The sequence below is a fragment of the Nonomuraea terrae genome, assembly GCF_044465245.1.
GTDB classification, from domain to species: Bacteria; Actinomycetota; Actinomycetes; order Streptosporangiales; family Streptosporangiaceae; genus Nonomuraea; species Nonomuraea terrae.
The window spans coordinates 711,165-825,898 of sequence record NZ_JBITLL010000005.1 but is presented as its reverse complement, the minus strand read 5'-3'; the positions used below and the strand labels follow the sequence as shown (position 1 = coordinate 825,898).

General features: G+C 71.3%; 100 protein-coding genes and 1 other RNA gene (2 of these 101 cut by a window edge). 65 read left to right on the top strand and 36 right to left on the bottom strand.

Features of this window, described 5'->3' with window-relative positions:
• The 3 genes from ACIBP6_RS27580 to ACIBP6_RS27570 form a co-directional block, all read left to right on the top strand.
• Positions 1-1,118 carry the 3' portion of a bifunctional RNase H/acid phosphatase gene (locus ACIBP6_RS27580; RefSeq protein WP_397056658.1) on the top strand. The gene continues 139 nt to the left of window position 1, outside the view, so 1,118 of the gene's 1,257 nt are visible here — the last part of the coding sequence; the start codon falls outside the window, past its left edge; the stop codon is at positions 1,116-1,118.
• 112 nt (positions 1,119-1,230) lie between these two features.
• Positions 1,231-1,619: RNase P RNA component class A (gene rnpB / locus ACIBP6_RS27575), an RNA gene on the top strand.
• 228 nt (positions 1,620-1,847) lie between these two features.
• On the top strand, positions 1,848-2,609 hold the full coding sequence (locus ACIBP6_RS27570; protein WP_397056656.1) for a DUF6928 family protein: 762 nt from the start codon (positions 1,848-1,850) through the stop codon (positions 2,607-2,609).
• A gap of 81 nt (positions 2,610-2,690) precedes the next feature.
• On the opposite strand, the gene ACIBP6_RS27565 is transcribed toward ACIBP6_RS27570, so the two are convergent.
• Complete coding sequence (locus ACIBP6_RS27565; RefSeq protein WP_397056654.1) at positions 2,691-3,422, bottom strand: LysR family substrate-binding domain-containing protein; 732 nt, start codon at positions 3,420-3,422, stop codon at positions 2,691-2,693.
• Positions 3,423-3,476: 54 nt separating this feature from the next.
• Between ACIBP6_RS27565 and ACIBP6_RS27560 the strand changes: the two genes are divergently transcribed.
• Positions 3,477-3,848, top strand: a complete 372-nt coding sequence (locus ACIBP6_RS27560) for a DUF5997 family protein (protein ID WP_397056652.1) — start codon at positions 3,477-3,479, stop codon at positions 3,846-3,848.
• A 70-nt stretch (positions 3,849-3,918) separates the two neighbouring features.
• Here the strand turns inward: ACIBP6_RS27560 and ACIBP6_RS27555 are convergent, their stop codons facing one another.
• The 6 genes from ACIBP6_RS27555 to ACIBP6_RS27530 form a co-directional block, all read right to left on the bottom strand.
• Positions 3,919-4,905 (bottom strand): sensor histidine kinase, encoded by a 987-nt coding sequence (locus ACIBP6_RS27555; RefSeq protein WP_397056650.1) that lies wholly within the window; start codon positions 4,903-4,905, stop codon positions 3,919-3,921.
• A gap of 51 nt (positions 4,906-4,956) precedes the next feature.
• Complete coding sequence (locus tag ACIBP6_RS27550) at positions 4,957-6,174, bottom strand: MFS transporter (protein ID WP_397056648.1); 1,218 nt, start codon at positions 6,172-6,174, stop codon at positions 4,957-4,959.
• Between the two features lie 45 nt (positions 6,175-6,219).
• The gene (locus tag ACIBP6_RS27545) at positions 6,220-6,690 is read right to left on the bottom strand and encodes an RrF2 family transcriptional regulator (RefSeq protein ID WP_397056646.1); all 471 of its coding nucleotides are present in this window, start codon (positions 6,688-6,690) and stop codon (positions 6,220-6,222) included.
• 73 nt (positions 6,691-6,763) lie between these two features.
• On the bottom strand, positions 6,764-8,992 hold the full coding sequence (locus tag ACIBP6_RS27540; RefSeq protein ID WP_397056644.1) for a SulP family inorganic anion transporter: 2,229 nt from the start codon (positions 8,990-8,992) through the stop codon (positions 6,764-6,766).
• Between the two features lie 105 nt (positions 8,993-9,097).
• The gene (locus ACIBP6_RS27535) at positions 9,098-10,642 is read right to left on the bottom strand and encodes a hypothetical protein (RefSeq protein ID WP_397056642.1); all 1,545 of its coding nucleotides are present in this window, start codon (positions 10,640-10,642) and stop codon (positions 9,098-9,100) included.
• Positions 10,643-10,826: 184 nt separating this feature from the next.
• Complete coding sequence (locus ACIBP6_RS27530) at positions 10,827-11,345, bottom strand: YbhB/YbcL family Raf kinase inhibitor-like protein (RefSeq protein WP_397056641.1); 519 nt, start codon at positions 11,343-11,345, stop codon at positions 10,827-10,829.
• 398 nt (positions 11,346-11,743) lie between these two features.
• Between ACIBP6_RS27530 and ACIBP6_RS27525 the strand changes: the two genes are divergently transcribed.
• Positions 11,744-12,265, top strand: a complete 522-nt coding sequence (locus ACIBP6_RS27525; RefSeq protein ID WP_397056639.1) for a PH domain-containing protein — start codon at positions 11,744-11,746, stop codon at positions 12,263-12,265.
• A gap of 647 nt (positions 12,266-12,912) precedes the next feature.
• Positions 12,913-14,355, top strand: coding sequence for a PH domain-containing protein (locus ACIBP6_RS27520; protein ID WP_397056637.1), 1,443 nt, complete (start codon positions 12,913-12,915; stop codon positions 14,353-14,355).
• A gap of 740 nt (positions 14,356-15,095) precedes the next feature.
• Here ACIBP6_RS27520 and sepH read toward each other — a convergent pair.
• Positions 15,096-18,272 carry a septation protein SepH gene (gene sepH, locus ACIBP6_RS27515; RefSeq protein WP_397056635.1) on the bottom strand — a complete coding sequence of 1,059 codons (3,177 nt, stop codon included), beginning with the start codon at positions 18,270-18,272 and terminating at the stop codon, positions 15,096-15,098.
• Positions 18,273-18,432: 160 nt separating this feature from the next.
• Positions 18,433-19,380 (bottom strand): protease inhibitor I9 family protein, encoded by a 948-nt coding sequence (locus ACIBP6_RS27510; RefSeq protein WP_397056633.1) that lies wholly within the window; start codon positions 19,378-19,380, stop codon positions 18,433-18,435.
• Between the two features lie 113 nt (positions 19,381-19,493).
• Here ACIBP6_RS27510 and ACIBP6_RS27505 point away from each other — a divergent pair, with 113 nt between their 5' ends.
• Complete coding sequence (locus tag ACIBP6_RS27505) at positions 19,494-20,339, top strand: hypothetical protein (protein ID WP_397056631.1); 846 nt, start codon at positions 19,494-19,496, stop codon at positions 20,337-20,339.
• Here ACIBP6_RS27505 and ACIBP6_RS27500 read toward each other — a convergent pair.
• From ACIBP6_RS27500 to ACIBP6_RS27490, 3 genes are read right to left on the bottom strand one after another with little or no spacing between them, the layout of a single operon-like run.
• Complete coding sequence (locus ACIBP6_RS27500; protein WP_397056629.1) at positions 20,336-21,613, bottom strand: D-arabinono-1,4-lactone oxidase; 1,278 nt, start codon at positions 21,611-21,613, stop codon at positions 20,336-20,338. The two genes, ACIBP6_RS27505 and ACIBP6_RS27500, sit on opposite strands and share 4 nt — an antisense overlap.
• Positions 21,614-21,654: 41 nt before the next feature.
• Complete coding sequence (locus ACIBP6_RS27495; protein WP_397056627.1) at positions 21,655-22,377, bottom strand: polysaccharide deacetylase family protein; 723 nt, start codon at positions 22,375-22,377, stop codon at positions 21,655-21,657.
• Between the two features lie 54 nt (positions 22,378-22,431).
• Positions 22,432-23,634 carry an MFS transporter gene (locus ACIBP6_RS27490; protein WP_132616598.1) on the bottom strand — a complete coding sequence of 401 codons (1,203 nt, stop codon included), beginning with the start codon at positions 23,632-23,634 and terminating at the stop codon, positions 22,432-22,434.
• A 93-nt stretch (positions 23,635-23,727) separates the two neighbouring features.
• On the opposite strand from ACIBP6_RS27490, the gene ACIBP6_RS27485 reads away from it, so the two are divergent.
• Entirely contained in the window at positions 23,728-24,909 is a 1,182-nt protein-coding gene (locus tag ACIBP6_RS27485; protein ID WP_397056625.1) for a lytic transglycosylase domain-containing protein, read from the top strand.
• Here ACIBP6_RS27485 and ACIBP6_RS27480 read toward each other — a convergent pair.
• Positions 24,900-25,850, bottom strand: coding sequence for a ferrochelatase (locus tag ACIBP6_RS27480; RefSeq protein WP_397056623.1), 951 nt, complete (start codon positions 25,848-25,850; stop codon positions 24,900-24,902). The genes ACIBP6_RS27485 and ACIBP6_RS27480 overlap by 10 nt on opposite strands.
• Positions 25,851-25,942: 92 nt before the next feature.
• On the opposite strand from ACIBP6_RS27480, the gene ACIBP6_RS27475 reads away from it, so the two are divergent.
• Both ACIBP6_RS27475 and ACIBP6_RS27470 read left to right on the top strand, forming a co-directional pair.
• Positions 25,943-27,922: a S9 family peptidase gene (locus ACIBP6_RS27475; RefSeq protein ID WP_397056622.1), complete on the top strand. Its 1,980-nt coding sequence runs from the start codon at positions 25,943-25,945 to the stop codon at positions 27,920-27,922.
• On the top strand, positions 27,922-28,710 hold the full coding sequence (locus ACIBP6_RS27470; protein WP_397056620.1) for an inositol monophosphatase family protein: 789 nt from the start codon (positions 27,922-27,924) through the stop codon (positions 28,708-28,710). Before ACIBP6_RS27475 ends, ACIBP6_RS27470 begins: the two co-directional genes overlap by 1 nt.
• 59 nt (positions 28,711-28,769) lie before the next feature.
• Here the strand turns inward: ACIBP6_RS27470 and ACIBP6_RS27465 are convergent, their stop codons facing one another.
• Positions 28,770-28,934, bottom strand: a complete 165-nt coding sequence (locus ACIBP6_RS27465) for a hypothetical protein (RefSeq protein ID WP_165969927.1) — start codon at positions 28,932-28,934, stop codon at positions 28,770-28,772.
• Between the two features lie 234 nt (positions 28,935-29,168).
• Between ACIBP6_RS27465 and ACIBP6_RS27460 the strand changes: the two genes are divergently transcribed.
• The 4 genes from ACIBP6_RS27460 (at position 29,169) to ACIBP6_RS27445 (ending at position 32,611) form a co-directional block, all read left to right on the top strand.
• Positions 29,169-29,822: a response regulator transcription factor gene (locus ACIBP6_RS27460; protein ID WP_132616588.1), complete on the top strand. Its 654-nt coding sequence runs from the start codon at positions 29,169-29,171 to the stop codon at positions 29,820-29,822.
• A gap of 49 nt (positions 29,823-29,871) precedes the next feature.
• Entirely contained in the window at positions 29,872-31,137 is a 1,266-nt protein-coding gene (locus ACIBP6_RS27455) for a sensor histidine kinase (RefSeq protein ID WP_397056617.1), read from the top strand.
• A gap of 306 nt (positions 31,138-31,443) precedes the next feature.
• Positions 31,444-31,743, top strand: a complete 300-nt coding sequence (locus tag ACIBP6_RS27450; RefSeq protein WP_049570503.1) for a DUF4193 domain-containing protein — start codon at positions 31,444-31,446, stop codon at positions 31,741-31,743.
• A 67-nt stretch (positions 31,744-31,810) separates the two neighbouring features.
• A complete protein-coding gene (locus tag ACIBP6_RS27445) occupies positions 31,811-32,611 on the top strand; it encodes a hypothetical protein (protein ID WP_246075179.1) in 801 nt (266 codons plus the stop codon).
• On the opposite strand, the gene ACIBP6_RS27440 is transcribed toward ACIBP6_RS27445, so the two are convergent.
• The gene (locus ACIBP6_RS27440; protein WP_397056614.1) at positions 32,608-33,204 is read right to left on the bottom strand and encodes a TetR/AcrR family transcriptional regulator; all 597 of its coding nucleotides are present in this window, start codon (positions 33,202-33,204) and stop codon (positions 32,608-32,610) included. The two genes, ACIBP6_RS27445 and ACIBP6_RS27440, sit on opposite strands and share 4 nt — an antisense overlap.
• Positions 33,205-33,208: 4 nt before the next feature.
• Entirely contained in the window at positions 33,209-34,507 is a 1,299-nt protein-coding gene (gene paaK / locus ACIBP6_RS27435; protein WP_397056612.1) for a phenylacetate--CoA ligase PaaK, read from the bottom strand.
• A 135-nt stretch (positions 34,508-34,642) separates the two neighbouring features.
• Between paaK and paaN the strand changes: the two genes are divergently transcribed.
• From paaN to ACIBP6_RS27410, 5 genes are read left to right on the top strand one after another with little or no spacing between them, the layout of a single operon-like run.
• Complete coding sequence (paaN, locus tag ACIBP6_RS27430) at positions 34,643-36,289, top strand: phenylacetic acid degradation protein PaaN (protein WP_397056610.1); 1,647 nt, start codon at positions 34,643-34,645, stop codon at positions 36,287-36,289.
• Positions 36,290-36,302: 13 nt separating this feature from the next.
• Entirely contained in the window at positions 36,303-37,112 is an 810-nt protein-coding gene (locus ACIBP6_RS27425; RefSeq protein WP_397056608.1) for a 3-hydroxyacyl-CoA dehydrogenase family protein, read from the top strand.
• A gap of 34 nt (positions 37,113-37,146) precedes the next feature.
• Positions 37,147-38,094, top strand: a complete 948-nt coding sequence (locus tag ACIBP6_RS27420; protein ID WP_397056607.1) for an MBL fold metallo-hydrolase — start codon at positions 37,147-37,149, stop codon at positions 38,092-38,094.
• Positions 38,091-39,635, top strand: a complete 1,545-nt coding sequence (locus ACIBP6_RS27415; RefSeq protein ID WP_397056605.1) for an FAD-dependent monooxygenase — start codon at positions 38,091-38,093, stop codon at positions 39,633-39,635. Before ACIBP6_RS27420 ends, ACIBP6_RS27415 begins: the two co-directional genes overlap by 4 nt.
• A 17-nt stretch (positions 39,636-39,652) precedes the next feature.
• A complete protein-coding gene (locus tag ACIBP6_RS27410) occupies positions 39,653-41,086 on the top strand; it encodes a trehalose-6-phosphate synthase (protein WP_397056603.1) in 1,434 nt (477 codons plus the stop codon).
• Here ACIBP6_RS27410 and ACIBP6_RS27405 read toward each other — a convergent pair.
• Positions 41,019-41,303: a DUF4235 domain-containing protein gene (locus ACIBP6_RS27405; protein ID WP_397056601.1), complete on the bottom strand. Its 285-nt coding sequence runs from the start codon at positions 41,301-41,303 to the stop codon at positions 41,019-41,021. The two genes, ACIBP6_RS27410 and ACIBP6_RS27405, sit on opposite strands and share 68 nt — an antisense overlap.
• 106 nt (positions 41,304-41,409) lie before the next feature.
• Between ACIBP6_RS27405 and valS the strand changes: the two genes are divergently transcribed.
• Positions 41,410-43,887, top strand: a complete 2,478-nt coding sequence (gene valS / locus ACIBP6_RS27400) for a valine--tRNA ligase (RefSeq protein ID WP_397056599.1) — start codon at positions 41,410-41,412, stop codon at positions 43,885-43,887.
• 9 nt (positions 43,888-43,896) lie between these two features.
• Here the strand turns inward: valS and ACIBP6_RS27395 are convergent, their stop codons facing one another.
• Positions 43,897-44,409, bottom strand: a complete 513-nt coding sequence (locus tag ACIBP6_RS27395) for an ArsR/SmtB family transcription factor (protein WP_397056597.1) — start codon at positions 44,407-44,409, stop codon at positions 43,897-43,899.
• Between the two features lie 56 nt (positions 44,410-44,465).
• On the opposite strand from ACIBP6_RS27395, the gene ACIBP6_RS27390 reads away from it, so the two are divergent.
• The gene (locus tag ACIBP6_RS27390) at positions 44,466-45,695 is read left to right on the top strand and encodes an MFS transporter (RefSeq protein WP_397056595.1); all 1,230 of its coding nucleotides are present in this window, start codon (positions 44,466-44,468) and stop codon (positions 45,693-45,695) included.
• On the opposite strand, the gene ACIBP6_RS27385 is transcribed toward ACIBP6_RS27390, so the two are convergent.
• Positions 45,689-47,839, bottom strand: a complete 2,151-nt coding sequence (locus tag ACIBP6_RS27385) for a DUF6351 family protein (RefSeq protein WP_397056593.1) — start codon at positions 47,837-47,839, stop codon at positions 45,689-45,691. The two genes, ACIBP6_RS27390 and ACIBP6_RS27385, sit on opposite strands and share 7 nt — an antisense overlap.
• A gap of 337 nt (positions 47,840-48,176) precedes the next feature.
• Between ACIBP6_RS27385 and ACIBP6_RS27380 the strand changes: the two genes are divergently transcribed.
• The 6 genes from ACIBP6_RS27380 (at position 48,177) to ACIBP6_RS27355 (ending at position 52,516) form a co-directional block, all read left to right on the top strand.
• Positions 48,177-49,490, top strand: coding sequence for an AI-2E family transporter (locus ACIBP6_RS27380; RefSeq protein ID WP_397056591.1), 1,314 nt, complete (start codon positions 48,177-48,179; stop codon positions 49,488-49,490).
• Between the two features lie 220 nt (positions 49,491-49,710).
• Positions 49,711-50,265 carry a PaaI family thioesterase gene (locus ACIBP6_RS27375; protein ID WP_397056589.1) on the top strand — a complete coding sequence of 185 codons (555 nt, stop codon included), beginning with the start codon at positions 49,711-49,713 and terminating at the stop codon, positions 50,263-50,265.
• The gene (gene dut / locus ACIBP6_RS27370; protein ID WP_397056587.1) at positions 50,262-50,702 is read left to right on the top strand and encodes a dUTP diphosphatase; all 441 of its coding nucleotides are present in this window, start codon (positions 50,262-50,264) and stop codon (positions 50,700-50,702) included. Before ACIBP6_RS27375 ends, dut begins: the two co-directional genes overlap by 4 nt.
• A gap of 83 nt (positions 50,703-50,785) precedes the next feature.
• Positions 50,786-51,424 (top strand): DUF3710 domain-containing protein, encoded by a 639-nt coding sequence (locus ACIBP6_RS27365; protein ID WP_397056585.1) that lies wholly within the window; start codon positions 50,786-50,788, stop codon positions 51,422-51,424.
• 209 nt (positions 51,425-51,633) lie between these two features.
• Positions 51,634-51,840 (top strand): OB-fold nucleic acid binding domain-containing protein, encoded by a 207-nt coding sequence (locus tag ACIBP6_RS46840; protein ID WP_449595185.1) that lies wholly within the window; start codon positions 51,634-51,636, stop codon positions 51,838-51,840.
• A gap of 4 nt (positions 51,841-51,844) precedes the next feature.
• A complete protein-coding gene (locus tag ACIBP6_RS27355) occupies positions 51,845-52,516 on the top strand; it encodes a DUF3159 domain-containing protein (RefSeq protein WP_397056583.1) in 672 nt (223 codons plus the stop codon).
• A 121-nt stretch (positions 52,517-52,637) separates the two neighbouring features.
• Here ACIBP6_RS27355 and ACIBP6_RS27350 read toward each other — a convergent pair whose 3' ends face one another.
• Positions 52,638-54,368, bottom strand: coding sequence for an HAD-IIB family hydrolase (locus ACIBP6_RS27350; RefSeq protein ID WP_397056581.1), 1,731 nt, complete (start codon positions 54,366-54,368; stop codon positions 52,638-52,640).
• Positions 54,369-54,440: 72 nt separating this feature from the next.
• Between ACIBP6_RS27350 and ACIBP6_RS27345 the strand changes: the two genes are divergently transcribed.
• Together ACIBP6_RS27345 and ACIBP6_RS27340 are read left to right on the top strand one after the other, a co-directional pair.
• On the top strand, positions 54,441-54,851 hold the full coding sequence (locus ACIBP6_RS27345) for a PadR family transcriptional regulator (protein ID WP_397056579.1): 411 nt from the start codon (positions 54,441-54,443) through the stop codon (positions 54,849-54,851).
• 357 nt (positions 54,852-55,208) lie between these two features.
• Positions 55,209-55,394, top strand: a complete 186-nt coding sequence (locus ACIBP6_RS27340) for a hypothetical protein (RefSeq protein WP_132621542.1) — start codon at positions 55,209-55,211, stop codon at positions 55,392-55,394.
• A gap of 242 nt (positions 55,395-55,636) precedes the next feature.
• Here ACIBP6_RS27340 and ACIBP6_RS27335 read toward each other — a convergent pair whose 3' ends face one another.
• Both ACIBP6_RS27335 and ACIBP6_RS27330 read right to left on the bottom strand, forming a co-directional pair.
• Positions 55,637-56,296, bottom strand: coding sequence for a potassium channel family protein (locus ACIBP6_RS27335; RefSeq protein ID WP_132621544.1), 660 nt, complete (start codon positions 56,294-56,296; stop codon positions 55,637-55,639).
• A complete protein-coding gene (locus ACIBP6_RS27330; RefSeq protein ID WP_397056577.1) occupies positions 56,296-56,961 on the bottom strand; it encodes a potassium channel family protein in 666 nt (221 codons plus the stop codon). The genes ACIBP6_RS27335 and ACIBP6_RS27330 overlap by 1 nt, the downstream gene beginning before the upstream one ends.
• A gap of 102 nt (positions 56,962-57,063) precedes the next feature.
• On the opposite strand from ACIBP6_RS27330, the gene ACIBP6_RS27325 reads away from it, so the two are divergent.
• Positions 57,064-59,115 (top strand): APC family permease, encoded by a 2,052-nt coding sequence (locus ACIBP6_RS27325; protein ID WP_397056575.1) that lies wholly within the window; start codon positions 57,064-57,066, stop codon positions 59,113-59,115.
• Here ACIBP6_RS27325 and ACIBP6_RS27320 read toward each other — a convergent pair.
• Positions 59,102-60,739 carry an alpha/beta hydrolase gene (locus tag ACIBP6_RS27320; RefSeq protein WP_397056573.1) on the bottom strand — a complete coding sequence of 546 codons (1,638 nt, stop codon included), beginning with the start codon at positions 60,737-60,739 and terminating at the stop codon, positions 59,102-59,104. The two genes, ACIBP6_RS27325 and ACIBP6_RS27320, sit on opposite strands and share 14 nt — an antisense overlap.
• 66 nt (positions 60,740-60,805) lie before the next feature.
• Here ACIBP6_RS27320 and ACIBP6_RS27315 point away from each other — a divergent pair, with 66 nt between their 5' ends.
• Positions 60,806-62,056, top strand: coding sequence for a class I SAM-dependent RNA methyltransferase (locus ACIBP6_RS27315; RefSeq protein ID WP_397056571.1), 1,251 nt, complete (start codon positions 60,806-60,808; stop codon positions 62,054-62,056).
• A 141-nt stretch (positions 62,057-62,197) separates the two neighbouring features.
• Positions 62,198-63,124, top strand: a complete 927-nt coding sequence (locus ACIBP6_RS27310) for a CAP domain-containing protein (protein WP_397056569.1) — start codon at positions 62,198-62,200, stop codon at positions 63,122-63,124.
• On the opposite strand, the gene mug is transcribed toward ACIBP6_RS27310, so the two are convergent.
• From mug to ACIBP6_RS27285, 5 genes are read right to left on the bottom strand one after another with little or no spacing between them, the layout of a single operon-like run.
• Positions 63,121-63,618 (bottom strand): G/U mismatch-specific DNA glycosylase, encoded by a 498-nt coding sequence (gene mug, locus ACIBP6_RS27305; protein ID WP_397056567.1) that lies wholly within the window; start codon positions 63,616-63,618, stop codon positions 63,121-63,123. The genes ACIBP6_RS27310 and mug overlap by 4 nt on opposite strands.
• A gap of 10 nt (positions 63,619-63,628) precedes the next feature.
• Positions 63,629-65,029 carry a sugar porter family MFS transporter gene (locus ACIBP6_RS27300; protein ID WP_397056565.1) on the bottom strand — a complete coding sequence of 467 codons (1,401 nt, stop codon included), beginning with the start codon at positions 65,027-65,029 and terminating at the stop codon, positions 63,629-63,631.
• Positions 65,030-65,075: 46 nt separating this feature from the next.
• Complete coding sequence (locus ACIBP6_RS27295) at positions 65,076-67,532, bottom strand: polynucleotide kinase-phosphatase (RefSeq protein WP_397056563.1); 2,457 nt, start codon at positions 67,530-67,532, stop codon at positions 65,076-65,078.
• Positions 67,516-69,198: a 3' terminal RNA ribose 2'-O-methyltransferase Hen1 gene (locus ACIBP6_RS27290; protein WP_397056562.1), complete on the bottom strand. Its 1,683-nt coding sequence runs from the start codon at positions 69,196-69,198 to the stop codon at positions 67,516-67,518. The genes ACIBP6_RS27295 and ACIBP6_RS27290 overlap by 17 nt, the downstream gene beginning before the upstream one ends.
• A gap of 41 nt (positions 69,199-69,239) precedes the next feature.
• Entirely contained in the window at positions 69,240-70,145 is a 906-nt protein-coding gene (locus ACIBP6_RS27285; protein WP_397056560.1) for an LLM class F420-dependent oxidoreductase, read from the bottom strand.
• A gap of 119 nt (positions 70,146-70,264) precedes the next feature.
• On the opposite strand from ACIBP6_RS27285, the gene ACIBP6_RS27280 reads away from it, so the two are divergent.
• From ACIBP6_RS27280 to ACIBP6_RS27235, 10 genes are all read left to right on the top strand, one after another.
• Positions 70,265-71,263: a hypothetical protein gene (locus ACIBP6_RS27280; RefSeq protein WP_397056558.1), complete on the top strand. Its 999-nt coding sequence runs from the start codon at positions 70,265-70,267 to the stop codon at positions 71,261-71,263.
• Between the two features lie 51 nt (positions 71,264-71,314).
• A complete protein-coding gene (locus tag ACIBP6_RS27275) occupies positions 71,315-72,433 on the top strand; it encodes a sensor histidine kinase (RefSeq protein ID WP_397056556.1) in 1,119 nt (372 codons plus the stop codon).
• A complete protein-coding gene (locus tag ACIBP6_RS27270) occupies positions 72,430-73,521 on the top strand; it encodes a sensor histidine kinase (RefSeq protein WP_397056554.1) in 1,092 nt (363 codons plus the stop codon). Before ACIBP6_RS27275 ends, ACIBP6_RS27270 begins: the two co-directional genes overlap by 4 nt.
• Positions 73,518-74,117 (top strand): response regulator transcription factor, encoded by a 600-nt coding sequence (locus tag ACIBP6_RS27265; protein WP_397056552.1) that lies wholly within the window; start codon positions 73,518-73,520, stop codon positions 74,115-74,117. The genes ACIBP6_RS27270 and ACIBP6_RS27265 overlap by 4 nt, the downstream gene beginning before the upstream one ends.
• 340 nt (positions 74,118-74,457) lie before the next feature.
• Positions 74,458-76,212 (top strand): ABC transporter substrate-binding protein, encoded by a 1,755-nt coding sequence (locus tag ACIBP6_RS27260; protein ID WP_397056550.1) that lies wholly within the window; start codon positions 74,458-74,460, stop codon positions 76,210-76,212.
• 66 nt (positions 76,213-76,278) lie between these two features.
• Positions 76,279-77,274, top strand: a complete 996-nt coding sequence (locus tag ACIBP6_RS27255; protein ID WP_132611891.1) for an ABC transporter permease — start codon at positions 76,279-76,281, stop codon at positions 77,272-77,274.
• Positions 77,271-78,155: an ABC transporter permease gene (locus ACIBP6_RS27250; RefSeq protein ID WP_397056548.1), complete on the top strand. Its 885-nt coding sequence runs from the start codon at positions 77,271-77,273 to the stop codon at positions 78,153-78,155. Before ACIBP6_RS27255 ends, ACIBP6_RS27250 begins: the two co-directional genes overlap by 4 nt.
• Complete coding sequence (locus tag ACIBP6_RS27245) at positions 78,152-79,093, top strand: ABC transporter ATP-binding protein (protein WP_397056546.1); 942 nt, start codon at positions 78,152-78,154, stop codon at positions 79,091-79,093. The genes ACIBP6_RS27250 and ACIBP6_RS27245 overlap by 4 nt, the downstream gene beginning before the upstream one ends.
• A complete protein-coding gene (locus ACIBP6_RS27240; protein WP_397056544.1) occupies positions 79,093-79,971 on the top strand; it encodes an ABC transporter ATP-binding protein in 879 nt (292 codons plus the stop codon). Before ACIBP6_RS27245 ends, ACIBP6_RS27240 begins: the two co-directional genes overlap by 1 nt.
• Before the next feature lie 9 nt (positions 79,972-79,980).
• Positions 79,981-82,359: a glycoside hydrolase family 2 protein gene (locus tag ACIBP6_RS27235; protein WP_397056543.1), complete on the top strand. Its 2,379-nt coding sequence runs from the start codon at positions 79,981-79,983 to the stop codon at positions 82,357-82,359.
• On the opposite strand, the gene ACIBP6_RS27230 is transcribed toward ACIBP6_RS27235, so the two are convergent.
• Positions 82,322-82,873, bottom strand: a complete 552-nt coding sequence (locus ACIBP6_RS27230) for a DUF1707 domain-containing protein (RefSeq protein WP_397056541.1) — start codon at positions 82,871-82,873, stop codon at positions 82,322-82,324. The genes ACIBP6_RS27235 and ACIBP6_RS27230 overlap by 38 nt on opposite strands.
• 137 nt (positions 82,874-83,010) lie before the next feature.
• Entirely contained in the window at positions 83,011-83,730 is a 720-nt protein-coding gene (locus ACIBP6_RS27225; protein ID WP_397056540.1) for a PadR family transcriptional regulator, read from the bottom strand.
• Between the two features lie 368 nt (positions 83,731-84,098).
• Between ACIBP6_RS27225 and ACIBP6_RS27220 the strand changes: the two genes are divergently transcribed.
• From ACIBP6_RS27220 to ACIBP6_RS27200, 5 genes are all read left to right on the top strand, one after another.
• Positions 84,099-84,830, top strand: a complete 732-nt coding sequence (locus ACIBP6_RS27220; RefSeq protein ID WP_397056538.1) for a metal-dependent hydrolase — start codon at positions 84,099-84,101, stop codon at positions 84,828-84,830.
• A gap of 143 nt (positions 84,831-84,973) precedes the next feature.
• Complete coding sequence (acnA, locus tag ACIBP6_RS27215; protein ID WP_397056536.1) at positions 84,974-87,715, top strand: aconitate hydratase AcnA; 2,742 nt, start codon at positions 84,974-84,976, stop codon at positions 87,713-87,715.
• Between the two features lie 195 nt (positions 87,716-87,910).
• On the top strand, positions 87,911-88,576 hold the full coding sequence (cseB, locus tag ACIBP6_RS27210; protein WP_397056534.1) for a two-component system response regulator CseB: 666 nt from the start codon (positions 87,911-87,913) through the stop codon (positions 88,574-88,576).
• The gene (locus ACIBP6_RS27205; RefSeq protein ID WP_397056532.1) at positions 88,573-89,796 is read left to right on the top strand and encodes a sensor histidine kinase; all 1,224 of its coding nucleotides are present in this window, start codon (positions 88,573-88,575) and stop codon (positions 89,794-89,796) included. Before cseB ends, ACIBP6_RS27205 begins: the two co-directional genes overlap by 4 nt.
• A gap of 81 nt (positions 89,797-89,877) precedes the next feature.
• Positions 89,878-90,750 (top strand): D-alanyl-D-alanine carboxypeptidase family protein, encoded by an 873-nt coding sequence (locus ACIBP6_RS27200; RefSeq protein ID WP_397056530.1) that lies wholly within the window; start codon positions 89,878-89,880, stop codon positions 90,748-90,750.
• A gap of 14 nt (positions 90,751-90,764) precedes the next feature.
• On the opposite strand, the gene ACIBP6_RS27195 is transcribed toward ACIBP6_RS27200, so the two are convergent.
• Positions 90,765-91,529, bottom strand: coding sequence for a neutral zinc metallopeptidase (locus ACIBP6_RS27195; RefSeq protein ID WP_397056528.1), 765 nt, complete (start codon positions 91,527-91,529; stop codon positions 90,765-90,767).
• 82 nt (positions 91,530-91,611) lie between these two features.
• On the opposite strand from ACIBP6_RS27195, the gene ACIBP6_RS27190 reads away from it, so the two are divergent.
• Positions 91,612-92,562, top strand: coding sequence for an AraC-like ligand-binding domain-containing protein (locus ACIBP6_RS27190; RefSeq protein ID WP_397056526.1), 951 nt, complete (start codon positions 91,612-91,614; stop codon positions 92,560-92,562).
• Here the strand turns inward: ACIBP6_RS27190 and ACIBP6_RS27185 are convergent.
• Complete coding sequence (locus tag ACIBP6_RS27185) at positions 92,535-93,122, bottom strand: flavoprotein (RefSeq protein WP_397056524.1); 588 nt, start codon at positions 93,120-93,122, stop codon at positions 92,535-92,537. The genes ACIBP6_RS27190 and ACIBP6_RS27185 overlap by 28 nt on opposite strands.
• Before the next feature lie 138 nt (positions 93,123-93,260).
• Here ACIBP6_RS27185 and ACIBP6_RS27180 point away from each other — a divergent pair, with 138 nt between their 5' ends.
• On the top strand, positions 93,261-94,001 hold the full coding sequence (locus tag ACIBP6_RS27180) for a sulfite exporter TauE/SafE family protein (RefSeq protein ID WP_397056523.1): 741 nt from the start codon (positions 93,261-93,263) through the stop codon (positions 93,999-94,001).
• Positions 94,002-94,004: 3 nt separating this feature from the next.
• Here the strand turns inward: ACIBP6_RS27180 and ACIBP6_RS27175 are convergent, their stop codons facing one another.
• Entirely contained in the window at positions 94,005-94,172 is a 168-nt protein-coding gene (locus ACIBP6_RS27175; RefSeq protein WP_397056522.1) for a hypothetical protein, read from the bottom strand.
• A 98-nt stretch (positions 94,173-94,270) separates the two neighbouring features.
• Complete coding sequence (locus tag ACIBP6_RS27170; protein WP_397056520.1) at positions 94,271-95,269, bottom strand: sugar-binding transcriptional regulator; 999 nt, start codon at positions 95,267-95,269, stop codon at positions 94,271-94,273.
• 224 nt (positions 95,270-95,493) lie between these two features.
• Here ACIBP6_RS27170 and ACIBP6_RS27165 point away from each other — a divergent pair, with 224 nt between their 5' ends.
• The 4 genes from ACIBP6_RS27165 to ACIBP6_RS27150 all read left to right on the top strand — a co-directional run bounded on the left by ACIBP6_RS27165 (position 95,494) and on the right by ACIBP6_RS27150 (position 99,521).
• The gene (locus ACIBP6_RS27165; protein WP_397056518.1) at positions 95,494-96,375 is read left to right on the top strand and encodes a nucleoside hydrolase; all 882 of its coding nucleotides are present in this window, start codon (positions 95,494-95,496) and stop codon (positions 96,373-96,375) included.
• Positions 96,376-96,425: 50 nt separating this feature from the next.
• Complete coding sequence (locus ACIBP6_RS27160) at positions 96,426-97,721, top strand: ABC transporter substrate-binding protein (RefSeq protein WP_397056516.1); 1,296 nt, start codon at positions 96,426-96,428, stop codon at positions 97,719-97,721.
• A gap of 79 nt (positions 97,722-97,800) precedes the next feature.
• Positions 97,801-98,628, top strand: coding sequence for a carbohydrate ABC transporter permease (locus ACIBP6_RS27155; RefSeq protein WP_397056514.1), 828 nt, complete (start codon positions 97,801-97,803; stop codon positions 98,626-98,628).
• Positions 98,625-99,521 (top strand): carbohydrate ABC transporter permease, encoded by an 897-nt coding sequence (locus ACIBP6_RS27150; RefSeq protein ID WP_397056512.1) that lies wholly within the window; start codon positions 98,625-98,627, stop codon positions 99,519-99,521. The genes ACIBP6_RS27155 and ACIBP6_RS27150 overlap by 4 nt, the downstream gene beginning before the upstream one ends.
• Positions 99,522-99,533: 12 nt before the next feature.
• On the opposite strand, the gene ACIBP6_RS27145 is transcribed toward ACIBP6_RS27150, so the two are convergent.
• The gene (locus tag ACIBP6_RS27145; RefSeq protein ID WP_397056510.1) at positions 99,534-100,529 is read right to left on the bottom strand and encodes an aldo/keto reductase; all 996 of its coding nucleotides are present in this window, start codon (positions 100,527-100,529) and stop codon (positions 99,534-99,536) included.
• 123 nt (positions 100,530-100,652) lie between these two features.
• The gene (locus tag ACIBP6_RS27140) at positions 100,653-102,140 is read right to left on the bottom strand and encodes a DUF1593 domain-containing protein (protein ID WP_397056508.1); all 1,488 of its coding nucleotides are present in this window, start codon (positions 102,138-102,140) and stop codon (positions 100,653-100,655) included.
• Between the two features lie 300 nt (positions 102,141-102,440).
• Between ACIBP6_RS27140 and ACIBP6_RS27135 the strand changes: the two genes are divergently transcribed.
• The 12 genes from ACIBP6_RS27135 to ACIBP6_RS27080 form a co-directional block, all read left to right on the top strand.
• Positions 102,441-103,472, top strand: coding sequence for a sugar phosphate isomerase/epimerase family protein (locus ACIBP6_RS27135; protein ID WP_187368153.1), 1,032 nt, complete (start codon positions 102,441-102,443; stop codon positions 103,470-103,472).
• Complete coding sequence (locus ACIBP6_RS27130; RefSeq protein WP_397056506.1) at positions 103,469-104,377, top strand: transketolase; 909 nt, start codon at positions 103,469-103,471, stop codon at positions 104,375-104,377. The genes ACIBP6_RS27135 and ACIBP6_RS27130 overlap by 4 nt, the downstream gene beginning before the upstream one ends.
• Positions 104,374-105,327: a transketolase family protein gene (locus tag ACIBP6_RS27125; protein WP_397056504.1), complete on the top strand. Its 954-nt coding sequence runs from the start codon at positions 104,374-104,376 to the stop codon at positions 105,325-105,327. Before ACIBP6_RS27130 ends, ACIBP6_RS27125 begins: the two co-directional genes overlap by 4 nt.
• Positions 105,327-106,790, top strand: a complete 1,464-nt coding sequence (locus ACIBP6_RS27120; RefSeq protein WP_397056502.1) for an FGGY family carbohydrate kinase — start codon at positions 105,327-105,329, stop codon at positions 106,788-106,790. The genes ACIBP6_RS27125 and ACIBP6_RS27120 overlap by 1 nt, the downstream gene beginning before the upstream one ends.
• A gap of 12 nt (positions 106,791-106,802) precedes the next feature.
• Positions 106,803-107,480, top strand: coding sequence for a DUF2291 domain-containing protein (locus ACIBP6_RS27115; RefSeq protein ID WP_132611935.1), 678 nt, complete (start codon positions 106,803-106,805; stop codon positions 107,478-107,480).
• On the top strand, positions 107,477-109,018 hold the full coding sequence (locus ACIBP6_RS27110) for a sugar ABC transporter ATP-binding protein (protein ID WP_397056500.1): 1,542 nt from the start codon (positions 107,477-107,479) through the stop codon (positions 109,016-109,018). The genes ACIBP6_RS27115 and ACIBP6_RS27110 overlap by 4 nt, the downstream gene beginning before the upstream one ends.
• Positions 109,011-110,150 carry an ABC transporter permease gene (locus ACIBP6_RS27105; RefSeq protein ID WP_397056498.1) on the top strand — a complete coding sequence of 380 codons (1,140 nt, stop codon included), beginning with the start codon at positions 109,011-109,013 and terminating at the stop codon, positions 110,148-110,150. The genes ACIBP6_RS27110 and ACIBP6_RS27105 overlap by 8 nt, the downstream gene beginning before the upstream one ends.
• 75 nt (positions 110,151-110,225) lie before the next feature.
• Complete coding sequence (locus tag ACIBP6_RS27100) at positions 110,226-111,227, top strand: D-ribose ABC transporter substrate-binding protein (RefSeq protein WP_397056496.1); 1,002 nt, start codon at positions 110,226-110,228, stop codon at positions 111,225-111,227.
• A gap of 133 nt (positions 111,228-111,360) precedes the next feature.
• Positions 111,361-112,341: a sugar-binding transcriptional regulator gene (locus ACIBP6_RS27095; protein ID WP_397056494.1), complete on the top strand. Its 981-nt coding sequence runs from the start codon at positions 111,361-111,363 to the stop codon at positions 112,339-112,341.
• A 280-nt stretch (positions 112,342-112,621) separates the two neighbouring features.
• A complete protein-coding gene (locus tag ACIBP6_RS27090) occupies positions 112,622-113,014 on the top strand; it encodes a VOC family protein (RefSeq protein WP_397056492.1) in 393 nt (130 codons plus the stop codon).
• On the top strand, positions 113,011-113,886 hold the full coding sequence (locus ACIBP6_RS27085) for a sigma-70 family RNA polymerase sigma factor (RefSeq protein WP_397056490.1): 876 nt from the start codon (positions 113,011-113,013) through the stop codon (positions 113,884-113,886). Before ACIBP6_RS27090 ends, ACIBP6_RS27085 begins: the two co-directional genes overlap by 4 nt.
• Positions 113,887-114,244: 358 nt before the next feature.
• On the top strand, positions 114,245-114,734 hold the 5' end (the start) of the coding sequence (locus ACIBP6_RS27080) for a sugar ABC transporter substrate-binding protein (protein WP_397056488.1). It continues 620 nt past the right edge of the window; 490 of the gene's 1,110 nt are visible here — the first part of the coding sequence; its start codon is at positions 114,245-114,247; its stop codon lies off the right edge, out of view.

Sequence of the window (114,734 nt, the reverse complement as noted above, 5' to 3'; positions counted from 1 at the left end):
TCGCCGAATACCGCGGCCTCATCGCCGGCCTGCGGGCCGTGCTGGAGCTGGCCGGCGACGGGGCGGCGGTGGCCGTACGGATGGACTCCAAGCTCGTCATCGAGCAGATGGCGGGCCGCTGGAAGGTCAAGCACGAGGGCCTGCGCCCGCTGGCGGCGGAGGCGGGCTCGCTGGTGCGGCGGCTGCGGGTGACGGAGTGGACCTGGATCCCCCGCGAACGCAACAAACACGCCGACCGCCTGGCCAACGAGGCCATGGACGCCGCCGCCCAGGGCCTCACCTGGAAAGCCGGCGGCACCGCGCCCGCTCCCGAGGCTCCCGGCGGCACGGCACCGTCCGGCGGCGCGGCCGGGGGGCTGCGCGGTGGCAGGCAGACCGACCTGCTCGACGCGGGCGCCATCGCCGAGTTGTCCGCCCCCACCGCCTCGGTCGCCTCCGCCCAGCAGCGCACCGCCACGGGCACGGGCCCCCGCACCGGCACGGGCTGGGCCCCGCCCACGCGGGTGGCCACGTCGCTGCTCCTGCTGCGCCACGGCGAGACCGAGCTGTCACTCGAACGCCGCTTCTCCGGCCGCGGCGAGGCCGAGCTCACCGCGAACGGCCTGGCCCAGGCGTCGGCGGCGGCCGAACGGCTGTCGCGGGAGCCGTACCGGCTGGACGTGATCGTCACCTCCCCGCTCAAGCGCGCCCGGCAGACCGCGGAGGCGGTCGCCGCGCGCACGGGCCTCGACGTCGAGGTCGAGGACGACCTCAGGGAGACCGACTTCGGTGACTGGGAGGGTCACACGTTCACCGAGGTGCAGCGCCGCTGGCCCGCCGAGCTCACCGCCTGGCTCGCCGACCCCGACGTGGCCCCGCCGGGCGGGGAGAGCTTCGCCCAGGCCGCGCTCCGCGTCGACGCGGCGGGGGAGCGGCTGGTGGAGCGGTACGCGGGCAAGACGGTGCTGGCGGTCTCCCATGTCACCCCGATCAAGCTGCTGCTGCGCAACGCCCTGCTGGCGCCCCTGCAGTCGCTGTACCGGATGCACCTCGACCTGGCCTGCCTGTCGCTGGTCGAGTACTACGCCGACGGCCCCGCCGTGGTGAAGTCGTTCAACGACACCTCACACCTGCGCTGAGCCGGCGAGGCCGTGCCGGGTGCCTTGGCGGTCCCGGCACCACCGCCTCTTCCAGTAGGACGATCTTGTGTCCGGGCGGGGAACGGCTTGGCATTTGATACTCTGCCTCAGACGAGTCGGCCGGGCGACCGCGTCGGGCCTGCGGGCCCGCCGAGGAAGGTCCGGGCTCCACAGGGCAGGGTGGTCGGTAACACCGACCCGGGGTGACCCGCGGGACAGTGCCACAGAAAGCAGACCGCCTCCCGGTCCGCCGGGGGGTAAGGGTGAAAGGGTGGTGTAAGAGACCACCAGCGCCCACGGTGACGTGGGCGGCTAGGTAAACCCCACCCGGAGCAAGGTCAAGAAGGGACGCTCCCCGGAGCGTCCCGCGCGCGACGTCTGAGGGCTGCCCGCCCGAGTCGCGCGGGTAGACCGCTCGAGGCCGCCGGCAACGACGGCCCTAGATGGATGGTCGCCCCTTCGCACGAAGGACAGAACCCGGCCTACAGGCCGACTCGTCACCCTCTCAACCTCTTGACCTGCACCGCGACCCTTCTCAAGATCCGCCAGGGCAGCGCCGGCTCGAACACCTTGGTGAGCGCATCACGAGCGCGGCCGGTCGCCGCCGGAACCGGTGGCCGTACAGGTCCGCGGTGGTGATGGGCAGACAGCAGGTGCTCGCAAGATCGACTCGTGTCGTCCTCGGCGGGTACGATGCAGGCCCTCGCTGATCGGGTTCTGGAGGGCGGGATGGGCGCGAAGACAGCATTGTTGGCATTCGCCGAGGGCGACATCCGACTCGCGTTGTCGGGAGCGGCGCGCTCGGAGGGCTCCGATACCGAGGCACTGGTCCGTCAGGTTCACCCCGGTCATGCGGTCGTGCCCGCCCAGGACGGCACCTTGTGGGACTGCGTCTACCCGCCGGACGACGTCACGTACGCCACCGCACTGGCCGGCGCCGAGCTGTTCTGCGATCGCAGGCTCGTGCTCGAACGTCCGTCTGAGTTGCCTGAGCATCTGCTCAAGGCCGGTGCGGGCAGGCGGATCATCATGCATGGCATGCACTCGGTGGTGGACTGGCTCGCCTTCGCCGTCTGGGAGGACGGGGTGCTGGTACGCTCGCTCAGCCTGTCGCCCGACAGCGGTATCCAGGAGAACATCGGCGAGCCGTACGACTTCGAGCTGCCGTACTGGGCGGGCGAGCATCCTGTCGAGCCCGTGCCGGGCTGGCCGGACCAGAATCCCTACCCGCTGCCGTTCCATCCCCTTGAGCTGGGTGAGGACGCGTTGCACGCCTTGTTCGGCTTCGTGATAGAAGGCGCTCCCGATTCCGGCGACATCGATACAACCGGTGTTCACCTGCGGGGGTTCCGGGTGACCGACCCGTCGGGCAGGGAACAGGCCGAACGAGAAGCCATGTACGCCGAGGTGCGGCGGACCATGGGGCCGCCGCGGACATTCCGGATGGGACCGGACGGGACGATGCAGGAAGTCGGTCTCGACGGTCTCTGACCACCCGTGCCTGGCGAGCGCCGCAAGGAACCCCGGCCTGCAGGCCGGCTCGTCACACCAGCGAACGACAGCGGCCTCAGGTCACCGAGGCCGGGGGCCCTTCTTTTTGCGGCCGGTTGGCACGGCCCGGCGACGCGAGCCGGTCTGTGCGGGTTTCTGTGCCTGCCGCTGTGCCGGTTTTTTCTCCGCAGGGGAGGCGGGGGCGCGGCCCCGCGAGCTGTTCACCGTCCGGCCGCGGACGACGCCGATGAAATCCTCCACCAGGTCGGTGGTCGCGTCCGTGGGCCAGGTCAGCGCGACCTGGGACTGCGGCGCGTCCAGCACCGGCCGGTAGGTGAGATCCCTGCGGTGGTGGAGGCGCGCCAGCGACTGCGGAACCAGGAGCAGCCCGGCGCCGGCCGCTACCAGCTCGACCGCGTGCGCCGTCGTGGCCGGGCGGCTGAACGCGGGCAGCCCCGGCCGGGCCGTCCACTCGATGGTGTCGTCCAGAGGATGGAACACCTCGTCGTCGGCCAGGTCGGCGAGGGCCACCTCCTCGACGGCGGCCACCGCGTGGTCCTTGGGCACCACGACCACCGTGGTCTCCACGTAGAGGGGGATCACGCTGAGCCCGTCCCGGTCGATCGGCAGCCTGGCGAACGCGGCGTCGGCGCCGCCGTCCCGCAGGAGCCCCACCACTTCGGCGGCGGGAACCGTGACCAGGGAGACCGGTATGTCGGGCATCCTCTCGGTCCAGACGTTGACCCATTTCGCGGGTGTCACCCCGGGCACGTACGCCAGCCGGAACACCCTGCCGGTCTCTCCATCAGTCACTTCCTCAGGGTACCGATGTCACGGGAACTCGTTCCGACTGACTACTCTTGCGCCATGACCGCGTCCAAACAGAAGAGCGTCCAGACGATGAAGCCCGAGACCGCGGCCAAGAAGCTGGGCGTCCTCTTCTCGGCCACTCCCGCCGAGTTCCAAGCGGGTGTCGTCTCCAGGGACGAGCTGAACGAGTTGCAGTCGAAGCCACCCGCCTGGCTGACTGACCTGCGCCGCAACGGCCCGCACCCCAAGCAGGTCATCGCCGCGAAGCTCGGGGTGTCCATCTCCGGCCTGATCAGAGGCGGGATCACCGGACCGCTCACCACCGCCGAGATCGAAGCGCTGAAGGCGGACAACCCCGAGTGGCTGGAGCGCGAGCGGTCCATCCAGGCCGAAACCCGCAAAGAGGCAGTCCGCCTCAAGCAACGCTAGACAGCCGGGTTCCCCCGAGGTCTCCGCGTCCGCGGATCGAACAGGCCGGCCCTCCGACCCCTTTCAGGCCTCAGGTCTCGGGCCCCGAGGCGGCCGCGAGTGGCAGCTGAACGGTGAAGCAAGCGCCGCCGCTGGGGGCGGATTCGACCCATACGCTTCCGTGGTGGGCTCTGACGATCTCCCAGGTGATGGCCAGGCCGAGGCCGGTGCTGGTACTGCCGGGCTCGGGGATGGTGGTGAGCCGGTACAGCCGGTCGAAGACGCGTTTCCGGTCTTCTTCCGGTACGCCGGGGCCGTCATCGCAGACCGACAGGCGGGCCATGCTGCCGTTGCGGTCGACGTGGATCTGCACCTGCTGTCTGGCGTAGCGCTGGGCGTTGTCCAGCAGGTTGGTCACGATCTCGCCGATCTGCGTGGGCATGGCCTTGACCAGCACACCGGGAGCGCAGATCACCTCGACCGGGATGGGGTCGGCCCGGGCAGCGACCTCCCGCCTGACCAGCTCGCACAGGTCGATCCGTGCCCACTCGATCTCGGTGGCGCGGCTGCGAGCGATCAACAGCAGATCGGTGGCCAGCGCCTCCACCCGGTCCACCCCGCGTAGCACCCTTGCGAACACGGTGGAGTAGTCGACCTGGTCAGGATCGGAAAGTGCCTCTTCGACCGTGACACGTATCCCGGCCAGTGGGGAGCGGATCTCGTGGGCGATGGTGGAGGCGAACCGCCGCTCACGGTCCAGCATGTCGAGGCTCACGTTGATGTTCCCGACCAGCTGCGCTATCTCTGCCAGATCACGCTGCCGGACGATCTGGCCGTACTCGTCGCTGATGTTGATCTTGGCGAGGTCGCCGGAGATGCTGCCGACCCGCTGCAGCTCCCGGACCGTTATCCGGCCGGCTGCCATGGCGGCCACCAACCTCGCCCGGTCCCGCGCCCGCCTCCAAAGACCGGTGCCCCATGAGCGCGTCCGGTCCAGCCTCCGACGCAGTGTCGACATATGCACCGACTGTCCGGAAAAAGCCTTGCTAATCAGGCCGGCTGCGGCGCTGTACGGCAACCCGCACCGCTAGGCGCCAACGGCTCGGGTTCGCGCGGTTGCGGCCTGCCGTCAGCGGTGGCGGCGGGTGAGCATGAGGTAGGCCAGGCTGAGTACGGCCAGGCCGGCGCAGGCCGTCAGGGCCATGGGTACGCCGACCGGCAGGAGCGCTCCGCCGAGCCCGGTGCCCAGGGCGATGCCGAGATAGAGAGCCGACGCGTTGAGGCCGACGACCACGGCCGTCTCCTGGGGAGCGGCCGAGATCAGCCGCACCTGCTGGGCGGGGGTCTGGAACCAGGTGGCGGCCCCCCAGGCCACCATCAGCAGGCCGGCCAGCGGCAGCCGGCGGACGTCCGCGCCCGACGCCCAGGCGGCCGCCGCGAGCGTCACCCCGAGCGACACATACCCGGCCGCCAGGACGCGGACGGGTCCGTGCCGGTCGACCGCGGCGCCGGCCAGCAGGTTGCCGCCGACCGCGCCCACGCCGTACAGGAACAGCATCCACATCTCCGCAGGCCCTTCGGCGCCGAGCGCGTGCAGGATGGGGACGGCGTAGGCGTACAGCCCGTAACTGGCGGCCAGGCCGAGCACGGTCAGCGGCAGCACCGCCACCACGCCGGGATGGCGCAGGGCGTCGAGCCGGCGGCGCAAGGGGACCCGCGGGCTGCCGGGAAGGACCGGCATGACGGCGAACACGCCTGTCGCGCAGAGCGCGCACAACACCGCGACCAGGCCGAGCGCGGCGCGCCAGTCAAGGAGCCTGTCGGCGAGGTTGCCCAGCGGCACCCCCAGCGCCGTCGCGACGGTCAGGCCGCCGACCACCACCGCGAGCGCGCGCCCGCGTTGCGCCGGCGCCACCAGTGAGGCGGCCACGGCGCCGGCGGCGGGAGTGAAGGCGGCAGCGCCCAGCGCGGCCACGACGCGGGTGGCCATCAACACCGGGTAGTCCGGCGCCAGCGCCGAGCCCGCGTTGGCCAGGGCGAGCACCAGCAGGGCGCCGACCAGCAGCGCCCGGCGCGGCAGCCGGGCGGTGACCGTGGCCATGACCGGCGAGAACACCGCGTAGGCGATCGCGAAGACGGTCGCGGACTGACCGGCCGCCGCTTCGGACACCCGCAGCGAGCCCGCCATGGCCGGCAGGAAACCGGCCACCACGTACGCGTCGGTGCCGACCGCGAACGTGCCGAGCGCCAGGACGAGCGTCGACCCGAGCCCGCGCGCCTCGGAGGCGGCGGGCACCCCTGGCGGACCGCCGCCCGCCTCGTTCGCCTTGACCGGGACATCAGACATCCCCTTTTTGCTCCTTGTTCGATCCCGCCCGTGGGCCGTCATGGGTCAGCCGCGCATGCGGGCGTAGTTCCGGCGGGTGCGTTCGGCCGACGCCGGGGCCTCGGCCATCAGATCGGCGATGGTCTGCCCGGCGAGCTCCCGCCGCCACGCCATCTCGGCACGGCGCATCGCGGCGGCGATCCCGCACGGCCCGGAGAACCGGGCACCCTCGGCCCCCGAGCCACGCTGCCGGATCTCCTCGCAGCGGAAAAGCTCGGCGGCCCCCTCCAGGGCGGCCACGACGTCCATCAGCGTGATCCGCTCCGGCGGCCGCGCCAGGGCGAAGCCGCCCCGCACACCGGGCGTGGAGGTCAGGATCCCGGCCCTGGTCAGCGCCTGCAGGCGCTTCTTCAGGTACTCCGGCGGCAGGTCGAACCAGGCGGCGAGCCTGCCGATCGGCACCGGGCCCTCGTCCCGGAGCCAGCCGAGCGTGACGCAGCAGTGCAGCCCCCACTCGACCCCTTCGCCCAGACGCATAAAGGGGATACTAGACATCCCTTTTAGCTCGCGCAAGGCGGGTTCGCCGCGGGAGCGGCGAACCCGAGGCGCCTCAGTCGGTCATCAGCCGTTGATCCTCCCGGCCCGCCGGGACCATCGGCCGCAGCGGCGGCACCATGTGCACCCTGGCCGAGCCGATGTCGAAGAACAACCCGACCAGCTCCAGCTTCCCGGCCCTGACCTGCTCCTCGACCTTCCGGTACGTCAGCAGGTTCTCCAGCTGCTGCTGCACGTTGACCCGGCACAGCACGTCGAGCGCCCCGCTGTGCAGCCGGTCGCCCTCGGTCTCGATGAACCTGGCCAGGCTGTGGTCGCCGTGCCGCAGCCACTTGCGCAGCCCCGGCAGGCTGCCCGCCTGCACGCCGCCGCTCAGCACCCCGGCCATCGCGCCGCATCCGGAATGGCCGCACACGGTGATCGTGTGCACGCCCAGCACCTGCGTCGCGTACTCGATCGCCGCCACCACCGAGTCGTCGTGCGGCTCAGAGCCCCTGCGCGGCACCAGGTTGCCGATGTTGCGCACGGTGAACAGGTCACCGGGACCGCTCGACGTGATCAGGCTCGGCATGATCCGGGAGTCGGCGCACGTGATGAACAGGTGCGACGGCTGTTGCTTCCTGGCCAGGGCCGTGAAGATGGGCTTCACCAGCGGCGCCGTACGGCTGTGGTACTCGCGTGCGCCCGCCGTGAGCAGGCACTCCGCCTGCCCCGCGGCCGAGGCGCCGTCGGAGCCTGCCTCCACGGGCGCGGGATGCGGCTCCTCGTGACGGCGCCGGTGCGCCCACGGCAGCCACCAGCGGTCCGGCGCCTTCGGCAGAGACTTCACCGGCGACGTACGCGCCCCGCTGGCCGCCAGCGCGTACCACTCGTCGTGCAACTCGTCGATGTGCACGGTGCCGCCCATGCGCTCGTGGTCGAGCCGCCAGGAGTGGATGGCCTCGAAGGCGCCGTTGTCCATGAAGTCGATGTTCAGGTCGAGGTCGACGTCGGCGCCCGCCGGGATCGTGCGCAGCTCGTGCGTCAGCCTGGGCACGCCCAGGAACGTCAGCGACCCCGAGATCGTCACGTGCAGCGGCCCGTCGCGGTCCTCGCGCTTCAGCACGGTCACCTGGGTCAGGCGGCGCAGCGCCAGCAGCGCGGCCAGCGCCAGGCCCGCCAGCACGCCCTCGGCCAGCCCGAGCAGGATCACACCGGCCATGGTCATCGCGTACACCGGCACTTCGCCGTGCCCGTGCACCTTCTTGACGTGGCCCAGGTTGACCATCTGCACGCCGATGAACACCAGCAGGGCCGCCAGCGCCTCCAGCGGGATCAGCTTGATCAGCCAGCCGAACCCCAGCGCGAACACCAGCACCCAGAACCCGTGCAGGATCGCCGACATGCGCGTACGCGCCCCGGCCTTCACGTTCGCGGTGCTGCGCACGATCACCCCGGCCACCGGCAGTCCGCCGAGCGCGCCCGTCGCCATGTTGGCCACGCCCTGGCCGGTCAGCTCCTGGTCGAGGTCGGCGCGGCGCCCGCCGTGCATGCCGTCGACGGCCACGCAGCACAGCAGCGACTCGCAGCCGGCCAGCAGCGCCACCAGCAGCACCGACGAGACGATCATGTGCCAGTCGCCCGCCGGCCAGACCGGGAACGCCCACTCACCGACGCTCTCCGACAGGTCGACGCGGGTGACGTCCCAGCCGAACGCCCAGGCCGTCACCGCCGCCACGAACAGCGCCGCCAGCGGGGCCGGGACCGCCTTGACCCTTTGCGGCAGCCGCGTCCACAGCGCCAGGACCACGATCGTGAGCACGCCGACGGCGACCTTGTGCCCGTGCATGTCGGCGACCTGCCCGGGGAGCTCGATGAGGTTGGCGATGGCGGAGTGCTGCGAACTGCCGCCCAGCACGATGTGCAACTGGGAGAGTGCGATGATCACGCCGACGGCCGCCAGCATGCCATGGATGACGGCCGGCGACACCGCGAGCGCGGCCCTGGCCGCCTTGAACACCCCCAGCAGGAGCTGGACGGCTCCGGCCAGCAGGGTGATCATGCAGGTGGCCCGCCACCCGTACGTGTGGACGAGGTCCACCACTACCAGCGAGAGTCCGGCCGCGGGCCCGCTCACCTGCACTGCGGACCCGCCCAGGGCGCCTGCCACGATGCCGCCCACCACGGCGGCGATGAGTCCGGCCACCAGTGGCGCTCCCGAGGCCATCGCGATGCCCAGGGAGAGGGGCACCGCGACGAGGAAGACCACGAGCGAGGCTGGCACGTCGTGCCGGAGGGTGCTCATCCAGCTACTCTGCGTGTCGCGGAACATGGAGCAAACCCTATTGCTCCGCCGTCCCTTGTTTGAGGGGACGTCACGCAGGTTTTGCGGATTAATAGGCGCTAAAGATCATCTGTAGTAGTCGTGCGGATGGTCCTGCTCCGGGGTGCGCCGGCGACCGCGGCGCTCGGTGCCCTGGGTCTCCGGCTGAGGCCCGTAGCCGGGCTGGGCGCCCGGAGCCGCGGCGCCCGGCGCGGGCGGCGGAGCGGGCCAGGCCGCGGGGTTGCTGATGTCGCCCGTCTCGTACGCGCCCGCCGTGAACGGCGACTGCGTCGGCGTCGGGGCCGACAACACGTCGTCGTACGCCGAGACCGCCCGGTTCGGCGCGGTCGGGGTGCCGGCGGCGGGAGTGGGCCCGGTGAGCGGCTCGGAGTCGTCGGCCACCGCCCATCCGGCGCGCACCTCGTACGAGGGGCGCGAGGTGGGCTGCTCGAACGCCGGCCAGGATCCCGGCGAGGCGTAAGGGCTGGCGGGCGGCGGGACGGGGGCGGGAGTGGGGTCGTCGAAGATGTCGGGCGAGGCGGGCCACGAGCCGGACGTGGTCGCCGCCGGAGTGGCTGACCAGGTCGCGGTCGCGTCGAGCGAGTCTCCGGCTCCGCCGTAGGCGGGGAACGGGTCGCTCGTCGGGGCGCCGTGGATGGGCGCGGCGGCCACCGGGAAGCTGCCGCTCGAGGTAGGGCCGGCGGCCGGGAACGAGCCCGCCACGGGCGCGGCGGGGAAGGAGCCGCTGCCTGGAGAGGCGGGGAAGGAGCCGCTGCCTGGGGAGGCGCTCGCCTCGCCGCCGTACGAGCCGGTCGCGGGGAAGGACCCGCTGCTGGTCGCGGCTGGGTAGGCGCTGTTGGAGGACACGCCGTTGGAGGAGACCGAGGCGGGCCGCGGCGCGCGAGCCGGCTCGGACGGAGTGGGGGCGGGCACCGGCTGCGCGCCCGCGCCGAGGATGCTCAGCACGTCGGGCGTCGGCGCCGCGAACGTCACGGTGCGCTGGTCGGCGAGCTCGGCCTGCGAGGGAACGGGGCGCGGGGACGGCTCGACCAGGTCGGCGAGGCCGCCCGCGGCGGCGGGCTGGCGCTGCGGCAGGGGAGCCTGGACGGTCGTCGCGTCGGGATCGGCCGCGGCCGACGCCGGCTGCGGCTGCGGCTGCGGCTTGGGCTTGCGTTCGGAACGCCTGGCCGGACGCTCGGGCAGCGGGTCGCCGGACCGTTCCCGCTCCACCGGACGAGAGGTGGCCTTCCTGGCCGCCACGGTGCCGTCGGCGCCGAAACCGCCCTCTTCTGCATCGCTGCGGATGCTGGCCCAGAACTCCTCGTCGTCCTCGTCGTTGCTCGGGTTGCCCCACTCGTCGACACCCCGCCGGCCGCGCTGGCCGGTGCGCACCGGCTTCTGCTTCGGCGCGTCAATGGGGCTGAAGTCGGGGCTGAAATTGTTCATCCGGGGTTCGTGGGCTGCGAACTCATCCGTGGAACGCGCATGGGTCAGCTCCTCCTTCTCGGCCATCTCTTTCAGCCGTTCCGGAGGAAGCGAGCTCTCTCTGCGACTCATCGAACGCATGCCCAGTGCCACGACGACGAGCACGAGGAGCACGACAGCGACCAAGCTCACTACGACCGCGATCATTGCACCACCCTCAAAGCCATGGCCTCCCTCTGGCACCGATGAGATCGCGCGGCCATCGACGCGATCTGCCCCCTTTGATCACCAGTGCCTAACAATTCGATCTGATTGTGTCGGACCACTAAGAGAGTTGTCACACCCTAAGCGAAGAATTGGTACACCTGCACTACATGTCGTGTTCGACTACTCACTCGATGTTCACCGCCGTGAGCCGGCCGCGGGCGATGGTCAGATCCGCGATCTTCTTCAGGATCTTGGGAAGCTCGTCTTCCGGAGACAGATCTACCTTCCCGCTCAACGTGTAGACCGAGAAGCGGTAGCTCGCCCGGTCTTGGCAGGGGGGCTCGTAGCCCGTCTTCCCACTGGTCACCTTCGCCTGACGCGAGCCCTCGGGGGGCTCGGCGGCGGCGTTGGGGCCCAGCTCGGTCGTGGTGGCCGGGATGTCGTACATCACCCAGTGCACGGCCGACTCCGACGCCGTGTGACTGTCGACCACGATGGCGATCGACTCGGCATCGGGCAACGGCCGGCTCGACCAGCGCAGCGGTGGGCTGCCCTGGTCGCCTTGACAGGAGTATTCGCGCGGGAGCGGCTTGCCGTCATGCAGCTCAGGGCTGGAGACGTTGACCTGCGCGATGTCCTTGGCCTGGGATCTACCGACGAAGCTGAAGCTGCCACAACCGGACGACGCCAACGTTACGGCCACCGCCGTCACACTGACGGCGATGCGTCGCACGCGTGATGCCGTGTTACACAGCCCCATGCCGGACGATGCTACGCGCGTCTCGGCGGTGCGCAGACCGTTTCCCGATGGTCCGTGCTTGGTAAAGGATCCGAAACCAGCCAGAATGCGGTCATCTGCGCAGTGACGTTGGCCACAGCGCTGCGGCCCCTGGTGCGCTCCGTGTCCGGATTGCGGCGTACCGTGCGGGCATCGCGCGCCGCCGTTTCGCCGACGGCGGATGGACCCGCCGCCGGGCGCGGCGACAGGGGCACGGGTTCCGGGCGCGCCCCGGCGGCACAAACCCGTGCGTACGGGCCGGTGGGGATCTTTCCGTCGCGCTGTCAGATCGTCCGGGAGGTTCGCCCCCTAAGCTGGGGTTTGTGACGACAACAGGGCCGCTGCGCGATCCGGCGAACCGCGTTTCGCCCAAGGCCATCCGGCTGTGGCTGCTGGAGTCCCTGATCGCGTTCGCCTTCTGGCTGGGCGGATCGCTGCTGGTGTCGCGCTGGGTCGTCGGCAGCGGGTGGTCGTGGGTGCCCGCGTGGCTGGCGGCCGACCCCTGGTTGCTGCCGGTCGCCGTCGTGGTGCTGACGCTGCCGGTCCTGGTGGCAGAGCCGTTCGTCCGGTACGCCGTGCATCGCTGGGAGCTCTCAGGGGACGTCGTCTATGCCAGGTCGGGCTACCTGACCAGGGAGTGGGTGTTCGTGCCTGTGAGCCGCATCCAGACGGTCGACAAGGGGCAAGGATGGTTCGAGCGGATGCTCGGACTGGCGACCCTGGAGATCCGGACGGCCTCCCACGCCGGCTCCTCCACGATCAAGGGCCTCGACTTCCAGGTGGCCGCCCGCCTCGCCGAGCAACTGGCCCATCGCGCCGAAGAGCTCAGGGACGACGCGACATGACGGACTCCCACCCGAACCGCCACGAGCACGCCGCCCCCTCCTCGGAGACGGCCGCCTCGGACGACCGCGTTCCGCCTGTCCCGCATCCGCCGAGTGACGGACAACGCTCCCCTCACGACGGCACTCCCTCGGACCACCACACCGCGCCTGACGCGGGCCCGCCGCCGCCCGAACGGCCCTCCTCCGACGACGACGCCGCCCGTGGCGCGCCACCGCGCCAGGATCCGCGCCCCGCCGCCGACGGCGCCGAACCGGACGACCGGATTCCGTCCGCCGAGGGCCCGCGCCCCACACCGCCGCCCGCCCCCAGCGCCTCGCCCGGCCAGGAGCAACCGCCGGGTCACGAGTGGGCGCCACCTGGGGGAGACCACCCCGACCAGCGCCCGCCGCTCCATCACGGCCGGCCACCCGCTCCCGCCCCAGGGCACCCGTACGGGCACGCCCCGGCTCCGGGCCAGCCGCCTGGGCAGCCGTACGGGCCTGGCCCAGCGCCTGGACAACCGTACGGGCCTGGCCCGGCGTCCGGGCAGCCGTACGGGCCTGGGCCCGGGCCGGGGGAGCCGCCGTGGGGTGGGTATCCGCCGCCGCCCGGTGGGATGCCGCCTTATCCGGGACCCGGGCGGGCACCGCGGCGGTTCAGCCCCAAGGTGCTGCTCATCGACCCCGTACGCATGCTGCCCTCCCTCCTCCTGCCCCTCATCGGCGTCCTGTTCGTGGGCGGCTTCTCGCCGAGGTCGTACGCCTGGGCCGCGGCCGGTGTCGTGGGCGCCGTGGTGGTCGCGTTCGTCCGCTGGGCCACCTTCACGTACGAGATCATCGGCGACAGCCTGGAGACCAAACGGTCGCTGATCAGCCGTTCCATCCGCACCATCCCCCTGGAGCGCATCCGCGGCGTCGACGTCTCCACGCCTCCGATGCACCGCCTGCTCGGCCTGGCCGTACTGAAGATCGACACGGGAGCGAGCGGCGGCGACGAGGAGGCCAAGCTCGACGGCGTCACACTCGCCGAGGCCGAACGGCTCAAGTCGCTCCTCCTGCGCCGCGCCGGCCGCCCCGAGGCGCACGCCCAGGAGACCGCCGCACCCGCCGGGCCCCGCGAACAGCCCATCATCTCCGTGCCCCGCAAGTGGCTGCTGTACGGGCCGTTGTCGGGTGCGTACCTGCTCACCCCGTTCGCGTTCATCGGCGGCGCCGTGGGCCTGGCGTTCCAATGGGGTGACGAGCTCGGCTTCCGCCAGGACACCGCCTGGAGCGCGGGGGAGTGGCTCTGGGAACACCCGTACCTGCTGCTGGCCGTGGCCCTGCTGCTCGTGCTCGCGATGCCGGTCACGGGCGGCCTGATGTACGCGATCTTCAACTGGAACTTCCAGCTCAAACGCCGCGACGGCTACCTCGTCGCCGAACGCGGGCTGATCAACCGGCGCAGCGTGTCGCTGGAGTCCCAGCGCGTACGCGGCTACGAGATCGTGGACGGCCTGGCCGAACGCTGGGCCGGCGTCGTACGCGTCTGGGCCATCGTGACCGGGCTGGGCGACTCGGAGACCCGCGGTCAGCTGCTGCCGGACGTGCCGCGCGGGGTCGCGTACCAGGTGGCCGCCGACGCCATCGGACCCTACCGGTCCGAACTCCGTCGCCACCCGCCCGTGGCGCGCAGGCGCCGCCTGTTCCGCGCCGTCTTCCCGTGGCTCGTGGTGGCGTCGGCGAGCGCCGCGGCGGCCTGGGCGACGGGGGCGACGCTGTGGTGGGTCCTGCTCGTCCTGACGCTGTTCCTGGCCGCACTGGGCGTCCCCTTGGGCCTCGACCGGTACGCCTCCCTGGGACACGGCTACGACGGCGTACGCGTGTCGGTGCGGTCGGGCTCGCTCCGGCGCGCGCAGGCCGTCATCGAACGCCGTGCCGTGGTGGGCTGGCGTCTCCGGCAGACGTGGTTCCAGCGCCGCGCCGGGGTGCTGACGCTGATCGCCGGCGTCGGCGCCGGCAAGGGCGGCTACTCGGCCATCGACGTCTCAGAAGCTCAGGCCGCGGACTTCCCGGCAGAGGTCACCCCGGAATGGCTGACCCCCTTCCTCGCCCGACCCCCCAACCAGTAACCTCCGTCACCATCCTTGCCACACCGGGCCCGAAAGCGGGTAGCCCGAACCTCGACGACCAGATGCGTGGGGATGCCCAGGGGCCGCGTGCCGCCGAGCCGGCAAGAGCCGATGCCGCCGCAGGGAACCGCGCCGACCCGCCACAGCCCCCGTCTCCTGACATGACATCGCCGGCCCCGAAGCGCCGTCCCGAAGAAGAGGCGCTGCCGGGACGTCGCCCCGTGGGAGTAGGGCCTTACCAGCGGAAGCGGCGGCGCCTCAGCCGGATGAAGGGGCCCAACCGGTGATGCGCTGGTAGGTGGCGGTCGATCCCGTGGTGTGCCGGTCCTGAATTCAAGGTGGCCGAACTGCGGGCACGCTGATCGCCGGGCTGAGCGGCATCCGCAGCTCAAGAGGTGCTTTGTCCGCCAGGTCTCGGACTGAAGGCGGCCAAGTCGGCGGTCAGTGGTGGAAGTGGTGGTGTGCCGGCCGGTAGGTGCTGTGCGGAAGGCGGCCGAACCGGAGCCGCGCCGGCTGGGGCCTCGGTGGATGGGGGTGGCGGGTGGGTGCCGGCCGGTAGGTGCCGGGTTGAAGGCCGGTGAGCCGGACCGCGCTGATCCGTGGGTCCGCGGTGGATGGCGGTCGGGTCGGAGGCGTGATGGCCGGCAAGGGGCTGGGGTGTGCTGGTCGGCCAGGACTTCACCGGAGCAGAGCATCGGTGGAGTCCTGGCCGGCCAGGCTGCGAGGTGTTCGGCGTGTCCTCAGTCCTGGCGGCGGGCGCCGAACATGATCTCGTCCCACGTCGGGACCGAAGCGCGACGGCCTCGCGACTTGCGCGGCCGGGCGGCGGGGGCGGGCGGCGGGGACGGCACCGGCACGGGCTTGTCCTCCTTGCCCTCGTCCTTGCCCGCCCGCGCCGCCGGGACCGACGGCGCCGGCTTCGGCTTGGGCGTCGGAGGCTTGCTCTGCTGCGCGTCCTGCTCGGGCGCGGCGTCCGCCTCCGGCTGCGCTTCCTTCGTGTCCGGTACGGTCGCGTCCGCCGAGGACGCCTCCGCCTCGGCCGGAGCGCTCTTGCCGGCCTCGCCGTCCTTGGCGGTCCCCTCCGTCTTGGTGGGCTCGTCCGTCTTGGTCTCGGCCGTTGCAGCAGAGGCGTTGGCGGTGTCCGCAGGGGCCGGAGTGGTGGCCTCGGCCTTGGACTCCGCGGGCACGCCGGTCTCCGGTGTCGTGCTGCTGGTCGCGGTCGTGGTGGTGTCCACCGTCGCTGTACCTTCCGCCGTGGCGGGCGTCGTGGCGGCGCCCGGCCGATCCGTGGAGCTGCCCTCCTGAGCAGCCGCTTCCGGGGCGGGGGGATTCGTGGTGGTGGCTTCCGCGATGCCGGTCGGCTCGGCGGACCCCTCGACGGGCGTCTTCGCGTCGGCGGCATCCCCGCCGGTCGAAGCGGCGTCCACTGAGGTGGCACCTGCCGAGGCAGCTTCCGTGGAAGCGGAGACTGCCGAGGCCGCGTCTGCCGAGGCGTCTGCCGAAGCTGCGTCCGCGGACGCGGGGCCTTGCTGAACAGCAGCAGCCGTAGCGCCCGCCGGCGCAGGACCCGCGGGAACGGCGTCCGCGGGGGCGGCGTCCGCGGGGGCGGGATCCGCCGGTGCCGCGGTGGTTGCTGCGGTGGTTGCTGCGGTGGCGGCTGCCGCCGCCGGGGCTGCCGGAGCCTCGCTGGTCGCGGAGGTGGTCCCGAGGGAGGCGTCCGCTTGTGCGGTGTCCTTCTCGGCGGTGTCCGTCCGCGGTGCGCCGGTTGCGGCCGCAGGGCTCTGCGGTGTCGCCTCGGGCGTGGTGGCCGTCGGGGAAGTGGCGTCCGACTCAGGGGAGGCGCTCGCCTCGGCGGCCGGTGTGGTGGTCGATGCGATCTGACCGCTGAGTCCGGTCTCAGCAGCGCCGGGCTGACCACCCTCCGCAGCAGCCTGCACAGCGGCGCCGTCAGCCTGCACGGCAGGGCCGTCAGCCCGCACGTCGGCACCTTCGGCCCGCACGTCGGCAGCACCGGCCTGATCAGCCGAGCCGTTCTGCAGGCCGACACCGTCGGCCTGCTCGACCGCGCCGGCCTGCTTCGCCGAATTGGCCTGTGCGGGAGCACTGTCGACCTGGTCGGTCGAGTCGGTCTGCTCGGCCGCGGCGTCGGTCGGCGCGCCGGTACCGCCGACTTGCGTGGCGGAGGCGGTCTGCGCAACCTCCGACGTGGGCTGCGCGGCGGCGGACGGCTGAGCCGGTGTGGTCCCGGAAGGCTGGGTCTGCGCGACGGACGGAGACGTCGGCGGCTGGGCGGCTGTGATGGGCTGGGCTTGAGGGGCCTGGGCCGCGGCGGACTGCTCGGCCTGGGCGGTGGTGGGTTCCTGGCGCTGGACGGAGGCCGGGGTGTCGGTGTCGGTGTCGGTGTCGGTGTCGGAGCGGTGAGCGGCGAGTGCAGCCGGAGTCGCCGCGGTCGGAGCGGTCTCGCCTGTCTGAGGCGCGGTGACGGGCTGGTCTGTCTGAGGCGCGGTGACGGGCTGGTCCCGGACGGGCGACGACACACCCGCCGACGCCTCTACCGGTGGGGAGGCCTCTGCCGGTCCGTCGGACGGCTGCCACGCATCCGCCGGCCCCGAAGACGGGCGCGACTGCTCAGCCGGTGCGGACCCATGGGCGTCGTGCGGCGGTCGTTCCTGCGCGGACGGCTCCTCTGCCGCGAATCGCTCCCCGGCGTACGGCTCCTGCGTCGGCGACGAGTCCTGGGCCGGCCTGGGCGCGGGCGGCTGTTCGGACACCGGGCGGGACGAAGGCGAGGTGCCGGGAGCGTAGATGGAATCGCTTTCGCGCCCCGAGCCGAAGTCGGGCAGCCACGGCGAAGACCCGCCGCGGCGGGACGTGGTGTCGCCGGGGCGGGTGTAGCCGGTCTCGCGGGCCGGAGGTTCGGGGCGGAAGGACTCCCGCGACCCGCCCTCGGCCCCGGAGCCGGACCGCAGGGCCGACTCCCTGCCCGGGTCGGACCGCTGGTCAGGCCGCAGGGCCGACTCCCTGCCCGGGTCGGGCCGGAGAGCGGACTCCCTGCCCGGGTCGGGCCGGAGGGCCGATTCTCTGCCGGGGTCCGGCCGGAGGGCCGATTCGCGGCCCGGGTCGGGGCGGCGGTCGCGGTCGAACGGGGTGTCGCGCGGCGCGGAGTCGGGAGCCCGGCCGGGCGGCGGAGTGTAGCCGACGGCCGGTTCCTCCGGCTCGCGGCGCGCCACCGGCGGGAACTGCACCGTCTCGGAGGCCAGCGGCGGCACCGGCTGCAACTTGGCGACCCGTGGCGCGAACGGCGTCACCGTGGTGTCCTCCACCACGGCGGGCTCGGGGTCGAAGTCGGCGGACGACAGGCGCAGCGCCTCGTCGTCGTGCGGCGTCACGTGACGCTTGCGCGGGTCGAAGAGCCACTCGGCGTGGCGGGTGTGACCGTTCCAGACGTAGCCGAGCTTGACCCGCCACAGGCCGTCGTCACGCTTGGCGGAGTCCCAGTCGATCTCGTCGGTGGGCACGCCGCGCCGGGTGAGCCGGTCGGCCACGAGGTCGCCGAGGGTCGGCCCGGGCGCGGACTCGCCGGGCATGCGTACGGAGACGCGTTGTGCCTGCTGGGCGACGTACTCCCGCTCCTGCAGCACCGGCCCCTCGAACCAGCGGACACGCTCGACCGGGATCCCGGCGGTCGCGGCGATCTCCTCCGCCGTCTCTCCCGCGCGGATGCGGGCCTGGATCTCCTTGGGGCGCAACGGACTCTCCACTTCGATCTCGTACTGGCCGAGACGGGAGAAGTTGCCGCGGACGGCAGCACGGAGCCGGTCGTCCACGGGAAGTGTGAAGCGCGTCCCCCGCCCGGCCGTAGCCAGGACGAGATAGGTGCCGTCCTCACTCACCGCGACGAGTCGGAGCTCCTGCATGCGAGTCCCTTCGTCAGCGTCGCCATTCTTCCCCCGGACCCTTGAGTCTCTCGCGTGTGCCGGTTGCCTGCCAGCACCGTACCCGGCATGTCCGAACATCGCCTTCCTGGGATAGCCCCGGGGCGATGTGACGCCGGTCACATTTGAGGAGTCCATCCCGTCAGAGCCCGCCATCGCGCACGTGGAGGGTAGAGGCCCTCGACGGATTCTGGCGAATCACGGGCCGCGCCGCTGTGCACTTCAGCGAAGTGGCGAGGGCGGACGGCCCTGCGGCCGGATGGAGCTCCAGGAGCCGGGCGGCGGCTCCGGCCAATTCCGGCGCGTACGCCGAGAAAGTCCGGCCTGCGGGGGTGGCCCGGCAGGCGACGGAGCGGGACGACGCGGCGACGAACACGCCCGAGCGTGACAACGACCGCGCGGCCGTGGCGAGAGCGGCGGAGCCGGCGCCGTCGAGGGGCAGCGCGGCGACGGAGGGCCGGCGGGCGTGGCGGTGGATCCAGTCGATCCCGGCCAGCAGGTCCGACAGCGTTCCGGAGCCGTCGCAGCCGAGCACGCGGACGGAGGCGACCCGGGCGCCGGGGGCCGCGGCGTGGACGCGGCGGGCCACCTGGGTGCCGTGGCCGGCGCAGTCGCGTCCGGTGCCGCCGGTGGCGTCGAAGGCGCGCCAGGCCTGGTCGCCGAACTCGTCGCGGGCGGCGTCCAGGCCACCGGCGACGACGTACACGGTGGTGCCCGCGCCGGACGGCCGCCCGGCGGGCAGGGCCGGCGACCGGCCCAGCGGCATGGGACGGATCTCCAGGTCGGGCTCGACCGCGCGCACGCGGTGGTCGGCCCGCAGCTCGGCCAGCTCTCCGGCGGTGAGGAACGTGGCGAAGCCGGGCAGGGCGGCGGTGTAGTAACGCCGTACCCGCCAGCGCAGCTCGCCGACGAGGGCGCGGGCGGCTGGCCGGCCGCGGGTCAGGACGATGTACGGGCGCGTGGGCTCGGACGGGGCGGGGCGCAGCGCGAGTCCCGAGGCGGGCGACATGGCGAGTGGGACGGCCGTCGTGGCGGCCGTCGCCATGGCCGCGGCGAAGTACAGGGAGGGTAGGCCGAGACGTCGGGGCACGAGGTGCAAGGGTGGCTGTCGCACAGCTCACAGGAACAACGGGACACGCCCTCGCGTCTATTCACGAGACCACTCTTTACCCAACGCATGACGAGAGAGGACTGATCCGGGGGATGAGCGGCGAGCCGCGGAAGTTCGAGCTGAGCATCCCGCAGATCGTGGGCAGCGCCCTGGCGGCGGTGACCGCCGCCGTGGCCGCCTCCTACCTCGGCGTGGCCGGCACGTTGATCGGCGCCGCGGTGGTCAGCATCGCGAGCACCGTCGCCACCGCGGTGTACACGCACTACCTCAAGCGCACCGAAGAACGGGTCAAGCAGCGCACGCTGGTCATCCGCTGGCAGCCCCACGAGCCGGCGCCCGGCGAGCAGAAACCCGACGCCGCGACGCCCGACGCCGGAACGCCGGACGCCGCGACGCCCGACGCCACGACGGAGAGCGGTAGCAGGGAGACGACGCTCGTGATGCCGGTCGCCGAGCAGCCGCGGCGCAGGGTCTCGTGGGTGAAGGTGGCGGGCGCCGCGGTGATCGTGTTCGCGGTCAGCATGGGCGGCATCCTCGCCTACCAGGGCATCACCCGGCAGACCCTGCACGAGCAGGTCACCGGCGAGGTCCCGCACCAGGCGCGGGTGCAGCACGAGCCGCCGTCCCGGCAGGAGGTTCCCGTGCCGTCGCACGACACACCGCAGCCGACCGTCACGTACGGGCCGTCGAAGCCGTCACCCACGCCGACGCCCACTCCCAGCGGCAGCGCGGACGCGGGGGAGACCCCGCCGCCGAGCGGCCGGCCCACGGAGGAGCCGGAGCCGCAGCGGAGCGACGACGTGGTGGAGCCGTCGCACGAGGCCACGAGCCCGCCGCCGCTGGAAGAACGGCCCGGCGACATGGAAGAGGCGCCGACGCCCACCGCGCCCTCCGTGCCGCAGGAGGAGCAGACCGGCCCCGGCACACCCCAGCGCTAACCGAGCACCGCCTCCAGGTACGCGTTCCCGAACAGGCGGTCAGGGTCGAGGCGGTCGCGCAGGGTGGTGAAGTCGGCGAAGCGGGGATACACCCCGGCCAGGTACGCGGCGTCCCGGGTGTGCAGCTTGCCCCAGTGCGGGCGGCCGTCCAGCCGGGTCATGATCTCCTCGACGCCCGCGAAGTACGCCGGATGGGGCGTCGGCCGGTAGACGTGGCAGGCGACGTACGCCGACGGCCGCCCGTACGCGGTGGACAGCCAGGCGCCGGAGGGCGGCGTGACGCGGACCTCCACCGGGAAGCTGATCCTCCAGTCCATCCGGTCGATCAGGTCGCGGGTCTCGCGCAGGGCCTGGCCGAGGTGTTCACGCGGGATGGCGTACTCCATCTCCAGGAAGCGCACGTCGCGCCGGGAGGTGAAGACCTTGTACGAGGCGTCCGCCCACGCGGAGTCGCCGAGCGCGGCGGCGCTGACGGCGTTGATGCGGGGGATCAGGCCCGGTAATCGGGCGCCGAGGGCGCAGGCGGCGCCGAAGACGGTGTTCTCCAGGAAGACGGTGTCGCGCCAGTGCGCGAACGCCCCCGGCGTCCGGGCCGGCCCCGGGTGCCGGTCGGCGGTCTTGACCAGGCACGCGTCGGTGTGCGGCAGCCAGAAGAAGTCGAGGTGCTCGTGGGTGGAGGTCAGCTCGTCCAGCGAGGCGAGGATCTCGCCGAGGGCCATCCTGCGCCGCCGGTGCCGCAGCAGGAACGCGGGCTCCACCCGGAAGGTCACGGCCGTCAGCACACCCAGCGCGCCCAGCCCCACGCGGGCGGCGTCGAAGAGGTGGTCGCCCGGCGCGGCGGTCGCCACGGAGCCGTCGGCGAGCACCAACTCCAGCTCGGCCACCTGGTCGGCGAGGCCGCCGCTGTCGCGACCGGTGCCGTGGGTGCCCGTCTGGATGGCGCCGGCGACGGTCTGCTCGGCGATGTCGCCCATGTTCGCCAGGGCCAGGCCGCGTTCGGCGAGCAGGTCGTTCAGCATCCGCAGCGGCGTGCCGGCCGGCACGGTGACGCGGTCGTCCGCGCACGACCTGAGGCCGGTCAGCGCGTCGGGGCGGAGCATGATGCCGTCGGTGAGGGCCACCCCGGTGAAGGAGTGGCCCGTGCCGACCATGCGGACCCGCCGCCCGGAGGCGGCGGCGTCGCGTACGGCGCGTACGACGTCCTCGACGGAGGACGGCGTGCGCACCTCGGCGGGAGTGCCCGACTGGTTGCGCGACCAGTTCACGAACGCCACGGGCACCTCCAGAGCATCGTTCGGTCAGGGACCGACGATACTCACTGCTCCCAGCCCTCCGGGAGGGGGAAGGCGTCGCCGGGCTCGAGTTTCTCGTCCTTGATCACGTCGGAGACGGTCACGAGGTGGTAGCCCTTGTTCTGCAGGGTCTTGATGAGCGCGGGCATGCCGTCGACCGTCTGCTTCACCCAGTCGTGCATGAGGATGATGCCGTTCGGCTCGGCGACGGCCAGCGTCTGCTTCTGGATGGCGTCGACGTTCTTGAGGCTCCAGTCCTTGGAGCCGGCGGTCCACAGGATCTGCGGCATGTCGAACTGCTCGGCGATCTCCGAGACCCTGACGTCCGTCATGCCGTACGGCGGCCGCAGCAGCTTGGGCTCGACGCCCGCCGCCGCCTTCACCGCGTCCTGGGTCTTCTGGATCTCGTCCTTGATCGTCGCTTCACTGCTCTTGGTGAAGTCGGGGTGCTTGTAGCTGTGGTTGCCGAGCTCGTGCCCCTCGGCCGCCATACGCTTGACGAACTGCGGGCGGCTCTTCGCGTACTGGCCCTCGAGGAAGAACGTCGCCTTGGCGTCGTACTTCTTCAGCGTGTCGAGCAGCGTCCCGGCATACTGGCCGGGGCCGTCGTCGAACGTCAGGGCGAGGCACTTGACCTGGCTGCAGTCGACCGGCTCCTTCTTGGATGCCTGGGCGAAGGCGGGCGCCGGCGCAAGGGTGACGCAAACAGCCGCAATAGCTAGAAGTGAACTGATTTGTCGGGACATAACTAGTGCTTCCAGTGTGATGGGTGTTGCGAGGGATGTCCCGACGGTAGCGGATCAGCTCTTCGCCGGTGAAGAAGCCTCGGGAAGTCTCAGCAAACTCGAACCTCCGATGCCCACGACCACCGCGAGCAGCGCCGCGCCCAGCGAGAAGGCGAAGGCGTCGGACGCGCCGACGGCCTCGGTGAGCCGGCCGCCCGCCCACGCGCCGATCGCCACGCCGAACCCGATCGCCGTCGAGATCCACGCCATGCCCTCGGTGAGCAGCGACGGCGGCACCAGGCGCTCGGTGAGCGAGAAGCCGGTGATGAGGGTGGGTGAGATGGCGAAACCGGCCAGGAACAGCGCGCCCGCCATGATCTTGAGGTCGCTGATGAACACGAGCGGCGCCAGCCCCGCGGCGAACACGCCGAGCGCCCGGACGAACCGGCCGCGCAGCGAGATCTTCCAGTGCCGCGAGCCGAACCACAGCCCCGACACCATCGACCCGCCCGCGAACGCCGCCACCAGGAACCCGGCGGCCGACTTCGCCCCCTCCTCCTCGGCGAAGGCCACGGTGATGAGGTCGACCGACCCGAACACCGCGCCGAGCCCCAGGTAGACGCAGGCCAGCAGGGCGATGCCGGGGATGAGGATGGGCGTGCCGGAGACGGACCTGACGCCCCGGGCGGGCGGCTGCGTACTGCGCTGCGCCGCCAGCGCCAGCGAGCCGATGAACATCGAGACGGTCGCGACCGCCAGCCCCGCGTACGGGTTCACGCCGGTGGCCAGCACCGTGACCAGCGCGGGCCCGGTGACGAAGATGACCTCGTCGATCACCGACTCGAACGCGAACGCGGTGTGCAGCTTGGCCGAGCCGCTGTGGATGTGCGTCCAGCGGGCGCGCACCATCGAGCCGAGCGACAGCGAGCTGGCGCCGACCAGCAGGCCGGTGACGTACAACGTCCAGCCGGGCGCGCCGAGACCGGCGCACAGCATGAGGGAGACCAGCGACAGCGCGTTGACCACGGCGAAGGGCGGGATCACCCGGCTCTGCCCGAACCGGTCCACGAGCCTGCCGGTGAGGGGGCCGGCCACGGCGAAGGCCACGTTGGTGACGGCGGCGACCGCGCCCGCGGCGGCGTACGAACCCGTCAGCGTCGAGATCAGCAGAATGATGCCGATGCCCTGCATGGACATCGGCATGCGGCCGAAGAAGCCGGCCAGCACGAAGCCCTTGATGCCGGGCCCGTCGAACAACCCCCGGTAAGGCCCGACCACCCAAGTTCCTCCTTACTTCAGCGACCCAACCTTGGCGCACCGCATGTCCGGAAGGCAAGTCGATAAGCAGGGCTGTGGGTTAACGTGTCCCGAGTGTCCGGTCTTCCCTCGTTCCGAGCGGTCATGCTCATGGTCGTCGCGGTGCTCGCGGTCACGGCGGCGGCGGGAGGCGTGGTCGTCCTCCTGGGCGACGACATGGTCAACACCGCCCAGGAGAACGTGCGCAGGCAACCCCGCGCCCAGCAGCCGGCGTCCCCCAGGCTCGACCAGATCGTGCCGACCGCCCAGCCCGTGCAGGACTTCGGTCAGGGCGGTCCCGGGGTCACCGTGACGCCGCCGCGCGTGCTCGCCGTCGCCGGCGGCACGGTGCCCGAGCAGACCAGGCACCGGCTCGCGCAGCTGACGCACGTGCAGAAGGCGGTCGTGGTGGACGCGGGCGCGGTCAAGATGTCGGGTACGGCCCTGAACCTGCTGGCCGTCGACCCGGCCGAGTTCCGCTCCTGGACGCCGCAGCCGGTCGCCGACGAGCCCGCCGTGTGGAGCGCGCTGGCCCGGGGCGAGCTGGTGACCGACACCTCCGCGATGCGCAGGTTCGGGCTGATCCTCGGCGCGATGTACCAGGTGGACGGCGGCCCCCGGCTGCGCGCCGCCGCCTCGGCGCCGCTCGGGCTGCCCGGCGTGGACGGCGTGATCAGCGCCGACCTCGGCAGGTCGCTCGGGTTCGCGCCGGACGTCGCGGTGCTGCTGCACGGCAAGCCCGGCGCGATCAGCGAGGCCAAGGTGCGCAAGCTGCTCGGCAAGGGCGCCCAGGTCGTCATGCTGGACGCTGCCGAGCGCGCCGCCAAGCAGCGGCAGGCCCAGCGGCAACCTCAGCAGCCTCAGGTCAGCGTGGGCCGCCCGTCCAGTTACCTGGACCTGTACAAGGCCGCCGCCACCCGCTGCCCCGGCCTGTCATGGACGGTGCTGGCCGCGATCGGGCAGGTCGAGAGCAGCCACGGGCGCAACAACGGCCCGTCGAGCGCGGGCGCGCTCGGGCCGATGCAGTTCATGCCCGCCACCTGGAAGCACTACGGCGTCGACGGTGACGGGGACGGCAAGAAGGACATCTGGAGCCCGTACGACGCCGTGCCCGGCGCCGCCAACTACCTGTGCGCCAACAAGGCGGGCGAGGGCGGCGAGCGCCTGCGCAAGGCGATCTGGTTCTACAACCACTCATGGGACTACGTGAACAAGGTGATGGGCATCGCCGACGCGTACGCGCGTACCTACGCCTGAGGGCGGCGGCGGGGCGGCGGGCAGCAGGTGAGGGGACACGGCACCGGCTCCGGCTCGTCCATCAGCTCGCGCACCATCTGGACGAACCGCGGGTGCGTACCGGCCGTCGCCGCGCGCTCCATCGGCAGGCCGAGCTCGGCGGCCACCGCCCTGGCCTCGGTGTCGAGGTCGTAGACGACCTCCATGTGGTCGGAGACGAAGCCGATCGGCACCAGCACCACGGACTGAGCGCTGACCTTGCGCAGATGGTCGCAGACGTCGGGCTCCAGCCACGGCACCTGCGGCGGGCCGCTGCGCGACTGCCACACCAGGTCCCACGGCTCGGTGCGGCCGAGCGCCTGGTTGATCAGCTCGCAGCTCCTGCGCAGCTGCGCTTCGTACAGGCCGCCGGACGGGCCGGCGGTCTCGGCCATGGAGACGGGGATGCTGTGGGCGGTGAACACCAGCCGGGCGTCGTCGCGGCCGAGCCGCTCCAGCGCGGCGCGGGTGTGGTCGGCCATCGCGGCCACGAAGCCGGGGTGGTCGCCGTAGTGGCGCATCTTGACCAGCTCGGGACCGCCCTCGACGGAGATCCGCGCGATGTCCTCGTAGTACTGGCGGCAGCTGGAGTAGCCGGCGAACGCCGAGGTGGCGAAGACCGCGGCCTTCCTGACACCGTCGGCCTTCATCCGGCGGACGGTGTCCTCCCCGAAGGGATGCCAGTTGCGGTTGCCCCAGTAGACCGGGACGCCGGCCACCGGGCGCAGCGCCTCCACGAGGTCGCGGTTCTGCTGGTTGATCGGGCTGATCCCGCCGAAGCCCAGGTAGTGCTCGGCCACGTCGAGCAGCCGCTCGCGCGGCACGCCGCGCCCGCGCACGACGTTCTCCAGGAAGGGCATCACGTCGTCGGGGCCCTCGGGGCCGCCGAACGACAGGACCAGCAAGGCGTCGTAATTTCCCACGTGACCACCCTATTCGCGCGAGAGCGGTGTCCCGCAGCGAGGAGGAGGCCAGGCGATGCGGCCGGTCTGTAGCGCGCGGTAGGTTCGGTCGAGTGAGCGCATTCAACGACATTCGTGACTACGTGGCCATCCCCCGGGTCCTCTCACTGCGGCTCTCGCCCGATGGCTCCAGGCTGATCTCGACCGTCCAGTCCCTGAACCCCGACGGCAAGTCGTACGGGACCGCCCTGTGGGCCGTGCCCGTCGACGGCGAGCCGTACCGGCTGACGCGCTCCGCGAAGGGCGAGTCGGCGGCCGTGTTCACCGCCGCCGGTGACGTGCTGTTCACCTCGGCGCGCCCCGACCCCACCGCCAAGGACTCCTCCGACGAGGTGCCCTCCCTGTGGTTGCTGCCGCGCGCCGGCGGTGAGGCCCGCCAGGTGGCGACCAGGCCCGGCGGCATCGGGGCCGTGCGCACCGCCGGTGACGTGGTGGTGTTCGTCTCGGATGTGCTCGACGGCGAGGAGGCGGCCGAGGCGGACAAGCGCAAGGCCCGCAAGGACGCCGGGATCAGCGCGATCCTGCACGAGGGTTACCCGGTGCGCTACTGGGACCACGACCTCGGGCCCGGTCGGCCCCGGTTGTTCGCCGCCCGCCTCGGCGACGACCGGCTGGAGGACGTGCGCGACCTGACGCCCGACGCGGGAGACGCGCTGCGCGAGGGCTCGTTCGAGCTGACGCCCGACGGCTCCACCGTGATCGCCACGTGGCGCACGTACCTGCCGAAGGGTGAGTGGCGTACCGACCTGGTGCTCATCGACGTGGCCACCGGCGAGCGGCGGGTGCTGCTCACCGACGACGCCCACGACTTCGAGGGCCCGCTGGCCGTCTCGCCCGACGGGGCCAGGCTCGCCTGCGCCCGTGACCGCCGTACCGGCCTGGAGGTCTCCACGCGCAGCGAGCTGTGGATCGCCGACCTCGCCACCGGGGAGGGCGCCGGGTACGCGCCCGACCTGTTCCCGTCGGACGTCACGTGGGCGCCCGACTCCTCGTCCGTCTACCTCGCGGCCGACCATCAGGGCCGCCGCCCCGTCTTCCACGTGCCGCTGGACGGCGGCGAGGTGCGCAGGCTCACCGGCGACCACGGCGCCTACCTCGGCCTCGGCGCCTCTCCCGACGGCCGCTTCGTCTACGCCCTGCGCAGCGCCGTCGACCTGGCCCCCGGCCCGGCCCGCATCGACGTGGCCGACGGCGAGATCACCGACCTGCCCTCGCCCGCGCCGCGCCCGCAGGTGCCCGGCACGCTCACCGAGATCTCCGTCACGACCGACGACGGCGCCACCGTGCGCGGCTGGCTCGCCCTGCCGGAGGGCGCCTCGGCCGCCGACCCGGCGCCGTTCGTGCTGTTCATCCACGGCGGCCCGATCGGCTCGTGGAACGACTGGCAGTGGCGCTGGCAGTCGTGGATCCTGGCTCAGCACGGGTACGCCGTCCTGCTGCCCGATCCGTGCCTGTCCACCGGCTACGGCCAGGAGATGATCGACCGCGGCTGGGGAAACTGGGGCCCGCGCACCCAGGCCGATCTCGACGCGATCGTCGACGCGGCCCTGGCCAGGGACGACATCGACAGCGAGCGCATCGCCGCGATGGGCGGCTCGTTCGGCGGCTACATGGCCAACTGGCTCGCCGGCCACACCGACCGCTACAAGTGCATCGTCACCCACGCCTCGCTGTGGAACCTCGACCAGTTCGCCGGCACCACCGACGCCGCGATGTTCTGGCAGCGCGAGTTCGGCGCGCCAGGCTCGGAGCGGTACGCGCTGCTGTCCCCGCACCAGTCGCTCGACAAGATCACCACCCCGCTGCTCGTCATCCACGGTGACAAGGACTACCGCGTGCCGATCGGCGAGGCGCTGCGGTTGTGGTGGGACCTGCGGCGCACCGAGGTCGACGCGAAGTTCCTCTACTTCCCCGACGAGAACCACTGGATCCTCAAGCCCGGCAACATCGTCGCCTGGTACGAGACCGTTCTCGCCTTCCTCGGCCGGCACGTGCTCGGCCAGGAATGGAAGCGCCCGGACTCGGTGGCCTGATGACGGATTTCCTGAGCCTGGCCGAGGACATCGCCCGTGAGGCGGGAGACATGCTGCTCGCCAAGCGGCCCACGATGTCCCGGGAGATCGAGACCAAGTCCAGCCCGACCGACGTCGTCACCGCGCTGGACAAGGCCTCGGAAGAGCTCATCCGCGAACGCGTCCTGGCCGCCCGCCCCGGCGACCGTATCCTCGGCGAGGAAGGGGGCGAGGACCCCGGCGACTCCGACGTCCGCTGGGTCGTCGACCCCATCGACGGCACCGTCAACTTCCTGTACGGCCTGCCCGAATGGGCGGTGTCGATCGCCGTCGAGGTGAAGGGCGAGGTCGTCGCCGGAGTCGTCAACGTGCCGGCCCGCGGCGAGGTCTACACCGCGGCGCTCGGCCGGGGGGCCTGGCTCGGCGACACCCGGCTGCGCTGCAACACCGGGGTGCCGCTCGACCGCGCGCTGGTCGCGACCGGGTTCGGTTACTCCGCGACCCGGCGCGCGGTGCAGGGCGAGGTGGTGGCGAAGGTGCTGACCCGCGTGCGCGACATCAGGCGCGGCGGCTCGTGCGCCATCGACCTGTGCTCGCTCGCGGCCGGCCGGGTGGACGCCTATTACGAGCGCGGCATCAACCCGTGGGACTACGCCGCGGCCGGCCTGGTTGCCACCGAGGCGGGGGCCCGGCTCGGCGGGTTGCACGGCAGGCCGGTCAGCCCGTCGTTCGCGGTGTGCGCCGCCCCCGGGTTGTTCGAGCAGCTGCACGACCTGCTGGCCTCGCTCGATCCAGAACGCGACGCCTGACCCGCGCGGACAGCGCAAACGGCCGGAGCCGAGGAAGGCTCCGGCCGTTTGCCGTGTGGTCAGCGGGGCAACGGAATACCGTGATCGTCGGCCAGCCGTCGCAGGTCCTCGATCTCGGCGGTGAGCGTGTCGGCGAGATAGTCGTCGCCGGTGCTACGGGCCTCTCGGAGGCCCTTGTAAGCCTGGTCGAGGCGGTGTTCGATCGTGGTCGTGAACTCGCCCATCTCACCTACTCTCTCCGGGTCGTTCCGTATGGGGGCGAAGTCATCCCCATTGCCGGATCATGCCCGGCCGATGGGTGTTCCGCAGGCATACCCCGGGTGCTCGCCCCCCGAAACATGAATTTCCGCGCCGTCTGCCTCACCGTCGCGTCACCCACCCGTGGACATGCCTTACCGTGCGCTTATCGGCGCTGTGGCCACAATGAGTCACCAGAATCGGAGAGAGGTGTTCCAGGCGTGCGCGTGCTGGTGGTGGAGGATGAGCGGGTGCTCGCCGACGCGATCGCGACGGGTCTGCGGCGTGAGGCCATGGCGGTCGACGTGGCGTACGACGGCGGGGGCGCCCTTGAGCGGACCTCGTACATCGACTACGACGTGATCGTGCTGGACCGCGACCTGCCGGTGGTGCACGGCGACGAGGTGTGCCGGCGGCTGGTGGAGCAGCGCTCCGCCTCGCGGATCCTCATGCTGACCGCCTCCGGCGACGTGGACGACAAGGTGGAGGGGCTCGGCCTGGGGGCCGACGACTACCTGGCCAAGCCGTTCGTGTTCATCGAGCTGGTCGCGCGGATCCGGGCGCTCGGCCGCCGCTCCGCGCCCCCGCTGCCGCCCGTCCTGGAGCGGGCCGGGATCCGGCTCGACCCGGGCAAGCGGCTCGTGGAGCGCGACGGCAAGGAGATCGTGCTCACCAAGAAGGAGTTCGCGGTCCTGGAGGAGCTGATGCGCGCGGAAGGCGCCGTCGTCAGCCAGGAGGACCTGCTCGACAAGGCATGGGACGAGAACATCGACCCCTTCACCAACGTGGTGCGGGTGACGATGATGACGTTGCGGAAGAAGCTGGGCGAACCTCAGGTGATCGAGACGGTGCCCGGCGTGGGATACAAGTTGTGAGTCAGTTGTGAGTCAGGGGCCAGAACGACAGGCCGGGCCGACCCATCCGATGATCAGCCCGCATTCGGCCAGGAAGGCGACCCGCGTGCAGGAACCGCCGCCGCCCAGCGGCCCGCCCGCCTGGGACGGTCCGCCCCCGCCGGGCAGCCCGCCGGTCCAGCGCACGACGATGGAGCGGATGAAGGCACTGCCGGCGAAGGTCAGCATCCGCTGGCGGCTGACGCTGACGTACGGCGCCCTGGTGTTCGCCGCCGCCGCGGTGCTGCTGTTCTCGGTCTACGCGATCGTCGGCACGGCCATCAGCGAGGCGTGGCCCGGCCTCGACCTAGGGCTGGATCCCCTGCAGGACGCCCGGCTGCAGGTCGCCTGGCGTGACTTCCAGGCGCAGGCGGTGGAGAACGCCAGGGACGCCGTGCTCAAAAGCGCCTTCATGGCGCTGCTCGGGGTCGGCATCCTGGCGCTCATCATCGGCTACTTCGTGGCCGACCGGGCGATGCGGCCGGTGGCGAAGATGACCGGCACGGCGCGCAAGCTCTCCGAGAGCACGCTCGCCCACCAGCGCATCGCCTTGGAAGGCCCCAACGACGAGCTGAAGGAGCTGGCCGACACCTTCGACGCCATGCTCACCCGGCTCAACGTCGCCTTCGACACCCAGCGCAGGTTCGTGGCCAACGCCTCCCACGAGCTGCGCACCCCGCTCACCATCAACCGGACGGTGCTGGAGATCGCGCTGTCCGATCCGCAGGCGTCGGAGGACCTCAAGGCGCTCGGCCGTACCCTGCTCGAGGTCAACGCGCGCAACGAGAAGCTCATCGAGGGTCTGCTGCTGCTCGCCAGGAGCGAACGCGAGCTCGCCGTGCGCAAGCCGCTCGACGTCCGCGAGGTCGCCCAGACGGCGGTGGAACAGGTGCTGCCCTTCGCCGAGGAACACGGTGTCACGCTGACCACCGATCTGGTCAGCGCGCCTACCATAGGCGATCCGGTGCTCTTGGAGCGCTCCGTCAGCAACCTCCTTGAGAACGCGGTGAAGTACAACATTCCCGAAAACGGAAAAGTCTGGATCCGTACGGGAATGGCGGACGGTGCCTTGGTTGTTCAGGTGGCCAACACGGGACAGCACGTTCCGGCGTACGAGGTGAACAGCCTCTTCGAGCCGTTCAGGAGGCTCCATGCGGACCGCGTGGATTCTGCCAAGGGATCGGGGCTGGGGTTGTCCATCGTCCGTGCGGTGGTGCAGGCACACGGCGGAAATGTGGCCGCGGTGCCGCGTGACGGGGGAGGGCTCGTCGTGACCATGAGGCTGCCGAGCCGCTGACATGGATACCGCTGGTGCTTCGTCTGCGTGTTGATGTACGGGGGGCGTCTCGTTCTCGCCGCACATGTGGTTGGATGTGCCGTCGAACACGGTGGAGCATGACGCCAAGGCTGTGGGTTTCGCCATATTTGGCTAACCATTGCCGTCGGCGGCACGCGCTGACGTGTTGGGAGGTTCGTTGTCCGTTCCCGCGGGGTACCGATGGGAAATCTCCGTGGCGGAACGGGCACAAGACGGGTCTCCCGGACGTTAGAAGACGCGCGACGAGCGCGACGACATATAGATGAGGGGGATGGAGTAAGCACAATGGCTACCGACTACGACAGCCCGCGCAAGACAGACGACGACCTGGGTGAGGACAGCCTGCAGGAGCTGCAGGCGCGGCGCACCGACAAGTCGTCCGGCAGCATCGACATCGACGAGACCGACCTGGCCGAGTCGCTGGAGCTGCCCGGTGCGGATCTGTCGAACGAAGAGCTCTCCCTGCGGGTGATCCCCCGTCAGGCCGACGAGTTCACCTGCGCGCGCTGCTTCCTGGTGCATCACCGGAGCCAGCTGGCCTCCGAGAAGAACGGTCAGCAGGTCTGCCGGGAGTGCGCCGCCTGACGATGGGGCGAAGGAGCTCGGGGCCGCAAAGCCCTGAGCGATCGCGACCACAGGACGGAGGCATCGCGTGGCGGAACCAGGCAAAGACCACCAGACGGGCAATGAGATCGCCGACCCCGATCGCGAGGTCGGCGAGCTCGTAGGCAGGCTTGCCGAGCCCGGCGAGCTCGAGCCGGCCGAGCGGCGCAGGCTGCTCGGCCGACTAGCCCAGACGTTGTCCGAGGGCGCGAAGAGGGCCCGGCAGAACGGCGCCGGACGCGGACGCTGGCTGGCCGACGTCTTCCTCAACATCGCGCCGCGCATCCCCATCAGAGACTTGCACACGCTCTCCGAGCACCACCACGGGCTCACCGGCGAGCAACTCGCCGACGACCTGGTGCGCACCGCCCAGAGAGGCACGATGACCGTCGGCGCCCTCGGCGGAGCGCTGGCCGCGGCCGAGTTCGCGGCGCCACCCCTCCTGCTCTCCGCCCCCGCCCAGCTCGTCGCCGAGACCATCGTCGTCGCCGCCATCGAGGTCAAGCTCCTGGCCGAGCTGCACGAGGTCTACGGTGTCCGCGTCGACGGCACCGGCACCCAGCGCGCGATCGTCTTCGCCTCCGCCTGGGCCAAGCAGCGCGGCATCGACCCGCTCGCTCCCGCGTCCGTCTCCCTCGCCCTCGGCGCCGCCACCAAGACCGCCGTGCGCAACCGCCTCATGCGGACGCTGGGCCGCCACCTGACCACGTTCGGCCCGTTCCTCACCGGCGCCGTCGCCGGCGGCGCGCTCAACCGCATGGCCACCAAGAAACTGGCGCAGGCGGTCCGCGACGACCTGCGCGTCAAGCTGCCGCCGGCGGCGAGCCGCCCCGAGGTCGAGCCCGGTTAGACCCGCAGCCCGCCGAAGGCCATCTTCAGCAGCGCGTCGGCCAGGTCGTCGGCGGAGGCCCCGCGCGCCGGCTGGTACCACTCGCTGATCGAGGTGACGGCGCCGAACAGCAGCCGCGTCACCAGCGCCGGATCCACGTCAGGCCGGATGCCGCCCTCCGCCGCCGCCTCGATGACCAGGCGGCCGATGAACCGGTCGAACTCCCAACGCCGCTCCAGCGCCGCCTGCTCGGTGCCGCTGTTGCCGCGCACCCGCAGCAGCAGCGTGACGTACGGCAGCCGGTCGACGAGGATGCGCACGCTCTGCCGGACCACCCACTCCAGGCGTTCGATGGCCGGGCCCGAGGCCGCGCGCTCGTCGGCCATCAGCTCGAACAGCCCGTCCAGCGCCCGGTCGAGGGCCCGCGCGAGCAGCTGCTCCTTGCCCGGCACGTGGTAGTAGATCGCCGACTTGGTCACGCCGAGCGCCCTGGCCAGGTCCTCCATGCTCGTCCCGTCGTAGCCGCGCTCGTTGAAGACGCCCACGGCGATGGAGAGCACCGACTCCGGGTCGTGCCCCCGCTTGCGGTGACGGGTGGGGGTTGGGGTGGCCATGTCGTCAATTATCCCGCTTGTCGATGACTCGTTTGAGCTTGCCCACCGACCGCTCCAGCGTCTCCGGGTCCACCACCTCGACCTCGACGCTCACACCGACGCTCTCCTTGACCGTCCGGCGCAGCGCCTCGCCCGCCGCGATCCGGTCGCCGCGGAAGCCGGGGCGCGCCTCCACGCGTACCGTCATCACGTCGAGCCGCCCCGGGCGCGTCAGGTGGAGCTGGAAGTGCGGCGACAGCCCCTCCGTGCGCAGCACCAGCTCCTCGACCTGCGTCGGGAACACGTTCACGCCGCGCAGAATGATCATGTCGTCGGTACGCCCGGTCACCCGCGCCATGCGCCGGAACGCCGGCCGGGCGGTGCCGGGCAGCAACCGGGTCAGGTCGCGCGTGCGGTAGCGGATGACCGGCATCGCCTCCTTGGTGAGGCTCGTCAGCACCAGTTCCCCTCCGTCCGCGGGCTCCCCGGTGAACGGGTCGACGGTCTCCGGGTAGAAGTGGTCCTCCCAGACGTGCAGGCCGTCCTTGGTCTCCACGCACTCGCTCGCCACGCCGGGGCCCATCACCTCCGACAGGCCGTAGATGTCGACGGCGTGCAGGTCGAAGCTCTCCTCGATCTCCGCGCGCATCTCCTCCGTCCACGGCTCGGCCCCGAAGATCCCGATGCGCGGGGACGACTCCCGGGGGTCGAGCCCCTGCGCGGCGAACTCCTCCAGCAGGGCCAGCAGGTACGACGGCGTCATCATCACGATGTCGGGCCGCAGGTCGGCGATGAGGCGCACCTGCCGGGGCGTCATGCCGCCCGAGACCGGCACCACCGTGCAGTCCAGCCGCTCGGCCCCGTAGTGCGCGCCGAGCCCCCCGGTGAACAGCCCGTAGCCGTAGGCCACGTGCACGATGTCGCCGGGCCGCCCGCCGGAGGCGCGGATCGAGCGGGCCACCAGGTCAGCCCAGACGTCGATGTCCCGCTTCGTGTAGCCGACCACGGTGGGGGTGCCGGTGGTGCCGCTGGAGGCGTGGATGCGCATCACCCGCTCCCGAGGCACGGCGAACATCCCGTACGGGTAGCAGCCGCGTAAGTCCTCCTTCGTGGTGAACGGGAACGACGCCAGGTCGCCGAGCGACCGGCAGTCCGACGGGTGCACGCCCGCCTCGTCGAACGTGCGCCGGTAGAGCGGCACGTTGGCGTAGGCGTGCGCGAGCGTGCGCCGGAGGCGTTCGAGCTGCAGCGCCGTGAGCTCGTCGCGGGACACGCGCTCGACCGGGTCGAGCTCCTGCGGCGCGGGGGGATCGCCGAGTCTCATCTCCACCCTCGTCCCGGTTCCCTGCGACCGCGAGATGCGACGCGCGCTCCGCGGCGCAGGTCTCCCTTGTCTACTGACCGAATGTTCGGTAAACACTTCAACGTCCGGACGATCCCTGTCAAGAGGGTGAAGATGATGTTCGAGCAGCACCGCGAGACCCTGGAGAAGGCGCTGGCGGCCATCGCCGAGCGCGGCCACTGGAGCGCCTTCCCCGAGTCGCCGAGCCCGCGGGTCTACGGCGAGGGGGCCGCCGAGCGGGGCAGGGAGGCGTTCGAGGCGCTGCTCGGCAGGCGGTTCCCGCTCGACCAGCCGGGCACGGGCGCGTGGATCGGGGCCGAGCGCTCGCCGTACGGGATGGACCTGGGCGTCACCTATCCCGAGCCGGCGGTGGAGGAGCTGGTCGCGGCGGCGCGGGCGGCGATGCCGGCCTGGCGCGACGCCGGGCCGCGGGCCCGCGCGCTCACCTGCGTCGAGATCGTCCAGCGGATCAACCGGCGCAGCTTCGAGCTGGCCGACGCGGTGCGGCACACGACCGGGCAGGCGTTCGTCATGGCCTTCCAGGCCGGCGGGCCGCACGCGCAGGACCGCGCCCTGGAGGCCGTCGCGTACGGCTACGCCGCCATGACCGCCTCGGCCGAGGCCGCCCGCTGGGAGAAGCCGGCCAAGGGCGAGCCGCTGGTCATGGACAAACGCTTCACGGTGGTGCCGCGCGGGGTCGCGCTGGTGGTCGGCTGCAACACGTTCCCGACCTGGAACGCCTACCCGGGACTGTTCGCCTCCCTGGTCACCGGCAACCCGGTGATCGTCAAACCGCATCCGCGGGCCGTGCTGCCGCTCGCCATCACCGTCCAGGTCGCCCGCGAGACGCTGGCGGAGGCCGGATTCGACCCCTCGCTCGTGTCGCTGGCCGCCGAGGAGGGGCAGGGCCTGGCCACCGCGCTCGCCACCCATCCCGCCGTCCGCGTCGTCGACTTCACCGGCTCCACCGAGTACGGCGAGTGGCTGGAGCGCCACGCCCACCAGGCCCTGGTGCACACCGAGAAGGCCGGGGTGAACACGGTCGTCATCGACTCCACCGACTCCTGGCGGGGCATGCTCGGCAATCTGGCGTTCTCGCTGTCGCTCTACAGCGGCCAGATGTGCACCGCGCCACAGAACGTCCTCGTCCCCGCCGGCGGCATCGAGACCGACGAGGGGCACAAGAGCTTCGACGAGGTGGCCTCCGGGCTCGCCGCCGCGGTCGGCCGGCTGCTCGGCGACGACACCCGCGCGGTCGAGCTGACCGGCGCCCTGGTCAATCCCGGCGTGCTCGCCCGGGTGGAGGGCGCGCCGTCGCTGGGCGAGGTGGTGCTGGAGTCGCGGGCGGTCAAGCACCCGGAGTTCCCGGACGCGGTGATCCGGACACCGCTGATCGTGCGGGTGGATCAAGAAAAATCCGATATTTACGGACGCGAGCATTTCGGGCCGATCTCGTTCCTCATCCCCACCGGATCGACCCAGGAGAGCCTCGACGTGCTCCGCCGCACGATCACCGCCCGCGGCGCGCTCACCGCCTCCGTCTACTCGACCTCCGCCGACGTGCTCGACGAGGCCGAACGCGCCGCGCTCGACGCGGGCGTCAACCTGTCGTGCAATCTCACCGGCGGCGTCTACGTCAACCAGTCGGCCGCGTTCAGCGACTACCACGGCACGGGCGCGAACCCCGCAGCCACGGCCTCGCTCACCGACCCCGGCTACGTCGCGGGCCGTTTCCACGTGGTGCAGTCCCGGCGACCGGCCTGAGGAGGAGGCGCTCATGAAGGTAGCGGTCATCGGCGGGGGCCGCATGGGCTCCGGGATCGCGCAGGTCTTCCTCGTCAGGGGCGACCACGTCACCGTCCAGGAGCCGCTCGCGGAGCAGACGCGGCGGCGCATCGCCGACGGGCTGGCCATCGCCGCGTCCAAGGGCCTCGTCGACCGTGACGAGGCCCTGGCCAGGCTCACCATGGACGCCGTGCCGGCCGACGCCGAGCTGGTGGTCGAAGCGGTGCCCGAGGACGCCGCGCTCAAGATCCGCATCCTGGCCGAGGCCGAAACGCGCCTCTCCCGTGACGCCCTGCTGGCCAGCAACACCAGCTCGCTGTCCATCGCCGAGCTGGCCGCCGCGCTCGACCGCCCGGAACGCCTCATCGGGCTGCACTTCTTCAACCCGGTGCCCGTCCAGCGCCTGGTGGAGATCGTCGTCACCGCCGCCACGCCGCCCGACGTGCTGGAACGGGCGCGGCGGGTCGTGGCCGGCCTCGGCAAGACGGGCGTCGTGGTCAACGACTCGCCAGGGTTCGCCACCAGCCGGCTCGGCGTGCTGCTCGGCCTGGAGGCGATCCGCATGGTGGAGGAGGGCGTGGCCTCCGCCGAGGACATCGACACGGCCATGACCCTCGGCTACGGCCACCCGATGGGCCCGCTCAGGCTCGGCGACCTGGTCGGGCTGGACGTCCGGCTGGCCATCGCCGAATACCTGCACGCCAAGCTCGGGCCCCGGTTCGAGCCGCCCCGGCTGCTGCGCGAGAAGGTGGCCGCCGGCGAGCTGGGGCGGAAGAGCGGCAAGGGGTTCTACGCATGGTGAGCACGTTCTGATCATCGGGCAGAGAGGAGGAGCGATGGCCAAGCCGTTCGCCTCGTCGGCGGATCTCGGCGAGAAGCGGCAGTCCCTGGAGGTGCTCGCCGACGGCGTCTACGCGCTCACGGCCGAGGGCGACCCCAACGTGGGCGCGATCGAGGGCGAGGACTTCCTCGTCTGCTTCGAGGCGCTCGCCACACCGGTGGCCGCACGGGCGTGGCTGGCCAGGCTGCGCGAGCACACCGGCAAGCCGGTCCGCTACCTGGTGCTGTCGCACTACCACGCGGTCAGGGTGCTCGGCGCCTCGGCGTTCGGCGCCGACGTGATCGTGGCGCACGAGAAGACCCGTGAGCTGATCGCCGAGCGCGGCGAGCAGGACTGGGCCAGCGAGTACGCCCGCATGCCACGCCTGTTCAAGGAGCCCGGGTCGATCCCCGGGCTGACGTGGCCGACGGCGACGTTCAGCGACCGGTTCACCATCGACCTGGGCGGCGGCCGCGGCGACCTGGTTCTGCAGTACTGCGGCCGCGGCCACACCGAGGGCGACCTGGTCGCCTGGCTGCCGGAGCGGCGCGTCCTGTTCGCCGGCGACCTGGTCGAGTCGCAGGCCGCCCTCTACACCGGCGACGCCTTCCACCGCGACTGGGCCTCAGCGACGCTCGACCGGGTGGCGTCGTTCGGGGCCGAGACGCTGGTCGGCGGCAGGGGAGCGGTGGCCAGGGGGAAGGACGGCGTGGCGGCGGCCATCGGGCAGACGCGCGACTTCCTGACGGTGATGCTGCGCGAGGCCGGCGCGGCCGATTCGCTGAAGGAGGCGTTCGCGCGCACGCACCGGGCCCTGGCGCCCCGTTACGGCTCCTGGCCGATCTTCGAGCACTGCCTGCCGTTCAACGTCTCCCGCCTCTGGGACGAGCTGCACGGGATCGAACGTCCGCGCGTGTGGACCGCCGAACGCGACCGCCAGGTCTGGAACGAGCTGCAGTCATGAGGCGCGAGACCGACGCCCAGGTCATCGTGATCGGGGCCGGGCCCGTGGGGCAGAGCGCCGCGCTGCTGCTGGCCCGGTGGGGGATCCAGGTGCTGGTGCTGGACCAGCGGCCGGCCCGCGGCCGGGGCGGGTCGAAGTCGATCTGCCAGCAGCGCGACGTGCTCGACATCTGGGCCGCCGCGGGCGCGGGCAAGATCGCCGAGGAGGGCCTGGCGTGGACCACCGCCCGCACCTACTACCGCGACCGCGAGCTGTCGTCCTGGTCGTTCGAGGACGACGGCACACTGCCGGCGTGCGTGAACATCTCGCAGAGCCGTACGGAGCAGATCCTCGACGAGATCATCGCCGGACAGCCGCTCATCGAGGTCCGCTGGGACCACGAGGTGACCGGGCTGACACAGGACTCCTCCGGGGTCAGCCTGCGCTGCGGCCAGCGGGTGTTGCGGGCGCCGTACGTGCTGGCCTGCGCCGGGGCGCGGGCGCAGGGGGTGCGCTCGGCGGCCGGGGTGGCCTTCGCGGGGGAGTCGTTCGACGACCAGTTCCTCATCTGCGACATCAAGGCGGAGCTGCCCGGCTGGGAGGACGAGCGGCGCTTCTACTTCGATCCGGTGTGGAACCCGGGCCGGCAGGTGCTCATCCATCCGTGCCCGGGGGGCACGTACCGGATCGACTGGCAGATCGCGCCCGACTTTATCCCGACAAAGGATGACATCGCGCGGAAGCTCCGGCAGATCATCGGAGACCGGCCGTACGAGCTGCTCTGGCACAGCACCTACCGCTTCCACGCGCGCCTGGCCTCGCGGATGCGCGCCGGGCGGGTGCTGCTGGCGGGCGACTGCGCCCACCTGCTGGCGCCGTTCGGGGCGCGGGGCCTCAACTCCGGCGTGGCCGACGCCGAGAACGCGGCCTGGAAGCTGGCGTTCGTGCTCAACGGCTGGGCGGGGGAGGGGCTGCTGGAGTCGTACCACGCCGAGCGGCACGCGGCGGCGCGCGAGAACCTCGAGGTCACCGCTGCCACCATGCGCTTCCTGGTGCCGCGCACCGTCGAGGAGCGGATGCGCCGGCGGGCCGTGCTGGAGGGCGGCCGGATCGCCGAGGTCGACTCCGGCCGCTTCGCCGAGCCGTTCTGGTACGTCGACTCGCCGCTGACCACACCCGAGCCGTCACGCCCGTTCCGCGGCCGGCCGCCCAAGGGGGCGTCGTGCGAGCCCGCGCCGGGCGTGATCCTCCCGGACGTGGCGCTTCCCGGGGGCAGATTGCGCGAGTCGTGCCGGGACGGATTCCTCGTTCTCCTGGGCGATATGTGCGATTCGAGTTTGTTTGTGCAGGTCTTGGGCAAGGTCATTACGGCGCCGCTCGCCGTTCGCGGGCTCGCGGAGATAGATGGGACTGGCTCGCTCGCTGAGAGGCTCGGCGCCGGTCCGGATGAGGCATGGCTCATCAGGCCCGACTCCCACGTCGCCGCGATCCTCCCCCATGCGGGGCCTGAGTCGGTGGCGGCCGCTGTGAGCCGTGCTCTCGGCGGCTCTCCTGACACATGACCCCATAGGAGGACTGCGTGACTGGCCGTAGCTCGTTTCTGATCGTCGCCAACCGGTTGCCGGTGGACAGGACGATCGAACCCGACGGAACGGCCTCGTGGCGCAGGAGTCCTGGCGGGCTCGTCACGGCGATAGCTCCCGTGATGCAGCGCCGCCACGGAGCCTGGGCCGGCTGGCACGGAGCACCCGACGAGAAGCTGCAGCCGTTCGAGCAGGACGGGATGAACCTCATCCCCATCCCGTTGTCGGCTCGCGAGGTTGAGCTCTACTACGAGGGTTTCTCCAACGCCACCCTGTGGCCGCTCTTCCACGACGTGGTGGCGACGCCGGTGTTCGACAGGGAGATGTGGGAGACCTACCGGAGCGTCAACATGCGCTTCGCCGAGGCCGCCGCGGACGCGGCCGAGCAGGGTGCGGTGGTGTGGGTCCAGGACTACCAGCTGCAGCTCGTGCCCGCGATGCTGCGCAGGATCCGGCCCGACCTGCGCATCGGTTTCTTCCTGCACATCCCGTTCCCGCCCACCGAGCTGTTCTGGCGGCTGCCGTGGCGCAAGGAACTCGTCGAAGGGCTGCTCGGCGCCGACCTGGTGGGCTTCCAGCTGCCCGGTGGCGCCTCCAACTTCCGCCGGCTGTGCCGGCGGCTGCTCGGCCTGCCGTACAAGGGGAACGAGATCTTCCTGGACGACCGGGTGGTCACCACGCAGGCGTTCCCCATCTCCGTCGACTTCGCGCACCTCGACTCCCTCGTCCGCGAGCCGCACATCGTGAGCCGGGCCAAGGAGATCAGGATGGACCTGGGCGACCCCGAGCACGTGCTGCTCGGCGTCGACCGGCTCGACTACACCAAGGGGATCGGCCAGCGGCTGGAGGCGTTCGGCGAGCTGCTGAAGGACGGCCGGCTGCGGCCCAACGAGGCGGTGTTCGTGCAGATCGCCACCCCGAGCCGGGAGCGGGTGGACGAGTACCGCAGGCTGCGCGACGACATCGAGCTGCAGGTGGGGCGGATCAACGGCGAGCACGCCCAGCTCGGCTACCAGCCGGTGCAGTACTTCCACCAGTCGTACGGCCAGGAGGAGCTCGCGGCGCTCTATCTCGCCGCCGACGTGATGATCGTGACCCCGCTGCGCGACGGGATGAACCTGGTGGCCAAGGAGTACATCTCCTGCCACCACGACCTGCAGGGCGCGCTGGTGCTCAGTGAGTTCGCCGGGGCGGCCGACGAGCTGCGGCAGGCCTATCTGGTCAATCCGTACGACGTGGAGGACGTCAAGCGGCAGATGCTGGCGGCGATGCGGGCCACGCCGCACGAGCTGGCCCGGCGGATGCGCACCATGCGCCGCCGGGTCGCCACCTACGACGTGGACCGCTGGGCGAACGAGTTTCTCAACGCCCTGGAGTCACCTGCTTCACAGCCTTCCACGCGTCGTAGCGCTTCTTGGCGGTCCGGTTGACCACGATCTGCGCCACGGACATGCCGACCCCCATGAGCACGGCGTAGCCGATCGCCTCGCCCATGCTCACCTCGGGCGAGTCGGTGTCGATGGGCGGCTCCTTGCCGGTCGCCTTCACCCAGGCGAACCCCAGGATCTTCCTCGCCGCCCAGGCGGTCACCAGGCCGACGAGCCCGCCGATGACCCGCCAGGCGACATCGGGCTTGTCCTCCGCCATGACGATCTCCTTCCCCTTCGTAAGGAACACTAGTCTGCACCGCCGGGCGGGCGGCGAAGCCGTACCATAAGGAGGCATGACTCAACAGCGACTACGCCGCCCATCCATGCCCCAAAAGCCCTCGCTCGATGGCTTGGAGCAGGTATGGGTAGGTCGCTGGGAAGACGAAGGCGTCTACCGCTTCGACCGCTCCGCGCCGCGCGAGCGGGTCTACGCCATCGACACGCCCCCGCCCACGGTGTCCGGCTCGCTGCACGTCGGTCACGTCTTCTCCTACACCCACACCGACATCATGGCCCGCTACCAGCGGATGATCGGCAAGTCGGTCTTCTACCCCCTCGGCTGGGACGACAACGGCCTGCCCACGGAGCGCCGGGTGCAGAACGTCTACGGCGTCCGCTGCGATCCGTCGCTGCCCTACGACCCCGATTTCGTTCCACCGGAGAAGCCGGGCAAACGTGAGATCCCGATCTCCCGGCGCAACTTCGTGGAGCTGTGCCACCAGCTGACCGCGATCGACGAGCAGGCGTTCGAGGACATGTGGCGGCGGATCGGGCTGTCGGTCGACTGGTCGCTGCTCTACACCACGATCAGTGACGAGTCGCGGGCGGTGTCGCAGCGGGCGTTCCTGCGCAACCTGCTGCGCGGCGAGGCCTACCTCGCCGAGGCGCCGACGCTGTGGGACGTCACCTTCCGCACCGCCGTGGCCCAGGCCGAGCTGGAGGACCGCGAGTGGCCCGGCGCGTTCCACAAGATCTCCTTCTACGGCGAGAAGGGGACGGTCTGGATCGAGACGACCAGGCCCGAGCTGATCCCGGCGTGCGTGGCGCTGGTCGCCCACCCCGACGACGAGCGCTACCAGGGCCTGTTCGGCACGTCGGTGCTGACGCCGCTGTTCGGCGTCGAGGTGCCGGTGCTCGCCCACCGCCTGGCCGAGCCCGACAAGGGCACCGGCATCGCGATGATCTGCACGTTCGGCGACGTCACCGACGTCACCTGGTGGCGGGAGCTCGACCTGCCGACCCGGCCGGTCATCGGCTGGGACGGCCGGCTGCTGCCCGAGCCGCCGCAGGGCGTGGAGGAGGAGCCGTACAAAGAGCTGGCCGGCAAGACCGTGCACAGCGCCCGCGAGCGCATCGTGGAGCTGCTGCGCGAGTCCGGCGACCTCGACGGCGAGCCGCGGGCGGTCTCGCGGCCGGTGAAGTTCTACGAGAAGGGCGACAGGCCGCTCGAGATCGTCACCACCCGGCAGTGGTACATCCGCAACGGCGGGCGTGACGAGGAGCTGCGGCGCCGGCTGCTCGATCGGGGCGCCGAGCTGGCCTGGCACCCGCCGCACATGCGGGTGCGCTACGACAACTGGGTCGAGGGCCTGGCCGGCGACTGGCTGATCTCGCGTCAGCGCTTCTTCGGGGTGCCGTTCCCGGTGTGGTATCCGATCGACGAGTCGGGGCAGCCCGTGCACGACGCGCCGATCCTGCCGACCGAGGACATGCTGCCGGTCGACCCGTCCTCCGACGTGCCGCCCGGCTACACCGAGGAGCAGCGGGGCGTGCCCGGCGGCTTCATGGCCGACCCCGACGTCATGGACACCTGGGCCACCTCGTCACTGACCCCGCAGATCGCCGGCCGCTGGGGCACCGACGACGACCTGTTCGGGCGCGTCTTCCCGGCCCACCTGAGGCCGCAGTCCCACGAGATCATCCGCACCTGGCTGTTCTCGACCGTGGTGCGCTCCCACTACGAGTTCGGCACGCCGCCGTGGAGCGACGTGGCGATCTCGGGCTGGATCCTCGACCCCGACCGCAAGAAGATGTCGAAGTCGAAGGGCAACGTCGTCACCCCGGTCGACCTGCTGGAGCAGCACGGCTCCGACGCCGTGCGCTACTGGGCGGCCAACGGCCGCTACGGCGTCGACACCGCCTTCGACGCGGGCCAGCTCAAGGTCGGGCGGCGGCTGGCCATCAAGATCCTCAACGCGTCCAAGTTCGTGCTGAGCCTGGCCGAGAGCGACGGCGAGGTTACCGAGCCGCTCGACCTGTCCATGCTGGCCGCGCTGTCCGACGCCGTACGCGAGGCAGGCGAGGCGCTGGCGGCCTACGACCACACCAGGGCGCTGGAGGCCGTCGAGCGCTTCTTCTGGGCGTTCTGCGACGACTACCTGGAGCTGGTCAAGGCGCGCGCGTACGACGCGGACGGGGCCTCGGCGTCGGCGCACGCGGCGCTGCGGCAGGCGCTCGACGTGCTGCTGCGGCTGTTCGCGCCGTTCCTGCCGTTCGTGACCGAGGAGGTGTGGTCGTGGTGGCGTGAGGGGTCGGTCCACCGCGCCGCCTGGCCCGAGCCCGAGCGCGGCACGGGCGACCCGGCGGTGCTGGCCGTCGCCTCCGAGGTGCTCAGGCAGGTGCGCAAGGCGAAGTCCGAGGCCAAGCAGTCGATGCGGGCCGAGGTCTCCCGGCTCACCGTCTGGACGCCCGACGTCGGGCTCGTCCGCAAGGCGCAGGATGACGTGTGCGCGGCCGGCAACGTCGAGGAGTTCGTGCTGGACCGCGGCGAGGACTTGAAGGTCGAGGTCGAGCTGGGCTGACCGGGCGTCTCAGCTTTCCCGGGTGACGTCGTGGTGCAGGGCGACGAAGAGCGAATAGGCCTCTCCGTCGCCCTGCGACCGGTAGCGGAAGTCGTCGAGCAGCTCCTGCAGCCGCCGGAACAGCTCGGCGTGTCCCTCGGCGGTGAGCCTCAGCCCCAGCCGCATGTACTCCCCGCGCTCGACGCCGGCCAGCCGCACCTCCTGCAGGAAGGCGTCGACCATGGCCGCGCCGCCGCCCGTCACGCCGCTGTCGCGGACGTTGACCTCCCACGACTTGCCGGTGGCGCGGTAGGGGATCTCGGTGGAGCCGCGCGGCCCGGGACGGCTCGGCTCGGCGGCCAGGAAGCCGGTGGCGACCAGTTTGCGCACGTGGTGCAGTGTGGTGGCCGGGTTGGCGTCGAGCCGGCCGGCGATCTCCTTGTTGGTGAGCGCCTGGTCGAGGCAGAGCCGCAGGATGCGCAGGCGTACGGAGGAGGCCAGGGCGCGGGCCTCGGCTTCGGTCGCGGGGCGGCGGCTTTCCATGAACCGCCACCCTATAACCGGTTGATTAATCCCAATCGGTAGTGGAAGGTATGGGCGTGAGCGTCTTACGCGACCATGACTTCCGCCGCCTGTTCCTCGCCGACACCGCCAGCCAGGTCGGCACCCAGGTCCTCATGCTGGCCCTGCCCCTGGTGGCGGTGATGGCGCTGAACGCCTCGCCGTTCGAGGTCGGGCTGCTCGCCGCGTGCCAGACGCTGGCGTTCGTGCTGATCGGGCTGCCCGCGGGCGCGATCGTGGACAGGATGCGCAAACGCGTCGTCATGGTCGTCGCCGACTGGGCGCGGGCGGCGGCCCTCGTGTCCGTGCCGCTGGCGTGGTGGCTGGACGTGCTCACGGTCTACCAGCTGTACGCCGTGGCGCTCGTGCTCGGGGTGTTCACCGTCTTCTTCGACGTGGCGTACCAGAGCTACCTGCCGCATCTGGTCGGGCGGGAGCGGCTCGTGGAGGGCAACTCCGCGCTGGAGATCGTGCGCACGGTGGCGCAGCTCGGCGGGCCGGGCGCGGGCGGCTACCTGATCCAGCTCCTCACGGCGCCGTTCGCGCTGGCCGCCACCGTGGCCGGATTCGCCTGGTCGGCGCTGTGCCTGGGGACGATCCGCAAACGCGAGCCGCGCCAGGAGGCGCACGGCCGCCACCTCGGCAGGGAGATCGCCGAAGGGCTCAGGTTCGTCTTCGGGCACCGGCTGCTGCGCCGCATCGCGGGCTGCACCGCCACCGCGAACCTCTTCACCGCGATGGCCCAGCCGATGGTCCTGCTCCTGCTGGCCAGGGACCTCGGGCTGGCCGCGGGCGCCATCGGGCTGCTCACGGCCGCGGGCGGCGTCGGCGGCCTGGCCGGCGCGCTGGTCAACGCCAGGATCGCCCGGTGGCTCGGGCAGGGCCCGACGATGTGGCTGGCCATCCTGGTGCCCGCGCCGCTGATGTTCGCCCTGCCGTGGCTGGAGGCCGACTGGCGGCTGGCGCTGTTCGTGCTGGCGGAGTTCTGCCTGGGCGCGGGAGTGGTGATCTACAACGTCACCCAGCTCAGCTTCCGCCAGGCGATCACCCCCGAGTCGCTGCTCGGCCGGATGAACGCCACCATGCGGTTCGTCGTCTGGGGCACGATGCCGCTCGGCGGCGTGATCGGCGGCGTGCTGGGCGAGGTGATCGGGGTCAGGAACACGCTGCTGATCGCCGCGGTCGGTGGCTGCGTGGCGTTCCTGTGGGTGTTCGCCTCGCCCCTGCGGACGATGCGCGAGCTGCCGGTCACCGAGGCCTCTCAGTAGTCGCAGACCCCCGTGGGGAAGATCTGCTTCAGCCTGGCGCGCTCCTCGCGGGTGGGCTGCCAGGAGCCGTACAGGCCCTTGGCGATGGCGCGCTCGACCGGCTGCAGGCGGCAGGCGTACACGCCGCCCTCGATGGGCCCGCCGGCCACGATGCGGGAGGTCGAGTAGAGCGGGAAGTGGCGGGTGCAGGCGCCGGGGGCGCGCTCGTCGAGGATGCCGCTCCAGACGTGGGGGCCGGCGGCGATCTCGGTGCCGTCGGTGGCGAAGCAGCGGTCGACCGCCTGCGGGGGCTTGTTGCCCACAACGCCGCGTTGTGGATATTTCCGGATGTTGGCCATCCAGGCGTCGATCACCCGCAGTGCCTCGGGCGTCTGGTCGAACTCCTCCCCGGCGGGACGGGCGTCGGTGAACCAGATGACCTGGTTGCCCGCCTGCCCGTCGTGGTCGAGCATGCGCCGGCGCGTCGCGAACGACTGGTGCGCGTTGTGCATGTCGAGCTGCTCCTCCAGATAGTGACGCCAGTCGATGACCGGGATGTCGATGTCGCCGCGGAACACCAGGCCGCTGCGCTGCACGTTCCTGATCGCGACCGGGTCGGGCGCGCGCCTCGGCGCCGGGTCGCCCAGGTCGGCGTTGCGGGCGCTCCACGGGTCGAAGTCCGCCGGGCACGCCGTCCGGACGAACGGGCAGCCCTCCCGCACCATGTCGGCCGGGGCCTTCCAGGAGCCCACCTTGGCGTTGACGTCGAGGAACTCCGCCGGCGTGAGCACGCCCTCCCGCAGCGCCTTCAGGCCGTACTGGACGCCCACGTTGCCCCACGTCGAGCGGGCGTAGCCGTTCTCGTCCTCGCCGTAGACCTTGCGCAGGTCGTCCCAGTGCGTCCACTCGACGGTGTCCTTGACGCCCGGCGGGTCCATGCGCTCCCACTCCGGGTCGTCGTTGGACGTCCAGAGCGGGTTCATGGTCAGCGGGGTCAGGCCGCGCCAGCCGTTCACGCACTCGTCGGAGCCCTGTTCGCCGGTGTAGGGATTCGGCACGGTGTCGCTGGCATTCATGCCGATCAGCGCCGTACGGTCCTCCCAGCGGGCCCAGCGCGGGTTGTGGTCCATGTAGCGCTCGAGCAGCTCGCAGTCGCCCACATGGATGGTCTGGGTGACCATGTCGGGATACGAGTACTGCGGGATGGCGGCGTCGATCACCCTGTTCCCGTGGTTCTGGCCGTAGATGTACTGCTGGATGCCGCCGCCCGAGCCGCCCAGGCCGACCGTGTAGAGCGGCACGCCGTACCGTTCGACGAAGCGCTCCTTGACCATGAGCGCGGTCTCCCCGCCCAGGATCAGGTTGTAGTGGGTGGAGGTGCGGGTGCCCGACGAGTACAGGATCGCGTAGCCCTTGCCCAGCCCGTACGGGTCCAGGGCGCCGCCGCCGAGCGTGCCCTGGTCGTGGCCGATGGCCACGCCGCCGTCGAACCGGTAGATCGCCCTGCCGTTCCAGCCGTCCTCGACCATGGCGATCGAGTAGAGGAAGCGGTTGACGACGCCGCGCTCGCGCCGTACCACGAAGTCGACCGTACGGCCGTCCAGCAGCGTGGTCGTGGACATGTCGGCGGGACGCCGCGCGGGCATGGGCTTGAACGTGCCGTCCGTCGAGCGGTAGAGGCGGTCGGTCACCGTCGGGGCGAAGCAGTTCCTGCTCCAGCCGCCCTCCACGCGCATGCCCTGCCCGTCCTGGTTGTCCGCGACGGGCGCGCCGAGGCCGCCACGCTCGGTCTTGCACACGAACGGCTGCTGGTGCGCGCCCGAGAAGATCGGGCCCTCGATCGGGTGGTTGCGCACCCTGAGACTCTTCCGGTACGGCCCCGCCACCGCCGTGATCGTGTTGTCGCCGACGTCCAGGCCGGTCACCAGGCCCTGGAGGCCGTCGTCCGTCCGGTGGAAGGCCGAGGTGACGTCCTCGCCGTTGCGCGACACCTTCACCCGGTGGCCCCGGGGTTGCCGGACCTCGATCAGCGCGTCGCCGCCGCTGACCTGGTCGGGACGGCTGGAGAGCACCTCGACCGCCAGGTCGGCGCGGGAGGCGTACGCGGGGGCGGGGGCGACGACGAGCGACGCCAGCACGACGAGGACTGCTGCTGCGGCCTTCATGACCTTGACGGTGACATGGGTTCCCCCTGTTGCACAGACCCGATCTTCCGGATGTGAACCACCACGCCCACCGCGCCCATCACGCGAGCCACCGGCCGCGCGCTGGTCGAGCCTGCTTCTTGCCGGAACGCGCGTACGCGTAGTGAGGGAGTACGACCGTGATCGAGGCCGCGGCCTGGATCCTGAGGAGCACCGGTGACCGCGCACCGCGTCGCGGCGCGGAGCCCGAGCACGTGCACGGCTGCTGAGCTGTGGGTGAGGGTCCCAGCTTGACGCTGTGAGATGAGCGTCGATTATCCGCGCGCATCCTGGGCGCGGACGTGCCAGTCTTGAACACGTGCTGACCGACCGCCCCACCAAGCTCGTGCCGCCTGTGCTGGCCAAGATGGCCGCGTGGAGCGGGTGCCTGATCCTGCTCGGCGTGGTCGTCAACTACTTCGTCCAGGTGGTCGCCCGGCTCGCGTTCGTGGTGCTGCCCGTGGCGATCGCGCTGCTGCTCACCGCCCTGCTGTTCCCCCTGACGAGGAGCCTGCGCAACGCGGGCATGCGCCCGATCTACGCGACCTGGCTCACCATGCTGGTGGCTCTCGCCGTGCTCACCGGCACCGGCTGGCTCGTCGGCGCCCGGGCCAGCGAGGAGTTCCCCAACCTGGTCAGCCAGGTCCAGGAGACCGCCAGGTCCGTGCAGGAGTGGCTGATCACCGGCCCGCTGCATCTGCAGGAAGCGCAGATCACCGGCTACGTCGACGAGATCGTCGCCTTGGTCAACGCCCAGCGCACGGCCATCACCGGCACCGTCCTGTCCGCCGGGGCGGTGGCCGTCGAGGTGCTGGCGTCCATCGTGCTGCTGCTGTTCGTCACGTTCTTCCTGCTCAAGGACGGCGACCGGATCTGGTCGTGGTTCCTGAAGGCGTTCGGCGGGGTGGCGCCGCGCGTCGACCGGGCGGGGCGGGCCGCGTGGACCACACTCTCCCACTACGTCCAGGGCACGGTCGCGGTGGCCGCCGTGCACGGCCTGGTCATGGGCATCGTGCTGGCCGGGATGGGGGTGCCGCTGTGGGCGCCGCTGGCCGTGCTCATCTTCTTCGCCAGCTTCATCCCCATCGTCGGCATCTTCTTCGCCGGCACGGTCGCGACCCTGGTCACGCTGGGCGCCAAGGGCTTCGTCTACGCGCTGATCTTCCTGGCCATCCTGGTCGTGGAGCAGCAGCTGGAGAACCACGTGCTCCAGCCTCTGATCGTCGGCCGGGCGCTGCACTTCCACCCGCTGGCGATCATCCTCGTGCTGGCCGTCGGCGGCATCCTGGCCGGCATCGCGGGCGCGGCCGTGGCCGTCCCGGTGGCGGCGGTTCTTTATCGGGCGCTCCAGGAGTTCCGTCACAAACCTCCTGAGCTGCCTCCAGGCCGCGACGAGCCCCCGGCGGGCACCACCCGCCCACCTTCCGGCGACACCCCCGACGCACCTTCCGGCGACACCCCCGACGCAGCCTCCGGCACTCCGCGCGGCGACGACCCCGGCCACCCGGGCACGCCGTCCGGCCCGCTTGGCGGCGACCTCGATCACCCCGACGCGCCTTCCACTCCGCGCGCCGACGCCGTCGGCGGCCCGTCCGCGCCTTCCGGTCCGCCTGGCGGCGACACCGGTCGTTAGGACGGGCCTCCTGTCGGCCCGTACGCGTCTCCCGGTCCGCGTGGCCGCGGTTGGGCCTTCGTCGTGGGGCGACGTCGGTCGTACGGGGGCGCTGACCGGACGAGCGGGGTTGGCAGGGCCGTGGCTCCGCGGTGGCGCGGAGGCCGACAGGGGGAGAACGCTGGGGGTGGGGGAGAGGGAAGGCGTGGGGGAGGGGGAACACGGAGTAACCTCGTCACCCGTGACGCGTTCCTCCCTGACCACTCCGCCGGCCGGTGCGCCCTTGCCAGGGCCGCAGCCAGGCGCTCCTGAGCCGGGCGCCACCCTGGGGGCCCATTACAGCCGATGCTTCGGGTGCGGCACCGAGCACCCGACCGGGCTGCATCTCGCGGCCAGGACTCCCGATGGCGCCACGGTGGAGGCCGAGTTCACGGTGGGGGAGGCGCACCAGGGCGCGCCCCGGCTGGCGCACGGCGGTGTGCTGGCCGCCGCGATGGACGAGGTCATCGGAATGTCCGTCTACCTCTTCCGCAAGCCGTATGTGACGGGACGTCTGGAGACCGACTACCTCCTCCCCGTTCCCGTCGGCACGACACTCCACCTGCGCGCCTGGTGCAACGGCATCGTGGGCAGGAAGGCGTACCTTGAGGCTGAAGGGCGCGTCGGCGCACCCGACGGGCCTGTCGCCGTCCGCGCGGCAGCGCTGTTCATCGAGGTGAACATGGCGCACTTCGCCGAGCACGGCGACGTGGCCGCCATCGCCGCCGAACACCACGACTACGAGGTGAATCCTTGAGCGACGTAGAGGTGCTGATCCAGCCGCTCGACCCTGGGCTGCCGATGCCGTCGTACGCCCACCCGGGTGACGCGGGCGCCGACCTCCACGCGGCCGAGGACGTCGAGCTGATGCCGGGCGAACGCGCGGTCATCGGCACCGGGGTGGCGATCGCGCTGCCCGAGGGGTACGCCGCGTTCGTGCACCCGCGTTCCGGGCTGGCCGCACGCCACGGCGTCACCCTGGTCAACGCCCCCGGCACGGTCGACGCCGGCTACCGGGGCGAGATCAAGGTGACGCTGATCAACACCGACGCCAAGGAGCCGTTCCGGCTGCGGCGCGGGGATCGGGTGGCGCAGCTGGTGGTCCAGCGGGTCGAGCGCGCGCTCTTCACGCCGGTCGAGCGTTTGCCCGAGTCCGTACGCGGCACGGGTGGGTTCGGGTCGACCGGACGCTGACCGGTGGGCAGCAAGGGGCCGGTCAACGGCCCGACGAGGCAACGGGGCCGGCAACAGGCCCATGACCAGGGAGAGTGAGGAACGTGTTTCGACGTCGCCGTCGTGAAGAGCCGGACCAGGTGGCCAAGCAGGAGCAGGCCGCCCCCACCCGCGAGTCCGGTCCATGGGACGCCGACGAGCCCCACCCCGACACCGACAGGATCGACCTGGGCGGTCTGCGCCTGCCGCACAACCCCGACTTCGACGTACGCCTGGCCTCGGTGGGTGACCAGCACGTCGGCGTGGTCGTCCTGTACGAGGAGAGCTCGCTGCAGCTGCAGGCCCTGGCCGCGCCGCGCAGCTCGGGGCTGTGGGACGAGGTCAAGACCAAGATCCGGGCCCAGGCCAAGCACCTGGAGGAACGGGAAGGCCCGTTCGGCAGCGAGCTGGCGGGCGAGATGAGGGTCGACGGCGACAGCCGCCAGGCCCGCTATCTCGGCATCGACGGCCCTCGCTGGTTCCTGCTCGCGGTGATCTCCGGCAAGGCGGCGCTCGACGAGAGCGTGGCCGCGGCGTTCGTCGACTTCATCAAGGACGTCGTGGTCGTGCGCGGCGACGAGCCGATGGCGCGTGAGGAGCCCATCCCGCTGAGCCGCCCCAGCGACCAGCCGGCCGCCCAGCCGGAAGAGCGGCAGGGCGGTAACCCGTTCAAACGAGGGCCGGAAATCAGCGAGATTCGCTGAAGGCCGACATTCACATAGGCTGATTCATCATGAGTACGGCAGAGCCCCCGAAACGCGGGGGATGGCGTGGGTTCTTCAGTCGGCTGGCATCCCCCCAGTCCGAGATCGAGGCCCAGGAATTGCGCGAGGACGCCGACGAGATCGGAGCGACCCCGATCGTGTCGTGCGGCGGGCGCCGGCGCTTCTGCGTGGCCGGTACGCTACGTACGGTGACTCTGCGTCCGAGGGGCGGCGCCCCCGCCCTCGAGGCCGAGCTCTATGACGGATCCGACGTGATCGATCTGGTCTGGCTCGGCCGCCGCAAGATCGTGGGCATCGAGCCCGGCCGTACGGTCAAGGCCGAGGGCCTGGTGAGCGAGCAGGACGGCCGCAAGGTGATGTTCAATCCGCGTTACGAGCTGCGACCCGGGAGTTGATCAGGTGAGTGCTGAGGCCGAAGAGGTCGCCCACGACACCGTCGAGGCGGCGGTGCGAGCCCAGCTCGCCAAGGCCTTCGGCGGCGTGCGAGGCATCATCGAGGCGGCGGTTCCGACGATCGCGTTCACGCTCTCGTGGATCGCGACCGAAGACCTGAAGACGTCGCTCATCATCAGCGTCTCGCTGTCGGTGGTGCTGCTGCTGGTGCGGGTGCTGCAGCGGTCGACGCCACAGTTCGTGATCAACAGCCTGATCGGCATCGCGATCGGTGCGTTCTTCGCCAGCCGTACGGGCGACGCGAAAGACTACTTCCTGCCCGGCATCCTGTACAATGCCGGCTACATGGTGGCGATGCTGCTGTCGATCGTCACCCGGTGGCCGGTGGTGGGTTTCCTGATCGGCTCCGTCACCGGCGATCCCACGGCGTGGCACAAGGATCCGGGTGTGGTGAAGCTGTGCACCCGGCTGACCTGGCTGCTGATGCTGCCCTGCGCGGTCCGGGTGGCCGTGCAGGGGCCGGTCTACCTGTTCGGCGGCGGTGACGAGGCGGTGGCGGCACTCGGGCTCGCCAAGATCGTCATGGGGTGGCCGCTCCAGGTGGCCGCGCTGGCGGCCATGCTGTGGGTGCTCGGCCGCGGCCGCACCCCGATCAAGCCTCCGGTCGCCCCGGCCTGACGTCGGCCTGACCCTGGTCGAAGCGGCTGGTCGAAGCGGCCGGTCCAAGTGTCCGGCGGGAAGGGCCTGATCGATGGGCTCGGTTGATGAGCCTGACGGAGGGCCCGGTCGATGAGGCCGGTCAGCGGTCCTTGTGGTCGGGGTCGTGGTCGGTCGGTTCGGCCGGGAGTGTGTAGCGTTCGCCGATGAGGTCCGCCAGGCGGCGTCTGCTCTCCTCCGGTGAGAGTCCGTCCTCGCGCTCCACCGCCTCCACCTCGCCGGCCAGCTCGGCGTCGCCGAGCTTGTCGCGGATCCAGCCGGAGTAGTCGCCCTGCCGCAGATGGTGCAGCCAGGTGTCGTCGTCCACGCCTTCGGCCAGTTCGACGAACGTGTGCAGGTTGCGGGCGCGCAGGCGCAGCCGCTCCTCCGGGCCGGTGAAGTAGAAGCTCTTGTCCTTCGCCATGGTGCCGGCCGCGTACTTGCGGCGGTGCCGGGTGCGTTGGACCCGGGCGGGGGTGAGGCGCAGCTGCCGGGCGGTGTCGTCGCCGGTGTGCCAGAGCGCGATGTCGCCGTCCTGCGAGGTCAGCAGCTCGGGCGGTTCCTGCCCGAGGGCGGTGGCGAAGGCGGCCAGCGTGACCTCCGGCTCCTTGCCCACCGCGATCGTGCTGTTCACCAGGCGCAGCGCGGACGGGCTCATCGCCTCCGGATGCACGGTGATCATCAGGAGTGAGCCGAGGTCGCCCGCCTCACGCACCGGCACCTGCCGTACCTCTGTGGGCATGAGGTGGTGGGCCTCGTCGATGATCAGCCAGTGCGGGTGGCCGTGCGTGGCGCGCAGGCCGGTCAGCCGGGGCAGCAGCTCGGCGAAGTACTCGGGGCGGTCGCGTAGCTGCTGGCCGATCAGGTTCACCACGACGCTGTGACCGGGCTGCTCCAGCACGCGCAGCACCTCGTCCACGCCGGGCACGCGGTCGGGGTCACCGAGCACCGTGACCCCGGGATACTCGGCGTAGTCGCCCTCCGGGTCCACGATGACGCACTGGTAGCCGTCGCCGACGAGCCGTTCGAGCAGGGCGGTCGTGACGGTGGACTTGCCGCTGCCCGAGGGGCCCGCCACCAGCAGGCCGGCGCCGTACGGGGGCAGGCGTACGTCCTGACCGTCGGTGTGGCCGAGCAGGACGCCGTGGCGCGGCACCTCCACCGCGTCGAGCTCGCCGCCCAGCAGCATCCCGGCCAGCTCCGCCACACCGCTCCCGGCCTCCTGCGACAGGCACAGGTCGCAGGCGTCCTTGAGCGCGGGCAGCGCGTTGGCGACCGTGGCGCCGAGCTCGGCGGCCGTCAGGAACGCGTGGTCGTTCTCCCCGTCGCCGACCGCGACCACGCTGTGCGGCGACAGCGACAGCCGGTCGAGGGCGGCGGCCAGCCCGGTCGCCTTGTTCACGCCCGGCGGCAGCACCATGACCGCGCCCTTGTTGTAGATCACCTGCAGCTCCAGGCCCAGGTCGCGGATCGCGGCGAGGACCTGCACGTCGTACGGCTCCCGCGTGGCGACGAGGACCTGCCCGACGCCCAGCGGCTCGACCCCTTCGGCGCGGAGCCGGTCGGTCAGCTCGGGCGGCGGGGGAGCGGCCAGGACGTCGCAGGTGCGCTGGCGCGGGTCGTAGAGCAGGCCGCCGTTCTCGGCCACCACGAGGTCGAACAGGGCGGGGTGCGGGAAGACGGACAGCAGGTCGTCGAGCTCGCGCCCGGTGACGAGCAGCAGCTTGACCCCGGCACGGGACAGCCGCTCCAGGGCCTCGATCGTCTCCTCGTCCACCTGGCCGTGGCTGGCCACGGTGCCGTCGTAGTCACAGGCGAGCACGTTGTAACGCACGCCCCCTCACTACCCGGAGAAAGCGCGGCAATCGTGGGAGTTGCGTGCAGATCATCGGTATATGTCGTCCGCATGACTGCACGATCGATGCAGGAGCCGACGTTCCTGATCCGGACGGCCCTGATGGCCCTGACGGCCCTGGCGGCCCTGGCGGCCCTGACGGCCCTGACGGCCGGGCCGCAGCAGGGCTACGGCATCATCACCGACGTCCTGCGCATCTCCGTGGAGCGCGTACGGCTGCGCGCCGGCACGCTGTACGCGGCGCTCGACCGGCTGGAGCGGGAGGGCCTGGTCGAGGCCGGCCAGGAGGAGGTCGTGGACAGCCGGGCGCGGCGCGGCTACCGGCTGACCTCCGAGGGGGAGTCCCGGCTGGCCGAGGAGGTAGAGCGGCTGCGACGCACCGCCGAGACCGCCGCGTCGTGGCTGCGGGCCCGGCACCCGCGTCCCGCCCTCAGCGCGGCCCTGCGCGGGGGTGTCGTATGACGACCGAGCTGGAACGGCACTACCGCAGGTTGCCGGCCTGCCACCGCGGTGCTGGGCGTCACCGGATGGCTGACCTGTACCGGCCGGGTGAAGGCGGCGGGCGAGTGAAGAGTCGGGCGAGTGAAGAGTCGGACGAGTGAACATTTGGGCGGTGAAGCGGCGGGGTTGAAAGGGGGCGGTTGAAGAGTCCGGTGGTTGGAGCCGGCGGTTGAAGAGGTGGCCGTGGACAGGCGTGCTGGCGAGAGGCGGGCGAGGGGAGAGGCGGGCGGGTAAAGGTGTCCAGGCGTAACGCTTGACGAGTCGCGGCCCGCGCGCGGGTACAAGCCTGGCGAATCACCACACACTCCGGGGACCGCCATGTACCGATGCCTCATCGCCGCCGTCACCATGACGGCCACCGCCCTGCTGCTCGCCGCCGCGCCCGCGATCGGCGACGATCGCCTCACCCCGCGCAGCGGCGCCTGTGAGGGCCACCTGGCGACCCTGATGAAGCTGCCCGCCCCGATGCTGCTCTGGTCGGGCAAGGACCGCTGCGGGGGCTGAGCGCGGCCCGGTGCGCGGGCCGCGCCGGGCTCCGTCAGTGCTGCGACCACCGTCAGTGCTGCGACCACCGTCAGTGCTGCGACCACCGTCAGTGCTGCGACCACCGTCAGTGCTGCCACAGGCCGTCATGGCGATCAGTGCTGCGACAGGCCGGCAGGTGGTCAGTGCTGCGACAGGCCGGCAGGTGGTCAGTGCTGCGACAGGCTGTCAGGCCGGCAGGTGGTCAGAGCTGTGACTGGGTGTCAGTGTTGCGACAGCAGGTGGGCCAGCTCCTGCTCGACCTCCTGATTGGCGACGAACAGCAACTCGTCGCCCGCCTCCAGCGGGTCGTCCGACGTCGGCACCAGCACGCGGCCCTCACGCAGGATGGCCACCAGCGCGGAGTCCTCCGGCCACGGGACCGACCCCGCCCGCTGTCCGACCACCGGCGCGTCCTCGGCCAGCGTCAGCTCGACGAGGTTGGCCTGACCCTGGCGGAACGTCATCAGCCGGACCAGGTCGCCGACGCTCACCGCCTCCTCCACCAGGGCGCTCAGCAGGCGCGGTGTCGAGACGGCCACGTCGACGCCCCACGACTCGTTGAACAGCCACTCGTTGTTGGGGTGGTTGATGCGGGCCACCACGCGCGGCACGCCGTACTCGGTCTTGGCCAGCAGCGACACCACGAGGTTGACCTTGTCGTCGCCCGAGGAGGCGACCACCACGTGGCAGTTGCTGAGCCCGGCCTCGTCGAGTGAGGCGATCTCGCAGGCGTCGGCGAGCAGCCACTCGGCGCGCGGCACACTGTCGATCTTGATGGCCCGGGGGTCGACGTCGATGAGCAGGACCTCGTGGCCGTTCTCCAGGAGCTCCTGGGCGATGGAACGCCCCACGGCGCCCGCTCCGGCGATCGCGACGCGCATCACTCGTCCTCTTCCGGTGCGGCGGCGAGCACCTTGTTGATCCGGTCCATGTCGTTCTCGGCGGCGATGACGTGCAGGATGTCACCCTCCTGCACCACCGTGTCGTCACCGATGGTGACGGCCTCGCCCATGCGGTTGACGAAGGCGGCGCGCGCCCTGGTCTGCGCCTCGAGGTCGACGACGCGGGTGCCGATCCAGGAGGGGTTGACGGTGACCTCGGCCAGCACGACGGTGCCGGTCGGGTCGCGCCAGAGCGGCTCGGCGCCCTCGGGTAGGACGCGGCGCATGATCTGGTCGGCCGTCCAGCGCACGGTCGCCACCGTGGGGATGCCCAGCCGCTGGTAGACCTCGGCCCTGCGGGGGTCGTAGATGCGGGCCACCACGTTGTCGACGCCGAACGTCTCGCGGGCCACGCGGGCGGAGATGATGTTGGAGTTGTCGCCGCTGGAGACCGCGACGAAGGCGCCCGCGGACTCGACTCCGGCCTCGGTGAGCACGTCGCGATCGAAGCCGACGCCGGTCACCCGCCGCCCGCGGAATCCGGCCCGCAGCCGGCGGAACGCCTGCGGGTCGCGGTCGATGATGGCGACGGAATGGCCGCTGTCTTCGAGGATGTGCGCGAGGGTCGACCCCACGCGGCCACATCCCATGATCACAATATGCATTTCCCCCCGCAACGTCGCGGTCGGCCGATTGCTCGACACCAGTATGGCCCTGCGGGGACGCGCTTCGTTTGGGGTGTCAGTCTGGGGCTAGCATCTCGTTACGTGGCGAAGGTAACAGATCTTGTCAAACGCTTGCTCGTGGGGCGGGCCCTGCGAAGCGGGCAGCTCCACGAGCAACTCCTGCCTAAACGGATCGCACTGCCGGTCTTCGCGAGCGACGCGCTCTCCTCCGTGGCGTACGCCCCACAGGAGATCCTCGTCATCCTTTCGCTGGCCGGCGTCTCCTTCTACACCTACAGCCCCTGGATCGCGCTCGCCGTCGTGGTCGTGATGCTCACGGTCGTCGCGTCGTACCGGCAGAACGTGCACGCCTATCCCAGCGGGGGCGGCGACTACGAGGTCGCCAGCACCAACCTCGGCAAGAACGCCGGGCTCACCGTGGCCAGCGCCCTGCTCGTCGACTACGTGCTCACCGTCGCGGTGTCCGTCGCCAACGGCGTCGACTACGTCGGCGCCACCATCCCGTTCGTGGGCCAGCACAAGCCCGCCGTCGCCATCGCCATCGTCATCCTGCTCACCGTGGTCAACCTGCGCGGCATCCGCGAGTCCGGCGCCGCCTTCGCCGTTCCCACGTACGCGTTCATGATCTCCGTCCTCGGGCTGATCTGCTGGGGCGGGTTCCGGCTCCTGGTGCTCGGAGAGGACCTCCAGGCGCCGAGCGCCCAGTTCACCATCGAGCCGGAGCAGACGGACCTCACCGCCTTCGCCGCGGCGTTCCTGATCCTGCGCGCCTTCTCCACCGGGTGCGCCGCGCTGACCGGCGTCGAGGCCATCAGCAACGGCGTGCCCGCCTTCCGCAAGCCCAAGAGCAAGAACGCCGCCACCACGCTGCTGATGATGGGCCTGGTCGCGATCACCATGTTCGGCGGCATCATCGCGCTGGGCCTGGCGTCGGGCGTCAAGGTGGCCGAGCCCTCGGTGGTGGCCGAGGACCTGCTGCGGCCCGACGGCACGCCGGTCGGCCCGGGGTACTACCAGCAGCCGATCATCTCGCAGGTGGCCGACGCGGTCTTCGGCGGCGGTTCGCTGCCGTTCGTGGTGATCTCGGCCGTGACGGCGCTGATCCTCTTCCTCGCGGCGAACACCGCGTTCAACGGCTTCCCCGTGCTCGGCTCGATCCTGGCGCAGGACCGCTTCCTGCCGCGCCAGCTGCACACCCGCGGCGACCGGCTGGCCTTCTCCAACGGCATCATCATCCTGGCGCTCGGCGCCTGCCTGCTGCTGTGGGGGTTCCAGGCCGACGTCAGCCGCCTGCTCAACCTGTACATCGTCGGGGTCTTCGTCTCGTTCACGCTCAGCCAGACCGGCATGGTCATCCACTGGACCCGCCATCTGAAGACCGAGACCGACCTGAGGCTGCGCCACCAGATGCACCGCTCGCGCGTGATCAACGCCTTCGGCGCGGTCATGACGGGGATGGTGCTGATCGTCGTGCTGCTGACGAAGTTCCTGGTCGGGGCGTGGATCGTGGTGATCGCGATGCCGGTGCTGTTCCTCATGATGAAGGGCATCAGGCGCCACTACGACAACGTCGCGGCCGAGCTGGAGCTCACCGGCGACTTCGAGGCGCCCATGCTGCCCGCGCGCAACCACGCGATCGTGCTGGTCTCCAAGCTGCACAAACCCACCATGCGCGCCCTCGCCTACGCCCGCGCCACCCGCCCCTCCACGCTGGAGGCCGTCACCGTCGGGGTCGAGGGCGAGGAGGCGACCCGGCTGCGGGAGGAGTGGGAGCGGCGCGGCATCCCGGTGCCGCTGAAGATGCTCAGCTCCCCCTACCGCGAGATCACGCAGCCCGTCCTCGACTACGTCAAGACCGTGCGCAGGCGCTCGCCGCGCGACGTGGTGACGGTGTTCATCCCCGAGTACGTGGTCGGCCACTGGTGGGAGCACCTGCTGCACAACCAGAGCGCGCTGCGGCTGAAGGCGCGGCTGCTGTTCAAGCCGGGCGTCATGGTGACCAGCGTGCCCTGGCAGCTGCACTCCGCCGACCGGCTGCAGGGCAGGCCGGAGCCGTTCGCCCCCGGGTCCGTACGGCGTCCGTGGCACCAGACCGTCAAGGACGAGGACGAAGGCAACATCAGGACGAGCTGATCAGGGCGCGCAGCCGGTCGGTGTCGCGGGCGGTCCAGCCGGGCGGCGCGGCCACGGCGGCCCAGCCGTCCACGATGTTCGCGCCGTAGCGGTGCCCGTGACCGGCCGGCACGTCGAGCGCGGCGGTCATGTCGACCAGCACCTGCCAGAACGTCACCAGCGGAAACCAGTTCATCTCCGGGTTGACGCCCGGCCCCCGCGCGCCCTCCAGCCAGGCCGGCCGGTCGTAGATGAGCCGCGGCGACCACCACACGACCGGGTCGGAGGCGTTCTGCAGGTAGAGCACGCGCGGGCGCGGCCACGGGCCGGCCGGCCTGGCCAGATCGGCCGGGCTCTGCGCGAATCTGGCCGTCAGGCCGGAGCGGTAGACCGGCCGCCACACGGGGCTGCCGCGCTCGCGCCCGTAGGTGAGCTGCTGCCAGATGCGGTTGGCGTTGGGCGGGCCGACGAACATCGCCCCGTCGGCCCGGGAGACCAGGTCGGTCAGGTCATGGAACGACTCCTCCAGCGCGTACGAGCCCAGGCTCTCGCCGGACAGCAGCAGCCGGGGCCGCGCGGCGGCCGGCAACCGGGACCAGCGCGCGTACACCGCCTCGAACAGCGCCTTGCCGGTGGCCGCCGCCTTCTCCCTGTCGACCAGGAACGACACCCAGCTCGGCAGGTAGGAGTACTGCAGCGCCACCATGGCCGTGCGGCCGTTGTACATGTACTCCAGGGTGTCGGCGATGACCGGATCGACCCAGCCGGTGCCGGTGGTGCCGAGCACGGCGAGCACGGGCCGCCGGAAGGCGCCGGTGCGCTCCAGCTCGCGCACGGCGAGGGCCGCCTGGGCCTGCGGCGACGAGGTGCCCTGCAGGCCGACGTAGACCCTGATGGGCTGGGCGGCGCGCTGCCCGGAGAAGGCGGTCAGGCGGGCGGGGGTGACGGCGGTGCCGGTGAAGCGGCGGCCTTCGCGGCCCAGCGACTCCCAGCCCACCAGCGACCGGGTCCCGCCCGACACGTACGGGGAGGCGGGCTTGGTCACCCCCGGGTAGGTGCCCTGGTTGGCGACCGAGGAGATGTCGCTCACCCGGGCCACGAACGCGCTGAACAGCACGTCGTTGGCGAACACCCCGACGAGCAGGGCCATGACGATCACCCCGACGGCGTGGCCGACGGACGCGGGGACGAAGCGGTCGAGCCAGGTGATCAGTTTGCGGCCGCCCAGGCGTACCAGCCGGGCCAGGGTGAGGCCGGCGCAGAACAGGACGACGCTCACGGCGAGGATCAGCGGCGGGAACCACGTGATCCGGGTGTCCATCTCCATCAGCGCCCGCAGGTCGCGCTGCCAGTCGTAGCTGTAGGCGAGTGTCACCACCACCAGCGCGGCGCAACCGGCCAGCATGATCCGCCAGGCGCCGCGCCGCCCGCGCTCGGGCAGCCGATAGGAGATGATCAGCCGGGCCACCGCGCCGATCGAGGCGCCCACGGCGTAGCCGAGCAGGGCCGTGACCGCGCCCATCACTCCCTGGTAGAGCCAGGTGCGGGGCAGCAGCGACGGCGTCAGGGAGGCGCAGGTGAACAGGGTGGCCAGCAGCGCGCCGCCGAAGCCGAGCCGCCGCCGTACCACCCTCGCGCCGTCCACGCCCACTTACAGTAGGGGATCAGGTGAAAGAGGTGGTCATAGAGGTCAGGGCATTAGGGTGGCGGTGTGAATGAGGGATCTCTCGAGCTGACGGTAGGTCCGGTCGCCCACGGCGGCTGGTGCGTGGCACGCCATGAGGGGCGGGTGGTGTTCGTCCGGCACGCCCTGCCGGGCGAGCGGGTGATCGCCCATGTCACCGAGGAGACCACCCGGTTCCTGCGGGCCGACGCGGTCGAGATCCTGGAGCCGTCGCCCGACCGCGTGGTGCCGCCCTGCCCGTACGCCGGGCCGGGCCGCTGCGGCGGTTGCGACTGGCAGCACGCCACCCTGGAGGCGCAGCGCCGGCTCAAGGCGCAGGTCGTGGCCGAGCAGATGCGCCGGCTCGCGGGCATCGAGCGCGAGATCGTGGTCGAGGAGGTGCCCGGGGCCAAGGACGGCCTCGGCTGGCGCACGCGCGTGCAGTTCGCCGCCCTGCCGGGCGGTGAGCTGGGCTTCCGCCGGCACCGCTCCCACGACATCGAGGTCGTCGACGCCTGCCTGATCGCCCATCCCGAGGTGGAGGCGGTCGGCGTGGAGGGCGACCGGTGGCCGGGGGCGCGGTCCGTCGAGGTCATCGCCTCCTCCGAGGGTGAGCGGGCCGTGGTCGTCGCGCCGCGCCCCCGGCGCTCCGTCACGGTGCCCGACCTGGAGGCGTCCGCCTCGATCCTGCTCGACCAGGGCAAGGGCCGCACGGTCGCGCGCCGCGGGTCCGGGCTGCTGCACGAGCAGGTCGGCGACCGGGAGTTCCGGGTCGCGGGCAGCGGGTTCTGGCAGGTGCATCCCGGGGCCGCCGCGACGCTGCTCGACGCGGTGCTGGCGTACGCCGCCCCCGAGCCGGGGGAGTGGGCACTCGACCTCTACTGCGGGGTGGGGCTGTTCGCGGCCGGTCTCGCGGAGGCCGTGGGGCCCGAGGGAGCGGTGTTCGGGCTGGAGTCGGAGGAGTCGGCCGTGCGCGACGCGCGGGCCAACCTGCGCGACCTGCCGCAGGCGCGGGTGGAGCGGGGCCGGGTGGAAGAGGGCCTCGACCGCTTCCAGATCGAGCGGGCCGACCTCGTGGTGGTGGACCCGCCGCGGGCCGGGCTGGGCCGCGAGGTGGTCGGCCGCGTCGCGGCGCTGGAGGCCCGGCGGATCGTGTACGTCTCCTGCGACCCCGCGACCTTCGCCCGCGACGTCGCCTGGCTGGGCGAAGGCGGCTACGAGCTGGCCGAGATGCGGGCCTTCGACGCCTTCCCGATGACCCACCACGTGGAGATCGTGGCCCTGCTCGTCAGGGCGTGATGGGAGAGTCTTTAGACGCCCCTTGAGGTCTCTTGGTTGACATTAATCACAAGAGAATTGTCCGAATTTTCGTGACAAATTGGTAACGGGGCCGACAGAATGCGGGACCACCAGCGTCTACCGCAACTGGAGGCAACCCCCATGCGTAAACCTCTCGGGGTCCTCGCAGCCGTCGCCGGTCTGGCCGCCTGTGCCCCCGCCACCGGCGGGGAGCAGGGCCCTCAGGCGGCCGGAGTGGCGGCCGAGGTGACGGCGCCGGCGGCCACGCCGAGCGCCGTGCCGACTCCCAAGCCGACGCCCGAATCGGACGACTGCCGGGTGAAGGTGACCCGGCCCGACATCGCCGCTCTCAGGATCCAGTCCGCGGCCGTGCGCCGCGGCTGTGTGCACCCGGCGCTGCTGCGCATCCGCGTCAAGCGCGCCGTCCCCGGCGACGACCGGGTCGTCAAGAGCGGCGCGACCAGGAAGGGTCGCATCGCGCTCAAGCTGCCCTGCGAGCCGGGCACGTACTACGCGACGGCCACCGACTACCGAGGCCGTACCGTCAAGTCGAAGGCCGTGCGGCTGACCTGCGTCACCCCCACGCCGACCCCCACCCTGATCCCCTCCCAGCCTGAGGTGGCCCCGCGGCAGCCCGAGCAGCCCGCGCGGCCCGAGCGCAAGGGGCCCGTGTCGGCCGTCGGCTCGGCCATGGAGAACGAGGTCGTCCGGCTCACCAACGTCGAGCGCGAGCAGGGCGGCTGCGGGCCGCTCAAGCACGACGCGCGCCTGCGCGAGGCCGCGCACGGGCACTCCGCCGACATGGCCGAGAACGACTACTTCGAGCACGACTCCCAGGACGGCCGCGACATGGCCGACCGCATCCGCGCGACCGGCTTCGGCGGCTCGGCCTGGGCGGAGAACATCGCCATGGGGCAGCCGTCGGCGGCCGCGGTGGTCAAGGCGTGGATGAACAGCGACGGCCACCGGCAGAACATCATGAACTGCTCGTACACCCACATCGGGGTGGGCGCGGCCAAGGACGCGCAGGGTCAGATCTACTGGACGCAGGACTTCGCGGCCGACTAGGCGAGCGCCTCGCGCAGGCGGCGGAACTCGGCGGCCAGGGCCGCCGGGGTCCAGTGGGCGTTGAGCCCGCTCGGGTTGGGCAGCACCCAGACCCGCACCCCGCCGACGAGCTCGTCCTGCGGCCCGATGCGGGCCTTGGGCCGGGCGAAGGCCGTACGGTAGGCAGACACGCCGAGCACGGCCAGCACCTTCGGCCGCAGCCCGGCGACCTTCACGGCCAGGGCCGCCCCGCCCGTGGCGAGCTCCTCTCGGGTCAGCTCCGATGCCTTGGCGCTGGCCCGGGGGACGATGTTCGTGATGCCGAGCCCGTACGACGGGAGCAGGTGCTGCTCGGCCGGCGCGAGGCGGCGCGGCGTGAAACCGGACGCGTGCAGCGCCGGCCAGAAGCGGTTGCCCGGCCGGGCGAAGTGGTGACCGGTGGCCTCCGACATCAGACCGGGATTGATACCGCAGAACAGCACGTCGAGTGAGGGCGCGAGGACGTCGTCGAGCACGTGCCGGAGACTAGCCCATCTCCTCCAGTTTGCGGCCCTTGGTCTCTCTGACCCACTTGGCCACGAAGAGGAACGACAGCAGGGCGAACAGCGCGTATCCGGCGTAGGTGAGCGGCAGGTTCCGGTCCGCCAGGGCCGGGAACGACACCGTGATCGCCCAGTTGGCGATCCACTGGGCCGCCGCCGCCACGCCCAGGGCGGCGGCGCGGATGCGATTGGGGAACATCTCGCCCAGCAGCACCCAGACCACCACGCCCCACGACAGCGCGAAGAACAGCACGAACATGTTGGCCGCGATGAGCGCGATCGCGCCCTGCGGGTTCGGCAGGGAGACCGTGCCGTTCACGACCCGGGAGGCGCTGAACGCCAGCGCCGCGGTGGCCAGCGAGACGGCCATCCCGGCGGAGCCGATCATGAGCAGCGGCCGCCGGCCGATCTTGTCGACCAGCGAGATCGCGATGAACGTGCCGATGATGTTGATGATCGAGCTGGAGAAGCTGATCAGCAGGGAGTCGGCCTGGTTGATGCCCACCGACTGCCACAGCACCGACGAGTAGTAGAAGATCACGTTGATGCCGACGAACTGCTGGAAGATCGAGAGCACGATGCCGATCCACACGATCGGCAGCAGCCCCAGCGCCGGGCCGCGCAGGTCGCGCAACCCCGGCACGCGCTCGGTGCGCAGCACGCGCTGGATCTCCGAGATGCGGTCGTCGAGGTCCACGTCGTCGGGTTCGACCTCGGCCAGCACCTCCCGGGCCCGCTTCGTCCGCCCTGACATGATCAGGTAGCGCGGCGACTCGGGGATGGTCAGGGCGAACAGCAGGTAGAAGCCGGCGGGCACCACGCAGGCCCCGAGCATCCACTGCCACGCCTGCAGCGGGCCGAGGTAGTTGTTGACGTCGCCGCCGGCCAGCCGCGCGATCACGTAGTTGACCAGCTGCGAGACCGCGATCCCGAGCACGATGTTGAGCTGCTGGAACGACCCCAGCCGCCCCCGGAAGGCCGGCGGGGCCACCTCGGCGATGTACGCCGGCCCGAGCACGGACGCCATGCCGATCGCGAACCCCGCCACCACCCGCCAGAACGCCAGATCCCACACCGAGAACGGCAACATCTGCCCGATCGAGCTGACCGCGAACAGCAGCGCCGCGACCTGCATCGACCTCGTACGCCCCCACCGGTCGGCCAGCCCGCCACCGGTCCACGCGCCCAGCGCCGAGCCCAGGAGCGCGATCGCCACCACGAACCCGATCTCGAACGACCCGACCGCGAAATGCCGCTGGATCCCCACCACGGCCCCGTTGATGACGGAGCTGTCATAGCCGAACAGGAATCCGCCGATGGCGGCGGCGGCCGTGATGAACACGACATGGCCGAGATGCTCATGATGGGTGTATTGAGTAGCCATGTAGGTCCTTACCCCAAAATGGGGCATTACCCACGAGTCACAGGCATCACAGGCGTGGGTCGACCGGCTCCGACTCCAGCGCCAGCACCGCGAAGACCGGCTCGTGCACCCGCCAGCGTGCCTCGCCGTCCGCCAGCCGGGCCAGCGCCTCCAGGCCGAGCGCGTACTCGCGCAGCGCCAGGGAGCGCTTCTTGCCGAGGAAGCGGCGGCGCAGCACGTCGAGCGACTCGGTGTAGTCGGGGCCGTAGATGATGCGCAGGTATTCGCGCCCGCGCACCTTCACGCCCGGCTGCACCCGCCCCGGCGTGTACGCCGCGGGCTTGACCACCATGCCCTCGCCGCCGGCCGCCGTCAGCGCCTCCCACCACGCGGTCGCCTCGGCCCTCGACTCCGCCGAGCCGAGCCGGACGGTGACGTGCCGCGTCCGCGTGATCAGCGGCGAGTCGAGCAGCGCGAGCGTGGACAGGTGCCAGGCGTGCGGCTCCAGCGCCGTGGCCCGCCCCTCGCAGGCCAGGATCTGGAACGGCGCCACCCGGATGCCGTCGAGACCCTCGACCGGCCAGCAGTAGCGCGCGTAGGCGTCGCGGAACAGGGCAGCGTTGCCGGAGCGGCGTCGGGCGCGGTCCAGCAACGGTCCCACACCCAGACCGCGCCCGGCCGCCGCCTCCAGGGCCGCGACCGCCTCGGGCAACGCCACCCGGGCGGCCGCGCCGACGGAGGCGTACTGCGACCTGATCAGCTCGCCCGCCTTGGCCGACCACGGCAGCAGCTCGCAGTCGAGCGCCACCCAGTCGGAGCCGAGCGCGGCCCAGAGCGGCTCGCACGCCTCGCGCAGCCGGTCGACCAGCGGCGACGGGTCGGCGAAGAACGGGCGCCCGGTACGGGTGTAGACCATGCCGGCGCCGTCCGTCACGCCGAACCTCTCCCGCGCCACCTCCGGCGTCCTGGCCAGCACGGCGACCGCCCGCGAGCCCATGTGCTTCTCCTCGCACACGACCTCGTCCACCCCCGCCGCGGCGAACTCCTCGAACGCCTCGTGCGGGTGCTCCAGGTAGCCGTCGAGCCGCGAGGTCTCCGGCGGGGCCATGGTCGGCGGCAGGTAGACCAGCCAGCGCGGGTCGGCCGCGAACCGGCTCATGACCTCCAGTGCGGCGGCGGCGTTCTCCTCGGCGACCTTGACGCGGCCGCCGAACCTGGTCTCCACGTGCCGGGTGCCGATCACGTCGGTCACGTCGAGCAGGCCGGGGTCGCGTCCGGCGGTGCCGAGCGGGCGGGCCGGCTCGTACCAGACCTTCTCCGCGGGTACGCGGACGAGCTCGCGCTCCGGGTAGCGCAGGGCGGTCAGGTTGCCACCGAACACCGCCCCCGTGTCCAGACAAATCGTGTTGTTGACCCATTCGGCGCGGATCGTGGGGGTGTGGCCGTAGACGACCATGGCGCGGCCCCGGTACTCCTCGGCCCACGGGTAGCGGACCGGCAGGCCGTACTCGTCCGTTTCGCCGGTGGTGTCGCCGTACAGGGCGAACGCGCGCACCCGGCCGGAGGCGCGGCCGTGGTAGGCCTCCTTCAGCCCGGCGTGCGCGACGACCAGCCGGCCGCCGTCGAGCCGGTAGTGGCTGCGCAGCCCCGCGAGGAAGCCGCGGACCCGCTCGACGAACTCCGGCGGCTGCGCGGCGAGCTGGTCGAGCGACTCCTGCAGGCCGTGCGCGACGGTGACCTTGCGGCCCTTGAGCGCGCGCAGCAGCTTGTTCTCGTGGTTGCCCGCCACGCAGATCGCCGTGCCGGCCTCCACCATGTCCATGACCAGGCGCAGCACGCCCGGTGTGTCGGGGCCGCGGTCGACCAGGTCGCCGACGAACACCGCGGTGCGGCCCCGCGGGTGCCGGATCCCCTCCCAGCCCAGCTCGCGCAGCAGCGTCTCCAGCTCCGAGCGGCAGCCGTGCACGTCGCCGACGATGTCGAACGGGCCCGTCAGCTCCGTCAGGTCCGACCACGCCTTCTCGTACGTGACCTGCGCGGCCTCGATCTCCTCGACGCCGCGTAGCACGTGCACCCTGCGGAACCCGTCGCCGGAGATGCGGGTGAGGGAACGGCGCAGGTCCTTGTCCTGGCGGGCCACCACACCAGGGCCGAAGTCGCGGTCGGGGCGGGCGGCGTTGCGCTCGACCGCCACCTCGCGCGGCACGTCGAGCACGATCGCGTCGGCCAGGACGTCGTGCCGCTTGGCCAGCTCGATCAGGCCGCGGCGGGCGGCGTACTGGACGTTGGTGGCGTCGACCACGGTGAGCAGGCCCCGCGACAGGCGCACGCCGACGATGTGGTGCAGCAGCTCGAACGCCGCAGGGGTGGCCGACTGGGCGTTCTCGTCGTCGGCGACCAGGCCGCGGCAGAAGTCGGAGGAGATCACCTGCGTGGGCTTGAAGTGCCGGCGCGCGAACGTCGACTTGCCGCTGCCGGACACGCCGACGAGCAGCACCAGGGAGAGCTCAGGAAGCGAGATCACGGGTGAACACTCCCATCTGGGTCGGCGGGCCGAGCTCGGGGTCGTCGTCGCCGACCGGCGCGAACGCGACCCGGTAGCCGTACCGGGCGGCCACGCCGGTGGCCCAGGCGGTGAACTCGGCGCGGGTCCACTCGAAGCGGTGGTCGGGGTGGCGCAGGCCGGTGAGGAACGGGTAGCGGACGTTGTACTCGGCGTTGGGGGTGGTGACCAGCACGTGCCGCGGGGTGGCGGCGCCGAACACGACGCGTTCGAGCGCGTCCAGCCGGGGCGGGTCGACGTGCTCGATCACCTCCATGAGCACGGCGGCGTCGTAGCCGGACAGCCGCCGGTCGGTGTAGGTGAGCGCGCCCTGGAACAGGGTGAGCCTGGCCCGGCGGGTGTCGGGCATGCGGTCGAGGCGCAGCTTGCGGGCGGCGATGGCGAGCGCCATGGGGGAGGCGTCCATGCCGGCGACGCGGGTGAAGCGCGGGCGCTGGAGCAACGCACCGACCAGCTCGCCCCGCCCGCACCCGAGGTCGATCACACTGGCCGCACCCAGCTCCTCCAGGGTGGCGAGGACGGCCTCCCGCCGCCTGACGCTGAGCGACTTCGCCGCGGGCGGCAGACCCCCGCCCTCCCCGCCCGTCTCGGGCGTGACCCGGGCGTGTGGGTCGCCGTCGGTCCGGGGAGTGGGGTGGGCATCGCCGTCCCGCTCCGAGGCGGGACGGCGATGGGCGCCGTCCGTCTCTGGGGTGAGGTGGGCGTGTGGGGCGCCGTCCGTCTCGGGGGTGAGGTGGGCGTGTGGGGCGCCGTCCGTCTCTGGGGTGAGGTGGGCGTGTGGGGCGCCGTCCGTCTCGGGGGTGGAGTGGGCGTGTGGGTCGGCGTCCGTCTCGGGGGTGGGGTCGGTGGGGTCCTCGTCGATCGGGGGGTCGAGGCGTTCTTCCAGGTCGTCGCCCAGCTCGGCGAGGCGGGCCAGGGCGGTGCGTTCGAGCGCGCGGCGGCGGCCCAGGTAGCGGCGGGTGATCAGGGGGCGGTCCGGGTGGCCGGCGAGCCAGCCCTCACCGGCCCTGACCAGCTTGTCCACCTCGTCGGGCGCGATCCAGTAGTGCTTGGCGTCGTCGAGCACCGGCAGCAGCACGTACAGGTGGTTGAGGGCGTCGGCCACACGGACGGTGCCGCGCAGGGTGAGCCCGACATAGCGGGACTCGCCCCAGTCGGGGAAGCCCTCGTCGAGCGGCACCGGCCGCGCGTCCACCGCCCACCCGAGCGGCTCGAACAGCCGCTGTGCGAGCTCCGGCCCGCCCCTGCAGGGCAGCGCGGGCAGCCGCAGCTCCAGCGGCAGCGGCGTGCCGGGCAGCTCGGGCCGGGCCTTGCACCGGCCCGCCCGCGCGGTGCGGAACACGTCGGCCAAGGCCACCGCCAGCAGCGAGGACGCCGCGTACGGGCGGTCGTTGACGTACTGCGACAGGCTGAAGTCGGGCGAGCCCTTGCCCCGCGACCTGACCAGCGCGACGGGGTCGACGTCCAGCAGCAGCGCCGCCGTGCAACGCTCGGCGCCGGCCTCCGGATAGAAGACGGTCGCCGTGCCGAACGACTGGCCGAACTCCTGCACGCGCTCGGGGTGCTTGTGCAGGAGGAAGCCCAGATCCGTCGCGGGCGTCGCCGTCGTGGAGATCATCAGCAGCACGGCCCAAGTCTGCCCCAACGGCGCAAAGCGCCGCCAACGGATTACCCGACGTGCGGCAGCACCTCGGCGGCGATCAGCTCCAGGTGCTCGATGTCGTGCAGGTCGAGGATCTGCAGGTAGACCAGCTCGGCGCCGAGCTCGGCGTACTTCCCGATCTGCTCCAGCACCTCGGCCGGGGTGCCGCACAGGCCCTGCGCGGGATCGTGACCGACGGCGGCCGCGCGCCGCTCGACCTCGGTCCGGTCGGCGCCCACGACGGTGGTCTGCGCGACCGAGTACTTCAGGCCGCGCCCGGTCTCCTCACACGCCCGCCGCACCCGCGCGAACGCCTCCCCGGTCTCGGCCGGCGTGTGGAACGGCACGTTGTACTCGTCCGCGTACGTCGCGGCCAGGCGGGGCGTGCGCTTCGCCCCGAACCCGCCGATGATCACCGGCGGCCGGGGGCGCTGGACCGGCTTGGGCAGCGCCGGCGAGTCGGCCAGCCGGTAGTAGCTGCCCTCGAAGGAGTACGACTTCTCCGCCGTCCACAGCCCGGTGATGATCTCCAGCTGCTCCTCGAACCTGCCGAACCGCTCGCCCACCGGCGGGAACGGGATGCCGTACGCCGAGTGCTCGCCGTCGTACCAGCCGGTGCCGAAGCCCAGCTCGACCCGGCCCCCGCTCATCTGGTCCACCTGCGCCACGCTGATGGCCAGCGGCCCGGGCAGCCGGAACGTGGCGGGCGAGACCAGCGTGCCCAGCCGGATCCGGGACGTCTCCCTGGCCAGACCGGCGAGCGTGACCCACGCGTCGGTCGGGCCGGGCCCCGGGTCGCCGGGACCGATCCGCTGGTAGTGGTCGGACCGGAAGAAAGCGTCGAAACCCAGGCGTTCGGTGGCCTGAGCGACGGTAAGCAGGTCGTCATATGTGGCGCCCTGCTGTGGTTCGGTGAAGATCCGCAGCTTCATGACCACATTATCCGCACACATCGGACGGGAACCGGAAAAGCCCCACGCCGAGTCGCCCGGCTTGCTAACGTTCATCCGCCGGTGTCGTACCGTAGCCGACCGACTACGTGGGGTGGTCCATGTCTCGGCACACCAGGGAGCCCGGCCTGCTCCCGCGTCCGCTCGCCGTCCTCGCCGCACTCGCGCTCGCCGCCGCCACCGCCGTGGCGGTCCGGCTGCTCCCCGCCGACGCCGCCCGCCCGCCCGTGGCGGCGCGTCCGGCCGTCTCCCCGACGATCACCGTCGCCCCGCCGCCGCAGGAGCCGCCGCCGGCTTTCGTGGGGTTCGTGGACACCGCCCGCGACCCCGGCTTGGACCTGCCCGCCGAGGCCCGCCGCAGCGGTGTGCGCCACTACGCGCTCGGCCACCTCGTCGCGGGCGGCGACGGCTGCGCGCCCCGGTGGACCGGCCGCATCGACCTCGGGAGGAACCCCGTCGCCAACCGGATCGGGCGGCTGCGGGCGCTCGGCGGCGACGCCGTGCCGATCTTCGGCGGCCCCGGCGGGAAGGAGCTGGCCATGGCCTGCCCGCGTCCGGCCGCGCTGGCCGCCGCCTACCGGCGGGTGGTGGGGGCGTTCGGCGCCGCGGCCGTCGAGTTCGAGGTCCGTGACGGCGCGGACCGGGCCGCCGTGCTGCGCCGGGCCCGCGCCCTCCGGGCGGTGCAGCACGAACGCCCGCTGCGGGTGGTCCTCACGCTGCCGCTGACCCCCGAAGGGCTGGAACCGTCCGACGTCACGATGCTGCGGCTGACCCGCCGCGAGGGCGCCGAGGTCGCCATCGTCAACCTGCTGGCCACCGTCGAGCCGCGGGCCGCCGGCGACGGCCGGCTGCGCAGGATGGCCGCGGCCGTGCGCGCGGCCCGCGACCAGATCGCGCGGGCACACGGCCTGGCCACGCCGGAGGAGGCGTGGCCGCGCATCGCGCTCACGCCGGTGCTGGCCGGCGCGGGCGACCTGAGCCGGGCGGACGCCCGTACGCTGGCGGCCTACGCCGACCGTCACGGCCTGGCCTGGTTGTCACTCCGCGGCGTCAACCCCATACCCGACGTTTTGCGGATCCTTTGGAGCACTTCTCCCTGAAGATAGGATTCCGGGCAGGCAGCAAGGTTCTGATCTGCGGGGGAGGGCGTGATGGCGGCACGTCCGGAGACGGCGCGCAAGCTCCTTCTGTACTGGATGGACGGCATGGTGGCGATGTTCGCCGTGATGTTCCTCGTGCTCACCGTCATCCACTGGGAGCACGGCGCGATCTCCCTGCCGCAATTCGTCGCCGCCGTCGCCTGTCAGCTCGGCCTCTACGGGCTCTTCCCCTTCCTGATGCGGGAGACCTACGACCGCCCTCGAAGCCCGTCGCCGAAACTGCTCGTCGCCGGGGCCTGCGCGGCGGGCGCGCTGGTGCTGCTGCCGCATGAGCAGCTGGCCGCCACGCCCAGCTGGATGGAGGTGGGCGTGTTGTGGCTGTCGGCCGCCGCGCTCTACCTGTCGCTGCGCGCCACGGTGGTCCTCGGCGTCGTGGTGGTGAGCCTGGTCACCTGGTGGAGCTCGTTCGTCACCGGCCGCCACTGGGTCGGCGTGCTGTTCGGCGAGATCTTGAGCGGGGTCGCGCTGGTGGCCGCCATGCTGGTGTGGCGCTGGCTCTGGCGGACGATCAAGGACGCCCACGACGGCAAGGAGGCCAAGGCCAGGCTCGCCGTGGCCGAGGAACGGCTGCGCTTCGCCCGCGACCTGCACGACCTGCTCGGCCACAGCCTCGCGGTGATCAGCCTGAAGAGCGAGCTGGCCGCCAAGCTGTCGACGAAGGACGCCGCGCGCGCCGAGGCGGAGATGGCCGACGTACGCCACCTGGCCGCCGACGCGCTGACCGAGGTGCAACTCGCCGTCGACGGCTACCGGACGCTCGACCTGGAGGAGGAGCTCGCCGGCGTACGCGCCGCGCTGGAGGCCGCGGGCGCCCGGTGCGTCGTCGACGTGCGCGCCGACGGCCTGTCGCCCGCCGCCAGGGCGCTGCTGGCCTGGGCGGTGCGCGAGGGCGCCACGAACGTGCTCAAGCACAGCACCGCCACGCGCTGCGCGATCACCATCGACCGAGGGGTGCTGGAGATGCGCAACGACGGCGTCCGCGACGGGGCCGCCGACCCGGGCAGCGGCCTGCGCGGCCTGTCGGAGCGGCTGGTCACGGCCGGCGGCTCGTTCTCGGCCGAGCCGACGCCGACGGGTGAGTTCCTGCTGCGCGCGGCGGTGTCCGCGTGATCCGGCGCGCGACGAAGCTCGACAAGATCCGCTGGCTGATCGTCTACACCACGGACTTCGTGGTCCTGATCTCCTTCGTCGGCTACTACGACCTGTACGTCCGCATGCGGATGGGGATGCCGTGGCAGGTCTTGGCCGTCGCGGCCGTGCTCCTGCTCGCCCTCCAGGTGCTCGCGATGCGGTCGTTCCGGGTAGCTCTGCGGGAGGGCTCGCGGCCCACCGCCGTCCTCGTGGTGAGCGGTCTCATCGTCGCGCTGTTGTCGATCTTCCCGATCATGTGGGCCCACCCGCCGTGGTTGGCCGCCCTGGCGCCGTTCGTCCGCAGGCGCACCATCATCGTGCTGTCGATCGCGTCGATCGCGGTGCTCAACCTGTACGTGACCCTGGCGCAGGGTTTCGAGCCGCCGTTCTTCGTGATGCAGAGCGTGCTGACCGCGATCAGCGTCGGTGGCGTGCTGGCCAACCTCTGGCTCTGGCGGGTGGCCAAGGAGGCCCACGAGGGGCAGGACGCCCTGGCCCAGCTTGCGGTCTCGGAGGAGCGGCTGCGCTTCTCCCGCGACCTGAACGACCTGCTCGGCCAGAGCCTGATCGACGTCGCGGCCCGTACGGCGAGCGCCGAGCGGGCCCTGCGCGCCGACCGGGAGGCCGCCGCGGCCCAGATGTTCGAGGTGCGCGACCTGGCCAGGAAGTCGCTGCGCGAGGTGCGCGCGACCGTGCAGAACTACCGGGCCCTCGACCTGGACGAGGTCCTCGCCAGCGTGCGGGCGGTGCTGGAGGCGGCCGACGTGCGCTGCACCGTGCGCGCCGAGACGGGCTCGCTGGCGCCGGAGACCCGTACGCTCCTGGCCACCGTCGTCCGGGAGGGCGCCACCAACGTGCTCAAGCACAGCAAGGCCGAACGCTGCACGATCACGATCAAGGATGGAGTGCTGGAGATGTCCAACGACGGCGTGAGCGGGCCCGTGGGCGAGCACGCGCAGATCGGCCTGGCCGGCCTGGCCGAGCGGGTACGCGCGGCCGGCGGCACTCTGGAGGCGCGGCCGGTTCAACAGGACCGCTACATGCTGCGGGCGGCGGTGCCGGCATGAGCACCCGCGTGCTGCTGGCCGACGACGAGCACCTCATCCGCGGCGCCATCGCCGCGCTGCTCGACCTGGAGGACGGCATCGAGGTCGTGGCCCAGGTGGGCCGGGGCGACGAGGTCGTGGCCGCCGTCGCCGAGCACCGCCCCGACGTGGCCGTGCTCGACATCGAGATGCCCGGCATGGACGGCCTGAGCGCCGCCGAGCAGATCAGCACCCAGTGCAAGATCGTGATTCTGACGAGCCTCGGCCGCCCCGGCTACCTGCGCCGGGCCATGGCGGCGGGCGTCAGCGGCTTCCTCGGCAAGGACGCGTCCGCGGAGGAGCTGGCGATGGCCATCCGCAAGGTCCAGGGCGGCGGCCGCTACCTGGACGCGGAGCTGGCCGCGGCGGCGATGGCGGCGGGCGACAGCCCGCTGACCGAGCGGGAGCGCGACGCGCTGCGCCTGGCGGGTGACGGCGCGACGATCGCGCGCATCGCCGGCGAGCTGCACCTGACCGAGGGCACCGTGCGCAACTACCTGTCGAGTGCGATGACGAAGCTGGACGCCCAGAACCGCCTGGAGGCCATCCGTACGGCCCAGCGCATGGGCTGGATCTGACGCTGCTGTGATGACGCCGGCCCGCCGCGGATGGGCGGGCCGGCCTCGTCGAACCGGTCGGCCGCTCACCGCTGAGAGCGTTTGCAGGGCCACGTCTCGAAAGCGTCACAGCCCTTGACTCCACGGTCACGCGGAATTTACGTTCGCGGTACTTATCCGGTTCAGCAGGCCCTTTCGGGCCATGAGTCCATGTGAAGACTGATCGCTCACCGGTCTCCGGGCGGGGGCGTTGTGCGCGCCGCTTTTGGGAGCGCTCCCAACCACCGTCGGAAGCCGGCCCATCGGGGTGTCTCGGCAGACTGCGAACCTTCGCGCCACGCGCGGAGGAAGGAGAGTAGCGATGCGTATCCGGGCTCGGTTCATGATCCCGCTCGTGGCGGCGAGCCTGCTCGCCTCCGCCTGCACCAGCGGCGGATCCACGCCACCGCCGGCGGCCTCGCAGCCTCAGGGCGGCCAGGGCGCGGTGGCCGACCCCGGCCAGTTGCCGCGCAGCGAGACCCTCTACACCACCGGCACCCAGTGGGGGCCGCCGGTCAACTTCAACCCGATCAGGGAGTGGGACTCGGCCGTCGGCACCAAGGGCCTGGTGTACGAGACGCTGTTCCACTACGACACCGTCAACGCACAGCTCAAGCCCTGGCTGGCCGCCGGCGGCGCCTGGTCGGACGACACCACGTACGAGGTCAAGCTCCGCCCCGGCATCACCTGGTCCGACGGGCAGCCGTTCACCGCCGAGGACGTCAAGTTCTCCTACGAGCTCGGCAAGATGGAGACGGTCCCCTACCACGACCTGTGGAACTGGCTGGAGGGCATCGAGGCGGTCGACGACCAGACGGTGCGCTTCACCTTCTCCCAGGCCAACTACCAGCAGTGGGACTTCAACCTCTACAGCCGCTCGATCGTCCCGCAGCACGTCTGGAAGGACCGCTCCGAGAAGGAGGTCCTGGACGGCGTCAACGAGAACCCGGTCGGCACCGGCGCGTACAAGATCCTGCGCAAGGGCCAGGACCGCGTGGTGCTGCAGCGCCGCGACGACTGGTGGGGCAAGACGGCGCTGAACATGGAGCCCAAGCCCCGCTACATCGTCGACATCGCCACCCCGAGCAATGAGGTCGCGATGGGCATGCTGCTGCAGCGGCAGCTCGACCTCAGCAACAACTTCCTGCCCGGCGTGGCCAACCTGGTGCAGGGCAACTTCGGGCTGACGACGTACTACAACGAGCCGCCGTACATGTTGTCGGCCAACACCGCCTGGCTGGTGCCCAACACCACGAAGAAGCCGATGGACGACGCGGCCTTCCGCAAGGCGCTGGCCCACTCGATCAACGTCAAGCAGATCGTCGAGAGCGTGTACGGCAACCTGGTGCGCCCCGCCAGTCCCACCGGGCTGCTGCCGCAGTGGGAGAAGTTCGTCGACCAGGACGTGGTCTCCTCGGCGGGCTTCACGTTCGACACCGCCAAGGCCAAGCAGCTGCTGGCCGACGCCGGCTACCGCGACCGCGACGGCGACGGGCTCGTGGAGAACAAGGACGGCTCCAAGATCGAGCTGACCCTCATCGTGCCGTCGGGCTGGACCGACTGGATGGAGTCGGCACGCTCGATCGCCGCGAGCGCCAAGGAGGCCGGCATCTCCATCACGGCGGAGTTCCCCGACTTCAACGCGCTGGTCGAGCAGCGTACCGAGGGGAACTTCGACCTGCTGATCAACAACGAGCGGCAGCTGTCGAACTCGCCTTACACCTACTACGAGTACATGTTCAAGATGCCCGTGCTGGAGCAGCAGAACACGGTCAACTTCGCCCGCTACGAGAACGAGCGGGCCTGGGACCTCGTCCGCGACCTCGACCGGGTGAAGACCGACGACGTCGCGGGCATGCAGAAGATCACCTCCCAGCTCCAGCAGATCCATCTGGACGACCTGCCGGTCATCCCGCTCTGGTACAACGGCCTGTGGGCGCAGCACAGCACCAGCGCGTGGAAGAACTGGCCCTCCTCGCAGGGCAACGCCCCCAAGACCGGCGCCGTGATGTGGCGTAACTGGTTCGAGCTCGGCGGCTTCGAGACGCTCACGCAGCTCCAGCCGGCCGGCTCCTGACCGGGACGACCCCTCCCCTCCGCCCCGCAGAGCCCCGGGGGTGGAGGCCTTCACGGAGAGACACACGTGCGCCGTTACTTCCGCAGGAAACTGCTCGTCTACGGGCTGACGTTCTTCGTCGCCGTCACCGTCAACTGGATGATCCCGCGCTTCATGCCGGGCGACCCGGTGGCCAGCATGGTGGCCCGGGCCAACATGACCCAGCCGCAGGCCGTGGCCGCCATGCGGGCCTACTACAACGACCTCTTCGGCTTCGACCAGCCGCTGTGGCAGCAGTACCTCAGCTTCTGGGGCGCGCTGCTGCGCGGCGACTTCGGGCTCAGCATCTGGCTGTTCCCGACGCCCGTCGGCACGGTGATCGCCGACGCGGTGCCGTACACGCTGGCTCTGGTGGTGCCGTCGGTGCTGCTCAGCTGGGTGGTGGGCAACTGGTTCGGCGCGTACGCCGCCCGCCGCCGGGTGCTCGACAACACCGTCCTGCCGATCGGCTACATCCTGACCGCCACCCCGTACATGTGGCTGGCCGTGCTGCTGGCCTGGGGGCTCGGCGTGGTCGCGGGTCTCTTCCCGGTGGCCGGCGGCTACAGCTTCTCCATGCAGCCCACCTGGTCGTGGGCGTTCCTGCTGGACCTGCTGCACCACTGGGCGCTGCCGTTCCTGTCGCTGTTCCTGGTCGCGCTCGGCGGCTGGGCGATCGGCATGCGCAACATGATCATCTATGAGCTGGAGTCGGACTACGCGAACTACCTGTCCGCGCTCGGCGCCCCGTCCAGGCTGATCCGCAGGTACGCCTTCCGCAACGCCGTCCTGCCCCAGATCACCGGCCTGGCCCTGCAGCTCGGCGTGATCGTGGCGGGCGCGCTGGTGACCGAGATCGTCTTCGCCTATCCGGGGCTCGGCAGCCTCATCCTCAAGGCGATCCAGAACAGCGACTTCTTCCTGTTGCAGGGCACGTTCCTGTTCATCGTGCTCGGCGTGCTGATCGCCAACTTCATCATCGACATCGTCTACGTCGTGGTCGACCCCAGGACGCGGGCGGGAATGGCGGGTGCTGACGCATGACGGCGCTGCAGGAAGCCACCCCTCAGGAGCGGGAGGGCGTACGGCGCGAGGCGCTGTACTTCGCGGTGCGCAACGGCAAGCTGCTGACCGGGTTCGGCGTCGTCGCCGTGCTGCTCGTGCTCGGCCTGGTCGGGCCGCTGTTCACGGACGTGTCGCCCAACCAGTACGGCCCACGCCCCATGAGCCCGCCCTCGGCCGAGCACTGGTTCGGCACCACCACCTTCGGCCAGGACATCTTCGCCCAGTTCGTGCACGGTCTGCGCAGCACCTTCGCGGTGGGCGCGATCGGCGGCGGCATCGCCGCGGTCATCGGCATGCTGGTCGGCTTCACCGCCGGCTACCGGGGCGGCGTGGTCGACGAGGTCCTCAACATGCTGACCAACGTGGTCCTGGTCATCCCCGCGCTGGCCGTGCTGCTGATCGTCAACGCCTATCTCGGCATCCGCAGCGTGGCCGTGCAGGGGCTGTTCATCGGCCTGACGCAGTGGCCGTGGGCGGCGCGGGCGATCCGGGCGCAGACGTTCACGCTGCGCTCGCGCGAGTTCGTGGACCTGGCCAGGATGAGCGGCGCGGGCACCTGGCGGATCATCACCAGGGAGATCGCGCCGAACATGAGCTCGTACCTGTTCATGACGTTCATCCTGTTGTTCGGTGGTTCCATCCTCATCGCCTCGTCGCTGGACTTCATCGGCCTCGGCCCCACCGACGCCGTCTCGCTCGGCCTGATGTTGCAGAACGCCACCCAGTGGAGCGCACTCCAGCTCGGCATGTGGTGGTGGTTCGTCCCGCCGGGCGCCGCCATCACCGCCGTCGTCGGCGCGCTCTACGTGGCCAACGTCGGCCTCGACGAGGTCTTCAACCCGAAGCTGAGGGAGCTATGAGCCTGCGGGTCAACGACTTGAAGGTGCACTACAGGACGTTGAAGGGCGACGTGCGCGCGCTCGACGGCGTCTCCTTCGACCTGGCCGACGGCGAGATCCTCGGGCTGGTCGGCGAGTCGGGCTGCGGCAAGAGCACCCTGGGCAAGGCCCTCATCCGCATGGACGGCCGCATGCGCCGCACCGGCGGCACGGTCGCGCTCGACGGCGAGGAGCTGCCGATCGACGACGACCGCAGGATGAACGACTTCCGCTTCCGCCGGGTCTCCCTCATCCCGCAGTACGCCATGAGCGCGCTCAACCCCACCCGCAAGATCCGCAGACTGGTCGCCGAGCTGCTCAGGTCGCGCGGCGCCGCGGTGGACCCCGCCGAGCTGGAGAGCCGCATGGCCCACGTCGGCCTGCCGCCCGCGGTGCTCGACCGCTACCCGATCGAGCTGTCGGGCGGCATGCGGCAGCGCATGGTGATGGTCATCTCCACGTTGCTCGACCCGTCCCTGCTGATCGCCGACGAGGTCACCTCCGCGCTCGACGTCTCCACCCAGAAGGCCGTGGCCCGCGCCCTGCTCGGCTTCCGCGACAGCGGCTACGTCAAGAGCATGATCTTCATCACGCACGACCTGGCCCTCACCCACCACATCGCCGACACGATCATGGTCATGTACGCCGGCCGCCTGGCCGAGAAGGCCCCCGCCGACGTGATCGTCAAGGCGCCCCGGCATCCGTACACGCGGCTGCTGCTCGACTCGCTGCCTGAGGTGGGCGTCCGCTACGCCGACCGCAGGCTCGACGGCATCGCCGGCAGCCCGCCGTCGTTGCTGGACCCGCCCGCGGGCTGTCGCTTCCGCGACCGCTGCCCGCTCGCCGGCGAGGAGTGCGGCGAGGACCCGCCGGTGACCGAGCTCGCCCGCGACCACCACGTAGCCTGCTGGAAGGCCTGATGCTCAGACTCGACGACGTCACCAAGCGGTTCAGGATCGGCGCGCTCGGCGGCAGGAGCCTCACCGCCGTCAGCGACGTGAGCTTCGAGGTCGCCCCCGGCGAGGTCGTCTCGCTGATCGGGGAGAGCGGCAGCGGCAAGAGCACGATCGGCCGGATGATCCTCGGGCTGCAGCCGATCACCAGCGGCACGATCACCTTCGACGGCCGCCCGGTGCGGCAGGGCAAGGAGTTCTACCGCGGCGTCCAGGGCATCTTCCAGGACCCGTTCAGCTCCTTCAACCCGGTGTTCAAGGCCGACCGGGTGTTCGCCATGGTCAAGGACGCCTACTTCCCGTCGGTGCCCGGGCCGGAGTGGGCGGCGCGGGTCGAGGACGCGCTGCGGGACGTGCGTCTCAACCCCGGCCAGGTGCTCGGCAAGTACCCCCACCAGCTCAGCGGCGGCCAGCTGCAGCGCCTGCTCATCGCCCGCGCGCTGCTGCTGGAGATCAAGTTGCTGGTCGCCGACGAGATCACCAGCATGCTGGACGCCTCCACCCGCATCGAGGTGCTCAACCTGCTGGCCGAGCTCAAGTCGCGGGGGCTGGGCGTGCTGTACATCACGCACGACCTGTCCCTCGGCACCTACCTGGCCGAGCGCACGATCGTGCTGCGGCGGGGGAGCGTCGTGGAGATGGGGCCGACCGGGCAGGTCTTCGGCGGCCCGCTGCACCCGTACACGCGCGAGCTGCTGGCGGCCGTGCCGCGCCTGCACCAGCCCTGGGACGACGCCACGCCCGTGGACACCTGCGCCTACCACCTGAACGGCGGCACCGGAGTGCTCGCCGAGGCCGGACCGGGGCACTTCGTGGCCTGCGCCCGGCTCAGCACCTGTCACTAGGAGAAACACGTGAGTTCGTACCGTCCGCTGCACGACGGCTGGACCCTGTCGTCGCGGGACCTCGACGGGGTGCCGGCGACCGTGCCCGGCTGTGTGCACACCGACCTGCTCGCCGCCGGGGTGATCCCCGACCCCTACCTCGACGACAACGAGCACCTGCTGGCCTGGATCGGCCGCGAGGAATGGACCTACCGCACCACGTTCACCTGGTCGCCGGACGAGCACGAGCGTACGGACCTGGTGTGCGAGGGGCTGGACACCGTCGCCGCGGTCACGCTCAACGGGGTGCGCGTGGGGAGCACCGCCAACCAGCACCGCTCCTACCGCTTCCCGGTCCGCCACCTGCTGCGCGAGGGCGTCAACGAGCTCGTCGTGCACTTCGGCTCGGCCTACGCCTACGCCGAGGAGCGCCGGGCGGCGCTGGGGGAGCGGCCCGGCGCGTACGACGAGCCCTACCCGTTCATCCGCAAGACGGCCTGCAACTTCGGCTGGGACTGGGGGCCGAACGTCGTGACGGCCGGCATCTGGCGGCCGATCGGGCTGGAGAGCTGGAGCCGCGCCCGCCTGGCCGAGGTGCGCCCGCTGGCGCGCGCCGACGGCACGGTGGAGGTGCACGTCCGCGTCGAGCGCACCACGGAGGAGCCGCTCACGCTGACCGCCGAGGTCGCCGGGGCGCGCACCGAGCAGCGGCTCGACGGGCGCACGGCCGCGCTCGCCCTGCGGGTCCCCGAGCCGGAGCTGTGGTGGCCACGCGGGTACGGCGCCCAGCCGCTCTACGACCTGTCCGTGCGGCTGGGGGCGGAGGAGTGGACGGGCCGGATCGGCTTCCGTGACGTCGAGCTGGAGCCGGAGGCGTTCCGGCTGGCGGTCAACGGCGTGCCGGTGTTCGTCAGGGGCGTCAACTGGATCCCCGACGACTGCTTCCCCGCCCGCGTCACCCGCGAACGCCTGACCGGCCGGCTCGGCCAGGCCGTGGACGCCGGGGTCAACCTGGTGCGCGTCTGGGGCGGTGGCACGTACGAGAGCGAGGACTTCTACGACCTGGCCGACGAGCTGGGCCTGCTGGTGTGGCAGGACTTCCCGTTCGCCTGCGCCGCCTACCCGGAGGAGGAGCCGTTCCGGTCGGAGGTCGAGGCCGAGGCCCGCGAGCACGTCGCCCGGCTGGCCCGCCACCCGAGCCTGGCCCTGTGGTGCGGCAACAACGAGAACCTGGAGGGGCACGCCGACTGGGGCTGGCAGGAGCGGCTGGAGCACCGCAGCTGGGGCGCGGGCTTCTACCACGACCTGCTGCCGTCGGTCGTGGCCGAGCTGGACCCGGCCCGGCCGTACTGGCCGGGCAGCCCCTACTCCGGCGCGCCCGGCCTGCCGCCGAACGACCCCGCCCGTGGCACGATTCACATCTGGGACGTCTGGAACCGGGAGGACTACACCCGTTACGCCGCCTACCGGCCGAGGTTCGTCGCCGAGTTCGGCTTCCAGGGGCCGCCCGCGTACGCGACGCTGCGCCGGGCCTCCTCCGACGAGCCGCTCACGCCCGGCTCCTCCCACCAGAAGGCGATCGACGGGCAGGACAAGCTGCTGCGCGGGCTCGGCGAGCACCTGCCGCGGCCGGAGACGTTCGACGACTGGCACTACCTGACCCAGCTCAACCAGGCCAGGGCGATGGCGTTCGGGATCGAGCGGTTCCGGTCGCTGATGCCGTACTGCATGGGGACGATCGTCTGGCAGCTCAACGACTGCTGGCCGGTCACGTCATGGTCGGCGGTCGACGGCGACGGGCGGCGCAAGCCCCTGTGGTACGCCCTCCGCCGCGCCTACGCCGACCGGCTGCTCACCGTGCACGACGGGCAGGTGAGCCTGGTCAACGACTCGGCCGAGCCCTGGACGGGCGAGCTCGCGCTGGTCCGCCACGGCCTCGCGGGCGAGCCGCTGGCCAAGGAGGTCGTCTCCGTGCACGTCGCGCCCAGGGCGGTGACCCGGGTGGAGCTGCCGCCGGCGGTGGCCGTGCCCGGCGACCCGGCGGGCGAGCTGCTCGTGGCCCGCCTGGGAGAGGTCCGCGCGGTCGCCTGCTACGCCGAGGACTCCGCCGCCGGCTTCCCGGCGGCGGCCTGGGAGGCGGGCGCCGAGCGGGTGGAGGGCGGCTACCGGGTGACGGTCACGGCCGTCACCGTGCTGCGCGAGCTGGCGCTCTTCCCCGACCGCCTCGACCCGGACGCGGAGGTGGACGACCAGCTCGTCACGCTGCTGCCCGGCGAGAGCGCCGTCTTCCACGTCACCACCGCGCGCGAGCTCGATCCGGCCGCCCTGACCGCCTTCCCCGTCCTGCGCTGCGTCAACGAGAGCCCCCGCGTCAGCGGCGGGAGTGGAAGTGGCGGTGGACCACGCTGAACAGCAGCGCCGCCACGAACACCACGAACAGCACCTTGAACAGCCCGGCCCCGCCGAAGATCAGCGCCAGCGCCGTGATCACGAAAAGCACGGGCAGGAACGGGCGCGGGCCGTGGTGTCGCGGCCCCAGGTGACCGCGCCGGCCCGCCCAGGCGGCGCGGTGGGCCTCCCGCTGCGTGTGGCGCACGGCCCGCATCTGCTGCCGGTGTGCGTGCGCCGCCGCCCGCCAGCCCGCCACGTCGTGGAACGATCCTGGCCCGGGGTGATGGCCCCAGCCCGGCCCGTGCCACGGGCCACGCTCGGGCGCCCATTCCGGCGGCGCCGGCTCGTGGCCGTGGCCCGGCAGGTCGGCCGTCACGCGGGCGAGGTCGCGGCCCGTCTTGGCGGTCAGCGCCTGGTCGAGCCGTTCGTCGAGCTCCTCGTGGGTCAGCCGGCCCTGCGCGAAGTGCTCGCGCAGGGCGGCCATCGTCTGCTCCCGCTCCGCGTCGCCGACGCGGAGATCGTCGCGGTCCATCTCTGGCTCCTCGCTCTGCCCGAACCGGCCATCCGGTGCGGCGCCGGTCATGCCCATGGTCGTGCCTCGTGCGGTGTGGCGGCCCGGGTCACCCCCGAGGCCGCCGCGTCCCGTCGCTCCAGCCGTGCGCGCCCGGGTCACTCGTCGCCGGGCTCGTCGTCGGCCAGAATCTGGTAGAGCCTGCGCCGGGCCTCAACCAGAGTCTTACGCGCTTCGCGGATCTGCGCGTCATTCCCGGTGTGGAGAATCTGCGTCATGGCGAACGCCGACTGCCGGGCGATGTGCCACAGATCGGCGGTGTTGTCGTCGATGTCGGGTCGCATCTCGTCCCACGGGGCGCGCACCTCGTCGGCGTGCTCCTCGATGTAGGCGCGGCCCTCGTCGGTGAGGCGGAAGGTCTTGCGGCCCTCGCTCTCGGCCGGGATCACCAGGCCCTCGTCGGTGAGCTGCTGCAGCGCCGGGTAGACGGCGCCGGGGCTGGGCTTCCAGCCGCCTTCGCTGCGCTCGGCGATCTGCTGGATGATCTGGTAGCCGTTGCGCGGCTCCTCGGCGAGCAGCGCCAGGATGGCGGCGCGTACGTCGCCCCGCTTGGCCTTGCGGCCCCGGCCGCCCCAGGCGCGGTGACCGCCGCCCCAGGGCCCGCCCGGCGGCCCCCACGGGCCGCGCCCGAAGTCGAACGGGAACGGGCCCGGCCCCCGCATGCCGCGCTCCCGCCGGTCGTGATGCCCGCCGTGATGCCCGCTGTGATGCCCGCCGAGGTCGAACGCGCCGGCCATGCCGCGCAGCGCCTCGCGGGCCGCGCGCCCGCACGCGTGTGCGCCGAGCCAGGGGAGACCCGCCGCCAGAGGGTGACTCATGTCGTTCCTCCTATATCGCGATCTATTCTCGATGCGTCAACGATATATCGATAGAACGCTGTCATCAAGGCCCGCGACAGAGTGAGCCAGATCACCAAAAAGTTGCGGAATCAGGGGAACAGGATCGGAAGCGGTACGCGTTCTACACATCAGACGAGGTCGTTCCGCGTCGGCAGGGCTGGGGGGTGCTGTCGCCGTGGAGACGGCCTCGTCTGCGTTTCACGCCCGGTCGTCCCGGGTTTCCCCGAACTTTGACCGGCGATGCCCCGCGGCCGTGTTCGCCCGGGGGTCATATCTCTGTTCCCGGCCCCGCAGGGGCTTGGCATGCCGGGACGCGTAAAGGCGTTCTTTGCCGTAGGGTCCCGATCATGATGGGGCACACACATGCGATGACGGGGGCCATCGCCTGGCTGGGGCTCGCTCCGCCCCTGGCCGCACTGCCGCTGCTGAACGACGCGCCCTCCCGCTTCATCGAGACCGGGATCATGGCCAACGCCCTCAATCCCGCCGAGCTGATCGCCGGAGCGGTCATCTGCGCGGGCGCGGCGATGCTGCCCGACCTCGACCATCCGAGCGCGACGATCGCGCAGACGTTCGGGCCCGTCACCTGGGCCCTCAGCAAGGTCGTGAACTGGCTCAGCGGGGGCCATCGCGGGGCGACTCACTCGCTGGCCTTCGCCGTGGCGATGGGCTTCGCGGCGCACTGGCTGGCGAACGCCTATCCCATCGGGCGCGACATCATGGTCGTCCTGCTCGTCGGCCTCGCCCTGCGGGCCATCGGCGTCGGCATCCCCGGCAACAAGCTCGGGTCCGCGATGATCAACATCGGGCTCACCGCCGGCCTGTACGCCGTCTTCCTCTCCCTCGACGTCGGCTACGCCTGGCTGGGGCTCGTCGTGGGCATCGGCTGCCTGGCCCACGTCGTCGGCGACTGCATGACCGAGCGGGGCTGCCCGGTGCTCTGGCCGCTGTCGGCCAAGTTCGTGCTGCCCTGGAAGATCGGCATCAAGACCGGCAGGAAGTTCGAGCAGAAGATCCTCGCCCCGGTCCTGTCCGTGGCCATCATCGGGCTGCTCTTCTGGCGCCTGGCACCCGTTTAACTTGATGTCGAGATACCCTAGAGATATCTTGACATCGAGACATCTGTCGCGGGCCTGAGACTTAGGCTCACCTAACGTGTTTCCCGCTCCGGGCTTGCGGCAGGATTTGGACTGAACACTTGTCTATCGAGGAGGCGAACACCGTGTCCGCGAACAGCTTCGGCAGCCGTGACACGCTACGCGTCGGCGACGCGTCATACGAGATCTTCCGGTTGGACGCCGTCGACGGCGCCGGACGCCTCCCGTACAGCCTGAAGATCCTGCTGGAGAACCTCCTCCGCACCGAAGACGGCGCGAACATCACCGCCGACCACATCCGCGCGCTCGGCGGATGGGACCCGGAGGCCGCGCCGAGTGTGGAGATCCAGTTCACGCCCGGCCGCGTCATCATGCAGGACTTCACCGGCGTGCCGTGCGTCGTCGACCTCGCCACCATGCGCGAGGCCGTCCGCGACCTCGGCGGCGACGCGGCGCGCGTCAACCCGCTCGCGCCGGCCGAGATGGTCATCGACCACTCGGTCATCGTCGACTACTTCGGCCACCCCGACGCCTTCCAGCGCAACGTCGAGCGCGAGTACGAGCGCAACCACGAGCGCTACCAGTTCCTGCGCTGGGGCCAGACCGCCTTCGACGAGTTCAAGGTCGTCCCGCCCGGCACCGGCATCGTCCACCAGGTCAACATCGAGCACCTGGCCCGGGTCGTCATGACCCGCGAGGACGGTGGCGTTCTTCGGGCCTACCCCGACACCTGCGTCGGCACCGACTCCCACACCACGATGGAGAACGGCATCGGCGTGCTGGGCTGGGGCGTCGGCGGCATCGAGGCCGAGGCCGCCATGCTCGGCCAGCCGATCTCCATGCTCATCCCGCGCGTGGTCGGCTTCAAGCTCAACGGCCGCCTGCCGGCCGGCGCCACCGCCACCGACCTGGTGCTGACCATCACCGAGATCCTGCGCAAGCACGGCGTGGTCGGCAAGTTCGTGGAGTTCTACGGCGAGGGCGTCGCGTCCGTGCCGGTGGCCGACCGGGCCACGATCGGCAACATGAGCCCCGAGTTCGGCTCCACCTGCGCGATCTTCCCGATCGACGGCCAGACCGTCGACTACCTGCGCCTGACCGGCCGCTCCGAGGAGCAGATCGCCCTCGTCGAGGCGTACGCCAAGGCCCAGGGCCTCTGGCTCGACCCGGCCGCGCCCGAGCCGGTGTTCTCCGAATACATCGAGCTCGACCTCGGCACCATCGTGCCGTCGATCGCCGGCCCCAAGCGCCCGCAGGACCGCATCGCCCTGTCGGCCGCCAAGACCACCTGGCGCCACGACGTACAGAACTACGTCAGCGACGGCGTCGACGAGGCGGTCGAGGAGACCTTCCCGGCCTCCGACTCGCCGGCCTCCAACTCCAGCGCCAACGGCGGCCGGCCGCACAAGCCGGTGCCCGTCACGCTCGCCGACGGCACCTCGTTCGAGATCGACCACGGCATCGTCTCGATCGCCGCGATCACCTCGTGCACCAACACCTCCAACCCGTACGTCATGCTCGGCGCGGCACTGCTGGCCCGCAACGCCGTCGAGAAGGGCCTGACCCGCAAGCCGTGGGTCAAGACCTCGCTCGCCCCCGGCTCGCAGGTCGTCACCGGCTACTTCGAGCGCTCGGGGCTCCAGCCGTACCTCGACAAGATCGGCTTCAACCTCGTCGGCTACGGCTGCACCACCTGCATCGGCAACTCCGGCCCGCTGCCGCCGGAGATCTCCGAGGCCGTCCAGGCCAACGACCTCGCGGTCACCGCGGTGCTGTCCGGCAACCGCAACTTCGAGGGGCGCATCAACCCCGACGTCAAGATGAACTACCTGGCCTCGCCGCCCCTGGTGGTGGCGTACGCGCTGGCCGGGACGATGGACGTCGACCTCGACAACGAGCCGCTCGGCCTCGGCAGCGACGGCGAGCCGGTCTACCTGCGCGACATCTGGCCCTCGCCGGAGGAGATCGCGGAGGTGGTCCACTCCTCGATCGGCCGCGACATGTTCGAGCGCGACTACGCCGACGTGTTCAAGGGCGACGAACACTGGCGTTCGCTGCCGATCCCGACCGGCAACACGTTCGAGTGGGACCCTCAGTCCACCTACGTGCGCAAGGCCCCGTACTTCGACGGCATGCCGGAGAAGCCGGAGCCCGTCACCGACATCACCGGGGCGCGCGTGCTGGTCAAGGTGGGCGACTCGGTCACCACCGACCACATCTCGCCGGCCGGCTCCATCAAGACCGGCACCCCGGCCGCCCAGTACCTGCGGGCCAACGGCGTCGAGGTGAAGGACTTCAACTCCTACGGCTCGCGGCGCGGCAACCACGAGGTGATGATCCGCGGCACGTTCGCCAACATCCGCCTGCGCAACCAGATCGCGCCCGGCACCGAGGGCGGCTACACCCGCGACTTCACCCAGCCCGACGGCCCGGTGTCGTTCATCTACGACGCCTCCGTCAACTACGCCGCGGCCGGCACGCCGCTGGTCGTGCTGGCGGGCAAGGAGTACGGCTCCGGCTCCTCGCGCGACTGGGCGGCCAAGGGCACCGCGCTGCTCGGCGTCCGCGCCGTCATCGCCGAGTCCTACGAGCGCATCCACCGCTCCAACCTGATCGGCATGGGCGTGCTGCCGCTGCAGTTCCCCGAGGGCGCCTCGGCCGAGGCGCTGGGCCTGACCGGCGAGGAGACGTTCGACATCACCGGTGTCGAAGAGCTCAACAAGGGCGGCATCCCGCGCACGGTCCACGTCAAGGCCGGCGACGTCGAGTTCGACGCGGTGGTCCGCATCGACACGCCGGGCGAGGCCGACTACTACCGCCACGGCGGCATCATGCAGTACGTCCTGCGCTCCCTGCTCGCCAGGTGAGCCGCTAGGTCTTCCCGCCTTCCCGTCCGGTCATGAGCCGGGCGGGGAGCCGCGGGAGCCCTTGGCCTGGCGCCGGGGGTTGGGCGTGATCCTCACGCGCCCGCATCGGGGGAACCACCCGAATTCCACGAGAGCCGCCCGTCCGGACGACCACCGGCCGGGCGGCTCTCCCTTTGCCCGCGCGTAAGGTACAGCGTGACCTTCATCCTGCTGGTCGAGGACGACGACGTGATCCGCAAGAGTGTCTCGATGGCTCTCGAGCGGTACGGCTACCGCGTCGGCATCGCCGCCGACGGCCTCAGCGGCCTGGAGTCCTTCCTGGCCGGGGATCACGACGTCCTCGTGCTCGACGTGATGCTGCCCGGGCTCGACGGCATCGGCCTGTGCCGCCGCGTCAGGGAGTCCAGCCAGGTGCCGATCCTGATGATGTCGGCACGCGGTGACTCCCTGGACGTGGTGTCGGGGCTGGAGGCCGGCGCCGACGACTATGTGGTCAAACCGGTCGACATCCCGGTGCTGGTGGCGCGGATCCGGTCGCTGCTGCGCCGTGCCACCGCTCCCGTCCGCTCGCCCGGCGTGCTGAGGTTCGGCGAGCTGACCCTGGACCCGGCGGCGCTGGAGGTACGGCTCGGCGGGCGGCCGGTCACGCTGGCCCCGACCGAGCTGCGCCTGCTGCTGGAGTTCGCCGCGCATCCCGGGATCGTGCTGGAGCGGGGCACGCTGCTGCGCAATGTGTGGGACTACGGCTGGGACGGCGACAGCCGCGTCGTCGACCTGTGCGTGCAGCGGCTGCGCAAGAAGATCGGCGCCGACCGGATCGAGACCGTGCGCGGGTTCGGCTACAAGCTGCGCCGCTCATGAGGCCGGCCTCGCTGCGGTGGAAGGTGGCGGCGCTGATCGTGCTGGCCTGCTGCGCGGTCGCCGCCGTGGTCGGCGTGCTGGTCCACCGCATGACGCTCGAGCGCACGATGCGGCTCGGCGAGGGCCGGGCCCTGGAGTCGGTCGCGGACGTCGCCAGGGAGTACCGCGCGGGCACGCCCCCGGAGTCGCCCGTCATGTGGACGGAATGGATCCGATCTCCCGAGGAGCTGCCCACGTCCCTGCGCCGGCGGCTGGCCGCGGGATCGGCCGCCACCTGGTACGACGACCAGAAGCCCGAGCAGCCGTGGATGTGGGCGGCGCAGTGGGTGGGCCCAGGGACCGTGGCGACGTCCAAGATCGACATGAGCGCGTATCTGACCGGGCTGCGTGCCCTCGACCGGGCCATGGTCGAGGCGGCGCTGACCGCGCTGGCCGTGGTCGTGCCGGTCTCCGTCGGGCTGGCGGAGCTGGCCAACCGGCGGCTGCGGCGGGTCGCCGGCACCGCCCGCAGGATCGCCGGCGGCGACCTGGACGCCCGTACCCGCGCGAGAGGGCGGGACGAGATCGCCGACATCGCCGCCGCCGTGGACTCCATGGCGGCGAGCCTGCAGCACCGGTTGCTGGCCGAACAGCGGTTCACCGCGGACGTCGCGCACGACCTGCGGACCCCGCTGATGGGCCTGGTCGCCTCGGCCGAGCTGCTGGAGGACGGCGAGGCCGCCGATCTGGTACGCGACCGGGTACGGGTGCTGCGCTCGCTGGTGGAGGACCTGCTGGAGGTCTCCAGGCTGGACGCGGGCGCTGAGGTGGCCGAGCGGGTCAGGGTGCCGCTGGCCGAGCTCGCCGAGCGGTCGGCGGCCCGCGTGGGGGCCGAGGCGCGGGTGGTGGCCGCGGGTGGTCCCGTGGCCGAGACCGACCCGCGCCGCCTGGACCGGATCCTCGCCAACCTGATACTCAACGCCCACCGCCACGGACGCCCCCCGGTGGAGATCACGGTCGCGGACCACGTGATCGAGGTTCGCGACCGGGGACCCGGCTTCCCGGGGGAGCTCCTGGCCGAGGGGCCGAGACGCTTCCGCACGGGCGCCGCCGAGCGCGGTCGCGGCCACGGCCTGGGGCTCACGATCGCGCTGGGCCAGGCGGAGGTCATCGGCGCCGCCCTGACCCTGGCCAACGCCCCCGACGGCGGCGCCGTCGCCACTCTGCGGCTGCCCCGCTGATACACGGCTGATACACGGTCAAGCCCCGCCGGAGACACGCTCACGGCCGGACGGACACGTTGACCGCGGAACGTGTCCGGTATGCGACGTCTGTTGATGTTCTTCCTGCTGGCGGGGACTCTGGCCGGCTGTGACGCCGTACCGGCCGTCTCCGGGGCCGCCGTCCCCGGCGTGTCCCTGCCGTGGCCTGCCGAGGGCCAGGCGGCGGTCGAGGTCGAGGGCGTGGGCAGCCTGGGCGTCAGCGGGGAGCAGGTCCCTGTGCCGATCGCCAGCGTGACGAAGGTCATGACCGCCTACGTGATCCTGCGCCGCCACCCGCTCCGGCCCGGCGACGACGGCCCGACGATCGAGGTGGACCGGACGGCCGCCGAGGAGTCGTACGCGTTCCAGGAATCCACCGTCCCGCTCGTGGAGGGCCGGCGGATACCGCTGCGCCGCCTGCTGGAGCTGATGCTGGTGCCCTCGGGCAACAACGCGGCCCGCCTCCTGGCCCGCTGGGACGCCGGCTCCCAGGAGCGCTTCGCCGAGCGGATGAACGCCGCCGCCGCCCGCCTCGGCATGGCCCGTACCCGGTACACGGGCGCCAGCGGAACCGAGGACAGCACCGTCAGTACCGCGGCCGACCAGCTCAAGCTGGCCACGGCGGCGATGCGCGATCCCGTCTTCCGCGAGGTGGTGGCGCAGGTCGACACCGCCGTTCCGGGTGATGCCAGGAGGCTGCCCAACTCCAACACGCTGCTGGGCCGGCACGGCGTCATCGGTGTCAAGACGGGTTCCGGCACCGCCGCGGGCGGGAATCTGGTGTGGGCCTCCCGCGTACGGGGCCGTCTGGTGCTCGGGGTGATCCTCGGTCAGGCCGCGGGCACCGACCCGGTCGCCGGCAAGGCCGCGGTGCTGGCGGCGGGCGGGAAGATGAGCGCGGCGGTCGAGCAGTGGCTCACCTCGGCGCGGTGACCCGCTCGCCCTGGTCAGGACACCTTGGACGAGGGGGCCGACCAGGTGTCGCAGGCGGCGGGGGACAGGGCCCGGTAGCCGCGCTGCAGCCACCCGACCCGGGTGGCGCCCTTGCCGTGGGTGCGCGGGCCGTCCTCGTCGCCGGAGGCGCGGGTGGCGTCGCGCAGCTCGGCCCAGTCCTCGGGCGTGCGCGTCAGGGAGTGCCACACGCCGGCGAGGAACACCCCGGACAGGCAGTCGGCCTGGAGCTCGTAGCGGCGCTGGAGCTCGCGCTTGCGGTCGTCCGTGGCGCTCTTGTACGCCTTCTCGTAGTCGCGGCGGATGCCGAGCAGGCTCTGCGCGTGGTGCGCGTACTCGTGGGCGGCCACCTTCATCGGGTAGAGGTCGGCGCGGTCCTCGATCCAGCGGCCGGTGAGGGAGAAGACGATGGTCGCGTTCCCGGGGCAGTAGGCGGCCTCCACGTGCCCGGGCCACGGCATGCCGCACATGGTCGACGCCGGCTCGTCGTAGTAGCGGGCGACGGGCCTGGTGAAATCACGCCCAGCGCGAGTGAAGTACGCCTTCCACGACTTGTCCAGACATTTCATGACGGTCTGGAGGTACTGCCGCGGCCGGGGGATCCCGCCCTGGCTGATCGGCGTCTCGGGACACGACACCGCCCCCAGCTTCCCCGCCTTCTCCGGGAACGGGTCGGCGACGGGAGCGGCGTGGGCGATCTGGCCGGACGAGAAGAGGACCGCGGCGAGCGCGAGAACACGGCTGAGGGGTGAGAATGCCACGACCGGCAGCCTAGGACGTGCCGGAGTGAAGGAGTCACAGGGCCGAGGAAACGCCCCAGGCGTCGAGTGACACCATGGAGGTGTGCAACAGCCGGCCTCACGTACGATCCGCTCCACCGAGGACGTGGCTGCCCCGGACGCCTTCGCCTACTGGTCCGACGTCATCTGTGACACGCTCGTGCACGTCGCGGCCCGGCCGACCGGGGAGCAGCCGTTTCAGGGGTGGATCGAGCACACCGTTCTTGACGGCATCGGATGGTCGACGCTGTCCTCCGGCCCGCAGCAGGTGACACGCACGGGCCGGATGATCGCGCGGGACCAGGACGAGTTCCTGCTGGTCAACATCCAGACCGCCGGCCAGGCCGTGGTCCGGCAGGACGGGCGAGCCGCCGCGCTGGCGCCGGGATCGATGACCTTCCTGGACAGCACGCGCCCGTACGCCCTGGAGTTCGGCGCCCCGTTCTCACAGGTCGTCGTGCAGGTGCCCCGGTCGCTGTTGCCCGCCAGGTCGCTGGGCGGCGTGACGGCGCTCGCGCTCGGCTCACCCGGGCCGGGCCGGCTGGTCGCCGACTTCCTCGTGGGCCTCGAGCGGCAGCAGCGCGAGGATCCCGTGGCGGCGGCCGCGCTGCTGCCGCACGCGGTGGGTCTGCTGGAATCGGTCCTCGGCCTCGCCGCGCGGGAAAGCACGCCGCGTCCCTCCGCCGCGGCCCTGGCCAGGGAACGCGTGCACCGGTTCGTCCAGCGGCACGCGCACGACCCCCGTCTCGACGCGGCGGCCGTGGCCGCCGGCTGTGGGATGTCGCGGCGCTCGCTCTTCCGCGTGCTGGCCGCCGACGGCGAGCCGCTGACCGCGTTGATCCGGCGCCTTCGCGTGGCCCGTGCCCGACAACTCCTGCGGGCCCGGCCGGGTCTTCCGCTGGCGGCCGTGGCCCTGGAGTGCGGATTCGCCGGTACGGCGCAGTTGCATCGCGCGTTCCGCTCCGTCACCGGCACGACGCCGGGGGCCTACCGGGCCGGGGAGAGCGCGCTCTGAGGCATCAGCTCCCGCACCACGTCGAGGAACAGCGGCGGGGCCGGCGGCTGCGGGCTGTCGACGAACCGGCCGAGCGTGACGTCGTACCTCGGGCCCCACACGGGATCGACCACGTGGTAGCCGTCGGATCGCAGCTGGGTCACGTTGCGCTGTACGGCCGGCTTGTTCCACATGTCACCCGTCATCACCGGGAAGAACGCGACGGGATGGGTGGCCGCCAGGATCGTGGTCGCGAGCATGTTGGGCGCGCCGCCCGAGGCGGTCACGTGCAGCGTGTGCGCGGTCGCCGGCAGCACGACCGTCATGTCATGCCCGGCGGCCAGCGTCGCGTGGTTCGTTTCCGGCCAGGTGTCCGCCGGCTCTCCCGTGACGACGCGGTCCGCGAACAGGCCGACGGTGTGCGCGGGCAGGAAGACCGACGCCGTGTGCGTCATCAGAACGGTGATCGTGCCCTGGAAAACGGCGCGCAGCGCGCCGATGTACATCGGCAGCGTGGCGACGGCCGCCGATCCGGTCGCGCCGATGAGCAGGCGTCCGTGGAAGGTTTCCTTGCTGGTCATGAAAGCAAGGCTGCGGCCACGAAAGGGCGGCCGGGCGACCGTACGTGCCTCTTCGGGTGACCGTGTGTGCCGGTCGGCGCGCGCCGTCACTCTCGTACGCCTGAGGGCAACGGAAAGTAAAGGTGATTGACTCCCTGCATGACTGATGTGGCGTTGGTGCTGATGGTGGGCGGTCTGGCGGTTTTTGTCGGCGCGGTGGTGCAGGGCAGCGTGGGCTTCGGGGTGGGGCTGGTCGCGGCGCCCGTGCTGACGATGCTGGACCCCGGCGCCATGCCGGGCGCGATCCAGGTGGTCAACATGACGCTGCCGCTGTTCACGCTGGCCACCGAGTGGCGCAGGGTGGACTGGCGCGGCGTCGGGTTCGCCACCCTCGGGAGGTTCCCGGGCAGCATCATCGGCGCGGTCGTCATCGTCTACGTCTCCGTCCACGCGCGCAGCATCTTCGTCGCCGTCATGGTGCTGGTCGCCGTGGTGCTGACGGCCAGGGCGCTGAGCGTGCCGCGCAACGGCCTGACGATCACCTCGGCCGGCTTCGTGTCGGGGGTCACCGGCACCGCCACCGGCATCGGCGGCCCGCCGATCGCGCTCGTCTACCAGAACGCCAAGGGCACCCAGATCAGGGCCACGCTGGCGATGTTCTTCTTCCTCAGCGCCGCGCAGTCGCTCGTCATCCTCGCCGTCGTGGACGAGCTGCCCGCGGCCGCGCTGGCCACCGGGGCGGCGCTGATCGTGCCCATGGTGCTCGGGTTCGCGGTGTCGGGACCGCTGCGGCGCTACCTCGACGGCGGAAAGGTGCGCGTGGCGGTGCTGACGGTGGCGGCCGGCTCCGCCGTGTGGCTGCTCGCGCAGAACGTGGTCACCCGGATGTGGCCGGCCTGAACGTCAGAGCTCGTAACACCGGGCGAAGGACGCGGCCACCGCCAGAGAGGCGACGAGGAAGGCGATCGCGGCGACCCCGATGAGGATCAGCACCGACATCGCCACGCCGGGCCTGAGGCGCAGGACGACGGCCGCTCCGACAAGGGCCGTGCCCGCGAGGAATGCGATCACTTCGAACGTGAAAAGCCCGAAGGAGTCACAACGGCCGACTTGGAGACCCAGCGCGAGGACGACCAGCCCTGAACCGAGCAAGGCCGGCAACATCGGCTTCACGGCGCCGCCGGCTGATTCTCGTCGAGGAGCGCGTTGGCCGTCGCGACGTCGGTGATGATGACGTTGACCCAGCCGCCGGTGATCGCCGCGCGGATGGCCGCGTGCTTGCGCTCGCCGCCGGCCATGCCGATCCGGCGCGGGATGGTGCGGAAGACCTCGGGGTCGATGCCGACGACCCGGCTGTTCAGGTCGCTGTGGATGAGCTCGCCGGTCGAGTCGAAGAAGCGCTGGCAGACGTCGCCGACCGCGTGCGCGGCGATCAGCTGATCCTGGTCGGCAGGGTCGATGGCGTTACCGCTGTCGCGCAGTAAGGGCGACGGCTGCACGCTGCCGATGCCGACGAGCGCCATCGTGAGGTTCCGCCACTCCTCGGCCACCGACTGCATGGCCGCGTCGGTGATCAGGCTCTGGCGGATCTCGGCCGTGCCGACCAGGCCCGGAGCCTGGACGTAGGTCGGTTCGGCCCCGATCAGTTCGGCGAGATGACTCAGGAGGCGGTTGGCCTTGGCCTGGACGGCCCGCTCCCCGACGCCGCCGAGGAGCTGGACCACGCGATCGGCGCCGGTCACGCGGAGGGGGCGCAGCCGGTCGACGACCGACAGGAGCGTCTGGCTCCAGGGCGAGATGCCGATCCGCTCCCCGCCGGCGAGGGTGGATTCGAGATAGGCCGCTCCCGCCGAGCCGATCCCGGCGATGATCTCCGACTCGTCGCCGTCGACGTCCACGACGACGGCCTCCTGCAGGCCGTATCGGCTCTCCAGGGCCTGTTCGAGCGCCAGGTGCACCCCTTGGGTGGCGATGACCACCGTACGCACGATGCCGATCTCACTCGCCCGCTTGAGCAGCCGGGACACCTTCGTCTGCGAGATGTGCAGCGCGTCCGCGATGTCGGCCTGGCGAATGCCCTGTTCGTAGTACATGTGCGCGACCTTGGTGATCAGCCGCACCCGCCCGTCGGAGACGGACCGGCCGGCGCCGCTCGCGTGCACAGTCATCAGGCCCCGTCCTCTTCACCGTCGCGGAATCCCGTCGCACCACATTGTCCATGGCGGTGTCGCTCCTCGCGCAGCCCGAACGTCCGCCCTCACACCGTTGTGCACGCGGGAGAAGCACTCCTCACGTCGAACGTCGCACGAAGTTATTGACAGCACTTCGCGGATCGGCCAATCTACGGGCACGGATTATGCGGCATCGCATAATTATGCAGTTGGAGGCTGTGATGCACCGACGCAGAGTGATCATCAACACCGATGCCAAGAACGAGGCCGACGACCAGTTCGCCATCGTCCACGGATTACTGTCGCCCACTTTCGACCTCCGGGGGCTGATCCCGGCCCACTTCGGCACCCGGCGGACGAAGCGGAGCATGGAGGAGTCCCGCGAGGAGATCGACCTCCTGCTCGACCTGCTCGGGACCACCGGCTCCGTCCCCGTCGCCGATGGCGCGCCGACGGCACTGCCGGACGAGCACACCCCGGTGGACTCACCGGGCGCACGGCTGATCATCGAGGAGTCGAAGCTCGCGAGCCAGGACGATCCCCTCCATGTGGCCTTCCTCGGGCCGTTGACCGACATGGCCTCCGCGATCCTCCTGGACCCTGAGCTCGTCCGGCGGCCGGTGGTCGTGATCTGGATCGGTGGCCCCGGCTACCGCGGCTACGCCGAGGGCCCGCAGATCGAGTTCAACCTCTCCAACGACATCCACGCCGCCAACGTCGTGTTCGGCTCCGGCATCACCGTCTGGCAGGTGCCCAGGGACGTCTACACCAAGGTCTCGGTGAGCTATGCCGAGCTGGAGGAGCAGATCGGCGACGCCGGCCCGCTGGGCCGCTACCTGATCGAGCAGCTGCGCGAGTGGAACGCCGCCCACCATCCCGAGCCGATCGAGTCGCGCTCGCTGGGCGACTCGCCGGCCATCGCGCTGATGCTCTTCCCGCAGAGCGGAAATCTGCGCGTGCGACCCGCTCCCCGCTTCGGCGCGGACGGCTCCTACCTGCCCGGTTCGAACCACCCGATCTGGGTCTGCGAGGAGGTCGACGTGCGGTTCCTCCTGGCGGACATGTTCGCCAAGATCCGGGCCTTCGGACGCGAGCACCGCTGACGCACACGTTCTCGGGGGAGACAGCTGTCCTGCTGACAAAGGAGATCGACATGACTGGCAGGTCGTACACCCGTCGGGGATTCCTCGCCCTTTCCTCCGTCGCGGTCACCGGGCTGGGGATCAGCGCCTGCACCGGGGCGTCCATCAGCGGTGGGGGCGCGACGGCGCCCGCGTCGAACAAGCTGCGCCTGTTCACCTACGAGGACGACACGACCATCGGGTCGCTGAAGGCCCAGGTGAAGAAGTTCGACGAGCAGAACGGCACGACCACCACGGTCGACAGCCTCCCGGGATCGGGTGCCGCCCAGTATCCTGACAAGCTCCGGACGGAACTGCTGGGCGGCAGCGGGCCTGACATCTGGCGGATCTGGGGTGGGCAGATCGGTGCGCCGTTCGCGAAGGCGAAGCAGGCGGCGGATCTCGCGCCGTACTACCAGAAGTACGGCTGGGACTCCTCCATCAACACCGCGGCCGTCCAGGGTATGACCTTCGACGGTGTCAAGGCCGGTGTCCCGTTCACCGCACGCGCGCTGGGCGCCTGGTACAACAAGGAACTGCTGGCCAAGGCCGGCGTCACCGACGTGCCCACGACGTACGCCGAGCTCGAGGCGATGAACGACAAGCTCGTGGCCGCCGGCATCACGCCGTGCGGGCTGGGCGGCAAGTACGGCTGGCACATCATGCGCCTGTTCGAGTACCTGCTGGAGCACACCGCGGGCCCCGAGCTCCACGACCGGCTGCTGCTCGGCCAGGACAGCTGGGACCGGCCGGAGGTCGTCGAGGCGTTCACCCTGTTCAAGAAGTGGCAGGACAAGAAGTGGCTGCCCGAGGGCGCGCTCGGCCTCGACCCCGCCGACGTCGGCAACTGGTACGTGCAGGGCAAGGTCGCCTACGACATCGAAGGGCAGTGGACGGAGACGGCGGCCATCCTGGCGGCCGAGAAGGACCCCGAGGACTTCGGGGTCTTCCAACTGCCGACCGACCAGTCCCCGGCCCGGCACTCCGGGTTCGTCGAGGGCTACATGATCAACGCCAGATCCGGCGACAAGGACAAGGCCGCGGCCCTGCTCGACTTCCTGCTGACACCGGAGAGCCAGAAGGCCATGCAGATCGGCTCGTCCACGGTCAAGGGCGCCGAGCCCGATCCCGCGACGACACCGCTGGCGGCGGAATGGGCCGAGAAATACGGCGACAGCCCGTTCTACACGATCCAGGACCAGGCCTTCCCCAAGAAGGAGGCGGACCAGTACTTCAGCATCCAGAGCGATCTTCTCCAGGGTTCGACGACGCCGGTCGCGGCGGCCGAGAAGATGCAGGAGATCGTCGCCGCCTGGGCCGGCAACTGACACGGGCGGACTCATGACATCCTTCTCACCTCGGCGTCGGGGCGGGCGATGGCGGCCATGGTTGTTCGCCCTGCCCGCCTTGACGGTCTATGTCGTCTTCCTCGTCTATCCGGCCGTGTCATCCCTGTGGTTCAGCTTCACCGACTGGGACGGCCTCAGCCCGGCGTACAACATCGTCGGGCTGGACAACTACGCGCGCATGCTCGAGGACCCGGTGGTGCTGACCGCGGGGAGGAACAACCTGATCTGGTCGTTGGTGACGATCGTCTTCCCGGTGACGATCGGCCTGGCGCTCGCATTGCTGCTGAACGGAAAGGTCCGCGCCAAGCCCGTGCTCCGGCTGATCTTCTACGCGCCTGGCGTGCTCCCGCTGGTCTCGATCGCCTCGATCTGGGGGTGGCTCTACAACCCCCAGTACGGCGCCATCAACTCCTTCCTGAGCCTGATCGGCCTCGGTGACCTGGCCCAGCCGTGGCTCGGACAGGACTCCACCGCGCTGTGGGCCGTGATGGTGCCGGCGGTGTGGCTGCGGACGGGGTTCCCGATGTTGCTCTACATCGCCGCCCTGCAGAGCATCCCCGCGGAGCTGTACGAGGCGGCGCGGGTGGACGGGGCGAGCCGGTGGCGGCAGTTCTGGCACGTCACCATGCCGAGCCTGCGGTCAGCGCACTACATCGTGCTGGCGCTGTCCCTGATCGACTCCTTCAAGGTCTTCGACATGATCTACGCCATGACGTACGGCGGCCCCGGCACGGCCACCCAGGTGATGGGGACCTGGATGTACGCGAACGTCTTCCAGTACTACCAGGCCGGTTACGGCACGGCCATCGCCGTCGTGATCACCCTCATCGCGATCGCGGTGGGCATCCCCTACGTGCGGTCGCAGACCCGGGAGCGTGCGGCATGACCTCGGTCACCCCCATCACCACGACCCCGGCCGTCGCCCCGCCGAAGACGGAGCGCCCCTCCGCCAAGGACACCGTCAGGGGCGGCCTCGTCCTGACGGTCGTGACGGGCGTGGTGGCCGTCTTCTGGATCTCGCCGCTGGCGCTGCTCGTCGTGACCGCGATCCGGCCGCTGCCGGACTTCATCGGCAACGGCCCGCTCTCCTGGCCGTCGGCGTTCACCTGGGAGAACTTCTCCGACGCCTGGGACATCGGGAACTTCGCCACCACGTACGGCAACAGCGCCCTGTTGTTGATCCTCAAAGTGCCGCTCGGCGTGCTGATCTCGGCGATGCTCGGATTCGCCCTGGCGAAGCTCCGGATGAAATTCCGCCGGACCGTGATGTTCTCGGTCTTCCTCGGGCTGACGATCCCGATCTACATCGCGATCGTCCCGGTGTTCATCATGATGCGCACCGCCGGCGCGACCGACAGCGTCATCGGCCTGATCGGCCCCTACCTCGCCTTCGGCATCCCGTTCGAGGTCCTCGTCCTGCAGTCGTTCTTCCGGCAGCTCCCGAACGAGATCATCGAGGCGGCGCGCGTGGACGGGGCGGGCGACTGGCGGATCTTCTGGACCATCGTGCTGCCGCTGTCCGCGCCCGCCCTGGTCACGGTGCTGATCCTGGACGCCGTGGCCACATGGAACGAGTTCCTGTTCGCCCTGATCCTGCTGAACTCCGACGCGAACAAGACCCTTCCCGTCGGGCTGCTCAACTTCCAGGGCCAGTTCTCCAACAACACCACCGGCCTGGCCGCGGGGATCCTCATCGCGGTCGTGCCGATCCTCCTCGCGTACACGCTGCTCCAGCGGTGGATCGTCGCCGGCCTGACCGCCGGCGCCACCAAGGGATGAACAGCCCCCCGGCTACAGGTGCGGCCGGAGCAGCGTGAGGTCGGCCGGTGAGAGGCGGTCGGACGCGGTCGCCGCCTGGTGCCAGTAGGGGTAGAGCAGGGGCTGGCGGCTGACCTCGTCCAGCCGGGCGCGCTCCTCCTCCGACAGCTTCAGGTCGGCCGCGGCCAGGTTGTCGGCCAGTTGCTCCGTGGTGCGGGCGCCGATCACCAGCGAGGTGACCGCCGGTCTGCCCAGCAGGTACGCCAGCGCCACCTGCGCCGCCGAGACGCCGTGTCCCGCCGCGATGTCGAGCAGCACCTCCACCGTGTCGTAGAGCTGCTCCTCGTCGCGGACCGGCGGCTCGTTCCACTCGGTGAGCTGGCGGCCTTCGGCCGGCCGCACGCCCCGGCGGTAGCGGCCGGACAGCAGGCCCCCGGCCAGCGGGCTCCACACCAGCACGCCGAGGCCCTGGTCGACGGCGGCCGGGATCAGCTCGTACTCGGCGTCGCGGGCCTGTAGGGAGTAGTAGATCTGCTGGCTGACGAAGCGCGGCAGGCCGAGCCTGTCGGCGATGCCCAGCGCCTTCATGAGCTGCCAGCCGGCGTAGTTGGAGACGCCCACGTAACGGACCTTGCCGGAGGTCACCAGGTGGTCCAGGGCGGCCAGGGTCTCCTCCAGCGGGGTGCTGCCGTCCCACTCGTGCACCTGGTAGAGGTCGATGTGGTCGGTGCCGAGACGGCGCAGGCTCGCCTCGGCGCCGGTGATGACGTGGTGCCGGGACAGCCCGGCGTCGTTGGGGCCGTCGCCCATCGACAGGCGCACCTTGGTGGCGAGCAGCACCTCGTCGCGGCGCCCCTCGATCGCCTTGCCGACGATCTCCTCGGACAGGCCGGCGGAGTAGACATCGGCCGTGTCGATGAGGTTCACCCCGGCGTCCATGCACATGTCGATCTGGCGGCGCGCCTCCTCCACGCCGGTGGAGCCGACGTAGGCGAACTTGCCCGTGCCGCCGAAGCTCATGGTGCCCATGGTGAGCACCGATATCCGCAGGCCTGACCGGCCTAGTTGACGGTATTCCATGGCGTTGATCCTCTGCTGAAGCGTGACACCACCCGGCGAACCGTCACGCCCGCCGGGTGGTGTCGTGTGGTGTCAGACGACCTGGATGATGACCCGGTCGTACCGCTTAAGGGGGAACGTGCCCTGGTCGGTGCCTTGGAGGATGACCGAGATGGTCTGGCCCGGTGTGGCGTCCGACGGGACGGTGACGGCGGCGCGGTCGTGGCCACGGTCGGTGATGGTGACGGTGCCGGGGTAGGTGCCTTCCTCCCGGTACTGCCACCAGCCGAGCTGCACGGGGGTTCGGTCGGGATCGTCGGCGCGGCCCGCGAGGGTGACCGTGGAGCCGGGACGTGCCGGGACCGTTTCGCCGCCGAGGATCTTCACGGTGGGCGCGTGGTCGCCGTCCCCGTACCTGGGGGTCAGGGTCCAGCGCATGCGGGCCGCGAAGTCGTTCTGCGCGGCCCCGGCCCACCGCAGCGTCGTGTAGTCGCTGACGTCGGCGCCGGTCTCGTCCTTCTCCGTGTCCACCATGGTCCACAGGTTCGGCGTGGTGCCGGTCCGGGTCGCCCGGCCGCCCCAGCTGCCGAGCAGCGGGTTGCCCGGGTCCTGGATGCCGGTGTCGAGCAGGGGGTTGAAGGCCACGTTGTCGCCCTCGGAGAGGAAGTCGTACGGCTCCAGCGGCTTGCACCAGCCGGACGGGGCGCGTTCGGGATCGCCGAAGATGTCGAGCGGGTCGCCCGGCATCGACTGACCGTCGAGCCAGGAACGGTAGAGCGAGCCCAGCGGCCCGATCTGGATGTTCTGCTTGATCCACGCGCCGCTGAAGTAGACGCGGTCAGCCGGGAGACCTCGAACGTTGCCCTGACCCCGTGAACAGTTGTAGCCCCAGGTGGCGTAACCGGCCGCCATGTTCTGCACGCGGATGTCCGGCCAGACGGGGGCTATGTATGTGGCGTAGGTCTCGTCCTGGAGGCCACTGGCGAGGATCACCGCCTTCTTGGACACCTGGTCCTTGACGCGGGGCCACTGATTCGTGCCGGCGAACCGCTGCTCGATCGACTTGAGGGCACGGGCGATGGTGTTGGTGCCGCCCCACGCCTGGAGGTACAGGGGACGGGCGTCACGGTCGAGCAGCAGGTCGCGGATCAGGTCCGACCCCTCGGTGTCCTTGGCCATCTCGCCTTCGAACTCGATGTTGCCGATCTTGACCTTGGACAGCAGCTCGTTCGGGGCGGGGTAGTGCGGGTCGTGCCTGCGCAGGTTGGGGTAGACCTCGGCGTACGCGCGCAGGGCCTGGTCCTGGATGGTCCGCGTTCCGGTCCACCGCCACGACGTCTGCGGCGTGGCGTACTCCCGGTCGGGCAGGAAGAACGGCGTGCCCTTGCCGTCCCCCGACCAGTGGAATTTGCTGCTGGTGTAGACGATGCCCTGGGTGTCGAGCTCGTTGGTGTAGAGCAGGTACCGGATGAGTGAGGCGTAGTCGTCCTGCTCCATGTCCGTGGTGACGACCGTTCTCGGCCGGTCGCCTCCCCGGGAGTCGGCCGCGGCGGGGAGCGCGTTGCCGGTCACGCTGAGCATCCCGGCGAGGGTCGCGATCGCACAGGCGAGTACGCCGGTGCGGCGGCGCCAGGGGACTGAGAGCTTGGTTGGAGGCACGGCAACCCTTCTGTGCATATTTATTCGCTACCGACTGAGCTGAAGGGGAGTATCCGCTTCGCCGGTAGATCTCGTCAAGGTTTCCAAAATGTGACAGATCGTCACGCGCCAACGCGGACGACGGACAGCTAGGGCCCCGAGACGGTCCCGGCCGTGGCCACGCCCCGGCACCGGTCCGGGCGGCCATTGACACTCGAATTAATCCTCCCTTAACGTGCGAGCATGTCTGATCGTCATCGCATAAACATTCACACCCATGATGAGCCGATCTACGGTGCCGGCATCTGGCACTTCGCCACCTACGTCGACCGGTACGCCACCGACGGCTACGGCGAGCCCCGCACCGTCCTTGACGCGATCAAGCTCGCGGGGGCCGTGGGGGAACTGTCCGTCGTGGATCTCAACTGGCCGTTCCCGCCCGGCGGCATCAGCACCGCCGAGGTGAAGGACGCGCTGGCCGAGCAGAATCTGCGGGCGATCGCCGTGACACCGGAGTTCTACACCGGCAAGTTCATGAAGGGCGGCTTCACCAACCCCGACCCGGCGCTCCGCCGCGACGCCATCGAGCTGGTCGCCGCCGCCGCCGAGGTGGGCCGCGAGCTGGGCATCGACTACGTCAAGCTGTGGCCCGGCCAGGACGGCTACGACTACCCCTTCCAGGCCGACTACTCCGACCTTTGGGACAAGTCCGTCGACGCGGTCAGGGAACTGGCCCAGGCCTTCCCGGACCTGAAGTTCGCCATCGAGTACAAGCCGCGCGAGCCGCGCAACCGCATGGTGTTCTCCTCCGTGGCCCGCACGCTCCTCGCGATCGAGGACATGGGCGTCGACAACGTCGGCATCCTGCTCGACTTCGGCCACTCGCTGTACGGCGGCGAGACCCCGGCCGAGGCCGCGAAGATGGCGATCAGCCGCGGCAGACTCTTCGCGATCGACGTGAACGACAACTTCCGCGGCTGGGACGACGACATGGTCGTCGGTTCCGTGCACCTGCTGGAGACCTTCGAGTTCTTCTTCGCCCTGCGCGACGCCGGCTGGCAGGGCGTCTGGCAGCTCGACCAGTTCCCGTTCAGGGAGGACTCGGTCGAGGCCGCCCGCGCCGGCATCCGCACGATGCGCGCCTTCCACCACGCCCTCAACTACCTCGACCGCGACGAACTGGCCGCCGCCCAGTCCGCCCAGGACGCGCTGGCCGCCCAGCGGGTCGCCAAGCGTGCCCTTTACCGCGCGCTCGCCGAGAGCGAATCCGCATGACCGCCCTGGACATCGCCTCTCGGCCGCTCGAACTCGACGAGGCCGCCGCCCGCGCCTACGTCGAGCGCGGCGCACGCCTGCGCGCGGCCACTCCGGCCGAGGCGGCCCCCGAACTGGCGACGATCGCCACCGGCATCCGCCGTGACGTCCTGACCACCATCCAGGCGGCCCGGATGGGCCACGTCGGCGGCGACCTCTCGGTGACCGACCTGCTCGTCACCGCCATGTGGGGGACGCTCGGGCTGGATCCGTTCGACCCGGCCAACCCCGAACGCGACCGGTTCATCCTCAGCAAGGGTCACTGCGCCGCCGCTCTCTACTCGACGCTCGCCTCCTGCGGCTTCTTCTCCCGAGAACGGCTGTCGGAGTTCATGGCGCCCCTGTCACCGCTGAACGGCCACCCCAACCGCGTCAAGGTGCCCGGCGTGGAGACCAACACCGGTCCGCTCGGGCACGGGTTCCCCGTCGCCACCGGGTGCGCGCTCGGCGCGAAGCTGCGCGGGGAGACCTGGCGGACCATCGTCGTGCTCGGCGACGGCGAGATGCAGGAGGGCAGCAACTGGGAGGCCGCCATGACGGCCGCCCACTACGGCCTGGACAACCTCACCGCCGTGGTCGACCGCAACCGCCTGCAGCAGGGCGCCCGCACCGAGGACACCAAGAAGCTCGAACCGCTCGACGACAAGTGGGCGGCGTTCGGGTGGGAGGTGCGCGTCATCGACGGACACGACCACCAGGCGATCAAGGAGGCGTACGCGCCGTCGACGACCGGCCGGCCCGTGGCCGTCGTCGCCAACACCGTCAAGGGCAAGGGAGTCTCGTTCATGGAAGACCGCGTCGAGTGGCACCACAAGGTGCCCACGGACGAGCAGGTCCGCCTCGCACTCGAAGAGCTGAGCCGATGACCGCCGTGGCCGAGCAGACCCCCACCTTCGACTGCCGGATCGACTTCGCCGACGAGCTGATCACGCTGGCCCGCGCCGACGAGCGCATCGTGGCCGTGTGCAACGACTCGGTGGGGTCCAGCAACCTCGTCAAGTTCCGCGAGGAGTTCCCGCACCGCCTGGTCAACGTCGGCATCGCCGAGCAGGATCTCGTCGGCGTCGCGGCCGGGCTGGCCAACGCCGGTTTCATCCCGTTCGTGTCGGCCGCCGCGCCGTTCCTCACCGGCCGGGCGCTGGAGCAGATCAAGGCCGACGTCGTCTACAGCGACCGGCACGTGGTGCTGTGCGGGCAGAGTCCCGGCATGGCGTACGGCGAGCTCGGCCCGACCCACCACTCCATCGAGGACATCTCGTGGATGCGGGCCGTCCCCGGCCTGCCGGTCGTGGTGCCCGCCGACCCGGCCCAGACCCGCGCCGCCGTCCGCTGGGCCGCCGCGTCGGGACGCCCCTCCTACCTGCGCATCCCCCGCTTCAAAGTCCCCGCGGTGACTCCCGCCGACGCTGTCTTCGAAACGGGCAGGGCGACGAGGCTGGCCGAGGGCGGCGACCTGACCGTGATCGCCGTCGGCACCATGGTCTCGCGCGCCCTGGACGCCGCGGCGTTGCTGCGCGAGGAGGGCGTCGAGGCCCGCGTGGTCAACATGACGTTCGTCGAGCCGCTCGACGTGCCCGAGGTCGTGGCCGCCGCCGAGGAGACCGGCGTGATCGTCACGGCCGAGGAGGGCCTCGTCTCGGGCGGCCTGGGCGCCGCCGTGGCCAAGGTCGTCGGCGAGCACCGGCCCGTGCCCGTGCGCATGGTGGGCGTGCCCACGTTCGCGCCGACCGGCAGCACGTCCTTCCTGCTCGACCACTTCGGTCTGAACGCCGACGGCATCGCCAAGGCTGCCCGCGAGGCCCTGGGACGGTCCTGATGGAACCGCTCATCCTCGCCGTCGACCAGGGCACGAGCTCCACGAAGGCGCTGCTGGTCAATGCCTCGGGCGCGATCACCGCCCGGGCGAGCGCGCCGCTGTCGCAGACCCATCCCGGCCCTGGCCTGGCCGAACAGGACGCCGCCGAGCTGCTCGGCAGCGTCCGCGACGCGGTGGCCGGCTGCCTGCGCGAGGCCGACCCGGCCGCGGTGCGCGGCGTCGGGCTGAGCACCCAGCGCGAGTCGGTGGTGTTGTGGGAGGCGAGGACCGGCCTGCCGGTCGCGCCGCTGGTCGGCTGGCAGGATCAGCGGGGTGCGGCGCTGACCGCAGGAGTGGCCGAAAAAGGGTACGGCGACCTGGTCAGGCGCCGTACCGGCCTCCCGCTCGACCCGATGTTCTCGGCGTCCAAGATGGCGGCCCTGCTGGACCGGCACGACCCGGCGCGCCGCCGCAGCCGCCGCGGCGAGCTGCGGCTCGGCACCGTCGACGCGTGGCTGCTGGACTCGCTGACCGGCCAGTTCGTCACGGAGGTCGGCAACGCCTCCCGCACCCAGCTGCTGGACCTCGCGACCGGCGACTGGGACGACGAGTTGCTCGACCTCTTCGACGTGCCGCGTGCCGCGCTGGGCAGGGTCGTGGCCTCCACCGGCCCCTTCGGCGAGATCCGTGGCCTCGGGCCGTTGCCCGACGGGGTCCCGGTGACGGCGGTGCTCGGCGACTCGCACGCCGCGCTGTTCGCGCACGCGGGCTGGCGGCCCGGGGTGGTCAAGGCCACCTACGGCACCGGGTCGTCGGTGATGACGGTCGCCGAACCGGGCGGCCCCGCGGGCGCCCTGTGCGACACGATCGCCTGGTCGGACGGGAGCCCGTCGTTCGCCCTGGAGGCCAACATCCGCTCCAGCGGGCGGACCCTGACCTGGCTGGCCGATCTGCTCGACGTTCCCGCCGACCGGATCATCGACCTCGCGGCCGGCTCCGACGCGGGAGACGTGACCCTGGTGCCGGCCTTCGGCGGGCTGGGGGCGCCCTGGTGGGACCCCGGGGCGGTGCCGCTGATCGCCGGTCTCGACCTCGGAACCTCGCGCGCGCAGCTCGCGCGGGCCGCTCTGGAGTCGGTGGCCCACCAGATCGCCGACGTGCTGGCCGCCCTTCCCGGGCTGCGCAGGCTGGTCGCCGACGGCGGCCTGACCCGCAGCGCCGCCCTCATGCAGCTGCAAGCCGACCTCACCGGCGTCGAGGTGGCCCGCACCGCGCATCCCGAGCTGTCCGCCGCGGGCGCGGCCGGGCTGGCCGGGCTCGGTCCGGGCCTGTGGACCATCGCCGACCTGGAGGCGCGAGCCGACCGCGACCTGGAGGTCTTCACCCCTGCCTGGGACGACGAGCGGCGAGAGCGCGCCGTCGCGAGGTGGCACCAGCGCCTCAAGGTCGCCAGAGACCTGGGCGCACGCGCTAACGGGAGCTAACGGGAGTACGCCATGACAATTGCGCAGGATCAGCCACCCGGCTGGAGCGCCCCCGCCCGCCGCGGCCCGATCACCCTCGGCCGCGTCAGCCTGATCGTGCTCGTCCTCGTGATCATCGCGATCCTGACGAGCACGACGTACCGGCCGGACACCGCGCCGCGGGCGGGCGAGCAGGCCAAGTTCGACCCGGCGAAGTACGGCGCGCAGACGTACGAGCCGAAGGTGGTGCCGGCGATCCAGGAGAAGGCCGTCGACATCGTCACGCTGCAGAAGGCGATCGCCGCCGACCCCGACGCGGCCGGCCAGAAGTACGGCGCCCGCGACGGCACCGGCCCCTACAGCTTCGCGGTCTCGCTGACCGGCACCGCCGGCAAGCCGGAGAGCGGCCTGCTGGAGGTCAAGGTGCCCGAGCTGGACGACGACACCAGGGTGTCGGTGCAGATCGGCCCCGCGATCAACGGCACGGCGCTGCGCGACGCCGTCGGCTTCGTCAAGTTCGGCCAGTTCACCAACCAGGTCGAGTACGCCGACGCCGGCACGGCCCTGAACAACCAGGTCAAGGCCAAGGTGCTGGCCTCGCTCGACCCCGATGCGCTGGAGGGGAAGAAGGTCACCGTGGTGGGCGCGATGACGCCGCTGACCGCCGACGTGCTGACGGTGACGCCGATCTCGATCGAGGCCGCCTCGTGACCGCCGCGCCCGCCCCCGTCCTGCGCGCCGTCGACGTCACCAAGGTGTACGGCGGGACGCAGGCGCTCAAGGGCGTCTCGCTCGACATCCTCCCCGGCCGGGTCACCGTGCTGTTCGGCGAGAACGGCGCCGGCAAGTCCACGCTCATGAAGATCCTCAGCGCCGTGGAGTCGCCCACGACCGGCCAGGTGCAGCTCGACGGGCAGGTGGTGGAGTTCGGCAGCGCGCGGGACGCGGCCGACCGGGGCATCTCGATCATCCATCAGGAGCTCAGCCTCTGCCCCAACCTCAGCATCCAGGACAACCTGTTCCTGGGCCGCGAGCGCATCCACCGCGGCCTCTTCCTCGACCGGCGGGCACAGCGCTCGGCCGCCGCGGAGGTGCTCGGCCGGCTCGACGACGAGCTCAACCCCGACCTGCCGGTCAGCGAGCTGCGCCTCGGCCAGCAGCAGCTGGTCGAGATCGCCCGTGCGCTGCTGCAGAACGCCCGAATCCTGATCATGGACGAGCCCACGTCGGCGCTCAGCGCGCCCGAGGTGGAGGTGCTCTTCCAGGTCATCCACGAGCTCAAGGCACACGGCGTGGCGATCGTCTACATCTCCCACCATCTGGAGGAGGCGCTCGACATCGCCGACGACGTGGCGGTGCTGCGCGACGGGTCCATGGTGGCCACGGCCCGGGCCGCCGACGTGGACCTGGCCTGGGTGGTCCGCAAGATGGTCGGGCGCGAGCAGGACGACCTCTTCCCCGTGCGCGACCCCCAGCTCGGGCCGGTGGCGCTGGAGACCGTCGAGCTGTCGGTCGCCGACCCGGCCAACCCCGACCGGCTGGCCGTCGACGGCGTCTCGCTGACCGTGCGGGCGGGGGAGACGGTCGGCGTCTACGGGCTGATGGGCAGCGGCCGTACCGAGCTCATGGAATGCCTGGCCGGGCGGCTGCCCGCCGCGTCCGGCGAGGTCCGCCTGCATGGCGAGCCGGTCACGGGGAGCGTCCGGCGGCGCATCCGGGCCGGGCTCGCCCTGGTGCCGGAGGACCGCCAGCGCGACGGCCTGGTGCAGACCATGAGCGTCGGCCAGAACCTGTCGCTGGCCGCGGTGACCAGGTTCGTCCGGCGGCTCATCGTCGACCGCGGCGGTGAGCGCCAGGCCGTGCAATCGATGATCTCCGACGTCACGGTGAAGACGGCGGGGCCGGACGCCCCGATCGGCTCGCTCAGCGGTGGCAACCAGCAGAAGGTCGTCATCGGCAAGGCGCTGATGACCGGCCCCCGCGTGCTGCTGCTCGACGAGCCGTCCCGCGGCGTGGACGTCGCCGCCAAGGCCGACGTCTTCGAGCTGATGGCGCGGCAGGCCGAGCGCGGCCTGGCCGTCCTGTTCACCACTTCAGAGGCCGAAGAGGCCCTGCACATTCCCGACCGCCTGCTCGTCCTGGTCCGCGGCCGCCTGGTCGCCGACCTGCGGGCGGGCGAGATCACCCGCGACCGGCTGATGAGCCTGGCCGACGGCGCCGACACCAGCGAAGAGACCAGCCATGTCTGACACACTGACCAACGACCACGCGGCCCTGGCGGGTCAACGCCGGCAGGCGGCCGCGGAGGCCCGCCGGCTCAAGACCCTCAACACGATCTTCGAGCTGCGCGCGTTCATCGCGCTCGGCGTCCTGATCATCGTGTTCTCCCTGCTGTCGGACTCGTTCCTGACGGTCGACAACCTGATCACGATGACCAAGCACGTGGCCATCAACGCGGTGCTCGCGCTCGGCATGCTGCTGGTGATCCTCAAGGGCGGCATCGACCTGTCGGTCGGCTCCATCGTCGGCCTGTCGGGGGTGATCGCCGGCGAGCTGCTCCAGGGCGTACACCTGAGCCTCTTCGGCGTCATCGCCTACCCTCCGGTGTGGGCCGTGGTCATTCTGTGCGTCGCGGCCGGGGCCGTGGTCGGCACGATCAACGGAATCCTCGTCACCCGCCTGAACGTCGCACCCTTCATCGCGACCCTCGGCATGTTGTACGTCGCCCGCGGCGCGGCCCTGCTGATCTCGGGCGGTACGACGTACCCCGATCTCGCGGGCGATCCCAGCACGCACAACACCGGCTTCGACTGGATCGGCGGCGGCCGGCCGCTGGGTCTCCCGGTGGCGATCTGGATCATGATCATCCTGGCGGTGCTGATCGCCGTGCTGCTCCGCTCGACGGCCTTCGGCCGCTGGCTGTACGCGACCGGCGGCAACGAGCGGGCCACCCAGCTCAGCGGCGTCCCCGTGCAGCGGGTCAAGACGATCGTCTACATGATCTCCGGCGCCTGCGCCGCGATGTCCGGCCTGATCATCGCCTCCGAGCTCACCTCGGCCGCGCCGCAGGCGGGCGACAGCTTCGAGCTGAACGCCATCGCGGCCGTGGTGATCGGCGGCGCCGCCCTGTCGGGCGGGCGGGGCACCGTGCGCGGCACGCTGGTCGGCGCCTTCGTGATCGGCTTCCTCGCCGACGGTCTGGTCATCCTGGGCGTTTCGACGTTCTGGCAGATCGTCATCAAGGGCACGGTCATCGTGGTCGCCGTCATCCTCGACCAGAGCCAGCAGCGCTTCCAGCGGCGCGGAGCCGCCGCGTCGGCGGTCGCCGTGGCTGCCGCGGCCGAACCGGAACCGGCCGCCGCGGCCAGATCCGACCGCTGACCCGTCCCTTCACCGTTCCATGCCCAGCCTGATCCCCTTGCCGAGCCGACGGCGAGACACCCAATGGAGGTAACGATGAACCACCCCGGCCGTCGCCTGGTCGTCCAGGCCGCAGCGGTCATGGCGGCAGGACTGCTGTCGCTCACCGCTTGCGGATCGTCATCGTCCGACGCGCCCGAGGGAGCCTCGGCCTCGTCCGGCGGCTCCTCGGCCAGCAGCAATCTGATCGCCATCATCACGCCGTCGCCGGACAACCCGTTCTTCAAGGCCGAGGCCGACGCCGCCAAGAAGAAGGCCGAGAGCCTCGGCTACGAGACCTCGGTCGCCTCGCACGACGACGACCCCAACAAGCAGAGCGAGCTCATCGACGCCGCCATCTCGCGCAAGGCCGCGGCGATCATCCTCGACAACGCCGGCGCCGACGCCTCGATCGGCCCGGTGAAGAAGGCCACCGACGCGGGCGTCCCGGTCTTCCTCATCGACCGGGAGATCAACCAGACCGGCATCGCCAAGGCCCAGATCGTCTCCAACAACTCCCAGGGCGCGCAGCTGGCCGCCCAGGAGTTCGTCAAGGGCATGGACGGCAAGGGCAACTACGTCGAGCTCACCGGAAAGGAGTCCGACACCAACGCGGGCGTGCGTTCCAAGGGGTTCAACGACGTCATCTCGCAGTACCCCGACATGAAGAAGGTCGCGGTGCAGACCGCGAACTGGGACCAGCAGGAGGCCTTCTCCAAGATGGAGACGATCCTGCAGCGCAACCCCGACATCCAAGGCGTGATCGCGGGCAACGACACGATGGCCCTGGGCGCCGTCGCGGCGCTCAAGGCCGCCAAGAAGACCGATGTCGTCGTGGTCGGCTTCGACGGCAGCCCCGACGCCATCGCCCAGATCAAGGCGGGCACCATGCTGGCGACCGCGCTGCAACCGGCCGCTCTGGGCGCCGAACGCGCCGTCGAGCAGGCCGACACGTTCATCAAGACGGGCTCCACGGGCCAGCCGGAGAAGCAGTCGATCGACTGCGAGCTCATCACGAAGGACAACGCCGACCAGTACGGCGTCTTCGCGAAGCTGTGAGCTCTGACGGCCGAGGGGTGAGGCAGGACGCCCGCATCTCCCCTCGGCCGTTCCACCGTCTACCATGCAGACCGGACGCTCCACGGGCGCCTTCGGGGGCGTCCGCCGGAGCAAGAGAAGACAGGACGAACCCGTGGCGATCGCTTCGACTCCCAGCCCCGACCATCTGCGGCTGCTGGTCAAGGTGGCCCGCATGTACCACGAGCGCGGCCTGCGCCAGCCGGAGATCGCCTCGCAGCTCAACCTGTCCCAGCCCCGGGTCTCGCGCCTGCTCAAGGAGGCCGTCGCCCGCGGTGTCGTGCGCACCGTCGTGGTCTCGCCCGACGGCGTGCACGCCGAGATGGAGGGGGCGCTGGTCGAGCAGTACGGCCTGCGCGACGCCGTGGTGGTCGACACCGACGGCGTCGGCCCCGACGTCATCCCCGCCCTGGCCGCCGCGACGGCCACCTATCTCGACGCCACCCTCAAGGGCGGCGACGTCATCGGCATCTCCTCCTGGAGCGCGACGCTCCTGGAGGCGGTCAACGCCATGCGCGCCAAGACGGTCCCGGTCGCCGAGGAGGTCGTGCAGATCGTCGGCGGGTCGGGCAGCCCCGAGGTGCAGCTGCACGCGACCCGGCTCACCAGCAGGCTCGCCGAGCTCACCGGGGCGCGGCCGGTGTTCGCGCCGTCGGCCGCCTTGGTGCACAGCCGCGAGCTGCGCGACCTGCTGTCGAAGGAACCGGCCATGGCCGAGGTGATGAAGTCGTGGTCACGGCTCACCCTGGCCCTGCTCGGCATCGGCACGCTGGAGCCCTCGCCCCTGCTGCGCCGTTCCGGCAACGCGATAGAACCCGCGGACCAGCGCCAGCTGGAGGAGCTCGGCGCGGTCGGCGACGTGTGCACCCGCTACTTCGACGCCGACGGGCGGCCCGTTGAGGCCGATTTCGACGATCGCATCATCGGCATCTCGCCCGACCAGCTCCGCGCTGTCGAGCGGCGGATCGGCGTCGCCGGGGGCGAGTCGAAGATCGCCGCGATACGAGGAGCCGTCCGCGGCGGCTGGGTCAACATCCTCATCACCGACGTCGAGGTCGCCCGGGCCCTGCTCAACCGCGGCACGCCATTGCGTTAGCCCAGGTCAGGAGGCCGGCCCCAGGAGCAGCGGTCCCGCCTGATGGCGTCGGCACGGTGTCAGAGGCCCTCGACCTAGCCGGCGGCGATGTCGTCGGGTGGGTTGGTGTACAGCCGCAGGTAGCGGTCGTCGGCGTGGCCGAGGCAGGTGCTGAGCCCGGACGCGTGCCGCCGAGCCACACCCCGAGCGCCCGGTGCTGTTACCTTCTCCCGTCGGCACTCGTCATAGGGGCGACGACCGAATACGAACGGTCGTCGCACCCGAGTGAATCGAGAACAGGATGCTGACCAACATCATGTACGTGACGATCTACGTCACCGATCAGGACCGCGCGCTGAAGTTCTACACCGAGCGACTCGGCCTGGAAAAGCGGATCGACTTCTCGGGGCCCGACGGACGGTTCCTCACGGTCGGCGTTCCCGGCAGCCCGGTGCAGATCCTCCTGTGGTCGCATGCGGCGGCCGCGGGACAGCCGGGCGACGTGGGCCAGCATGCCGCGCCCGGCCCGTTGATCCTCGAATCTGATGATTTGCGAAAGGCTTTCGCGATCCTGCGCCGGCGTGGCGTCGTCTTCGAAGAGTGGGAACCCGTGGACTATCCGTTCGGGGTCCGCGTCGAGGCGGTGGACCCGGACGGCAACCGGGTCTCGCTCCGTCAGCGGCGGAAGCCGTGACCGCCCACCCCTCCGGCCTCGTGACCGAGGCGTTCGAAGCCCAGCGCGATCGGCTGCGCGCCCTCGCGTACCGCATGCTGGGCTCGCACGCCGACGCCGAGGACGTGGTCCAGGAAGCCTGGGTGCGCCTCGTCCGCCAGGACGAGGCGAGCATCGGCAACCTGGCGGGTTGGCTGACCACCGTGGTCGGCCGCATCAGCCTGGACCTCCTGAGATCCCGTCAAGCCCACCCCGAGACCGCCTACGGGCACGAGTTCGCGGACCTCGTGGTGAGGCCGGCCGACGACCTCGCGCCGGACGATCAGGTGGCGCTGGCCGATTCCGTCGGTCTCGCGCTGCTCGTCGTGCTCGACTCGCTCACCCCGAGTGAGCGGCTGGCGTTCGTCCTGCACGACATGTTCGCGGTCCCATTCCACGAAATCGGCCAGATCCTGGGCAAATCCACCGACGCCACCAAGATGATCGCCAGTCGCGCCCGCCGCAAGGTCCAAGCCACGGACCGGCCGGCGGGCACCGGCCGCGAGCACCAAGAAGCCGTCCAGGCGTTCCGCGCGGCCGCGCTCAGCGGCGACTTCGAAGCGCTCCTGCGTGTCCTCGACCCGAACGTGAAGCTGACCGTCGACACCCCCGACGGCGTGGTCGTCACCCTCGGCGCCACCGGGGTCGCCGCCGGCGCCCGGATGTTCTCCGGTGAGGCCGCCCGCCACCGACCCGTGCTGGTCAACGGCATCCCCGGCCACATGTCCTGGCGCCCCGACGGAACCCCTCTTTCCGTCATCGCCTTCACCGTCGCCGAAGGCCGGATCACCGGCATCCACATCGTCGTCGACCCGGCCGAACTCGCCTCGATCCATCTGCCGGCCCCGGCCTGAGCCGGTGTCGTCAGGGCGGGCTCGGCCGCGCTCGGCCGCTTGTACCAGGCCGGATCCGCGCAGGGCGATCCAGATCAGGTGGGTGTCGAGGGAGGTGACGGCGGCCGCGATCAGGTGCGGCACACCTCGACGTTCTCCCGGTGGGCGCCGGAACGGGTCCTCACCGGCGGCCGACCATCGCGTCCAAAGGCCGGCCATGGCTCACAGCCTTTAACCGCGGGCGTGGTGCAGGTTGGAGCGGTGTTTCTGGATTGTTACTTGAAACAACAAATGGCGCCCTTCCCAAGCAGGCCGTCCCGGAATACGTTGCCGCAAACAACATTCATCCGGGCCCCTCCGGAAGAAAGGACCCTGCACTATGCGCAAGGGGATCCTCAGCACGACCGCCGCGGCAGCAGCGCTCGCCCTCGGTCTCACCGCCTGCGGGGGCGAAAGCGGTCAGACCACGACGTCGACCTCGTCCGCCGCGCCATCGGCGCCCGCGGGCAAGATCGGCGTCATCCTGCCGGACAGCAAGTCCTCCGACCGGTGGGAGACGGCGGACCGCAAGTACCTCCAGGAGGCCTTCGAGGCCGCCGGTGTGGAGTACGACATCCAGAACGCGCAGAACGACAAGACGCAGTTCCAGACCATCGCCGACCAGATGATCACCAACGGCGCCACCGTGCTGATGATCGTGAACCTGGACAGCGGCACCGGCAAGACCGTCATCGACAAGGCCAGGTCGCAGGGCGTGGCCACGATCGACTACGACCGCCTGACGCTCGGCGGCGGCGCCGAGTACTACGTCAGCTTCGACAACACCAAGGTCGGCCAGCTCCAGGGCGAGGGCCTGGTCAAGTGCCTGA

What these genes read in the sequence shown, in the direction of transcription:
- ACIBP6_RS27570 (WP_397056656.1), top strand. Translation starts at nt 1,848, where the DNA reads ATGGGCGCGAAGACAGCATTGTTGGCATTCGCCGAGGGCGACATCCGA.
- ACIBP6_RS27560 (WP_397056652.1), top strand. Translation starts at nt 3,477, where the DNA reads ATGACCGCGTCCAAACAGAAGAGCGTCCAGACGATGAAGCCCGAGACC.
- ACIBP6_RS27550 (WP_397056648.1), bottom strand. Translation starts at nt 6,174, where the DNA reads ATGTCTGATGTCCCGGTCAAGGCGAACGAGGCGGGCGGCGGTCCGCCA.
- ACIBP6_RS27545 (WP_397056646.1), bottom strand. Translation starts at nt 6,690, where the DNA reads ATGCGTCTGGGCGAAGGGGTCGAGTGGGGGCTGCACTGCTGCGTCACG.
- ACIBP6_RS27540 (WP_397056644.1), bottom strand. Translation starts at nt 8,992, where the DNA reads ATGAGCACCCTCCGGCACGACGTGCCAGCCTCGCTCGTGGTCTTCCTC.
- ACIBP6_RS27535 (WP_397056642.1), bottom strand. Translation starts at nt 10,642, where the DNA reads ATGATCGCGGTCGTAGTGAGCTTGGTCGCTGTCGTGCTCCTCGTGCTC.
- sepH (WP_397056635.1), bottom strand. Translation starts at nt 18,272, where the DNA reads ATGCAGGAGCTCCGACTCGTCGCGGTGAGTGAGGACGGCACCTATCTC.
- ACIBP6_RS27505 (WP_397056631.1), top strand. Translation starts at nt 19,494, where the DNA reads ATGAGCGGCGAGCCGCGGAAGTTCGAGCTGAGCATCCCGCAGATCGTG.
- ACIBP6_RS27495 (WP_397056627.1), bottom strand. Translation starts at nt 22,377, where the DNA reads ATGTCCCGACAAATCAGTTCACTTCTAGCTATTGCGGCTGTTTGCGTC.
- ACIBP6_RS27470 (WP_397056620.1), top strand. Translation starts at nt 27,922, where the DNA reads ATGACGGATTTCCTGAGCCTGGCCGAGGACATCGCCCGTGAGGCGGGA.
- ACIBP6_RS27465 (WP_165969927.1), bottom strand. Translation starts at nt 28,934, where the DNA reads ATGGGCGAGTTCACGACCACGATCGAACACCGCCTCGACCAGGCTTAC.
- ACIBP6_RS27455 (WP_397056617.1), top strand. Translation starts at nt 29,872, where the DNA reads ATGATCAGCCCGCATTCGGCCAGGAAGGCGACCCGCGTGCAGGAACCG.
- ACIBP6_RS27450 (WP_049570503.1), top strand. Translation starts at nt 31,444, where the DNA reads ATGGCTACCGACTACGACAGCCCGCGCAAGACAGACGACGACCTGGGT.
- ACIBP6_RS27440 (WP_397056614.1), bottom strand. Translation starts at nt 33,204, where the DNA reads ATGGCCACCCCAACCCCCACCCGTCACCGCAAGCGGGGGCACGACCCG.
- paaK (WP_397056612.1), bottom strand. Translation starts at nt 34,507, where the DNA reads ATGAGACTCGGCGATCCCCCCGCGCCGCAGGAGCTCGACCCGGTCGAG.
- paaN (WP_397056610.1), top strand. Translation starts at nt 34,643, where the DNA reads ATGTTCGAGCAGCACCGCGAGACCCTGGAGAAGGCGCTGGCGGCCATC.
- ACIBP6_RS27425 (WP_397056608.1), top strand. Translation starts at nt 36,303, where the DNA reads ATGAAGGTAGCGGTCATCGGCGGGGGCCGCATGGGCTCCGGGATCGCG.
- ACIBP6_RS27420 (WP_397056607.1), top strand. Translation starts at nt 37,147, where the DNA reads ATGGCCAAGCCGTTCGCCTCGTCGGCGGATCTCGGCGAGAAGCGGCAG.
- ACIBP6_RS27415 (WP_397056605.1), top strand. Translation starts at nt 38,091, where the DNA reads ATGAGGCGCGAGACCGACGCCCAGGTCATCGTGATCGGGGCCGGGCCC.
- ACIBP6_RS27405 (WP_397056601.1), bottom strand. Translation starts at nt 41,303, where the DNA reads ATGGCGGAGGACAAGCCCGATGTCGCCTGGCGGGTCATCGGCGGGCTC.
- valS (WP_397056599.1), top strand. Translation starts at nt 41,410, where the DNA reads ATGCCCCAAAAGCCCTCGCTCGATGGCTTGGAGCAGGTATGGGTAGGT.
- ACIBP6_RS27395 (WP_397056597.1), bottom strand. Translation starts at nt 44,409, where the DNA reads ATGGAAAGCCGCCGCCCCGCGACCGAAGCCGAGGCCCGCGCCCTGGCC.
- ACIBP6_RS27385 (WP_397056593.1), bottom strand. Translation starts at nt 47,839, where the DNA reads ATGAAGGCCGCAGCAGCAGTCCTCGTCGTGCTGGCGTCGCTCGTCGTC.
- ACIBP6_RS27345 (WP_397056579.1), top strand. Translation starts at nt 54,441, where the DNA reads ATGACTGCACGATCGATGCAGGAGCCGACGTTCCTGATCCGGACGGCC.
- ACIBP6_RS27340 (WP_132621542.1), top strand. Translation starts at nt 55,209, where the DNA reads ATGTACCGATGCCTCATCGCCGCCGTCACCATGACGGCCACCGCCCTG.
- ACIBP6_RS27335 (WP_132621544.1), bottom strand. Translation starts at nt 56,296, where the DNA reads ATGCGCGTCGCGATCGCCGGAGCGGGCGCCGTGGGGCGTTCCATCGCC.
- ACIBP6_RS27330 (WP_397056577.1), bottom strand. Translation starts at nt 56,961, where the DNA reads ATGCATATTGTGATCATGGGATGTGGCCGCGTGGGGTCGACCCTCGCG.
- ACIBP6_RS27310 (WP_397056569.1), top strand. Translation starts at nt 62,198, where the DNA reads ATGCGTAAACCTCTCGGGGTCCTCGCAGCCGTCGCCGGTCTGGCCGCC.
- ACIBP6_RS27300 (WP_397056565.1), bottom strand. Translation starts at nt 65,029, where the DNA reads ATGGCTACTCAATACACCCATCATGAGCATCTCGGCCATGTCGTGTTC.
- ACIBP6_RS27285 (WP_397056560.1), bottom strand. Translation starts at nt 70,145, where the DNA reads ATGAAGCTGCGGATCTTCACCGAACCACAGCAGGGCGCCACATATGAC.
- ACIBP6_RS27280 (WP_397056558.1), top strand. Translation starts at nt 70,265, where the DNA reads ATGTCTCGGCACACCAGGGAGCCCGGCCTGCTCCCGCGTCCGCTCGCC.
- ACIBP6_RS27275 (WP_397056556.1), top strand. Translation starts at nt 71,315, where the DNA reads ATGGCGGCACGTCCGGAGACGGCGCGCAAGCTCCTTCTGTACTGGATG.
- ACIBP6_RS27265 (WP_397056552.1), top strand. Translation starts at nt 73,518, where the DNA reads ATGAGCACCCGCGTGCTGCTGGCCGACGACGAGCACCTCATCCGCGGC.
- ACIBP6_RS27260 (WP_397056550.1), top strand. Translation starts at nt 74,458, where the DNA reads ATGCGTATCCGGGCTCGGTTCATGATCCCGCTCGTGGCGGCGAGCCTG.
- ACIBP6_RS27250 (WP_397056548.1), top strand. Translation starts at nt 77,271, where the DNA reads ATGACGGCGCTGCAGGAAGCCACCCCTCAGGAGCGGGAGGGCGTACGG.
- ACIBP6_RS27245 (WP_397056546.1), top strand. Translation starts at nt 78,152, where the DNA reads ATGAGCCTGCGGGTCAACGACTTGAAGGTGCACTACAGGACGTTGAAG.
- ACIBP6_RS27240 (WP_397056544.1), top strand. Translation starts at nt 79,093, where the DNA reads ATGCTCAGACTCGACGACGTCACCAAGCGGTTCAGGATCGGCGCGCTC.
- ACIBP6_RS27230 (WP_397056541.1), bottom strand. Translation starts at nt 82,873, where the DNA reads ATGGACCGCGACGATCTCCGCGTCGGCGACGCGGAGCGGGAGCAGACG.
- ACIBP6_RS27225 (WP_397056540.1), bottom strand. Translation starts at nt 83,730, where the DNA reads ATGAGTCACCCTCTGGCGGCGGGTCTCCCCTGGCTCGGCGCACACGCG.
- ACIBP6_RS27220 (WP_397056538.1), top strand. Translation starts at nt 84,099, where the DNA reads ATGATGGGGCACACACATGCGATGACGGGGGCCATCGCCTGGCTGGGG.
- ACIBP6_RS27205 (WP_397056532.1), top strand. Translation starts at nt 88,573, where the DNA reads ATGAGGCCGGCCTCGCTGCGGTGGAAGGTGGCGGCGCTGATCGTGCTG.
- ACIBP6_RS27200 (WP_397056530.1), top strand. Translation starts at nt 89,878, where the DNA reads ATGCGACGTCTGTTGATGTTCTTCCTGCTGGCGGGGACTCTGGCCGGC.
- ACIBP6_RS27185 (WP_397056524.1), bottom strand. Translation starts at nt 93,122, where the DNA reads ATGACCAGCAAGGAAACCTTCCACGGACGCCTGCTCATCGGCGCGACC.
- ACIBP6_RS27180 (WP_397056523.1), top strand. Translation starts at nt 93,261, where the DNA reads ATGACTGATGTGGCGTTGGTGCTGATGGTGGGCGGTCTGGCGGTTTTT.
- ACIBP6_RS27170 (WP_397056520.1), bottom strand. Translation starts at nt 95,269, where the DNA reads ATGACTGTGCACGCGAGCGGCGCCGGCCGGTCCGTCTCCGACGGGCGG.
- ACIBP6_RS27165 (WP_397056518.1), top strand. Translation starts at nt 95,494, where the DNA reads ATGCACCGACGCAGAGTGATCATCAACACCGATGCCAAGAACGAGGCC.
- ACIBP6_RS27160 (WP_397056516.1), top strand. Translation starts at nt 96,426, where the DNA reads ATGACTGGCAGGTCGTACACCCGTCGGGGATTCCTCGCCCTTTCCTCC.
- ACIBP6_RS27150 (WP_397056512.1), top strand. Translation starts at nt 98,625, where the DNA reads ATGACCTCGGTCACCCCCATCACCACGACCCCGGCCGTCGCCCCGCCG.
- ACIBP6_RS27145 (WP_397056510.1), bottom strand. Translation starts at nt 100,529, where the DNA reads ATGGGCACCATGAGCTTCGGCGGCACGGGCAAGTTCGCCTACGTCGGC.
- ACIBP6_RS27140 (WP_397056508.1), bottom strand. Translation starts at nt 102,140, where the DNA reads ATGCTCAGCGTGACCGGCAACGCGCTCCCCGCCGCGGCCGACTCCCGG.
- ACIBP6_RS27135 (WP_187368153.1), top strand. Translation starts at nt 102,441, where the DNA reads ATGTCTGATCGTCATCGCATAAACATTCACACCCATGATGAGCCGATC.
- ACIBP6_RS27130 (WP_397056506.1), top strand. Translation starts at nt 103,469, where the DNA reads ATGACCGCCCTGGACATCGCCTCTCGGCCGCTCGAACTCGACGAGGCC.
- ACIBP6_RS27125 (WP_397056504.1), top strand. Translation starts at nt 104,374, where the DNA reads ATGACCGCCGTGGCCGAGCAGACCCCCACCTTCGACTGCCGGATCGAC.
- ACIBP6_RS27120 (WP_397056502.1), top strand. Translation starts at nt 105,327, where the DNA reads ATGGAACCGCTCATCCTCGCCGTCGACCAGGGCACGAGCTCCACGAAG.
- ACIBP6_RS27115 (WP_132611935.1), top strand. Translation starts at nt 106,803, where the DNA reads ATGACAATTGCGCAGGATCAGCCACCCGGCTGGAGCGCCCCCGCCCGC.
- ACIBP6_RS27105 (WP_397056498.1), top strand. Translation starts at nt 109,011, where the DNA reads ATGTCTGACACACTGACCAACGACCACGCGGCCCTGGCGGGTCAACGC.
- ACIBP6_RS27100 (WP_397056496.1), top strand. Translation starts at nt 110,226, where the DNA reads ATGAACCACCCCGGCCGTCGCCTGGTCGTCCAGGCCGCAGCGGTCATG.
- ACIBP6_RS27090 (WP_397056492.1), top strand. Translation starts at nt 112,622, where the DNA reads ATGCTGACCAACATCATGTACGTGACGATCTACGTCACCGATCAGGAC.